We start from the raw sequence: 115343 nt of genomic DNA on the forward strand, positions 1-115343 counted from the left end.
GTCAGGCCGCGGCGCTTCACTTCCTCGCCCGACATCAGCACCAGCGCGGCGGCGCCGTCATTGATGCCGCTGGCGTTGCCCGCGGTGATGGTGCCGTCCTTGCTGAAGGCCGGACGCATGCCGGACATCTTGTCCAGCGCCGCGTCGTGGCGGATGTATTCATCTTCCGACACGACCACGTCGCCCTTGCGGCCCTTGATGGTGACGGGAACGATTTCATCGGCGAACTTGCCGGCCTTCTGGGCGGCCGACGCCTTGTGCTGCGACGCGACGGCGAACTCGTCCTGCTGCTCGCGGGTGATCTGCCACTGCTTGGCCACGTTTTCGGCCGTGGTGCCCATGTGATAGCCGTTGAAGGCGTCCCACAGGCCGTCCTTGATCATGGTGTCGATGAAGTTCAGGTCGCCCATCTTGACGCCCGCGCGCAGATAGGCGGCGTGCTGGGCCTGGCTCATGCTTTCCTGGCCGCCGGCGACGATGATGCTGCCGTCGCCGTTCTTGATCGCCTGGGTGGCGAGAGCCACCGTGCGCAGGCCCGAGCCGCACATCTGGTTGACGACCCACGCGGAGACTTCCTTGGGGATGCCGGCGTTCATCGACGCCTGGCGGGCCGGGTTCTGGCCCTGGCCGGCGGTGAGAATCTGGCCGAAGATCACTTCTTCCACATCGGCGCCGTCGACGCCGGCGCGCTTCAGCGCCTCGGCCATCGCGACCTGGCCCAGATAATGCGCGGGCACGCCGCTCAGTGAACCGTTGAACGAACCCACGGGGGTACGCGCGGCGCTGACAATATACACCTCGGTCATCATGATCTCCTGAGCTGCTGTGGCCGGGCGGCGCGGCTCGATTCGTCGTCCGGGAGGATGCCGCGGACCTTATAGTGCAGCGCAGTAGAATCAAGCGGTTTTCGGGATTCAGGGTCTTGCGCAATGCAGCATGAGCGCGCAAGATGCTGAAAAAAGTACGAGCGCATAATCGTTTGGCGGGGGAAGAGTCGTTGAAGGAGCGTAAGATAGCTAAATCGACGGAAACACCGGCCACAGGTGACGTGGGTGTCGAAAAGGCGCCGATCGTCATCAAGAAATACGCCAATCGCCGTCTCTATAATACGGCCACCAGCAGTTACGTCACCCTGGATTATCTGCGCGAAATGGTGAAGGAAGGCGACAATTTCGTCGTGTTCGACGCCAAGAGCGGCGACGATATTACCCGCTCGGTTCTGGCCCAGATCATCTTCGAACAGGAATCCAAGGGCGAGAACCTGCTGCCGATCAATTTCCTGCGCCAGTTGATCCGCTTCTACGACGACACCCTGCAGGCCGCGCTGCCGCGCTATCTCGACATGAGCATGGATCGCTTCACGCGGGACCAGGAGAAGATGCGCGAGTATCTGGTCAGCACCTTCACGCCGAAGCCGCCGCTCGCGCGGATCGAGGAGATGGCCCGCCAGAACATCGCGCTGTTCGAACGTATGTTCAACATGTTCTCCCCCTTTGCCGGAAAGGGTGAAATATCGGAGACGGATACGGCGGAAACGCCGGCCACGCCGGTACGCGAGGCCTCGGACGAATCGCTCGCGCAGGTGAAGGCGCAACTCGACGCGCTGCAAAAACAGCTGGAAGATCTGTCGAAAAAATAGCTGGGAATTGGCTTTTTGGCTGATTTTTGTGGCTCTTTTGCAACCCTGAGTAGGCCTAGGCCGCTCCCGAGGGCATAAAAAGCTTGCGCGCCGTCAGGCAAGCAACTACCTCCCACCAGTCCGCTTGGGCTGGTTCGAGACAAGTGCCGGGCGAGCGGATACGGCAAAAGCCGCCGTTTATGCGCTAACTACGCAGGGCAAAACATCGTAGTGAAGTCGATACACACCATCAGGCATGTCGCCGCTCTCCTTCTTCTGAGTGCAGGCATCATGTTTCTGCCATCGAGTGCGCGACTCCATGAAGCACCGGCTCAACCCTGGGCTCAGCAACGCATGGCCGCTCTCGAGCACGCCATCGGCGCGCCGCTTCCCGCCACACTCGATCAACTCGTCGAATTCGCGAGAGTTCCCGATCTTGACGACAAGCAGCACCTGTGCCTGGCGCAGGCCGTCTATTTCGAGGCGCGCGGCGAACCGATGGAAGGTCAGGCCGCCGTCGCGCGGGTCATCCTGAACCGGGTTGGCGACGATCGTTATCCCAGCACCATCTGCGGGGTCGTGTTTCAGCACCATCGCAGCGTGTCGGGCTGCCAGTTCCATTTCGCCTGCGATGGCCTCCCCGAGCGGCCCCGCGATCTGGCGGCTTGGGAAAGGGCGAACCGCATCGCCTATCTGGTGCGCGAGAACTGGCTGCCGGTGTCGATCGGCGACGCCAAGTATTTCCATGCCACCTCGGTCGGCAAGCCTGACTGGACCCAGAAGCTCGTGCGCATCGCCAGTGTCGGCAGCCACGTCTTCTATGGCGACCGCCGGCGGCACGACAGCTGAGCGCGGTGAGCGCCGGTGATTAATCACCGGCGCTGAATCCGGCTCTAGGCGTTCGGGGCGATTGCCGCTAGGCTTCGCCCCCGACACGCGCTGAACCGGATCATTTCCTTGAACATAGCCACACTGCCCGCGGGCCTCGCCCTTCGGATTCTGTCCGCGTTCGGGTTCGGCTTTTTCCTGTCCATGTTCACCCGCTCCAGCGGCAACCTGCTGAAGGGGCCGATCCAGGCCGATCTCGGGCTGTCCGAGGCGACCATGGGCCTCACCTTCGGCACGGCCTTCTTCATCGCCTTCGGTCTGGCGCAACTGCCCATCGGCGTGCTGCTCGACCGGTACGATCCGCGCAAGGTCAATGCGGGCATGCTTCTGGTGGCGGCCACGGGCACGCTGATCTTCGCCCTGTCTCATACCAGCGCGCACATGGCCATCGGCCGTATCCTCATGGGCATGGGTTTCGCGGCCTGCATGATGGCGGCGCTCAAGACCTATTCCCTGTGGTTTCCGGTCAACAAGCTGCCGACCATCAACGGCGTGCAGTTCGCGGTCGGCATCCTGGGCGCCATCTCGGCCACCAAACCCACGGAATGGCTGCTGCAGGTCACCGACTGGCGCGGCATCAATCTGATCATGGCCGGGCTGTCGGTGCTGGCGGCGATCCTGCTGCTGGTGCTCGCGCCGCGCCACGGCGCCAAATCCTCGTCGGAGACGCTGCTCGACCAGATCAAGGGCATCGGCAAGGTCTATGGCAGCGGCTATTTCTGGCGCACCACGCCCTGGGCCTTCATCTCCATCGGCATCTCGCAGGGCGTCGGCACGCTTTATGTCCTGTCCTGGCTGAAGGGCGTGGGCGGCGAGACCACGTCGAGCGCCACCAACGTGCTCTTTGCCATCGCCTTCGTGTCGATCTTCAATTACCTGCTGGTCGGCCATCTCATGGAATGGCTGGGCCGGCGCGGCTTCGGGCCGATGACCATTCCCTACACGGGCATCTTCGGCAGCATGCTCGTCCTGGGGCTGATCATCGCCTGGCCCGGCGCGACCCTGCTGTGGGTGTTCTGGGCGCTGTCGATCGGCTGGGCCAGCCTCACCGTGGCCAGCCTGGCGCGGGCGTTTCCGGTCTACCTGGCGGGCCGCGTCTATACCGGCTTCAACCAGATGAGCTTCCTGATGACCTCGATCATCCAGTGGCTCGTCGGCATGCTGCTCGACTTCTATCCGCGCGTCGGCGCCGACGCCGCGCCGGAAAGCTACCGGCTTGCCTTCGCCGCCGTGCTGGGGATACAGCTTCTCGGCGGTCTCTGGACCGTCGCCGCGCGTATGCTGCGCATCGGCGAGCAGACCATGATCGAACGGGAGAACGCCATGAGCGCGCAGGTGAAGGATGTCTGAGCAGGATCTGTTTTCGGGCACCCAGCCCGTCTCGCCCGGCCGCGCCTTCGACATCGCCCGGCTCCAGGCTTTCATGGAAAAGCATGTCGCCGGCTTCACCGGCACGGTCGACGTGCGCGAGTTCAAGGGCGGCCAGTCCAACCCGACCTACAGCCTCACCGCCGGCGGCAAGCGCTATGTCATGCGCCGCAAGCCGCCGGGGCAGCTGCTGAAATCGGCCCACGCCGTCGACCGGGAATACAAGGTGATGAGCGCGCTCGGCGCCACCGACGTGCCGGTGCCGAAAACGTACGCGCTGTGCACCGACGAAAGCGTCATCGGCACCTGGTTCTACATCATGGACCATGTGGACGGCCGCATCATCTGGGGCAACGAGATGCCCGATTCCGATCCGGAGGAACGGGCAGCGGTCTACGAATCCATGATCGAGGTGCTCGCCCGCCTGCACAAGGTCGATCATGTCGCCATCGGTCTGGGCGATTACGGCAAGCCCACCGACTACATCGCCCGCACGCTCAGCCGCTTCATCGGCCAGTACCGGCTGGAAGAGACGACCAAGATCCCCGAAATGGACTGGCTGGCCGACTGGCTCCCCGCCAACATCCCGCCCGAGGAGCCGGCCGGGATCGTCCATGGCGACTACAAGCTGGCCAATCTGGTGCTGCACCCGACCGAGCCGAAAGTGATCGCCATCCTGGACTGGGAGCTGTCGACCATCGGCGCGCCGCTCGCCGATCTGGCGGTGCATTGCCTTTACTACCGCCAGGGCGCCGACGTGCCGGGCGGGCTGGCGCATCTCGACCTCAAGGCCATGGGCATTCCCACCGAACAGGAACTGCTGGCGAGATACTGCCACCATGCCGGCCGCGACAGCATCCCGCACTGGGAGTACTACATGGCCGCCATGCTGTTCCGTCACGCCCAGATCTCGCTCGGCATCCTGGCCCGCGCCCAGAAGGGCACCGCCGCCAGCGACCAGGCCCTGATGATGGGCCGCCGCGCCTGGCCCCAGTCGAAGGCCGCGTATGATATCGCCAAGCGGTTGGCGGGGTAGGCGGCTGCGCCCGTTCGTCGGCCAGAACTGACCGCCCGGACAATATTCCGCGAACCTGCACCAGTGCCCTTTTACCGTTAACAGCCGGGAACCGACCGCTTATAGTGCGCGACGACCGCGCCTGTGCGCCGCCACCGTCCGATTGGGGAGAGAACCATGGATTTCACGATTCCGGCCGATATTCAGGCCAAGCTCGATGCGCTGGATGCCTTCATCGAGAAGGAAATCAAGCCGCTCGAGAACGAGAACGACAACATCCGCTTCTTCGATCACCGCCGCGAGCACTCGCGCACCAACTGGGACAATGACGGCCAGCCCGAGGAAGAGTGGGAAGAGCTGCTGCGCGAGATGCGCCGCCGCGCCGACGCGGCCGGCCATTTGCGCTATGCGCTGCCCAAGGAAGCCGGAGGCGAAGGCGGCTCGAATCTGGGCATGGCGATCATCCGTGAGCACCTGGCCAAGAAGGGCCTGGGCCTGCACAACGACCTGCAGAACGAAAGCTCCATCGTGGGCAACTTCCCGTTCGTGCACATGCTGATGGCGTTCGGCAACAAGGAACAGAAGGACATGTTCCTGGAGAACACCATCACCGGCAAGGCGCGCGTCGCCTTCGGCCTGACCGAGCCCGATCACGGCTCGGACGCCACCTGGATGGAAACCACCGCCGTGCGCAAGGGCGACGACTGGGTCATCAACGGCGAGAAGATGTGGAACACCGGCCTGCATCACGCCACCCACGACATGATCTATGCCCGCACCTCGGGCAAGCCGGGCGACGCCAAGGGCATCACCTGCTTCTTCGTGCCGACCAACACGCCGGGCTTCAAGGTCGAGAAGTTCATGTGGACCTTCAACATGCCGACGGATCACGCCCACGTGACCCTGCGCGACGTGAAGGTGCCGCACTCGTCCATCTTCGGCGAGGAAGGCATGGGCCTGCAGGTCGCCCAGACCTTCCTGCACGAGAACCGCATCCGCCAGGCCGCCTCGGGCGTCGGCGTCGGCCAGTACTGCATCAATGAATCGGTCGAATACGCCAACAACCGCATCGTCTTCGGCAAGCCGATCTCGGCCAACCAGGCGATCCAGTGGCCGCTCGCCGAGCTGCACACCGAATGCGAGATGGTCCGCTGGCTGGTGCGCAAGACCGCTTGCGAGCTGGACAAGCACAACCACATGGAAGTGTCCGACGCCGTGTCCATGTGCAACTACCGCGGCAACCGCCTGGCCTGCAACGCGGCCGACACGGCGATCCAGGTGCATGGCGGCATGGGCTATTCACGCCACAAGCCGTTCGAGCACATCTATCGCCATCACCGCCGCTACCGCATCACCGAAGGCTCGGAAGAGATCCAGATCCGCAAGGTCGCGGGCTATCTGTTCGGCTTCCAGGGCCCGAAGAAGGCCGCGCGCCTGAAGAAGGCCGCCGAGTAGGCCATCATGCTGCTGTCTCTCGGCCTGCGCCGCACCGCGCAACTTCGCGGACACCACGCGGCGATCATCGAGCCGGGCAGGCAGCTCAACTGGACCGAGGTCGAGAGCCGGGTTGCCCGGTTCGCCTCGGCCCTGCGCGGCCTCGGCGTCCGGACGGGCGACCGGGTCGCCGTCATGGCCGACAATGCCGGCTGGCATATCGAGGCCTATTTCGCCATCCCGTGGGCGGGCGCGGCCATCGCGCCCGTCAACACGCGCTGGGCCCTTCCCGAGATCATCGACAGCCTGAACGACTGCGCGCCGCGCGTGCTGATCGTCGATGACGCCCATCTGCCGCTGCTGGGCGGCGTGCTCGCGGGCGCGCCCTCCATCGAGACCGTGATCACCACCGGCGCGGGAGCGGCGTCAGGGGCGCACGATCTGGAAACCCTGATCGCCATGGCCCGGCCCATGCCGCCCGAGCCGGTGGACAAGGACCAGCTGGCCGGCATCTTCTACACCGGCGGCACCACGGGCCGCTCCAAGGGCGTGATGCTCAGCCAGAACAATCTCTACATGCACAGCCTGATGATGATCGCCGAGGACATGTTCCACGCCGATTCCGTGGGCCTGCATGTGGCGCCCATGTTCCATCTCGCCGATGTTGGCACGGTGATGGGCGTGACCATGGCGGGCGGCAGTCATGTCTGCCTGCCCCGGTTCGAGCCCGCGGCGACCCTGCGCGCCATTCAGGATCACGGCGTCACCGAGGTCTATCTGGTCTCGACCATGCTGCGCGCCGTGCTCGACGATCCGGGGTTCGACGAGTACGACCTGACCTCGCTGCGCGGCATGATCTACGGCGCCTCGCCCATCGCCGAGGCGCTGCTGACCCGCGCGCTGGAGAAGATTCCCACCGCCGGCTTCATGCAGCGCTATGGCATGACCGAGACCACCGGTTTCATGACCTTGCTCAAGCCGCCCTTCCAGGTGGTCGGCGGCGCCAAGCTGCGCTCGGCCGGTCAGCCGATCCACGGCGTCGACGTGCGCGTGGTCGACGCGCATGGCGACGAGGTGCCGCGCGGCACCATCGGCGAGGTGGCGGCGTCCGGCCCGACCATCATGCTCGGCTATTGGGGCCGGCCCGAGGAAACCGCGCAGGCGCTGCGCGGCGGGCGCATGTTCACCGGCGATCTGGGCCACATGGACGAGGACGGCTTTTTGTTCATCGCCGACCGGCTCAAGGACATGATCATCTCGGGCGGCGAGAATATCTATTCGGGCGAGGTCGAGAACGCGCTCTACCGTCATCCGGCGGTCGCCCAATGCGCCGTGATCGGAGTTCCCAGCGAGAAATGGGGCGAGGCCGTCCATGCGGTGATCGTCCCGCGCGACGGCCATGACGTCACCGCCGAGGCGCTGGGCGCCCATTGCCGGTCCCTGATCGCGGCCTACAAATGTCCCAAGAGCTACGAGTTCCGCACCGAGCCGCTGCCGCTCACGGGCGCGGGCAAGGTACGCAAATATTCGCTGCGCGAGCCTTACCGGAACGCCGCGCATTAGATCCTTTAGAACATGAACGAGGTTTCCAACGAAAGCTGGCGCGATTGCGTGGCAGTTCATGAATCTGGTCGGCCTGCATCCCTTCCCGACCACTCGGAGTCACCGTAAACCCAATGCGAATAGGGAATTAAGATTCATGACAAACGAATCCTGAAGCTAGTTAGGATCGACCGCTCTAACTGTGCATGGCGGCCCCGCTTTCGGCCCGCTGCGACCTATTGACGAGCAGGCTGTCTTGATCTCTGATAGGGGAAATGGGGGGCTCGTCATGCGTATTACATTTGTATTTGCGGTCGGTTTCATACTCTCGGGCGGGAATGACGCGTTAGCCCAGGACTGCCCCATGCCAAATGCGCTGCCATCCGAAGGGACATATTCGGGCATGACGCAGGAACAGGCTGAGCCGCTGATGAGTAGCGATCTGAAGCAGTTTCACGTGGCCATGATGAAGTGGCGTGATTGCAAAATCGCTTACTTTCAGCGCCGGATGAACTCTCAAGGCGGAAAATTCGAGACCGTAGAAGACGAGACCTTGAAGATGTTTGACTTCATTCGAAGCGCTCTTAGAGAACGCCAGCAATGGTATCGAACTCAATTGTCAAACCTACCATCTTCAGCGAAATTTAACTCGCCAAGCGATTCCTCTAAGACACAGCAGGATGCAGAAATGCAGCCAGGATTTCAACGGGGTGCCCCGAGTAAGAGCGCGACCGCTAACCACCCCAATGATCCACCAACGTCAACACACGCAGCTGAGCGGGAGGATCCTACAGATCAATACGGAGCTTCTTGCGGCAGGGTCGAGCCTGGCCGTAATGATGGGCAGTTCATTAAGTATTCTGCAGAAAATCGCTGCGACGGGAGTATTCGTATAGAAGGAAAAATTGGGCGTTATCCAGTCGGCGGACCCATCGGCCCTGGCCAAATGATCGAAATGACATGCATTGTTGTGTCAGGTTTGTGTGGAGACGGCAATCTATCCTATACATTTTATCGCATGTAGAGCGGGTTGATGACGATGACTTATCGGCCGGCTGAAGGCCAATACGAATCGCTCGACCCCTGGGCAAACGTGGGCGCAAGCCGAAGATTGGTTTCCCAAGTTGCATCTGCCACTCCTCGTCACCTGCCTTCCTGCACCATCATTCAGCTTCATCGGAGGGGCTGGACAGCCTCGCTACACTCGCAGAATCACCGAGGGGAAAGCCCAAGAGGATGCGAGCGGCGTTTGCCCTAGAACTTGAACGACGCCTCGATCGCGAGCTGACGGCCGCGGTTGTAGTTCAGGATCTGGTCGTCGCCGGCCGGCAGGCCCCGGACGTTGCCGGGGGGCGCCAGGAAGGGACGGCCGCCGCTCGTCTGGACATACAGCTCGTCCGTCAGGTTGGTGCCGATCACCGCCAGCTGCCAGGTGCCGTCCGGATCGCCGATGGAGACGGCAAGGTCGAAGGTCACATAGGACGACTGGACGATGTCGTCGAACGAGTCTTCGTTGGTGAAGTACTTGCCGCTGAACTGGATGTTGCCGGTGATCCCCAGTTCCCAGGCATTGCCGACGGGAATGCGCAGATCGGCACCGATATTGCCGGCCCATTTCGGGGCGCGGGCGACCGACCGGCCATTGAGATCGTCGTCGATGGCGGGGTCGTTGTTGGGATTGGAGTCGAAGAAGTCGGTATATTTGGCGTCCGTGTAGGCCAGCGCGCCGAACAACCGCAAACCATCGACCGGTGTCACCCAGGCGAGATCGAGATCCAGCCCCTTGGTGGTCACTTCACCGGCGTTGGACGTGGCGAACTGGATGGCGACCGCATCGAAGTTCTGCACCTGCAAGTCGTCGAAGACATAGTAATATCCGGCCAGGTTCAGGGTCACGGTCTGATCCGCCCATTGCGACTTCATGCCGATTTCACCGCCCTTGGCCGTTTCGGAACGATAGATCAGGGCGTTCGCCGTCGCTTCACGCACGGCCGGATCGTCGCTGGCGAAACCGAGCAGGTTGGACGACGGCAGCGCGCTGTTGTCGATGCCGCCCGATTTGAAGCCGGTCTTGAACGAGCCATAGAAGTTGATGTCGTCCGTCGCCTGATAGCTCAAGGTCACTTCCGGCGAGAAATTGTCGTCCTTGAACCGGATCGGGCCTGAATCGAATCCGCTGTCGATGAAGGCCGGGCCCGATGACAGGAACGTGTGCACATAGGGCACCAGGATGTTGTTGGTCTTCTTTTCCTTCGTCCAACGCAGGCCGCCGGAGAGCTCGAGGCGGTCGGTGATGTCGAAGGAGGCGCTGCCGAAGACCGAGAAGGCATCGCCATTGGTGATGTGCCGCTTGTACCAGTCGAATGTATTGCCGGTCACCGGATCCCTGCCGACCAGCGAGATGTTCACCGCCTGCTGGCCGGTGTTGAACTCGCTGTGCCGGGTTTCATAGAAGGCGCCCAGCATGAAGTTGAAGGGACCGTTGAAGTCGCTCGCCAGCCGCAACTCCTGGCTGAACTGCTCGAGCTGGTGATCGGTCAGGCCGGTACCGACGCCGAACGACACCCCGTTCAGCAGGCCGCCATAGCTGTATTCGTCCTGGTCCTGGGCCGACTGGTCCACATACCCCGTCACCGAGGTAAGGGTCAGTGAGTCACTGATCTCCCAGTCCATCTTCAGGATGGCGAACAGGGTCGTGGCGACGCCATAGGGCACGCCGTTGTTGCTGCCGGGCTCGGGGGCCTCGGCGGGCGACTGGATCGCCAGCGGCGGCGCGATGTCGGGCAGGAAATAGGTCTTGCCGGACGAGTCGCAGCCATAGCCGGGCGGCACGACGAACCCGCCGCTGAGCAGGTAGATTTCGTCCGGCCGGCCGTTGGCGCCGCAATCGTTCACGGCGAAGAAAATGCCGCCATCATTTTCGTGGCGGACATAGTTCAGTTTCAGGTTGGCCGAGAAATTGTCGCTCGGGTCGAGCTGGAACGTGGCGCGGGCATTGATGTTCTGTTCGCCGCGCTTGGGATCGGCCACCGGCGCGGTGTTGTAGAGCAGCTTCTCGATGTCGTTGAATCGCGCCGCCAGCCGGATGCCGAGCGTGTCCGTGATCGGGCCCGACGTGTAGGCCTCGAGCGTGTAGCCGCGCTCCTCGATCTCATAGGCGACCTTGCCGCCATATTCCCAGTCCGGCGTCGGGTTCTTCGACTTGATCGACAGCACGCCGCCCGAGGCGCTCTTGCCGAAATACAGCGATTGCGGGCCCTTGAGCACCTCGATCTGCTGCACGTCCATGAAGCCCGACTGCAGGATGCGCATAGTGCTGACCTGCACGCCGTCGAAATCCAGCGCGACGGCGGAATCGAAGGCGGCGGAAATGTTGGACGAACCGACGCCGCGCAGGCTCAGTTGCGCGCCCGAGCCCGAGCCGCCGATCTGCACGTTCAGCGTCGGGATGCGGGTGACCACGTCCTCGATCTTGTCGTACTGGAACCGGTCCAGATCCGCGCCGCCGACAGCGGTGACGGTCACCGGCACGGTCTGAAGGCTTTCCGCCTGTTTGCGCGCGGTGACGGTCACGGACTCCGTGCGGCGTTGCTCGGGCGGCGCGTCCTGCCCCAGCGCCGGGAACGCCGCGACGGCCCCGGCCAGCCCGCCAGCGACGAGCGCGATCAGTCGCGGAGCGCGGGCGGACATTGTCATCCTCTGTTTCATCCTTTCCTCCCCAAGAAAAATTATACCTATACGGTAATTTAGAGGCTTGTATCGGAAGTAACGGTAAAGTCAGATTCTTGGCGACTCGGGTTGTTTAGCGTTATTCTGATACAAGGTTCATAATTGATTATTTGTTGTCGTACCGCAATAACCGTTATTTATTACACTGCGGTATAGTCAGTGCCAGGAACCGCGCCATCTTTAAAAGCGCTGATGACTTTACGCGACGGCCCGCGGCGGAACTCCAGCCCCCGCGCAGCGCGGCGCACCGGCCAGTAACACGCGTTGCCAACCGCGCCCCGCCCCGCATACACTCACGCGGAACTGGGGAAACGGGATGCTGAAGCCGGAAGAATTCGTCCACGTCATCTATGACGTGAAGGATCATGTCGCGACGGTCACACTGAACCGTCCGGAGATCTACAACGCCCTCAACCACCGCGCCTATGACGAGCTGGAGAGATCATTCCTGCTCGCCCATGACGATCCGGACGTGCGCGTCGTCGTGCTGACCGGCGCCGACCCGGGCTTCTGCTCGGGCGACGACGTCCGCGCCATCATGGCCGGCGACGAGCGCGAGGGCAGCGTCCACCGTCTGACGCGGGTGAAGCCCATCCCGACCCCGGCCGCCACCGCCATCATGGATTGCGGCAAGCCGATCATCGCCGCCGTGAACGGCGCGGCCATGGGCTGGGGCATGGACCTCTCGCTGATGGCCGATATCCGTATCGCCTCGGACAAGGCCAAGTTCGCCGAGCTGTTCGTCAAGCGCGGGCTGATCACCGACCTGGGCGGGCTGACGCGCCTGCCGCTGGTGGTCGGCGTGCAGAAGGCGGCCGAGCTGCTGTTCACCGGCGACGTCATTGATGCCGCCGAGGCCGAGCGCATCGGCCTCGTGCTCAGGACCGTGCCGCATGCCGAGCTGATGCCGGCGGCCTATGCCATGGCCGGCAAGATCGCCGCCAATCCGCCGCTCGCCGTGCAGCACCTGAAGGAAGGGCTGCGCAAGACCACCTATGGCGAGCACCGCGAGATCGGCAGCTGGATCGCCCACATCCTGGGCGTCCTGTTCCAGACCGAAGACCACAAGGAAGGCGTCGCCAGCTTCCTCGAGAAGCGCCCCGCCTCGTTCAAAGGCCGCTGAGAGAACCGTCATGGACCAGAAGACCAATCTCGCCCCGTTCTTCCCGATCCCCCATGCGGATCCGAACGGCCGCATGACCCGGCGCCCCGACGGCTCGATCATCGTCGAGAGCCTGCTCGATCTGGGCGACTACGAACGCAACGTGGTCGCCTACCTGCACAAATGGGCGGCGCAAACCCCTGATCGCCTGTGGATGGCCCAGCGCGCCAGGGACCGGACCTGGGAATCCATCACCTATGGCGACGGCCTGAGGAAGGTGAATGCCCTGTCGCAGGCGCTGCTCGACCGCGGGCTCGACGCCGGCAAGCCGGTGATGATCCTGTCCGGCAACTCCATCAACCACGCGCTGCTGGTGATGGCGGCCATGCAGGTCGGCATTCCGGCCTCGCCGGTCGCGACCGCCTATTCCACCATGCCGGGCGCCCATTCCAAGCTGCATCACGTGTTCAACCTGATCCAGCCCCGGCTGATCTTCGTCGAGCAGGGCACGGCGTTCGAAGGCGCGCTGGCGTCGCTTGACCTGGACGGCGTCGAGATCGTCGGCCACGAGGATCCGCCGCGCGGCGTCAAGGCGACGCCCTTGACCGACCTGCTGGCGGTGACGCCCACCGACGCCGTGCGCGCCGCGTTCGCGCGCACCGGTCCCGACAGCATCGGCAAGTACCTGTTCACCTCCGGCTCCACCGGCATGCCCAAGGGCGTGGCGCAGACCCAGCGCATGATGTGCTCCAACCAGCGCGCCAACGAGGTGATCTTCCCGCGCGACCCGGCGATCCCGCCGGTGCTGGTCGATTGGCTGCCCTGGAATCACTGCTATGGCGGCAATTCCAATTTCAACGGCATCCTCAGCCAGGGCGGCTCGTTCTACATCGATGACGGCAAGCCGCTGCCGGAAATGCTCCACCGCACCATCGACAATCTGCGCGAGATCGCGCCGACCGAATATCTCTCGGTCGCCGCCGGTCACGCGCTCGTCGTACATGCGCTGGAGGAAGACGCCGAGGTGCGGCGCAATTTCTTCAGCCGGGTGCGCAAGCTGGGCTATGGCGGCGCCAGCCTGCCGCACGAGATCTGGCAGCGCTATCAGGACCTCGCCGTGCGCGAGATCGGCCAGCGCCTGCTGTTCCGCACCGGCTGGGGCTCCACCGAGACCGGCCCGGTATCATCGACCCTGCACTGGCCCATCGAGGGCACGGGCAATGTGGGCCTGCCCATGCCGGGCACCACCCTGAAGCTGGTGCCCAACGGCGACAAGCTCGAGGTGCGCGTGAAGGGCCCGAACGTGTTCACCGGCTATTACCGCCAGCCGGACAAGACCGCCGAGGCCTTCGACGAGGAAGGCTTCTACAAGATCGGCGACGCGCTGAAACTGGTCGACGAGACCGACATCAACAAGGGCCTGACCTTCAACGGCCGCGTCGTCGAGGATTTCAAGCTGACCTCGGGCACCTTCGTGTCGGTCGGCACCCTGCGCGTGCAGGTCAACGATGCCTGCGCGCCGGCCATCGCCGACAATCTGATCGCCGGCCACGACAAGGACTTCGTCGGCAGCCTGCTCTGGCCGAACGTGGCCGCCTGCCGCCGCATCGCCGGCGTGGACGAGACGGTGCCGGTCGCCGACCTGATCCGAGACCCCAAGGTCACCGCGCATATCGCCCATGGCCTGCGGGCGCACAACCAGGCCTATCCCGGGTCGTCCACGCGCATCCAGCGGGCGATCCTGATGGCCGAGCCGCCCTCCATGGAGAACCACGAGATCACCGAGAAGGGCTACGTCAACCAGCGCGCGGCGCTGGACCGGCGCGCCGATCTGGCCGCGCGCCTGTTCGAGGCGGCGCCCGGGCCGGACGTGATCGATCTGGCGTAAGGCTCAGGCCCGCAGGCGGCGTTCCGGGGTGACGAGCCCCGCCATCTCGGCGGGGCGCTCGATCAGCCGGCGCGCGCCCGCGCCGACCAGTTCCTCGCGGTCGCCATAGCCGTACAGCACGCCGACCGGCGTCAATCCCACATGCAGCGCGCCCAGCACGTCGTGCTTGCGGTCGCCGATCATCAGTCCCCTGGCCGGGTCCGCGCCGGTCCTGGCGATGGCGTGCGGCAGCAGATCGGTTTTGCGGATGTTGGTGCCGTCCAGCTCCGAGCCGAACACGCTGTCGAAGAAGCGCGCCAGATCGAAATGCTCCAGGATGCGCTCGGCATAGACCCAGGGCTTGCTGGTCGCCAGATGCAGCCGCAGGCCCATGGCGCGCAGCGCGGCCAGCGACTCCGGAATGCCGGGATAGACCGCGTTCTCGAACAGGCCGATGGTGCCGAACCGGTCGCGGTAATGCTGCAGCGCCGCCGCCGCCAGCGCGTCGCTGCCGGTCAGCTGCACCAGGCTTTCCTGCATGGGCGGACCGATGATCCAGTCCAGGCTGTGATCCTCGGCGACCGGCATGCCCAGCTTGTCGAGCGCATAGCGCACCGAGCCGGTGATGCCGGGCTTGGGATCGGTCAGTGTCCCGTCCAGATCGATGAACAGGGTATCGATCATCGCGGCCGGTACAGCGGCGCGCCCGACGCGTCGCGCTCGCCATGATAGGCCAGCAGGAACAGCGCTTGTTCCGCCAGCAGATTGGCCTGCCGGGTCGAATGGGCCATGCGCGCCGGCTTGCCGCTGGCGTCGATGGCCAGGAAGCGTTCCACGGTGATGCCCAGCTCCTCGCACAGGTCGGCGAAGTCGCGGATGGTGCACAAATGGATGTTGGGCGTGTTGTACCAGGGATATTCCAGCGCCCGGGATTCGGGCATGCGGCCGGTGACCAGCAATTGCAGCCGCACCTTCCAGAAGCCGAAATTGGGGAACGACACGATGGCGCGCTTGCCGATGCGCAGCATCTGTTCCAGCCCCGCGCGGGTGTCGCGCATGGCCTGCAGGGTCTGGCTCAGCACGGCATAGTCGAAGGCGCCGGTCGGATAGTCGCCCAGGTCGCGGTCCGCGTCGCCCTGCACCACCGACAGGCCGCGCGCCACGCAGGCGTTCACGCCCTCGCGGGTCAGTTCCATGCCGCGCGCGTCCACGCGCCGGTCGTGGACCAGATGGTAGAGCAGGTCGCCGTCGCCGCAGCCGATGTCCAGCACGCGGCTGCCCGGCTCGATCATCCGGCCGATTTCCAGCAGGTCGACGCGGATGTCCCGGGCGCGGATGTCGGCTTCGCGCGTCGCCATCACAGACCCCGCTTTTCCGCCGCCGCGCCGATGAAGCCGCGCAGCACGTCGTAGAATTCCGGCACGTCGAGCAGGAAGCTGTCGTGGCCCTTGTCGGTCTCGAATTCCAGGAAGCTCACCTGGGCCGCCGCCGCGTTCAGGGCGTGCACGATCGCCCGGCTTTCCGTGGTGGGATAGAGCCAGTCGCTGGTGAACGACACCACGCAGAAGCGGGTCTTCGTGCCCTTGAAGGCATTGGCCAGCATCCCGCCGTAATCCGCCGCCAGATCGAAGTAGTCCATGGCGCGGGTGATGTAGAGATACGAGTTGGCGTCGAAGCGCTCGACGAAGGTGCTGCCCTGATGGCGCAGATAGCTTTCGATCTGGAAGTCGGCGTCGAAGCCGAAGGTCAGCGCATCGCGGTCCTGCAGCTTGCGCCCGAACTTCTGGTGCAGCCCGGCCTCGGACAGATAGGTGATGTGCGCGGCCATGCGCGCCACCGACAGCCCCGCTTTCGGGCCGTGCGGCGCGTCATAGTAACGGCCGCCGCGCCAGTCCGGGTCGGCCATGATCGCCTGGCGCCCGACCTCGTCGAAGGCGATGTTCTGGGCCGACTGGCGCGCGGTCGTGGCGATCGGCACGGCCGAGAACACCCGGCCCGGAAAACGCGCGGCCCAGTCCAGCACCTGCATGCCGCCCATGGAGCCGCCGATGGCGCAGAACAGGTCGGGGATGCCCAGCTGATCCAGCAGCGCCGCCTGCAGCTTGACCATGTCGCCGATGGTGATGACCGGGAAGTCGATGCCCCAGGGCTCGCCGGTCGCCGGATTGATCTCCTTCGGCCCTGTCGTGCCCAGGCAGCCGCCCAGCACGTTGGTGCAGATGACGAAGAACCGGTCGGTGTCGATCACCATGCCGGGGCCGACCATGCTTTCCCACCAGCCATCCTTGCCGGTGATGGGATGGGGATTGGCCACGTGCTGGTCGCCGGTCAGGGCGTGGCAGACCAGCACGGCATTGGTCTTGTCGGCGTTCAGCGTGCCATAGGTCTGGTAGGCGACCGTCACCTCGGGCAGTTCCGCGCCGCTCACCAGGCGGAACGGCACGGCATCCAACCGCAGCACGTTGCCGCGCGGATCCTCGTCCATTCCGAACTGGCGGCGCGCCTCGACATAACGGGGGTGGGGCGCCGGGTGGTTAAGCGAATTCATGGGCGTCTTTTGCGGGCCTGGAACAGTGCCGGATGACATAGGGCTGCGCGGGGCATTAGCTAGGGTCGTGTGTCGCGGAGTGTCAATGTTTTCTTTGATTTTCGGGGGGTGCCCGACTAGTAATGGCGCTTCTCGATCAAGGGGCGCACGAGGCATGTCCCAGCCGACGCTGGAGCAGATACGCGAGAAAATCGATGCCGTGGACAACCAGATCCACGCGCTGCTGATGGAACGCGCCAGGCTGGGCGAGCTGGTGGTCGCCGCCAAGAACGGCGCCGCGCCGAACGCGCCGCGTCTGCGCCCGGGCCGCGAGGCCTCGATCCTGCGCCGGCTCAAGGGCCGGCATGAAGGCAACATTCCGTTCTCCGTGATCGGTCATATCTGGCGCGAGCTGATGACCGCGTTCCTCAATCGCCAGTCGCCCATCGAGGTCGCCGTCTGGGGCGGCACCGACCGCATCGCCGTCTGGGATGTGGCGCGCGGCCATTTCGGCGTGAACATTCCCTTCACCCCCATGATGGACGTCAAGGCGGTGATCGATCACGTGGCCGGCAAACCGGGCGCCATCGGCGTCCTGGCGTTCGAGCCCGATGGCGAGCCGTGGTGGCGATTGCTGGCATCCGAGACGACCGGGGCAGGCCTGCGGATCTTCGCGCGCCTGCCCTTTTTCATGGCGAATGGCGCGACCGCCTTCGCCATCGCCCCGGTCCGCGAGGACAGCGGCGGTCCCGAGACCACGCTGGTGGTGCTCGACGGCGTGGCGGGCGACGGACCCGCGCTGGCACGACATAACGGCACGGCGCTGGTTGCCCTTCCGGGCTTTCTCCGGGATGGCGACGCGGCGCTGGAAGACGCCCGCGCCGCCTATGGCGCGCAGACCGCCGTCATCATTGGCGGCTACGCCAACCCGCTCATCGAAGGCTGAAAATCATGACCGGACCGATTCCCCGCCCAGGGGTGCTCGATATCGAGCCGTACCAGGGCGGCAAGTCCAAGGACACCAGTTACGTCGGCAAGATGTCGTCCAACGAGGCCGCGCTCGGCCCCAGCCCCAAGGCGCTGGAGGCCTACCGCAAGGCCGAGGCGACGCTCCAGCGCTATCCGGACGGCGGCGCGCACAAGCTGCGCGAGGCCATCGCCCGTCACCACGATGTGGAATTCGACCGTGTCGTCTGCGGTTTCGGCTCGGACGATCTGCTCCAGCTTCTCGCCCGTGGCTATGCCGGGCCGGGCGACGAGGTGCTGTACAGCGAACATGGCTTCCTGATCTATCCGATCGCCGCCCGCGCCGTGGGCGCCGAACCGGTGGCGGCCAGGGATGATGGCTATACCGTCTCGGTCGACGCCATGCTGGCGGCGGTGACGGAACGCACGAAGATCGTCTTCATCGCCAACCCCAACAATCCGACCGGCACCTATATACCGGCCACCGAGCTTGAGCGGCTGCATGCCGGTCTGCCCGAGCATGTGGTGCTGGTGGTCGATGCCGCCTATGCCGAATTCGTCACCGACCCGGCCTATGATTCGGGCCAGCAGCTGGCCAGCTGGGCGCCCAACGTCATCATGACCCGCACCTTCTCCAAGGTGTACGGCCTCGCCGCCCTGCGCGTGGGCTGGGCCTATGGCGCGCCGGGCATCGTCGACGTGCTGAACCGCCTGCGCGGCCCGTTCAACGTGGCCGCTCCGGCCCAGGCCGCCGCCGTCGCCGCGCTGGACGACCGCGAGTTCCTGGAAAAGGCGCTGGCCCACAACAGCCGCTGGCGCGACTGGCTTTTCCAGCGTCTCGGCGGTCTCGGTCTCGACGTGGTGCCCAGTGCCGGCAATTTCCTGCTCATCGGCTTCGGCTCGACCGAACGGGCCCGCGCGGCCGATGCCTACCTGCAGGACAAGGGCTGGTACCTGCGCCGCATGGATTCCTACGGCTTTACCGACCATCTGCGCCTGACCGTGGGCACCGAGGCGGAAAATCGTGGGGTCACCGACGTGCTGGCCGCCTTCATGGGGCAGGCGCGTGTTTGAACGGCTGGCGCTAATCGGCGTCGGCCTCATCGGCTCGTCGATCGCGCACCGCGTCCGGCGCGAGGGGCTGGCGAAGGAAATCGTCGCCCACGCCCGCTCGCGGGAAACGCGCGACACCGTGCTGCGCCTCGGCATCGCCGACCGGGTCACCGACACGGCGGCGATGGCGGTGACCGGCGCCGATCTGGTGATCTTGTGCACGCCCGTGGGCGCCTTCGCCGCCGTCGCGGCGGAGATCGGCCCGCATCTGATGCAGGGCGCCATCGTCTCCGACGTCGGCTCGGTCAAGCAGGCGGTGATCGACGATGTCGGCCCGTACATCCCGCCGGGCGTGCATCTGATCCCCGGCCATCCGGTGGCGGGCACCGAGAATTCCGGCCCGGAATCGGGCTTCGCCGAACTGTTCGACGGCCGCTGGTGCATCATCACCCCGCCGGAAGGCGCCGACGCGGACGCCGCCGACCGGCTGGTGCGCTTCTGGCAGACCCTGGGCAGCAAGACCGAGGTGATGGACGCGCGCCATCACGATCTGGTGCTGGCCATCACCAGCCACGTGCCGCACCTCATCGCCTACAACATCGTCGGCACGGCGGCGGACCTGGAAACCGTGACCCAGTCCGAAGTGATCAAGTTCTCGGCCGGCGGTTTCCGCGACTTCACCCGCATCGCCGCGTCCGACCCCACCATGTGGCGCGACATCTTCCTCAATAACAAGGAAGCCGTGCTGGAGATGCTGGGCCGCTTCACCGAGGACCTGACCGCCCTGCAGCGCGCCATCCGCTGGGGCGACGGCGACACCCTGTTCAACCTCTTCACCCGCACGCGGGCGATCCGCCGGGAAGTGATCGACGCCGGCCAGGAGACACCGGCACCCGATTTCGGGCGGTCGCACGGGAAGGGGTAGTCACCCATAGCATCAATGATTAAGAATGTTTACGTGATCACCTTCGGAGATGATGATGTTGCCTTCTTTTCCAGAAATTGAAGATCACTGCGCCGGGGAAGCCCAACGAGCGATTGACCGAAAGATGATACAGATATCCCCGATACTAGGGGAGATTCGCCGTCATGTACAATTTGAAGGTGACGGATCAATAATATTTCGCGCTGATCAAAGCATAGGCCATTCGCCGCTTGAGACAGTGTCGTCAGAAGTAACCTCCTCACGCATGCCACTTCATAGATTTAGAAATGAAGAACTGCCGCGGATCATTGACGAGATTGCTCGACAAAAGGCAGAAGCGCTCACCAAGCAGCTATTCGACACTGTTGGTCGCGCAACAGCAGAAACGGGCAACGTCGTAGATGGAGGCGGAAAGCCGTTGGACGAAGACCTCCTCCTCCAGATACTTGAAAAGTTGGAGCACACTTTTCACCCTGACGGCACTTGGAACCCTCCCACTATGGTGGTGTCCCCCGAAATAGCAAAGCGGCTAGCCGAATCCGCCGGCCCTGATGGGCTGGGGTCTAAAAATTTTCAGATGTCCCTGCAGAAGATAGTATCGAGAAAGAGAGATGAGTTCCGTAATCGAGAAGCTAATAGAGTCTTGGCTGGATAGCCAAACTGAACGTAGATATCAACCAGCCTTTGTGCAGTTATTAATAGCGGAAGGTTGGCGGGTGCTTCATAATACAAGGCACTCACCAATTGAATTTGGAAAGGATATAATAGCAAGAGATCCCAAAGGCGACCTTTATTGTATTCAATTAAAAGGGGACCCCGGCGGGAGATTGCGAAAAAGTGCTGCGACATCAATTATTCCGCAGCTCATAGAGCTTATAGAGATCGCTCCTGCGCAGGATTTTCTAGTATCGTCGGATGAGCGGTATATATCCGTTCTAGTGACCAATGGTGAGATTGACGAGGAAGCTCGACTAATTTTAGGTAACCTCGCCAGCAGAACGGAACAGGAAAGGTGTCCCTCGGTACGATTCGAAATATGGAGTAGGGGTGACCTGTTGGCTAGATTTATAAGTGCGTCTAAAAGCATCTGGCCAACAACACCAGAGGGGATGCGCAGGATATTGGCTCTGTTTACGTCCAATGGAGAGGGCACGCCCAGCCCCAGAGATATTTCAGGCGCGCTTAGTTTGATTTCATCGAGGCCTCAAGAAATAAAAGAAAGTCAAACATCTATAGACTCTTTTCTAAACAAGACTATTTTGCTTGTGGAGATAATAAAAAATCCATGGCTTCAACGCAACAATCATTTTTCTCTATTCGTCATATCAGTGATTTCGAGCATGTATATTTTAGGTTCTTGTCGCAGTGAAAAAGACATACGGAGGGTGGAGCAATACGCCACATCTTGTCTTGTTCACATAAAAGACCTTATAGAAGAAGCTCGCGATAAAAATTATGATCCTGGTCTTTCTTGGGTTCAGAAGAATATTTTTAGTGACTATGAAATTATGTGGGAGAGAAGAAATATAATTGGATTATGCGCGGCAGTTCTTGTGCTTTCTTCATCAACTATTATGCGAAAAGACTCAGAATATATTAAATCTCTATTGATAGAATCTTTAAAGGACCCTCAAATTTGGGGTGCAGCGTGTATTCCAAGCATAATAATACGTTATTGGGCGTCTTGTAGATTAAAGGCTGATTTGGAGCCCGAGTCAATATTTATTCAAATAGTTAACACTATATTTTGTTTGAACGTTCATAAGAAAACATATTTTCCTGCGCTGCCCTCACCTTACTATGATTTTGTAGATTGCTGGGCATACCATCACGATATTAGATATTTTGGAGAAAATAAAATATGGGATGACGACTTTAGTAACAGGATGTGGTTCGGAAGAGCAGTGATGTTTATTTTGGCCAAGCGCAACTGGAAACAGACATGCAAAAGACTATGGTCGCGCTTTTCTCGCATATCTCATGAGGAGCCGGAATTTACTTCCAACAATTTTTTTGACCCGAGCTACCACAACGAAGGAAAAATTGAGACTTACATGTTCCACGAAGGAGGCTGGGATGCATTGGTCAACAGTGCCATTGATTCTGGCATTGAGCCTCAGTTAGATAGGCTTGGGAAACTATCTTGGCTAGTGGCGGCTTACATTGCGCTCGTGCCGTACAGGGGCTCAACTACATTAATAATGTGGTTAGACAGCGAATTAAATTCGACTTGGTACAATGATTTTCACCGTCCAAGCTCGTGATTCTGCCTAGGTCAATATGGATCAATTGTTATTAGATGGCTAACTCTGAGAGTCAGATATTCCATCTACCAGTAGTATCTTGTCGAAACCGACAATAGATTGAGTATCCTTATCGACCCCTGTGGAAGGTGGAGTTGCGTCATCACCATGTCCCGTCCCACCGGTAGCGCCGATCTGCCTTTGCACAATGGAAGGGGGCCGCTCCGGCTGGCGGCGCGGTGATGGGCGAGGGGGTGGTGCATCACTGCAGGCGCGGCTGACTTGCTCACGCGGGACCAGACCGAAGGTTTCTACCGCGACGGCTTTCTCCGCATCGATCATGGATTCCCTAGCGAGATAGCCGACGAGGCGCGCGCGATCCTGTGGCGCGACACGGGTTGCGCTCCCGATGATCCAGACACGTGGATCAGGCCCGTCATCCGCCTCGGCATGTATCATGACGCCCCGTTCCGCGAAGCGGCGGCCTCACCGCTGTTGCGGGAGACGTTCGACGCGCTGGCCGGTCCCGGACGCTGGCTGCAGCCGGGCGCCATCGGCACCTTTCCCGTTCGCTTTCCGTCGGACGAGGACCCCGGCGATACCGGCTGGCACATCGATGTCAGCTTCGGCACCGAGAACCCGGACTTCATGGAATGGCGCGCCAACGTCTTCTCCCGGGGACGGGCGCTGCTGATGCTGTTCCTGTTCTCCGATGTGGGACCGGACGATGCACCAACGCGGATCAGGGTCGGCTCGCACCTGCCAATGGCCCGCATGCTGGCACCGGCGGGCGAGGCCGGTCTGACCCTGCGCGAGATGGCGGCAGGCGGCTTTGGTGGTACCGAAGACTATCCCGAGGCGCTGGCGACCGGGGCGGCCGGCACGGTCTATCTGTGCCATCCTTTTCTTGTCCATTCCGCCCAGAGCCATCGGGGAACGCAGCCGCGCTTCATGGCACAGCCGCCGCTGTTGCCGGCAACGCCGCTTTCGCTCGACCGGGCGAACGGCGATCATTCTCCCGTCGAACAGGCCATCAGGCTGGCCCTGTCGGGCGCGGCCTAGCCGCCGGTCAGCTCGGCGATCAGGCGCGCGGCGTCGTCCTGGCCGAAGGGCTTGGGCAGGCGCGGCAGGTCCGGCGGGGTGTCCTGGGGCAGCTCGGCATATCCGGTGGCCAGCGCCACGGGCAAGGCAGGCCATTCGGCGCGGATTTCGTCGGCCAGCTGGGCGCCGGTCATGCGCGGCATGGCGTGATCGGTCAGCACCAGGTCGATGGCGAGGCCGCTGCGCAGCAGGGCCAGCGCCTCCTCGCCCGATCCGGCTTCCAGCACCCGGTGGCCCAGATCGGCCAGCATGGCGGCCGTGTTGGCCAGCACCAAGGGATCGTCGTCCACGGCGAGAATGGTCCGGGGCCCGGCGGAGACATTGGCGGATGGGGGCTCCGCGACGGGCGGGTGCCGGAACTCCGCCCCGGCCGCGCCGGCGGGCAGCCACAGTTCGGCGACGGTTCCCTCGCCGGGCTTGCTGGCCAGCAGCAGCTTGCCGCCCGACTGTTCGGCGAGACCCTGTACCATGGACAGCCCAAGGCCTGTGCCCTTGCCGACACCCTTCGTGGTGAAGAACGGGTCGACGGCGCGCGCCAGGGTGTCCGTGTCCATGCCCTCGCCGCTGTCGGCGACCGAGACGCAGACATAGTCACCGGGGGCCAGTCCCGCGGTGTCGTCCGACACCGTTTCGGCGCGGGCGGCGATGGTGATGGTGCCGCTGTCGTGCATGGCGTCGCGCGCGTTCACCGTCAGGTTCAGCAATGCCGCCTCGAGCTGGTTGGGATCGGTCAGCGCCGGCGGCAGATCGGGAGCAAAGCAGGTTTCGATGAGCAGCGCCGGGCCGAGCGAGCGGTGCAGCAACTCGTTCATCCCGGCGACCAGCTCGGCCAGGTCGACGGGGCGGGTGTCCAGATCCTGCCGCCGGGCGAACGCCAGCATGCGCTGGGTCAGCGAGGCGCCGCGCTGGGCGCCCTGAATGGCGTTGTCGACCAGCGGCGCCAGGTCGGAGGCGGGCGGCAGGCGCTTGCGGACCAGTTGCAGGCTGCCCAGGACCACCATCAGCAGATTGTTGAAATCATGGGCGATGCCGCCGGTCAGCTGGCCGATGGCCTCCAGCTTCTGCGCCTGGAACAGCTGCTCGCGCGCCATTCTGAGCGACTGTTCGGCCGCCCGCCGTTCGGTGATGTCGCGGGTGATCTTGGCGAAGCCGAGCAGCGTGCCGTCCTCCGACCGGATGGCGTCGATCACCACATGGGCCCAGAAGCGGCTGCCATCCTTGCGCATGCGGATCGCTTCCTTCTCGAAGCGGCCCTCGCGCGTGGCGGTCTCCAGCGCCCGCTCCGGCGCGCCGTCGGCGCGGTCCTCGGGCGTGTAGAACGCGGAAAAATGCCGTCCGACGATTTCGCTGGCGGCATAGCCCTTGATGCGCTCGGCGCCCTGGTTCCAGTTGCTGACCATGCCGCCCGGATCGAGCATGTAGATGGCGTAATCGGTCACGCCCTGTACCAGCAGGCGGAACTGTTCCTGGCTCTGGCGCAGGCTTTCCTCGGCCAGCTTGCGTTCGGTCAGGTCGCGGGTGATCTTGGCGTAGCCGATCACGTCGCCATTGGCGGCCCGGATCGGATCGATCACCACATGGGCCCAGAAGCGGCTGCCGTCCTGGCGCACGCGCCAGCCATGCCCCTCGAAACGCCCCTCGCGCGCGGCGGTCGCCAGCGCCCATTGCGGCTTCCCGGCGCGGCGGTCCGCATCGGTATAGAAGCGCGAGAAATGGTGGCCGATGATCTCGGCCTCGGTATAGCCCTTGAAGCGCTGCGCGCCGGCGTTCCAGCTGCTCACATGGCCGTCCGCGTCCAGCATGTAGATGGCATAGTCGGTGATCGCGTCGAGCAGGAGTCTATGGCGCCCCTCGTCGGCGGATGCGGCGGCCAGCCGTTCGGCTGCGGTCATGGGGACGTCTTTCATCGCTCGCGGGTTCCAGCCCCGTCTTGTCGGCATGTGAACACATTACACGTCTGCAAGTTCCGTCAACAAGCCGTGCGCGCGCGGGCTTTCCACCGCGCCGCCGCGTGCTACATCAGGGACGGTCCCTCACGAACAAGGATGCGCATGGCCCGCCGCGCCGGAAGCGCCGATCTGCCGCTGCATGGCGGCCACGTGCCGAAATGGCTGGCCGACCGCATGACCCGGCTGGGCGCGGTGGTCAGCGAGGCGATCGTGCACCATTACGGGCGCGACGAGTTGCTGCGCCGCCTGTCGCACCCTTTCTGGTTCCAGTCCTTCGGCGCGGTGATGGGCATGGACTGGCATTCCTCCGGCATCACCACCAGCGTCATCGGCGCGCTCAAGCGCGGCCTCACGCCGCTGTCGCACGAGCTGGGCATCCATGTCTGCGGCGGGCGGGGCCGGCATTCGCGGCAGACGCCGCACGAGCTGGCGGCCATCGGGCAGAGAGTTGGCTTCGACGGCGCGGCGCTCGCCACGGCCAGCCGCCTGGTCGCCAAGGTGGACAGCGCCGCCGTGCAGGACGGGTTCGACCTTTACCTGCACGGTTTCTTCGTCACCGATGAGGGCAAGTGGTGCGTCGTCCAGCAAGGCATGGACGGCGAACGCCGGCAGGCGCGGCGCTATCACTGGCTGTCGGAAGGCATTGAAAACTTCGTCGAGGAACCGCACGCCGCCATCGACGGCGCGGCGCGGGGCGAGATCGTCAACCTGACGGACCGGCGCGCCGATGGTTCGCGGCGCGGCCAGCTCGACCTGCTGCACGATCTGGGGCCGGACGGTATCGCCCGCGAGCTGGCGCTGCTGGAGCCGAGGGCCGCGCCGGCCCAGCTGGCGTTGCCGCACCTGGACATGCCGGGCCACCACGATGTCCGCGCCGAAGACGTGATCGCGCCGCGTCTGCACGCCACCCTGGCGGCGGCGGCGGAACGCGGCCCGGAGGATTTCGCCGGTCTGCTGCTGGTGCCGGGTGTTGGCGCGCGAACGGTAAGAGCGCTGGCCATGGTGGCCGAGGTGGTGCACGGCGCGCCGTTCCGCTTCAGCGATCCGGCGCGGTTCTCCCTCGCCCATGGCGGCAAGGACCGGCATCCCTATCCCGTGCCGCTCAAGGTCTACGACCAGACGATCCAGGTGCTCAAGACCGCGGTCGCCAATGCCAGGCTCGGCCGCGACGACGAGCTGGCGGCGCTGAAGCGTCTCGACGATCAGGCGCGCCGCATCGACGCCGTCGTCGGCGGCCAGACGCTGGAAGAAGTGATCGCAGAGGAGCGTCTGTTGTCGCATGGCCATGGCGGACGCAGCGTGTTCGGCTGGGAGCCGCCGCCCGCATCGTCCTGACGCGGGTGTAACTTTTCGCTCCGCCACGGCGTTACCCGCCTGTAATGACGTTGCAGGAGGAAAACAATGTCTCGAGGCGTAGTGATTGGTGTGGCCGCCGCGGCGGTCGTGGTCGTGGGTGTTCTGTTCGCCACCGGCTTCTGGTCGGCCGACGTGACCGACGAAGGGCGCCTGCCCGACGTGGATGTGAGCGCGACGCCGGGCGAGATGCCGGAAGTCGATCTCGACTCCAAGGAAGTGGTGATCGGCACCGAGAAGAAGGAAGTCGAGGTCCCGACCGTCGAGACCGAGACCAAGGAAATCGACGTGCCGGTGGTCGGCGTCACCGACTAATCGCGCGATCTCCAGGGCCGTGGAGGGGCGACCTTCCACGGCTTTTGTTCGTCCGGCGTCAGGCGCGGGCGTAGGCTAGGGCGGTCCGTTTCTGCCCGCCGTCGATGCGCGCCGTCACCGACTTGCGCGCCTCGACCAGCAGCACGCCCGCCAGCCTCGGCCACAGCCTTGCGCCGGGTCGCTCCATCCATCGCACCAGGCTGATGGCCGCCCGGTTCTGCGCGGGCAGGCTGAACAGCGCCCCGCCCCAGCTCAGCGGCTCCAGCATGGCGCCCGCCAGCAGCCGCCTCGCCTGCCCCACCGAATAGGGCCGGCCGTGCCCGAACGGCGTGCGTTCCATGAACGACCACGGACTGCCCCGGTGCGGCAAGATCACCAGGATGCGCCCCTCCGGCGCCAGGATCCGCCAGAACTCGCGCAGCAGCTTGCGGGTGTTCTCCGTATGCTCGAGCCCGTGAACGACGACCAGATGGTCCACCGACGCATCCGCCAGCGGCAGATGCTCGTCCTCCACCAGCGCGGCGCGGTTGGGCAGTCCGCGCGGCCAATGCGCGACGCCCTGTTGCGCGGGCATCAGCAGCACCGGCGGCCGGACATGGTCCAGTCCGCGCAGCAGCGGACCGGCGTAGCCGAAGCCGACGACCTGCCCATGCATGTCCGGCCATGTCTCGACCATGCGGGCGCGCAGCAGCATCTGGGCCAGGCGCCCCAGCGGACTGGCGTAGAACGCCTGAAGTTCGGTGATATCCAGAGACACCGGCCTGCCGCACCTTCTCAAAGCCCCTTGCCGGGACTATGTTAACGCCATGCTTGAAATACATCAGATACCCGTCCTTTCGGACAACTATGTGTACCTGGCGCACGATGTGGCGACGGGACAGACCGCGGTCGTCGATCCGGCGACCCATGAGGAAGTGCTCGAGGCGCTGGCCGAGAAGGGCTGGACGCTGACCCACATCCTCAACACCCATCACCACGCCGACCACACGGGCGGCAACATGGAACTGAAGAAGCAGACCGGCTGCGTCATCGTCGGCCCGCGCGCCGACCGGGATCGCATTCCCGGCATCGACGTGGAAGTGGGCGAGGGCGACATCTACGCGCTCGGCGAAAGCATCGCGCGGGTCTTCGACGTCCCCGGCCACACGCGCGGTCACAACGCCTACTGGTTCGATGACTCCGACGCGCTGTTCTGCGGCGACACCATGTTCGCGCTGGGCTGCGGCCGCCTGTTCGAGGGCACGCCCGCGCAGATGTGGGACTCGTTGTCCAAGCTGCGCGCGCTGCCGCCATCGACCAAGGTCTACTGCGCGCACGAATACACCAAGTCCAACGCCGCCTTCGCCGTCACGGTCGAGCCCGACAACGGCGCCTTGGTCGCCCGCAAGTCCATGATCGACGACATGCGCGCGCGGGGCGAGCGCACGGTGCCCTCGACCCTGGCCGAGGAGATCGCGACCAACCCGTTCCTGCGTCCCGACAGCGCCGATCTGCAGCGCACTCTGGGCATGGTGGGCGCGCCGCTGGTCGATGTCTTCGCCGAGACGCGCCGACGCAAGGATAATTTCTGAGCCAAAAAAAGGGCGCCGCGCGGCGCCCTTTTCGTATCCGGTGCCGCGCGGCTTACGCGACCAGCGCGTCGGCGGTGTTGAAGAACAGCGCCTGGCTGATGGTCGCCTGCACCGTGCGGTGATCGAACGGCTTGGTGATCAGGAAGGTCGGTTCGGGACGCTCGCCGGTCAGCAGGCGTTCCGGGAAGGCGGTGATGAAGATCACCGGCACGTCGACCTGGCTCAGGATGTCCTTCACCGCGTCGAGGCCTGAGCTGCCGTCCGCCAGCTGGATATCCGCCAGCACCAGGCCCGGCTTGTACTCGCGCGCCGCCTTCACCGCCTGCTGGCGGGTCATGGCGATGGCCGCGACCTCATGGCCCAGATCGCCGACCAGCGCGGCCAGATCCATGGAAATGGCGGGCTCGTCCTCGATGATCAGCACCTTGGTGCGGCTCTGCGACTGCACGTCGGCCAGCGCCGCCTCGATCAGCTCGCCGATTTCGCCCGGCGTCAGGTCGACGATCTCGGCGGCCTCGTTCTCGCCGAAGCCTTCCATAGCGGTCAACAACAGTACCTGCCGGCTCAGCGGCGTCAGCCCCCCGATCTGGCTCTGGAAGCGCTGTTCCGGCTTGGGCAGGCTTTCCACGTCGATAGGCGCGTCCACATGCGACGTCATCCAGATGGCATGAAAGACCTTGTAAAGGCCGACCTTGGCGCCGACCTCGCGCGGGAATTCCTCGGGCGCGGCGACGATGGTTTCAAGACACGCGCGCACATAGGCGTCGCCGTGGGCCTGGCTTCCCGTCAGCGCGCGGGCATAGCGCCGCAGATAGGAAAGATGGGGCGCGAGATCGGAAGCGAGCGACATGGGGAACTCTCCACGAGATTGGGTGTTTAAGATCGGCGGCAGGCAACGCCCTGCACGAAAATCCTACCGTCCTGGCACGATACGCGTTCAGCCATTGACCAGTTCTTACTATAAGACCGATAGTCAATGGATGCACAACCGGCCAGGCCATAACGACCGACAGGACAGGCAAGAGTGACACAGGGCAAGGACTCTCCCGGCAACAAGCGGGGCGCCGGCAGAACCGAAGGGCGCAAGCGTTTGGGCGACAATCTGCGGCAGATGTACGACGAGGTCGTGCAGGAGCCGATTCCAAAGGAAATGCTCGACCTGCTCGCCCGGCTCAAGGACGACGGCGACACCAAGCGCTGACGGCTCGTCCAGGGCGCGTTCATCCGCCGCTCCGTTCGTCGATCACCGGAAATTTCATCGTGCAGCAGACGCCCTCGGGCGGATAGTCGAAAGACGCGCGACCGCCCAGGGCCATGATGTTGTGGCTGACGAGGCGCGTGCCGAAACCGGTCTTGGCCGGCGCCTCGACGGCCGGGCCGCCGGACTCGCACCATTCCATCGTGACCTGCAGTTCGCCATCGTCGTCGGTCATCGCGTGCCAGCGCACGATCACCCGGCCCTTGCCGTCGGAAAGCGCGCCATGGCGGGCGGCGTTGCTGACCAGTTCATGCAGGGTCATGGCCATGGTCAGGGTGGCGCGCGGACCCAGTTCGACCTCTTCTCCCTGGATATCCAGGCGCCCGGCGCCATAGGCGTTCAGCGCGTCGGACAGCACCGTCTTCAGCGGCGTCTCCTGCCACTGGCTACGCACGAGGAGATCATGCGCCCGGCTCAGCGCGAGCAGCCGCGCGCCGAAGGATTCCCGGAACGACTCGATGGAATCCGTGTAGCGCATCGTCTGCATGGCGATGGCATAGACCGTCGCCAGCGCGTTCTTTACGCGGTGATTGAGCTCGCGGGCGAACAGGGTGTGCCGCTCCTCCGCTTCCTTGCGGTGCGTGATGTCCAACAACATGTTCACCGCGCCGACGAATTCGCCCGCCGCGTCGTAGAGCGGCGTGGGGTAGGGCAAGATCGGAATACGCGTGCCGTCCGGGCGCTCCATCAGGACCTCGGTATTCCGGATCGGCTGACGTTCGGCGATGGTGCGGGTCATGGCGCACTCGGTCAGCGGCATGGGGCTGCCATCGGGATAGAGCAGCGACCAGGGCGCCGCGCGCACGCTGGTGCCGATGGCGGGCGCGACGCCCCAAAGGTCGGCGGCGGCCTTGTTGTAGAAATTGATGTGCCCGTCGGCATCCGCCGTGTAGACGGCGGTCGGCAGTGCATCCAGCGTATCGCGCAGCCTGCCGCCGACGTCGTTCCAGGTGTCCGGGCAGCGCTGGAAGGTGATGACCGTGTCCGTGCCCGGCGATGGTTCGGCATTCACCAGAAGACGCATGTGCACGCCGGCCTCTCCGGCGACCACGATACTGGCTGACGTGACGGGACGGCCGGCGCGCAGCGCTTCTCCGATGACCGCGGCGGCGGGCTCATCCTGCCACATGGTCTCCCAGGTCTCTCCCGCGCGCGGCGCGCGGCCCCAGAGGGCGGCGGCCTTGGCATTGTAATGCAGCACGGAACCATGCCTGTCGCAGACGCACGCGGCCATGGGCAGCAGGCCGAGCCAGTGCCCGGCGCCCGATCGGTCGCTCAGTTCGCCTGATCCAACGGCACTCATCGCATGTCCTTTGCCGGAAACGCCGAGCGTCTCCCCGTGTCCCAGCATGGCAAAATCGGTTCTCTTGTCCGAGAAAATTCCCATGACTCCATCTGGCCGGAACACTGCTGGTTCCTTCGCCAAAACGCGCGCGGGGACTGCACCGCCGCGATGCGCGCAAAGTGCTCAACGGGAATCTGGAAAGGAAGTTCCTGAGCGCCGTGGCCAGCGATGGCTGTTTCACCGGGGCACGATGCTTCAGGCACGTGCCGATGACACGGCAAGACATTGAACGAAAAGAAACTATTGGTCATGTGGAACGCCCCCATCCCGTTCTGCGAACCCCATGGAACGAAAGAAGCGCTCAATGGTTCAACACGAAGCTCCCCAAAATGGGTTTCGCGTGTCAGCGACCGCCTTGGCGGGCAAGCGGTTGGCCGAGCAGGCGCTCCATCAATGCTTCCAGGTCGCTTTCACCGAACGGCTTGGGAAGGCGTGGATGTTCGGCGAACTCCTTCAGCCCATCCTTGCCGTATCCGGTAAAGAATGCGAATGGAATGCCGCGCGCGCCTAACGTCCGGGCCACCTCAAAGGTCTCTTGTCCATGAAGCTTGAGGTCCAGAATGACGCAGTCGAACGCGCCATGTCGCGCCGCTTCCATGGCGCCGGGCAATCTGCCCTCCACGGTGACGCTGTCCGCCCCCAGATCCAGAAGCATTTCTTCGAGAAGCATGGCAATCGCAGGGTCGTCTTCGACCAGGAGAATGCTGGAAGCCGGCATGTCTATCCCCCAACTGTTCCGTTGCTCGGATGATGTCTGCCCTCGAACCCGTACGTTCGGGGGATATGCCTCGCTCGCACCGTTGATCGGTGGCTTATACGAAATCTATCCAGGCCCGGCATCATCTTATCGGCGCGGGTTCCCCCGGCCAAGCCACTAAACTCACGAGCCTGTGATCTGTTCCACGTAAAATGTCGCGGAACGGAAGTTTTTTCAGACGTTCCTGCTCAGTCCGCCGCCGCGTCCCGGCCCGCGAGCACCTGCCGCAGCTTGCGGGCCAGCGTCTCGCGCGTATAGGGCTTGCTCAGCAGGTTCGTGCCGGTATCGAGCTGGCCGCCATGAACGATGGCGTTTTCCGTATAGCCGGACGTGAACAGCACGATCAGTTCGGGCAGACGCTCTTTCGCCTTGCGGGCGAGTTCGGGACTGCGAAGCGGGCCGGGCATTACCACGTCGGTAAACAACAGGTCGATGGGTACCCCGCTTTCGACGATGGCGAGTGCGCTCTGCGCGTCTCTCGCCGTCAAAATCCTGTAGCCCAGGTCGGACAGGATCTCGACCACCGTGTTGCGCACGCCTTCGTCGTCCTCGACGACGAGGACGGTCTCGCTGCCGCCGCGAACCGGCCCCGTGTCGACCGGCGCCGGCATATCCTCCTGCTGGGTCGAACGCGGCAGGTAGATGCGCACCGTCGTGCCTTGGCCGACTTCGCTGTAGATCTTGGCATGACCGCCCGACTGCTTGACGAAACCATAGACCATGCTGAGGCCCAGACCCGTCCCCTGGCCTTCGGGCTTCGTGGTGAAGAAGGGCTCGAACACCTGATCTAGGATTTCGGGCGGGATGCCGGAGCCGGTGTCGGTGACGGCGAGCATGACGTACTGGCCCGGCGGGATGTCCGAGTGGCGGGCGGCGTAGGCGTCATCCAGATAGGCGTTGCCGGCCTCGATAGTCAGCCGGCCGCGGCCGCCCATGGCGTCACGGGCGTTGATGGCCAGGTTGAGCAGGGCGTTCTCCACCTGGGCGGGATCGACGAACGTGTTCCACAGTCCGCCGCCGATGACGGTCTCCAGCTCGATCTCCTCGCCGATGGCGCGGCGCAGCAGGTCATCGAGGCTGCGCACGAACCTCCCAAGATTGACCACGCGCGGATCGAGCGGCTGGCGGCGGCCAAAGGCCAGTAGCTGCGACGCCAGTTTCGAGCCTCGGAACACGCCGCCAAGGGCGTTGCGCAGCCGCCGCTCGGCCCGCTCGTTGCCGACGACATCCTTGGACAGAAGCTGCAGATTGCCGGCGATCACCTGAAGCAGGTTGTTGAAATCATGGGCGACACCGCCGGTCAGCTTGCCCACGGCCTCCATCTTCTGGGCCTGCCGCAGCTGTTCCTCGGCCTGGCGCAGCGCTTGGGCGGCCTCTTTCTCGGCCGTGACGTCGCGGCCGATGGCGTGAACCTTCCCGCCTTCCGAAACCGCGTCCCAGGCGATCCAGCGGAAGCCGCCATCACGATGGCGGTAGCGGTTCTCGAAGCGATGGGTCTCCTGTTCCACCCGCTGCCGCCGCGCCTGTTCGGCGGTCATCTCGCGGTCTTCGGGGTGGATGAAATCCTGCGCTGGACGGCCGATCAGCTCATGTTCGCGCCACCCGAGCGCCGTTTCCCACGCCGGGTTCACGCTCAGGATATCGCGTTGTTCGTCCAGCACCAGCATGAGATCGCTGGTATTGCGCCAGATCCGGTCCCTGTCGGCGGTGGCTTCCTCGGCCCGCTCGCGCAGGCCCGCGTTCAGCTCGCGCAAGGTTTCCGCGTGCCGCCGCCGCAGGCGCGACAGCTTGAGCAGCGAATTGACCCGGGCGATGACCTCGCGCGCCGAAAACGGCTTCACCAGATAATCGTCGGCGCCGGCCTGCAGCCCCTCCACGCCCGCTTCCTCGCCGGCGCGCGCCGACAGCAGCACCACGGGCGTATCGCGCAGATCGGCGTCTTCGCGGATACGCCGGAGCAGCTCATAGCCGTCCATCCGCGGCATCATGATGTCGGTCAGGATCAGATCCGGTCGCGCCGTGCGCGCCGCGTCCAGTGCCTCCTGCCCGTCGGCGGCGACGATCAGCTGATGCGCCGGCGAAAGAAGGCGCGCCACGTAACGGCGCATGTCGGCATTGTCGTCCGCGAGCAGGATGAGGCTGCGGTCTTCATTCTGGGTCCCCGGCGAGGCGGGCACCGTTTCGGCGTCCTCATCATCGCCTGGATCGACCCAGCGCAGCGCCTCGTCGGCATAGATGCCGGTCAGCGCGCCGGGAAGCGCCTCGTCGGCCGTTTCCCTGACCTGCGCCTGGGGCAGGTGGCTGGTGCCCGACGGGATCATGATGCGAAAGCACGTGCCCTCGCCCTCGCGGCTGGAGACCTCGATGGCGCCGCCATGCAGCTTGACCAGTTCATGCACGGTCGCGAGGCCGATGCCGCTGCCTTCGTGGCTGCGTCCCCGTGCGCCGTCGACGCGGTGAAAACGCTCGAACAGCCGTGGCAGCTCGGCGTCGGGAATGCCGGTTCCGGTATCGGTGACGCTGAAATCGATTACCCCGTCATGGGCGCTCAGCGAAACATGGATCCCGCCCTCGAAGGTGAACTTGAAGGCATTCGACAGCAGGTTGAGCACGATGCGCTCCCACATGCCGCGATCAACATGGACCGGACCTGGAAGGGGCGCGCAATCGATCCGCAGCGAGAGTCCGGCCTTCTCGCAGGCCGAACGGAAGTTGCTGGCGAGATCGTGGGTGAACGCCGCCAGATCCGTCGGCTGGAACTGGGCGTTGGCACGGCCCGCCTCCATGCGCGAGAAATCCAGTAGCGTGTTCACAAGGGTCAACAGCCGCAATGCGTTCCGGTGGGCCATGTCGACCCGGCCTCGCGCGCCGTCGTCCAGCGGCGTTCCGTGAAGCAATTCCTCCAGCGGACCGAGCAACAACGTCAGGGGCGTGCGGAACTCGTGGCTGACATTGGAAAAGAAGGCGGTCTTGGCGCGGTCAAGCGCGGCCAGTGCCTCGGCCCGGCGTCGGGCCTCGTCCATGGCGCGCGCATTGGCGAGACTGGTCGCGATCTGGCCCACCAGCAGATCGACGAAGGCGAGATAGTCGCCGTCAACCTCGTGATACGGATTGACCCCGAAGACCATGACCCCGGCGGGCATCGCGTGGCCTGAACGGGGTATCGGGACCGCCACCGCCTGTGACGGCGGGCGGTCCCACGGTCCAGAGGGGACGGGCCCGGAGAAACGGGTCTCCAGACTGTCGATCAGTACGGAGGGACTACCCTCGATGATCGCCCGGAGCGGCCAGGATATGTAGGGCGCGGCAATGGGCTCGCCGCCCGTCGAGAACGCAAGTCTGGCCGACGTCTCGGTTTCGCCGTCGAACAGGTAGATATGGACGAAGGGAAGATCCCGTTGTGCCCGCAGCACATCCAGCGCGTCCAGCCGGTCGATCTCCAGAGGCGACACGCCGATGGCGGCCGCGAGATCGCGCAACAGCGCAAGGCGGCGCTCGCCGATGACTCGAACCGTATCTTCCGTGACCACGCACAGCATGCCCGCGATGACGCCGGTGTCATCCGTCAGGGGGCTGTAAGAGAACGTGTGGTACGTTTCTTCGGCGAACCCGCTGCGTTCGAGAAACAGAAGCAGGTGTTCGTCATAGGTGGCGACGCCCTGCTTCAGAACGGAATCCACCCGTGGGCCGATATCGGCCCAGATTTCCGCCCAGACCTGCGCCGCGGGCTTGCCCAACGCAGTGCCTTCCTTGACGCCCAGCGTGGGCGCGTAGGCGTCATTATGCAGAAAAATCAGATCCTCGCCCCAGCCCATCCACATGGCATAGCGGGAGGTCAGCATCATGCTGACAACGGTCTTCAGGCTCTGCGGCCACTGATCCGGTGTTCCGAGACAAGACGTGGCCCAATCATAGGCACGCATGCGCGCGGCCATATCGCCCCCGCGCGCGAATAGTTCCGAGCCTGCATTGATCGCGGGCACGGCTAACGTCCCATCGGCGCCAGCTGGGAAACGTGTCGTGTCATGTGTTGGTCCCACCCTCATTCATGCCGGCGGCATGTCGACTTATTCTGGGTCTCTTGGCTGCTCAACCGCGTCCCTGTGATGGAAGTTCCCGGCCTATTTATCCGGGATGCCGTTCATCAGCCGCTCCACTTCGGCGCGGGCGCGCGCCACGCGGCTTCGGATGGTGCCGATGGGACAGCCGCAGATCTCGGCCGCTTCCTGATAGGATAGCCCGCTGGCGCCCACCAGAACCAGCGCCTCGCGCCACGGCTCCGGCAGCTTCATCAGCGCTTTCTGCAAATCGTTGATCATCAGCCCCTGATCCTGCGACGCCGGCGCGGTTATCATGTCGTCGGTCAGTTCCTTGCCTGATTCCATCTGGGACGCAAGACGCCGGCGATCGGACAGGAAAGCGTTGCGGAGAATGACGAAGGTCCAGGCCCGGAAGCTTGTTCCCGCGCGGAACCGGGTCCGTGCCGACCAGGCTTTCATCAGCGTGTCCTGGACCAGATCGTCCGCCCGGTCGCGCGAGCCGCTCAGGCTGCGGCCGAAAGCGCGCAGCGACGGCACCACCTCCTGCAACTCGAGCGCGAACTGCTCGTCGGTCAGGGTTTCGAAGGTTTCGGGTTCTTGTTGTGTCAAATCCTTGGCATTCAAAATGCGCAGTTCTCCGCCGGTGCAGATCATGAAGAACGGACGAGAGCAGGAAAGGTTCGCGGACCATCCGCCCGGATCATGCGGTTTCCACTGATCGAATGACCTCGTGGATCTTGATCGCCAGTTGTTCGAGCGTAAACGGCTTCCCGATGAGATGCACCCCCGGATCGACGATGCCGTTGTGAACGACCGCGTTTCTCGTGTAGCCGGTGGTGAACAGAACCTTCAGTCCCGGCCGTCGCTGGCGCGCCATGTCGGCGAGTTGGCGGCCGTTGATCTCGGGCATGACGATATCGGTGAACAGCAGGACGATGCCCGGATTGCCGTCCAGCAGCGTCAGGCCGCGCGCCGCGCTATCGGCGTGGATGACGGTGTAGCCAAGGTCGCGCAGGGCATCCACGCTCATGCGGCGGACCCGCTCGTCATCCTCGACGACCAGAATAATCTGGTCCGGATGGCCTTGCGGCACCTCGTGTGGCAGAACCTTGTCGCCGCGTCCCGCGTCGCGGACGCCATAGTGACGGGGCAGGTAGATCTTCACGGTTGTCCCCGCGCCCGCCTCTGAATAAATCTTCACGTGGCCGCCGGACTGATAGACGAAGCCGTGGACCTGGGAGAGGCCGAGGCCGGTTCCCTTGCCGGCTTCCTTGGTGGTGAAGAACGGATCGAAGGCGCGCGCGATGACCTCTTCGGGCATGCCCGTGCCGGTATCGGTGATGGCCAGCATCACGTACTGGCCGGCGGGCACGCCCACATGGCCCGCCGCGTACAGGTCGTCCAGATGGGCATTGGCGGTCTCGATGGTCAGCTTGCCGCCCTGCGGCATGGCGTCGCGGGCGTTCACCGCCAGATTGAGGATCGCGCTCTCCAGCTGGCCGGGATCGGCATGCAGGGTCCACAGTCCGCCGGCCAGCACCGTTTCGATCCGGATCGCCTCGCCCAGGGTGCGCGACAGCATTTCCGAAAGACTGGACACGAGGCGGTTGATCTCCAGCGGCTCGGGCGACAGCGCCTGTTTCCGGGCGAAGGCCAGCAGCCGATGGGTGAGCGTCGTCGCCCGCTCCGCGCCTTCCAGCGCTTGCACCGCGTAGCGTTCCACGTCGGTTTCGCCGCGCGCCAGACGCCGTCTGAGCAGGTTGAGGTTGCCGATCACGACCGCGAGCATGTTGTTGAAATCATGGGCGAGGCCGCCTGTGAGCTGGCCCATGGCCTCCAGTTTCTGCGAATGGCGAAGTTGCTCTTCCACGCTGGCACGCGTCCTGATCTCGTCGGTGAGGCGGCTGTTGGCCGTGGCGAGCGCGTTGCGCGCCTGCACCAGGCCGCGATTGCGCCGATAGGCGTCATAGATGGAATAGGCCGCCAGGAGGCAGACGGCGACGACGGCGGTCAGGACCGCCAGTTGCATCCGCAAAACCGCCTGGCGGTGACGTTCCTTGAGCGCGTCCAGCGCCGCCGCTTCGGCGTCCTTGAGCCGGGCGATGATGACCCGAACCTCGTCCATCAGCCGTTTGCCCTCGCCGGCGCGGATCAGCGAGGTGGACTCGGCGATGTTGCCGGACCGGTGCAGGGCGATCACGGTGTTCATGGCGGCCATCCGCCGGTCGGTGACATCGGCCAGTTGATCGAGAGAGCCGCGATAGCCCGGCCGGTCCTCCGCCAGCGCGTACAGCGCCCGGAAATGGTCGTCGATCAGGGGCGCGGCCCGTTTGTAGGGGACAAGATAGGATTCGTCGTCGGTCAACAGATAGCCGCGCTGGCCGGTCTCGGCATCCTGCAGCGAGGACAGCAGTCGCCACAAGCCGTTCTCCAGTTCGAGCGAGACGCGCACCCGCTCGGTCATGCGCTCCTGTGTGGCGACCAGCGCTCCGGTGGTCACGACGATGGCGACGAGCAACATGAAGCCCGCGATCAGCGGCAGGATGCTTCTCATGGCGCGAGGCGGCCCGCCGGATGCCGGCGCGGACCCGGAAAATGCCGCCCCGGGCCTGTGCAGCAGATCGGCAACGCTTGAGCCCCTTTCCCGTCGAAGCGCGGACCTTTGCCCCGCCAGTGATCACGCCTGCGTGAGCTTAGACCAATTCCGCCAATGGGCCTACAGGCTCAAGCACACGCGGTATCAGATCGACGCGCCGCCATCGAGCACGACGAGGCTGCCCGTCATGAAGGGGTTGAGCATGCAGGCGATGATTTGCCGCGCCACGTCGTCCGCCGTGCCGACCCGGCCGAGCGGCAGTCCCTTGCCGATCTGCTCGAGCCGCGCGGTCCGCTGTTCGGGCGGCATGCCGTCCCACAGCGGCGTGTCGGCCGGCCCGGGGATCACGGTGTTGACGCGGACCGGCGCCATCTCGAGAGCCAGTCCGCGCGACAGGGCGTTGACGGCCGCGCCAATGGCCGAGAGGACGGCGATCCCCTTGGGCGGGCGCAGCGTCGCCGAGCCGGTGACGAGGGTCAGCGATCCGCCCGGATTGAAGCGGGCGCCGCGCGCGATGTGCACGGCGCTCCAGAACCGGGCGTCGGCCTGTTCCTTCATGTGCTCGAGGCTGAGCGGGCCGGGCGGGGGGAGCTGGCCGGCGGTGAGCACGATGTGATCGAACGGCTCCTGTCCGGCGAAGAAGTTGTCGATGGCGCCGCCGTCACGCACGTCGAGCACCGCCGTGGCGCACTGGCCGCCGATGCGCCCGGCGGCGGCGCGTAGCTTGTCGGCCGAGCGGGATGCGAGAGTCACCCGCGCGTCCGCCGCCGCGGCATGCCGGCCCACGGCCTCGCCGAAGCCGGAGCTGCCTCCGATCACGAGGACTTTCGCGTTCTCCAGCGTCAGCGTGGCCATCGGCGATCCGTCCTATGCCGACTTGGTGAAGTTGAGGTTCAGCTTGAGCAGACCCATCATGATGCCGGGCTGATGCTCGAACGTGTTGCCTTCGCCATATTCCAGGCTGTCGATCCGGTCGAGCAGCCGATCCCAGGCGATCTGCTGTTCCAGCCGCGAGATGCCGGCGCCGGGGCAGATGCGCGGACCCTGCGAGAAGGTCAGGTGACGGCCCACGCCCTTGCGGTCCAGCATGACGTCGTGCGGGCATTCGAACTCGTCCGGGTCCAGATTGCCGGCCGCCCAGCGCATGTGGAGAATGGAGCCCTTGGGCACTTTCACGCCCTGGAATTCCTCGTCCTGGATGGTGTAGCGGGTCGACAGGCCCTGCGTCGGCGCGCGCAGCCGCATGCCTTCCTCGGTAAAGGGCCGCAGCTTGGAGCGATCGTTCTTGATGGTCTTGAACAGATCGGGATCCTCGCACAGCAGCTGCGCCTGTTCGGCGATGGCGTACTGGGTGGTCTCCAGGCCGCCGATCAGCATGGCATAGACGATGCCGTTGATCTCGATGTCCGTCAGCTTGCGGTCGAGGGCCTTGTAGTGGACCTGGGTCAGGAACGAGATCATGTCGTCCTGCGGGTTCTTGCGCTTCTCGACGACCCAGTCGGCGACATATTCCTTGAAGCCGTCCAGAATCCTGAACTGTTCGGCGGTCTCCTCGGGGGTGAGGAGGTTGCGGTGGCCGCGCCCGTAGACGAAGGCAGCGACCTGCGCGGTGCCCCAGGTCTCCAGCTTCTTCAGGTCGGACAGGGGGAAGCCGAGCACGCTCGCCATCACCATCTGCGGCAGGGGGCGGGCGAACTCGTTGACGAAGTCCACCGTGCCGTTGTCGATCCAGTTGTCGATCAACTCATCCGCGAAACGGGTGATCATGGCGGTGTTCCGCGTGGCGCCGGGGCCGACCCACGGATCGGTCAGCTCCTGACGGTGCGAGCGCCACAGCTCCACGTTCGGGCGCAGGCTGAGAATCGAGACCTGCATGGCATTGAGCTGCGGGATGGTGCCGTCCGGATTGGGCTTGGGCTTGTCGGACAGGAAGGCCGGAAACCGAACCGGGTCCTTCACCACCAGCGAGATGTCCTCGTACTTGCTGAGGATGAAGCCGTCATGGTTTGGCGTGGTGCCTTCGCCGGGAATCCGGTGAACCGGCGCTTCCCTGTGCAGGATCGGATAGGCCTCGTACCAGTGCTCCTGCGCGCCGGGCGAGAACAGGTCCACGTCCCGCAGGGACATGGGGCACTTCATTTCGGTTTCCGCGGTGCGCGGCGTTGTCCTTGGCATCATGGTCTCCCGTTTTCGTCGCGGTCGTGCGGGGTTCAGTCCGCACAGTCATGACTGCAGGTGAACAGGATTGCGCGAAATTTGCAACCGGGATGACGGCCTTCCGCGCTAAGTGTCCTGCCACGGATCGAGCGACAGCAGGTCGGTAACGCCGCCAATGGCCGCCACATTGCTCGACGTCACCCGCTCGACGGCGAAGCGCGTCAAATAATGGGGGCCGCCGGCTTTCGGTCCGGTGCCCGAGCGGCCCTCGCCGCCAAACGGCTGGCTGCCGACCACGGCGCCGATCTGGTCGCGGTTGATGTAGATGTTGCCCACCTTCATGCGCCGCTCGACGCTCTCGATCACCGGCGGCAGGCGGGTGTGCAGCGACAGGGTCAGGCCGAAGCCGGTGGCGTTGATCTCGTCGCACAGGGCGTCCAGTTCGCTGGCCTCGTACGGCATCAGGTGCAGGACCGGGCCGAATATCTCCCGCTGCAGCGTTTCGCGTTCGGAAAACACGATCAGATGCGGCGCGAGGAAGCTTCCCTGTGGTGGAACCGTGGCCAAAGTGTGAACTTCCAGTGCCCGTTGGCGCATTTCCTCCACGTAGGCGGCAAGAGACCGGCGCGCGGACTCATCGATCACGGGGCCGATATCGGTCGCCAAATCCATCGGGTCGCCCAGCCGCAACTCGGCCATGGCGCCCTTCAGCAGGTCGAGAAAAGGCGCGAAGATATCGCGCTGGACATAGGCGACGCGGGCCGCCGAACAGCGCTGTCCGGCGCTGTCGAAGGCCGAACGCACCAGGTCGACAACGGCGCGTTCCAGGAATGCGCTCGAGTCGATGATCATGGCGTTGACGCCGCCGGTCTCGGCGATCAGCGGAATGATCGGCCCGTCGCGCCCGGCAACGGCCCGATGGATGGAGGCGGCGGTCTCCGATGATCCGGTGAAGGCGATCCCGGCGACTCGCGTATCCGCCGCCAGCGCGCCGCCGACAAGGCTGCCGCTGCCCGGCACGAAGTGGAGGATATCCGCGGGAATCCCGGCGTCCAGCAGCAGCCGGACGGCGGTGAACGCGACCAGCGGGGTCTGGCCGGCAGGTTTGGCGAGCACGGCGTTTCCAGCCGCGAGCGCCGCCGCGACCTGTCCGGTGAAGATGGCGAGGGGGAAGTTCCAGGGGCTGATGCAGGCGAACACGCCGCGTCCGTGCAGACGCAGCCGGTTCTGCTCGCCCACCGGACCGGGCAGGTCCAGCGGCGCGCCGAACAGCCGGCGGGCTTCGGCGGCGTAGTAGCGCAGGAAATCCACGGCCTCGCGCACCTCGGCGAGCGCATTGGGCACCGTCTTGCCGCCCTCGCGCACGCACAGCGCCATCAGCAGGGCCCGGTCACGCTCGAACAGATCGGCGGCACGCTCGAGAATGGCCGCCCGCCGCTCACCGCCCATCAGGTCCCAGCGCGGCGCGGCGTCCACGGCGAGCGCCAGCGCGCGGTCCACATCGTCCAGGCTGGCATCGGCGGTCCGGCCGACGATCCGCGACGGATCGGACGGGTCCATCACGTCACGCCGCGGTGGACCGGCCTTGCCGCCGACCAGGGGGCCTGCCTCGGGCGCCTCGGCCAGCGCCTCGGCCATTTCCTCGCGGATGTCGTCGGAGAACGGCGGCTCGGAAACGAGCAGGCCCCGCGCGTTGCGGCGATCCGCCCCGTAGAGACGCGGTGGCGGCGGTATGGCCGGATGGGGTTTGCTGCGAAGGGCGGCCATGGCCTCGACCGGATCGGCGACGACGGCATCGATGGGGACACCGTCATCGGCAAGCCGATTGACGAAGGAGGTGTTCGCGCCGTTCTCCAGCAGACGCCGTACGAAATAGGGCAGCAGGGTTTCGTGACTGCCGACCGGTGCGTAGATTCGCGAGGCGATGCCCAGGGTGTCCAGCACCTCCTCGTGCAGCGCATCGCCCATGCCGAACAGGCGCTGGAACTCGAAATCGCGCCGGCCGCCGGCCATGGCGTGGATCGCGGCGACGGTATGGGCGTTGTGCGTCGCGAACTGGGCCACGAAAAACTCGGGCGCGGCCAGCATCTGGCGGGCGCAGGCCAGATAGGAGACGTCGGTGGCCCCCTTGCGGGTGAAGACGGGATAATCGTCGTGGCCGGCCTGCTGAGCGAGCTTGATCTCGCTGTCCCAATAGGCGCCCTTGACCAGCCGGACGGGCCAGCGCCGGCCCTGCGCCCGGCCACGCGCCGCCAGCCAATCCAGCACCGCCGGGGCGCGTTTGCCATAGGCCTGGACGGCGAGGCCGAGGCCGTCCCAGCCGCGCACGCCCGGATGCGCGCTGGCGGCGGCGAGCAGCCGAAGCGACAGGTCGAGGCGGTTCGATTCCTCGGCATCCAGCGTCAGGATGATCCGCGCCTCGCGGGCCGCGCCCGCCAGCGCGATCAGGCGGGGCAGCACCTCGGCCATGACCCGCTCCCGCTGCGCGGGGTCGTATCGAGGCGACAGGGCCGACAGCTTGACGGAAATGCCCGGGCTGGTGAGTGGATCGAAGCCGGGCGCGCCGCGGCCAACAGCGGCGATGGCGTCGAGATACCGGGTCATGAAGGCCTCGGCCTGCGCGGCGGTCAGCGCCGCCTCGCCCAGCATGTCGAACGAGAACCGGTAGCCGCGTTCCTCCCAGTCCGAAGCCGCGCGCAGCGCGTCCTCGATGGTTTCACCGATCACGAACTTGCGGGCCAGCAGCAGCATCGCCTGACGGATGGCGGCGCGCACCACGGGCTCGCCGCTGCGTCCGGCCAGGCGGGAGAGAAGGCTCAGCGGATCGCGGCCGTCATCCCGCGCCAGCCGCAGCACCCTGGCGCCGAGCATCAGGCCGAAGGTGGAGGCGTTGACCAGCAGCGAGTCCGAGCCGAGATGGGTCCGCCAGGCGGCCGAGCCGATGCGGCTTTCGATCAGGGCATCGGCGGTCGCGGCATCGGGGATGCGCAGCAGCGCCTCGGCCACGCAGAGCAGCGCCACGCCTTCTTCCGTGGCCAGATCGTATTCCTGCATGAAGCGGTCGATACCGCCGGGCCGCCGCCTGCCGCCGCGCGCGGCCTCGACGAGGCGCCGCGCGGTCCGGTCCGTCAGGGCGGCTTCCGCGCCGCTCAGTCGGGCGCGGGGAAGCAGCGCCTCGACGCACGCGCTTTCATCCTCGAGATAGATCGCGGCGATGGCCTCCAGCCCGGGGTCGTCCGTGTTCGCCATGTGCTCGGGATGCTGCATGCTCTTGACATAGCGCGGCTCAGGCCATGCTCAACTCGCGCCAGCGGCGCTGGAGATGGGCGTGTTCGTCCATCACCGTGTTCCAGCAGGTGATCCGCCCGATCCGGTCCCAGAGCGGGCCGCCGAAGCGGCTGTCGCCGGGCTGGGCGGATACGTTGCCATAGGGGTCGGTGATCGGCTCGGCCGCCGGTTTGCCCTCGTACCAGAAGTTCCATTCGCTGGCGGTCAGGAACCAGGGCACGCTGCCGGGCACCGGACTGTAATAACCTTCCCGGGCGATGAACGCGCCGGCCCAGCCCGCATTGTACCAGTTGAGGTACTGGTAGGCCGCCTCCAGCGTCGGCCCGGTCACATGCCGCATGATGGAGAGGCCGGCCGCCCAGCCCCTGTAGCCCTCGGCAAGGCCCGGATAGCCGCATCTGACGCCCCGCGAGCGGGCCCGGGCGATGGCGGGCGCCCACATGGACTGGATCACCACCTCGCCGGACTCCATCAGGTCGACCGAATCCTCGAAGCGCTGCCAGAGATTGGCGAAATGGCCCGACCGCCGCAGGCCGATCAGCTGGTCGACCGTCCGGTCGATCTCGCCGCGCGTCATGTTGCCCTTGTCCGCGTAGATCATCAGGCCGGCCGCTTCCAGCGCCATGGCCGCGTCCAGAATGCCGATGGTGGGAATGTCGACCAGACCGGCGCGGCCCGCGAACTCACTGCTCAGCAGATCGGCCCAGCTCGTCACCGGCCGCTCGACAAGATCGGTGCGTACCCCCAGCGTATCGGCGTTCAGCATGTGGGGCACCATGGCGATCAGGTCGCGGGGTCCGTCGGCGAAGCGGGTGCTGTCGGCGGCGTCCAGATACTGGACGGTATAGGGGTTGGTGCCGACACGGGATGTCGCCGTGCCGTCGGGCAGGGTGCCCTGCGTGAAGATCGGCAGTGTCCAGTCCCACCACAGGTAGCGGTCCAGTGGTATTCCCTGCAACACGCCGTGGGGCAGCACCAGACGATACGCCCAGTGATCGAGGTCGAAGATATCCATGGTCTCCGGACGGTTGATCGCCCGGTCGATCAGGGTGTCCTCGTCCTCCACATGCATCTCGATGCGAAACCCCAGATCCTTTTCCGCCTGAAGCGCGATCTGGCCAATGGCCGAATAGCTCGGCCCGTAATGGCGAAGGGTGACGTCCCGGAATTTCTGGTCCCAGAAGATGGGGCCGGTATGTGCGTTCTTGTCCATTGGCGTCGCCCCCTGGCACGACGGAAACGCGGGGCCGCGACGGCACCCGGCTACCCCATGCCGCAAGCGTCTCCAATCCCGCCGGGCAGATCAACTGGTTTGTGCGAGCGGCCCGGAGTGCCGGTGCCTATCCCTGGATGAAGGCCAGCAGATCTTCGTTGAAACGGTCCTGATGGGTCTGGGCCAGCCCGTGCGGCGCGCCCTCGTAAATCTTGAGGACGGCGCCGGGGACGATCTTGGCGGACATCAGCGCCGAGGCGCCGATGGGCACGATCTGGTCGTCGTCGCCATGCACGATCAGGGTGGGAATATCGAACTTGCGGAGGTCCTCGGTGTAGTCCACTTCCGAGAACTCGCGGATACAGTCCAGTTGCCCCTTCAGGCCGCCCATCATGCCCTGCAGCCAGAAGGAATCGCGGATGCCTTCCGACAGCACCGCGCCCTCGCGGTTGTAGCCGTAGAACGGCGTGACAAGGTCTTTGTAGAATTGGGCGCGGTTGTCGTAGGTGCCTTTGCGGATGCCGTCGAACACCTCCAGGGGCAGCCCGCCCGGATTGGCGTCGGTCTTCAGCATCAGGGGCGGTACGGCGCCCAGCAGCACCGCCTTGGCGACCCGGCTGGTGCCGTGGCGGCCGATATAGTGGGCGACTTCGCCGCCGCCGGTCGAATGACCGACCATGATGGCGTCCTTCAGGTCGAGCGCCTCGAACAGATCGGCCAGATCGTCTGCGTACTGGTCCATGTGGTTGCCATCCCAGGTCTGGTCGGAACGGCCGTGGCTGCGGCGGTCATGGGCGATGACCCGGTAGCCGGCCTTGCCGAGGAAGACCATCTGGGCATCCCAGGCATCGGCGCTCAGCGGCCAGCCGTGAGAGAACACGACGGGCTGTCCCGTGCCCCAGTCCTTGTAGAAAATCGACGTGCCGTCCTTGGTCGTGATGGTGCTCATGGCGATCCTCGCGCATCGGTGCAGACGATGGAAATGAGTGTGGCCGAGTCGCCTGGCGCGCGCCATCCCCCGGATGACGTAGACCCGCCGCCGAGGCGTTTCAGCGGGCCCGCTGAAAATCCCGGTTTACGCCGTGGGCGAAGCAGCCGAGACTGCGGGCCTGTCAAAGGGGAGAGTTCATGCGCTGGTACCATGGCTGGAACGTGCTCGCGGCGGCAATCGTCTTTCAGGCGCTGATGATCGGGATCGTGTTCTATGGCTTCACCGTCTGGGCCACGCCGTGGATCGACGAATTCCAGGTGGGCCACGGCCTGCTCATGACGGCCAATGCCGGCGCGACGCTGGCCACGGGCGCGCTGATGCTGATCGCGGGCCGGGCGATGGACCGCTATCCCATGCGGCTTCTCATCATCGGCGGCACGCTGCTGCTGGCGACGGGCATGGTGCTGATCGCGCAGGCGACCGCCATGTGGCAGATCATCGGCCTCTACACGACGCTGATCGCGGCGGGTTATGCGTTCTCGACCACGCTGGCCGGTCAGGTTCTCGCCGCCAAATGGTTTCCGGACCGTGTCGGTTTCGCCGTGGGTCTTGTCTCCCTGGGATCGTCGCTGGGCGGTATCGTCATGCCGCCCCTGCTCGCGACCCTGCTGGTCCGCTACGGCTGGCGCGACGCCAACATGATGCTTGCCGCCGTGGTTGTCGCGGTCGTGGTGCCGCTGGTCTGGTTCGTCGTCCGGTTCCCGCGGCCCGGCGAGGCGCGGGCGGCGCCGCAGGACGCGGGAGCACCCGCGCCGGCCGCGGACGAGTCACCGTGGGAATTTGGCGCCGTCTTGCGCGAGCCGACTTTCTGGATCATCGGGTTCGCCTTCTTCGGCACCAGCATCGCGTCCTACGCCTTCCTCACCAGCATCGGGCCGTATTCCCATGAACTGGGCATCGACCCCCAGGCCATGTCGCTGCTGATTCCGGTGCTCGCGGTGGCGGGCATCGCGGGCCGTCTGGTCCTGGGCGCGATGGCCGACCGGGTCGACCCGCGCTATCCCTACTGGCTTGCCACCGCGATCATCTGGGGCACGCTCCTTCTGACGCTGGGGCATCCCAGCTATGCGATGATGATCGTGATCAGCGGGCTCATCGGGCTTGGTGCCGGCGGTCTGCTGCCGGTCTGCTGCACCATCGTCAACCAAAAGTTCGGCGCGCGCTCGTTCAGCCGGGTGATGGGCATGGCGACACCGTTCTTCTCGCTCGCCGCCGCCAGCGGGCCGGTGCTGTCGGGGCAGATCCGCGATATCGCCGGGAATTATTCGGCGGCCTTCGCCGTTTATCTGGCCGTCCTGCCGCTGGCTGCCGCGACCATGTTCTTTCTGCACCGCCGCCCCATGCGCCGGCCCGCGCCGCTGGTTTCGATGGCGGCGGAATGACGGGAGGAATTGATCGGGCTACGATACCCCGGTAAGGTATGAACATGGCGCATGCATCGCATCAGGACACCATTCCCCGGCTCAAGCGGGTCGAGGGACAGGTGCGCGGGATCATCCGGATGATCGAGGAGGAGCGCTATTGCATGGATATCCTGATCCAGGTGCAAGCGGTCAAGGCGGCGCTCGCCAAGGTCGAGGCCGAGGTGCTCAGGCAGCATGCCGGCCATTGCGTCGAGGACGCCATCCGGAGCGGCGATGCCGCCGAACAGCGGCGCCTGTTCACCGAACTCGCCGAGCTTATGGGCAAGTTCCGCGGCTAGAGAATCTCCAGCACCGCTTCCGGCGGCCGGCCGAGGCGCGCCTTGCCGCCCGCGATCACGATGGGCCGCTCGATCAGGATTGGATGCGCGACCATGGCCGCGACCAATTCGCCGCGGCTGAGGGCCGGATTGTCGAGCGCGAGGTCCTTGTAGGGCGCTTCCTGCTTGCGCATGACCTCGCGCGGCTCCAGACCCAGCTTGGTGAGGATACCGTCCATGGCCTCGGCGGAGGGCGGCGTCTTCAGATACTCGATGACGTCGGGCGTGATGCCCCGTTCCTGGATCAGCGCGAGGGTCTGACGGGATTTGGAGCATCGGGGATTGTGCAGGATGGTCACGGTCACGGCTTGCCTCTCGTCCAAAGTTCACCGCATCAATACACGAACATGCCGCCGAGAGCACGAGCAGGCATTGAGACTTATTATCGCCGGGTAATTGACACTCATTCGCATCGCGATATATACAGGGTCATCTCGGAGAGCGAATCGAATGTACGTCTGCATCTGTAACGCCTTACGCGAAACCCAGGTCCGCCAGATGGCTGTCGAAAAGCCGAAGGCGACCGCGGAAGAGATTTACGCCGCCCTTGGCGTCGATCCGGACTGCGGCACCTGCCTGTATTACGCGCAAGACGTGATCGATGCCGAACGCGCCAAGCTCGCCGCTCCGGTGGAGTTGGTGTCGCTCTAACAACCCGTCCATCAGCCTGGGGGTTTGACCTGGCTGGGGAGCGGGCCTATCCTGTTGTCTTGACGTCAAGGATTCAAGGAGCGCACCCATGCAGGGCGACAAGAAGGTCATTCAGTTTCTCAATCTGGCCCTGAAAAACGAGTTGACCGCCATCAACCAGTACTTTCTTCATGCGCGCATGCTGACCAATTGGGGTCTGAAGAAGCTCGGCGATTACGAGTACGAAGAATCCATCGACGAGATGAAGCACGCGGACAGGCTGATCAACCGCATCCTGTTCCTCGAAGGCCTGCCCAACCTGCAGGATCTGGGCCGCCTCCGGATCGGCGAGACCGTTCCCGAACTGCTGAAGGCCGATCTGGACACCGAACTGGAAGCCGTGCCGCTGCTGAAGGACGCCATCGCCCATTGCGAGACGGTGCGCGACTACATCTCCCGCGAACTGTTCGAGGATATCCTGGAGTCCGAGGAAGAGCACATCGACTTCCTGGAAACCCAGCTGGACCTGATCGAAAAGGTGGGCCTGCAGAACTACCAGCAGTCGCAGATGGGCAGCCCCGGCGACGAGTGATCTCTCCGCGCGGACGGTCGGTTATCGGCTTTCGGTACCGACCGCCTGCGCGATGTTGGTAAAGCCATCCCGGCGCAGCAGTGCGGTCAGGTCACGCTTGATCCGCCGCACCAGCCCGGGACCTTCGAACACCAGCGCCGTGTATAGCTGGATGACCGCCGCGCCGGCGCGAATGCGGTCGTAGGCGTCCTGACCCGACGCGATGCCCCCCACGCCCACCAGCGGAATCCTTCCGCCCGTCAGCGCCCGCATGCGGCGAAGATTGTCGAGCGCCATGGTGCGGAGCGGCGCGCCGGACAGGCCGCCCGATTCCTCGCGCAGTGGGCTCCGCAGCGCGCCGGGGCGGCCGATGGTGGTGTTGCCCACGATCAGGCCGTCGATGTCGTAGTGGACCGCCAGCTCGGCGATGTCCTCGCATTCGGCCGGGCTCAGGTCCGGGGCCAGCTTCACCAGCAGCGGCGGGCGGCGGACCTTGCTCATCTGCTCGCGCACCGCTAGCAGCCTGTCCAGCAGCGGCTTCAGCGCGTCGCGCGTCTGCAGCGACCGCAGGCCGGGCGTATTCGGCGACGAGATGTTGATGGTGTAGTAGTCGCCCAGTCCGGAAAACCGTTTCAGACCGTTGCAGTAATCCTCGATCCAGTCCTCTGACGTCTTGTTGGCGCCGATGTTGATGCCGATCTTGCCCATGCGCGAGGCGGCGCGACGCTCCGACAGTCGGCGGGTGACGATGTCGGCGCCGTCATTGGCGAAGCCGATGCGATTGATGACGGCCTCGTCCTCCATGAGACGGAAGATGCGCGGCACCGGATTGCCCTGCTGCGGCTTCGGCGTCACCGTGCCCACCTCGACGAAGCCGAAGCCCAGCTTCAGCATGGCATCGGGAACTTCGGCGTTCTTGTCGAAGCCCGCGGCCAGGCCGACCGGATTGGGCAGCCGGATGCCCATGAACACCGTCTCCAGCTCGGGCGCGTCGTCGCCGCCGCCCAGCAGCGCCGCGAGCGGCGACTTCAGCAGTTTCAGGGTCAGCCGGTGCGCCTTCTCGGCGTCCAGCTTCATCATCATCGGACGGATCAGCGCGTAGGCATCAAGCATCGACTACGCCTCCCGGAAAGCGGTGGCCCTCCCCATCGTACCACGGCAACGGATCGATGCGGATCACGGCCTCCAGGGGAAGGGGCCCGTAGAGATGGGGAAACAGCGCGCCGCCGCGCGAGGCTTCCCATTTGAGCGCGCCCACGGGCAGCCGCCCGGCGTCGACCGTCACCAGCACAAGGTCGGTCTGGCCGGCGAAGTGCTTCGCGGCGGTCTCGGCCACCTGCGGCGCCGTCGAAAAATGGATGAAGCCATCCCGTGCGTCGACGGACGACCCCTCGTAGCGACCGCGCTCGGCGGCGGCCGTCCACTCGGCGTGGGTGCATATCTTGTAGATCGGATGGGCCATTTCGCCGGGACCGTAGCGCAACCCGCCCTGGCTGAACAGCGTCCATTCAGCAGGGTCGGGCGCTAATTTGTCGAGGGTGAGGGCGCCGCGCCAGCGCGCTTACTGGCTCGCCACCGCCGCCGGCTTCTCGAACAGGGTCGGCGAGTCGAAATACGCGCCATTGGGCAGCTTGTGATGTCCCCATTGCCGCGGCGCATGGCCGCCGCCGGGAATCAGCACGCCTTCCGGGCCGAACAGGCTGTGGGTTTCGCCGGCGCTGCGGTAGAGGCGCAGCAAACGGTCATACTGGGTCAGGACGTAGAGATTGCGCGTCTGGCCGCTCCAGGCGCCGACATGGCTGATCGTCCGGGTGCTGGCATCCACCGTAACGGCCACGCGGTCGCCGTCTGGAACCTCGGGGATCGCGACCGCGCCCGGCGCGGTGAGTCCGGCGCCGGCCAGCAGCAGATAGCCGCTGCCATCGGTGCGGATGCTGTCATAGGCCAGCGGACGTCCATCCGGCCCGATGGTCACGCGCCAGATCAGCCCGTCCACGGGCTGCGCCTTGAACCAGACCACGTAACTGATCTGCAGCAGGGCCTGGCCCTTGAACTTGGTATTGGTCACCAGCGTGTAGGCCGCGGCCACCTCCGAACTGGTCGCCGGTTTGCCCTCGCGCCATTCCGGCAGCACCAGCGCGTCGTCGGCCCGGCCGTTCACCACCCAGACGGGCGCGAAGGCGGCGATGAGCCGTTCGGTGACGTCTTCCTTGGGCTGGGGAATGCGCAGCGCGTCCGTGCGGGCGGTCTCGACCACCAGCTTGACCGCGTGCGGCGACATGGTGAGGCCCGCGGCGGGCGCGAACACCGAGGCGTCGGGGCTCGTCTCGCGCGGGGCGGTGAGCGCCGCCAGCTGCTCCTTCGACCAGGATGTCGGACGCGCGGGAGCGGGATCCTCACCGGTCACCTTGGCGCGCGGGGGCAGCGCCTGATGGGCTTCCTTCTTCTGATGGTCGAAGGCGCGCATGGTCTCGGCGCAGGCTTCCACGGTCTGCATGGGATCGCGGCCGAGGCGCGCGAACAGGACACCGCGCTGATACGCCGGCAGATTGCCGATCTCGATCGCCCGGGCCTGCTTGTCGGCCTCGACCAGACGGCCGATCCATTCGGTCTTCTGGGCCGGCTGGAACTTGGTGAAGTCGTAGCTGGCGAGGAAGCGGTCGATGCGGAAATAGGGGAAGCCCTCGATCCGGGCATAGCCGCTATCCGCGACGCCGGCCTGCTGCACCACCGAGTCGATCGCCTCGTACTCGACGAGGCAGCGTTCCACGGCGGGATCGCCGGTGCGCCAGCCAATGGGTGAGAACCCCGCCAGACCGGCGGCGGCGACGATGACCAAACCGACTTTCAGCACTCCGGACTCCTTGTACCCGCCCTGTTTGGCGGGCTTCTTAAACGTCATGGCTCTGCCGCCGGGAATCCAGCGAAAAAACAGGGCCGTTGTGACAACGGCCAGGCCGCGCCGGGGTTTCGCCCGGCACCGGCAATAGGTTGTTATGATTTGCAAAGCACCGTCAAGATGCGCGGCAATGGGCTATTCAGCCCGCCAGCCTGCCATCCAGGGCCTTCGCCAGCAGCGCGCGGCTGTTGTCGAGGCCGTACAGGGCGAAGAACGAGCCCATGCGCGGTCCCTGGCTCTGGCCCAACAGCGTCTCGTACAGTGCCTTGAACCAATCGCGCAGCGGCTCGAAGCCGTGCGCCTTGCCGATGGCGTAGACCTCGTTCTGGATGTCCTCGGCGGTCGCGCCGGCGGCCAGGCCGTCGAGCGCCGCGGCCAGGTCGGACAGCGCCGCGCGCTCGCGATCGTCGGGCTGGCGGAACTGCTTCGCCGGCTTCACGAAATCGTCGTAATAGGCCACGGCGTAGCGCACCAGCCGGTCGAGCAGCGGATGGGTTCGCGGCGAGGCGCCGGGCGCGTAGCGGCTGATGAAGCCCCACAGGGTCGCCGGGTCCTCGGAATTGCTGGCGCTGACCAGGTTGAGCAGCAGGCCGAAGGTGACGGGCACCTCCTCGCGCGGCGGGTTGCCGGCATGGATGTGCCAGACCGGATTGTTCAGCTTTTCCTCGGGCGCGGTCTGCCGGTGATAGGCGTCGAGGAAGCTGATGTACTCGTCCACCGCCTTCGGGATCACGTCGAAATACAGCCGCTTGGCCTTGCGGGGCGACTGGAACATGTACAGCGACAGGCTCTCGGCCGGTGCGTAGCGCAGCCATTCCTCGATGCTCAGCCCGTTGCCGCGCGACTTGGAGATTTTCTCGCCGTTCTCGTCGAGGAACAGTTCGTAGTTGAAGCCTTCCGGCGGCGTGCCGCCCAGCACCGTGCAGATCCGGCTGGACAGGCGCACCGAGTCGATCAGGTCCTTGCCGGCCATTTCGTAATGCACGCCGAGCGCCACCCAGCGCATGGCCCAGTCCGCCTTCCACTGTAGCTTGCAGTGGCCGCCGGTCACCGGCACCGTGATGCGCGCGCCGTCCTGCTCGTAGGTGACCGTGCCCGCGTCCACGTCGCGGTCGATGATCGGCACCTGCAACACCTGCCCCGTGGTCGGGCAGACCGGCAGGAACGGGCTGTAGGTGGCGCGCCGGTCCGGGCCGAGCGTGGGCAGGATCACGTTGATGACGTCGTCATAGTGGCGCAGCACGCTGAGGAGCGTCTCGTCGAACCGGCCGCTCTTGTAGCAGTCGGTCGCGCTCATGAATTCGTACTCGAAGCCGAATTCGTCCAGGAAGGCGCGCAGCCGGGCGTTGTTGTGGGCGCCGAAGCTGGAATGGGTGCCGAACGGGTCGGGTACCTGGGTCAGCGGCTTGCCCAGATGGGGCGCCATCTCTTCCCGGTTCGGGATGTTGTCGGGCACCTTGCGCAGCCCGTCCATGTCGTCCGAGAACGCGATCAGCCGGGTCGGAATGTCCGACAGGGTCGCGAAGGCGTGCCGGACCATTGTGGTGCGCGCGACCTCGCCGAAGGTGCCGATATGGGGCAGGCCGGACGGACCATAACCGGTCTCGAAGATGACGGCGTCGGGCTTCGTGCCGGTCTTCTCGAAACGGTCGACCAGCTTGCGGGCTTCCTCGAAGGGCCAGGCCTTGCTGTTCAGGGCGATATCGCGAAGATCGGACATGGGGGTTCTCAGGGTTGGAAAGCGCGGAACCTAAGGCGAAGGGCCGGGAGCGTCAATGTTTCAGGGCGCATGGCGCGGCGCCCGAAGCATCCTTATATTGGCGGCGATGTCGTCCCTAGAGCCCACGCCGCCGCTCCCGGACGCCCCGGCGCTCGCCGTGGGCTTTCGTGGCGGCGTTCTGGTGACGGCGGATGGCGAGGTGACGCCGCTGGGGCTCGGCGAGGCCGCCGTTCAGGCCGCGCGCGGCGGGGTGCTGGTGTGCCACGAGCCGGCGGTCAGCGCCCGGCTGGGCGCCGAGCCGCTCACCCGCGTGCTCGACGTGCTGGATCTCTATGCCTTCACCCGCCCCGCCAGTTTCTGCATTCCCACGCCCGGCGGCCTGGCAGCCGCGCTCGGGCTGCCGGCGCCCGGTCCCGCGCTCGAGGATCAGGCCGTGGCGCTGCACCGGGCGGCGGCGCGATTGCTGGCGCAACTGGCCGACCCGCGCTATCCCGACCGGCCCGAGGCGCAGCGTGTCGCCCAGACCATGGCCAGGGCAGGCTGGGTCTGGGGCCGGTATGTGACCGCCGCGCTTGGCGCGCCGCTGTCCGGCGGCGACGCGGGGACGGGGCTGGATGTCTGGCGCCGTCTGCCGCAATGGGAGGACGAAGCCCCGCGCCCGCCGCCCGACGATTATCCCGTGGGCGGCGCCGAAGTGCAGGAGCGGCTCACCGCCCTGCGTGGCCGGGGGGCCGAAGACCGCGAGAGCCAGCGGGATTACGCCGGCGTGATCGCCGCCGCCTTCGCGCCGCGCGAGATCGCCTCGGCGCCCAACGCGGTACTGGCCGAGGCGGGGACGGGCATCGGCAAGACGCTGGGTTACATCGCGCCGTCCAGTGTCTGGGCCCAGCGGAACAAGGGCGCGGTCTGGCTCTCCACCTACACCAAGAACCTGCAACGCCAGCTCGATCAGGAACTGGACCGGCTGTTTCCCGACCGGCGCGAGAAGGCGCGCAAGGTGGTCGTGCGCAAGGGGCGCGAGAACTATCTGTGCCTGCTCAATCTGGAAGAGGCGGTCGGACGGGCGCAGATGACGCCGGACAATCTGGTCCGGCTTGCGCTGATCGTGCGCTGGGCGCGCTATACGCGCGACGGCGACATGGTCGGCGGCGACCTGCCGGCCTGGCTGCTGCAGCGCATCGGACCGGGCCGTGCCTCGGGCCTCACCGACCGGCGCGGCGAATGCGTCTATTCGGCCTGCGCCCACTGGCGCACCTGTTTCATCGAACATTCCAGCCGCAAGGCGCGCGGCGCCGACCTGGTCATCGCCAACCACGCGCTGGTGATGATCCGCGCCGCGCTCTACGGGTCCGAGGAGGACCGGCCGACCCGCTATGTGTTCGACGAAGGGCACCATTTGTTCGACGCGGCGGACAGCGCGTTCTCGGCGCATCTATCGGGCCTCGAGGCGGTCGAGCTGCGGCGCTGGGTGCGCGGGCCGGAAGCGGGCGGGCGCAAGGGCCGCGCGCGCGGCATCGAGGCGCGGATCGGCGATCTGCTGGCCGATCATCCGGAATCGGAAAAACTCATGCGCGAGGCGATCCGTGCCGCCGCCGCTCTTCCGGCCGAAGGCTGGCTGGGGAGGATCGCCAGCGGCAGCGCGCAGGGCGCGGCGGAGACGTTCCTCGCCAGCGTGCGCACCCATGTCTACGCTCGCGCCCAGCGGCCCGACGATCCCTACACGCTGGAGGCGGCGACCCATACGCTCACCGACGCGCTGCGCGCCGACGCGGCGGCGCTGGAGCAGGCGCTGGCCGAGTTGGCCGTGCCCATGCAGCAGCTCGCCAAGGTCCTCGGCGCGCGCCTCGGTGACGAGGCCGAGGAGCTGGAGTCTTCGGAACGGACGCGCCTGGAGGCCGCGCGCAACGGCATCGCCCGGCGCATTGAGGGCATGGTGCAGCCCTGGCGCGCCATGCTGCGCGACCTGGAAAAGGGCACGGCGGAAGGGTTCGTCGACTGGTTCTCGGTCGAGCGCGGCGGGCAGCGGGAATATGATGTGGGCCTGCACCGCCACTGGATCGATCCGACCAAGCCGTTCTCCGACGTGGTGCTGGCGCCGGCTCACGGGGTGGTCGTTACCTCGGCGACGCTGCGTGACGAGGTGGCCGAGGACGACGATGGCTGGCGCAACGCCGAGGTGCGCACTGGCTTCAACCATCTGGTGCTGCCGGCGCGCCGCTCCAGCCATGCCTCGCCCTTCGACTATGCCGCGCAATCCCGGGTGCTGGTGGTGCGCGACGTGAAGCGGACCGATGCCCAGCAGGTGGCGGGCGCGTACCGGGCGCTGTTCGAGGCGTCGGGCGGCGGCGCGCTGGGCCTGTTCACCGCGATCAACCGGCTGCGCGACGTGTATGGCCGAATCGCCGCGCCGCTGGCCCAGCGCGGCATCGGGCTTCACGCCCAGCACGTGGACGCGTTCGATCCGGGGACCCTGATCGATATCTTCCGCGCCGAGGCCAATTCCTGCCTGTTGGGCACGGACGCGGTGCGCGACGGGGTCGACGTCCCCGGTGAGGCGCTGCGGCTGATCGTCTTCGACCGGGTCCCCTGGCCGCGCCCCTCGATCCTGCACCGGGCACGCCGCGACGCCTTTGGCGGCAACCGCTATGACGACATGCTGACCCGGCTGAAGCTGAAACAGGCTTTCGGCAGGCTCATCCGCCGGGCGGGCGACCGGGGCCTGTTCGTCATGCTCGACAGCGCCATGCCGTCGCGGCTGCTGACCGCCTTCCCGGAGGGCGTCGCCGTCGACCGCGTCGGTCTGGCGGACGCGGTCGAGATCGCGCGCGGCTTCTTCGCCGCCGAAACGGTAGCGGGATAGTCATTGAAGGCCTTCCCCGCCGATCCTATGTTGACGCCGTCCACAACACTCGCAGGGATGATTTCGTGAGCGATCCGGTTCTGACGCCGCATTCGGCGATGGTGTATCTGATGGTCATGGTCGCGGCGGCGGATGCCCGCATGAGCGACGCCGAGATCGCCGCCATGTCTCATTCCGTGGCGGATCTGCCGGTGTTCCGGGGCTATGACCGCGCCAAGCTGCTGACCGCCGTTCAGGCGTGCGCCGACATTCTGGAGGACCGCGAGGGTCTCGATACCGTCCTTGCGCTCGTCTGCGACGCACTGCCGGAGACGCTGCGCGACACCGGTTACGCCATCGCCTGCACGGTGGCGATCAGTGACGGTAAGGTGGGGCAGAAGGAACTCCGGCTGCTGGAGATGATCCGGGAAGCCCTGGGCATCGACCGCCTCGCCGCCGCCGGCATCGAACGCGGTGTCGCGGCCCTGCACCGGAGCGTGCCGGCCTGAGGTTTAAAAGCCGGGCGCCTCTCCCACATTCACACCAACGACACGCTCGACGACTATGGTTCGGCACGCCCCGAACCGGAGAGACATCCCGATGAAGCGTTTGCTGCTGTTGCGCCATGGCAAGTCCGACTGGAACAATCCGGATCAGCCCGACATCGAACGGCCCCTCAATTCGCGGGGACAGCGCGCGGCGGCGCTGATGGGCGCCTATATGCGCCAGCGCGCCATGACGCCCGATCTGATCCTGTCCTCCTCCGCCGTGCGGACGCGGGAGACGGCGCAGCGCGTGCTTGCGGCGCTGGAGGCCGAGGTGCCGCTGGAGTTCGTGCCGGCGCTGTATCTTGCCGAGCCCAAGACCATCATCGATACCGTGTGCGCCGCGCCCGACACGGTCGGCACCCTGCTGCTGGTCGGCCACAATCCCGGCATGCAGCTGGCGGCGCTCAAGCTGTCGGGCCGGAACAGTTCGGGCCGGCGCGGCGATATCGAGGACAAGTTCCCCACCGCGGCGCTGGCGGTGATCGAGTTCGACGCGGCGACCTGGAGCGGGGCCAGGGACGGCGATCTGGTCGCGTTTGAAGTTCCCAAGGCGCTGGTCTGACCATGAGCCGCGTCCGCGGGCCGCGTTGATTTTGCCGCCGGTCCATGGCCTGATGGCCGGCCTTGGGGAACGGGCGGTGGAGCACGATGGCGGCGGCGGACGAGGGCATGGTGGCTGACCCGGTACAGGAGCCGGCGCGCGGGCCCTTGCCCGAGAAGGAGCTGCGCCTTGCCATCGTGTGCAGCGGCGGCATTTCTCTCGCCGTCTACATGCACGGCATCGTCAAGGAAATCCTCAAGCTGGCGCGCGCCTCCAAGCTGTACCATGCGGCGCCCGACATCGCCCTCAAGCACAAGCGCACCTTCGAGGACCTGCCGCCGGTGCGTGATCGCGCCATCGATACCGAGGCGGTCTATTTCGAGTTGCTGCGCGAAATCGGCCAACGGCTCGACCTGCGGGTGATCGTCGATGTGATCGCCGGGGCCAGCGCGGGCGGTATCAACAGCGTGCTGCTGGCGCGCGCGCTGGCGCATGACCTGCCGTTCAACGCCCTGCGCGAGATGTGGCTCACCGGCGCCGACGTGGATGCCCTGATGTCGGAAGGCGCGCGGACGGGCTGGGGCGACCGAATGTTCTGGCCGCTGGTGCGCTGGGTGGCTGGCGACAGGCTCAGCGACATCGAGATGGACGCCGAGGTCTCGGCCAAGCTTCGATCCATGATGCAGATCGTGCGCCTGCGTCCGCCTTTCGACGGGGAACGACTGATCGAGTCGCTGATCGCGGCGATGGAGGCCATGGGCGGTCCGCGCCATCCGACGGATTCGCTGATCCCCGCCGGTCTGCGGCTCGACATGTATGTCACACTGACCGATTTCTTCGGCTATGCCCGGTCCATTCCGCTGTACGATCCACCCCGCATCGAGGAGCGCGAGCACCGGCACCGCCTTCATTTCCACTACCGGCGCTGGACCGACGGGCAGGTCGAGACGGATTTCGACATGGCCAGCATTCCGGCCCTGGCCTTCGCGGCCCGCGCCACCGCCAGCTTCCCCGCCGCGTTTCCCCCGGCCCAACTGGGCGAGGTCGACAGGGTCATGGCGCGGCGCGGCGGGAAGTGGACGGCGAAGGACCGTTTCCTGCGCGGCAATTTCCGCCCCTATCTGATGGCGGGAATGGATCCGGAGAAAACCTCGTTCATTGATGGCAGCGTGCTGAACAACAAGCCTTTCGGCCCCGCCATCGAGGCGATCGGCCGGCAGCCGGCCTACCGCCGTGTCGACCGGCGGCTTGTGTACATCAATCCCAATCCCGCCGATACGCCGCCACCGCCCACCGGAAAGCCGCCGGGCGTGCTGCGCACGCTCAAGGCCGCGCTGTCGGATATTCCCCGGAACGAACCCCTGGCCGACGACCTGGCCTGGGTGGAGGAACTGAACATCCGCACGCGCCGGACGCGCGAGGTCGTGGAGGCGGCGCGTCCCGACATCGCGGCGGCCGTCGACAAGCTGACCCGCGGCAAGCTCGAGGCGCGCCACCTCACCGCCCAACAGGTCGCCGATTGGCGGGGCCTTGCCAACGCCCAGGCCGCCGAACAGTCGGGTTTTGCCTACAAGGGGTATCTGCGCCTCAAGCTGCACGCCGCCGTCGCCCAGACCGCCAAGCTGGCGGCCGATCTGTGCGCGCTCGAGCACGCGACGCCGGCGGCGCTCTTCATTGAAGACGCGCTGCGCGCGTGGGCCATCCAGCGCCATGTGCTGCCCGGCACGGAATGGGCGCCGGAAACCGGCGACCTACGGCACGACGCGCCCGACTGGGTGCGGCTGCTGCGCAATTTCGATCTGGATTTTCGCAACCGGCGCATCCGTTTCGTCATCCAGGCCCTCAACGGCCTGTACGGCAAGGTCGGCCACACCGCCGACCTCAACGCCCATCGCCTGGATTATCTCAAGGGGCAGTTTTACGACGTGCTGGACGCGCTGCGGAGCCGCGACGGCACGGCGGCCATCAGCCTCGACGCGGCCAACCGGGTGCGGGATGTCTTCGGGCGCGCCGTCGCCGGTGATTTCGATCCGGCGGCGGGCGCCGCGTTCGGCCTCGCCAACCTGGAGTCCATTGACACCATCGTGTCGGGTATCGCGCGGGACATCGACCTCGAGGCCATGAACCGGCGCGCCGACGATATTTTCGCCGGGATCGAGCATGTCGGCGCGGCGGGCCTCATCCGGCGCGAGTTGCTGGTCAGCTATCTGGGTTTCTCGTTCTGGGACATGATGACGTTCGCGGCGGGCGTGTGGGAAAGCGAGGGCAGCTACAACGAGATCCGCGTGTCGCGCCTCAGCCCGCAGGACTGCAACGCGATCCGTCCCGGCGGACCGGAAGAGGTGCTCAAGGGCGTCAAGCTGGGCAATTTCGGGGCGTTTTTCAAGCGTGCTCACCGCGAGAACGACTACCTCTGGGGCCGTCTGCACGGCGTGGACCGGCTGATCGACATCGTCGCCGACGCGGCGCGGGTCGAAGGGGTCGATCACACGCTGAACGTGGCGGCGCTGAAGAAGAAGGCGTTCCGCATCATCCTGCAGGCGGAGGCGCCCTTCCTGCGCGAGAGCGAAGCGCTGATCGAGGAACTGGAGCGCGAGATCGAGGAGCTCGCCGGTTAGGCGACGTGCACGATCTTGTAGATCCGCCTGGTGAACAGCCATTGGCCATCCCGCTTGCGCAATTCGTCATCATACCGGCCGCGCACGCGGATTTCCTTGCCGCTGTCGGGATCCTTGTAGATTTCCGACGTGTAGACCCGTGCCGTCGCATTGCCGCCCTCGACCTCGATCGCGCCGGGCGTGGCGATATAGATCATGGGCTCGGCGTAATCGGTCATCGACGCATATTGGGTCATGGAGGCGACCCAGCCGTTGACGATCGCCTCGCGTCCGATGAACTCCTCGTGCCCCGGCACCTCCGGCAGGCTCCAATAGGCATCCTCGGCCCAGACGGCGCCCCAGGCGTCGGCGTCGCGGATCATGACCGCGTCGGCATAGGCTTCGATCAGTTCGCGAATGAGGATGCGATCCTCGAGAGGTCCGGTGAAGGGCATGGCGATCTTCCAGGCAAAGTGTCACAGGCGGACAGGGTACCATAGGCCGCACCCCCTAGAGGATGCCTTCGCGGCCGACGCGCGTGATTGACGTATGGTGCCCAGGCACCGCAGTGCATAGCATCTTTTCATGGTTCCATAGCGGGGGACGGCGTCATGCTCGTATTCATGGATTTCGAGGCGTCCGGTCTGACGGACGACAGCTATCCGATCGAGGTTGCCTGGGTCTTCGAGGATGGGCGCACCGGCAGTTATCTCATCCGTCCGGCGCCGAACTGGACGTCCTGGACCGACAGCGCCGAGGATACCCATCGGATTACCCGCGAAACCCTTGCCGAGAAGGGCGAGCCCGCCGCCGTCGTCGCGCATGCCCTGGTCGACACCCTCTCGGGTCACGACCTCTTCGCCAGCGCGCCGACCTGGGACGGCAAGTGGCTCGGGGACCTGCTCGAGGCGGGCGGCTTTCCGAGGCAACTCCTGAGACTGCGCGATACCGAGGAGGCTCAGGCCGAAATCATCGCCGACATGCTGGGAATCGACCTCGCGACCGCCGAACGGCCGCCGGGCGAGGAGCTGCCATCGATGGTGGAGGACATCATGGTGATGGCCGCGATGCGCGAGCGCCGTATCCATCACCACCGCGCGCTCGACGACGCCGAGGAAGAACGCCGCCGGTGGTTCACCGTGCGCGACATGGCCGAAAAGCAGAAGAGCGGGATGGCGGGATAATCCGGACTCCGCGCGGCACGGCCCGCTCGATCACCGGTACTGCTTGTTTGACCCGTGGGTCTTCATGCACTCTGATTGTCGGATATTTGATCATCAATCAGAAAGAGCCAGTGCATTGAAAACCTATCGGGACAAGGTCGTCGTCATCACCGGCGGCGCTACGGGAATCGGGTTCTCCTTCGCCAAGCGCTTCGGCGCCGATGGCGCGAAGCTGGTGATCGCGAGCCGCCGCAAGGACAAGGTCGATGAGGCTGTCCAGGCGCTCAGGGACATGGGCTACCAGGCGGTGGGCACGGCGTGCGACGTGTCGGAGCTCTCCCAGGTCGAGGCGCTCGCCGATTTCGCCTGGGAAAGCTGGGGCCGCGCGGACGTCATCATGAACAATGCGGGCATTGCCCAGAGGCCGACGCCGATCATCGCCACCGCGCCGGAAGACGTCGAGCGCGTCATGCGGACCAATTATTTCGGGGTCTGGTACTGCTGTCACGTCTTCGGCAAGCGGTTCATCGAACAGGGCACGCCGGCGGCGATCTACAATGTGGGCTCGGAGAATAGCTTGGCGAATTTCGTCTTCATAGCCGGGACCTACGAGGCGTCGAAGCACGCGCTCCATGCCATGACCGACGCCATGCGCGAGGAAGTGCCGGATTTCATCGAGGTCTCGTTCGTGGTGCCGGGGTTCGTCTCCTCGGAGATGACCGATCCCTTCGGCAAGGGCCTTACCATGGATACCGACCGCTATACCGGCATCGCGTTCCCGCAATTGCAGGCGGGCGAGTTCTATGTCGTGTCACATGCCTACAACATGAAGCGGATCGACGACCGCTATCAGGAGATCAGCGCGGCCTACGCCAAATACGCGCCGCGCTACGAGGGCGACGATGAATTCGACGCCCGGTCACTGATGGCGAAGATCCGGGCCCGGATGCAGGGATAGGTTCGCGGTCTCGCGGTTCAGATATCATCGCACCGCGCCGGGTCGTAGCGCCACGCCCCTCATTCCCGCGTTCCCCACAATGCCGGTCCGAACGCCGCCGGTGTTTGACCGTGCAGCGGACGCGTTCTCCAAGGCGCAGGTGGAATAAGGATCGTTTCGGGTCCGAACGAGACGATTGCCAAAGTCCGACAACGGGCTCAGGATGGTAAGGGCGCCGCCACTCACGGCGCCTTGTCGGGCCGACACAATCTGTTTCACCGCTGCCGGGCAGGATCGGTGCCGCCGAGCCGCTCCCTGCAGGGTTCTTCATGGGGGGCGTCGAGATGAGCAGCGTAGGGGCTTTGTACAAGCCGAAAGCCGTAAGCCGAGCCGTGAACCTGTTCTCACTGGCCGTGGTGGTCGGGGTCGCGATGGTGGCGGCCGATTTCTTCCATTTCAGGTCTGGACTGCTGGAGACGGCGCCACTGGCCGTATTCGCCGTCATCTACGCCCTCGCCACGGCGTTGACCATGATGGTGTCGAGCCGGATGGGTTTCGCCCGCCTAGTGTTTCTCGGGCTCTACCTGATCGTGCTCGTACCGGCGATCTACGAGATTCTGGCCATGCTGGAAAAGAACGTGGTGATTGCCCTGCTTCTTGGGGCGCAACTGGTGCTCGCGGCGATCGGCTTCCTGTACCTGTTCCGGCGCCACGCCACGCTATGGTTTGGCGACGCCGGCAACGGCTGACCCCACCGAGTTCTCCGGCGCCGGGTCAGACGGTAAAGCTCTCGCCGCAGCCGCAGCGGCCCTTTTCGTTGGGATTCATGAACAGGAAGCCCGAGAAGAACTTGTCTTCCTGGTAGTCCATCTGCGAGCCCAGGATGTACATGACCGCCTTGGGGTCCACATAGACCCTGCCGCCTTCGGTCTCGACCACGTCGTCGCCGGGCTTGGCCTCGTCGGCGAAGTCCACCTTGTAGCTCAGGCCGGAACAGCCGGCTTCCTTGATCCACACGCGCAGGCCCGCCGCCTCCGGGCGCTTGGCCATCAGCGTCTTGACGCGGTCCACCGCGCGGTCGGTCAGGGTAATGATGCCTGCTGCCATGATCGTGTCTCCTACAACATGCCCAGTTCGAGCTTGGCCGCCTCGGACAGCTTGGTCATGTCCCAGGCCGGTTCCCAGACCAGTTCCACGTTCACCTCGTTGACGCCGTCCACCTCGCGCACCTTGGCTTCCACCTCGGCGGGCATGGATTCGGCGACCGGGCACATGGGCGTGGTCAGGGTCATGGTGACCTTGACATCCTTGTCGGCCGAAACGTCCAGACCATAGATAAGTCCGAGTTCGTAGATGTTAACCGGTATTTCGGGATCATAGATCGACTTCAGCTTGTCGACGATCTGATCGCGCAGGCCGGTATCGGGCGCCGTCTCGCCAGGACCGTCCAGAAATTCGTCCAGAAATGTCTCGCTCATTCCGTCACCACCGTTGTATCGGCCTGTTCCAGGGCCGCGTTCATCGTATGCCAGCCCAGCGTGGCGCATTTTACCCGCAATGGGTAGTCGCGCACGCCGGAGAAAACCGCCAGCTTGTCCAGCGCCTCGAGCTGTTCCAGCGTCACATCGGCCTCGCCGGTGATCATGGCGTGAAACTTTTCGAACAGGGCGTGGGCGTCCGCTTCGCTCCGGCCCTTCATGGCCTCGGTCATCAGCGAGGCGCTGGCGACCGAGATGGCGCAGCCGGCGCCCTCGAACTTCACGTCCTCGACGATGCCGTCCCGAACCTTCACATGAACGTCGAGCTTGTCGCCGCACAGCGGATTATGACCATGGGCCTCGCGGTTGGCGCCGTCGAGCGGGCCGAAATTCCGCGGCTTGCGGCCATGGTCCAGGATCACTTCCTGATAGAGTTCGCGCAGGTCCGACATCAGGCGAAAATCTCCTGCACCTTGGCGATGCCGCGAATGAGCGCGTCCACATCGTCGAAGTCATTGTAGATGCCGAACGACGCGCGGGTGGTCGCCGGCACGCCGAAACGGTCCATGACCGGCTGGGCGCAGTGGTGACCGGCGCGGACGGCGATACCCTCGAAATCGAGGATGGTGCCGACATCGTGCGGATGGACGCCGTCGATGGCGAAGGAGATCACCGCCGCCTTCTCGCGCGCCGTGCCATAGATGGTGATGGCGTTCAGTGCCTGGAGCCGTTCCGTGGCGTATTCCAGCAAAGCGTGTTCGTGGGCCAGCAGCGCCTGCCGGTCGAAGCTCTCGATGTAGTCGATGGCCGCGCCGAGGGCGATGGTGCCGGCGATGTTGGGCGTGCCGGCCTCGAAGCGGGCCGGAATATCCGCATAGGTCGTCCTGGCGAAGGTCACCGTGGCGATCATGTCGCCGCCGCCCTGATACGGCGGCATGGATTCCAGGATCGCCGCCTTGGCATACAGCGCGCCGACGCCGGTGGGGCCGTAAAGCTTGTGGGCGGAGAAGACGTAGAAGTCGGCGTCCAGCGCCTGCACGTCGACCGGCATGTGCGGTACCGCCTGGCAGCCATCCACAAGCACCTTGACGCCGTGTTCGTGGGCGACCCGGATGATCTCGGCCATGGGCGTGATCGTCCCGAGCGCGTTCGACACATGGGTCATGGCGACCAGCTTGGTGCGGCTGGTGAACGCCTTTTCATAGGCTTCCCAGACCAGCTCGCCGGAATCCGTGATCGGGATCACCACCAGTTCGAGACCGGTCTGCTCGCGCAGCATCTGCCACGGCACGATGTTGGCGTGGTGCTCCATCTCGGACAGGATGATCTGGTCACCTTCCTTGATGTTCTGGCGGCCCCAGGTCTGCGCCACCAGGTTGACCGCCTCGGTGGCGTTGCGCACGAAGACGATCTCGCGGTCGCTGGCGGCGTTGATGAACTTGCGCACCTTGGTCCGCGCCTTGTCATAGGCGGCGGTGGCGCGCTGGCTCAGATCGTAGACACCGCGGTGGATATTGGCGTACTCGGCCTCGTAGACATGCCGCTCGGCGTCGATGACCTGGCGCGGCTTCTGGGCGCTGGCGGCCGTGTCGAGGAACACCAGCCGCTTGCCGTTGCTCGGCAGCGACAGGATCGGAAAGTCGGCGCGGATGCGCGCGACATCGATCTGGGCCTTGGGCAGCGAGAGACTCTCTGGTGCCGTGCTCATGACAGGTGCCTTCCATGCAGCCAGCCGCCGACGCCGGTGGAGACCATGTCGCGGATCTCCGTCGAGCCGATCCGCTCCAGCACTTCGACGACGAAGCCCTCGACCAGCAGGGCGCGGGCGGTTCTTTCGTCGAGGCCGCGCGCCTGCATGTAGAACAGCATGTCCTTGTCCAGCTCGCCGACCGTGGCGCCATGGGCGCATTTCACGTCGTCGGCGAAGATTTCCAGCTCGGGCTTGCTGCTCGCCTCGGCGGTGCGGGCCAGCAGGATGTTGTGATTGGCCTGACGCGCATCGGTCTTCTGCGCGTCCGGGCGGACGATGACCTTTCCCTGGTAAACGGCGTGCGCCTGATCGTCCAGCACCGCCTTGAACATCTGGTCGCTGGTGGAGTTGGGAACGGCGTGATCGAGAATGGTGACGTTGTCGTGCAGCTGCTTGCCGCGGCCCAGCGAGACGCCCGCCAGCCGGCAATCGGCGCCTTCCCCGAGGACGTTCACCCGGGTTTCGTTGCGGGCGATCAGGCCGCCCAGCATGATGGTAGCGCTGTCGAAGCGGGCATTGGCCGCCAACTGCACATGGTTCGATGCGATGTGATAGGCGGCGGCGCCTTCGCTCTGCTCGCGGACATGATCGATCTGGGCGCCGGGCTCGAGGAAGAACTGGTTCACCACATTGGTCCAGTAGGTGTCCTTCCCGCCGAAATAGCCCTCGGCGAGGGTGGCACGCGAGCCCGCACCGGCAACGATCACGTTGCGGACTTGCGCCATGCCGGTCTGCTTGGAGAAGAACAGCAGGTGGATCGGCGCTTCGACGGTCACGCCCTCGGCGATGCGGATGACGGCGCCATCGTGCATCAAGGCGGTGTTCAGCGACACCAGCGCGTCGTCCGGCGTTGCGCCGGCGGCCTGGGCCAGCCGCTCGGACAGCTCATCGCCCCGCGCCAGTACCTTGGCCAGACTCTCGATGGTGACGCCAGGCGGCGCCTGCTCGACGTTCGACAGGGCCGTGTCGATCCGGCCGTTGACGAATACCAGTGTCAGCGCGTCGGGAATGAGATGGGCGGCGATATCGGCCGGCGTCAGGTCGGTGAGGCCGGCGGGCTCGAAGCCAGCGGTGCTGATGCCGCTCAGGCGCGTATGCCGCCATGCTTCCCGCTTCATGCCGGGGAAGCCGTGGGCGGCGTAATCGGCGAACGCCCGCTCGCGCAGCGCCGCCGCGCCAGGCAGGGCCGGCTTCAGGCGCGCGAACTGATCGGCGTAAGGGACGGGCTGGACGGTCATGGCTTACGCGGCCTCCGCGTCGGGCACGTAGTTGACATAGCCGTCGCGTTCCAGCTCCAGCGCCAGTTCCTTGCCGCCCGAGGCGACGATACGGCCCTTGGCGAGGATGTGCACGAAGTCCGGCTCCACATAGGACAGCAGGCGCTGGTAATGGGTGACCAGCACGGTGGCCTTGTCCGGCCCGCGCAGGGCGTTGATGCCCTTGGAGACGATTTTCAGCGCGTCGATGTCGAGGCCGGAATCGGTCTCGTCGAGCAGCATGAGATGCGGATCGAGCATGGCCATCTGGGCGATCTCGTTGCGCTTCTTCTCGCCGCCGGAGAACCCCACATTGACCGCGCGCTTAAGCAGGCTGTCGTCCATTTCCAGCAGCGCGGCCTTCTGGCGCAGCAGCTTCAGGAAATCGATGCCGTCCAGCTCGGGCAGGCCGCGATGACGGCGCACCGCATTGGCGGCGGTGCGCAGGAAGGTCATACCGTTCACACCCGGCAGCTCGACCGGATACTGGAAGCCCAGGAACACGCCGTCGCGGGCGCGCTCGTCCGCCGACATGGCGAGCAGGTCCTGGCCGCGATAGGTGACCGAGCCTTCGGTCACGTCATAGCCGGCGCGGCCGGCGAGGACGTAGGACAGGGTCGACTTGCCCGAGCCGTTCGGACCCATGATGGCGTGGACTTCGCCCGCGTTCACCGTCAGGTCGATGCCTTTGAGGATGTCGTTGCCGGCGACAGTGGCGTGCAGATTCTTGATTTCGAGCATGGTCATTTCCGTTTTCTCCAGCGCCTCAGCCGACGCTGCCTTCAAGGCTGATGCCCAGCAGCTTCTGGGCCTCGACCGCGAATTCCATGGGCAGGTTCTGCATCACTTCCTTGCAGAACCCGTTGACGATCATCGACACCGCCTCTTCCTGCGTCAGCCCGCGCTGCATGCAGTAGAACAGCTGGTCCTCGCTAATCTTCGAGGTGGTCGCCTCGTGTTCGATCTGGGCGCTCGGATTCTTCACCTCGATATACGGCACCGTGTGCGCGCCGCACTTGTCGCCCATCAGCAGCGAATCGCACTGGGTGTAGTTGCGCGCGTTCTCGGCGCCGGGCATCACCCGCACCAGGCCGCGATAGGTGTTCTGTCCGCGGCCGGCCGAAATGCCCTTGGAGATGATCCGGCTGCGGGTGTTCTTGCCGATGTGGATCATCTTGGTGCCGGTGTCGGCCTGCTGCATGTTGTTGGTGATGGCGACCGAATAGAACTCGCCCACCGAATTATCGCCCTGCAGGATGCAGCTCGGGTACTTCCAGGTGATGGCCGAGCCGGTCTCGACCTGGGTCCAGGAGATCTTCGAGTTCACGCCCCGGCAGGCGCCGCGCTTGGTGACGAAATTATAGATGCCGCCCTTGCCGTTCTTGTCGCCCGGGTACCAGTTCTGGACCGTCGAGTACTTGATCTCGGCATTGTCGAGGGCGACCAGTTCCACCACGGCGGCGTGCAACTGGTTCTCGTCGCGCATGGGCGCGGTGCAGCCCTCGAGATAGGACACGTACGAGCCTTCGTCGGCGATGATCAGCGTCCGCTCGAACTGGCCGGTATCCTTGGTGTTGATGCGGAAATAGGTGGACAGCTCCATGGGGCAGCGCACGCCCTTGGGCACGTACACGAAGGTCCCGTCCGAGAACACCGCCGAATTCAGCGTGGCGTAGAAATTGTCGGACACCGGCACGACCGAGCCCAGATACTTGCGGATCAGCTCGGGATGGGTCTTCACCGCCTCGGAGAACGAGCCGAAGATGATGCCCATCTCCTCCAGCTTCTTCTTGTAGGTGGTGGCGACGGAGACCGAGTCGAACACGGCGTCGACGGCGATGTTGGCCGAGCCCATGACGCCCGCGAGCACTTCCTGCTCCTTCAGCGGAATGCCCAGCTTGGCATAGGTGTCGAGCAGTTCGGGATCGACCTCGTCGAGGCTCTTGGGGCCGTCCTTCTTCTTGGGCGCGGCGTAGTAGTGGATGTCCTGGAAGTCGATGGCCGGATAATGGACCTTCGCCCATTCCGGTTCCTCTTCCTTGCCCCACTTGCGGAACGCCTCGAGCCGCCACTCGAGCAGCCATTCCGGCTCGCCCTTCTTGGCGGAAATCATGCGGATCACGTCTTCATTCAGGCCCTTCGGCGCGACATCCATCTCGATGTCGGTCACGAAGCCGTGCTTGTACTCGCCGCTGATATCCTTGACGACCTGTCGGGTTTCGGTGGTGGCTGCCATATCCTCAGGCTTCCTGTTACTGAACGTCGGTGATTTCGGGCTGCGCGGCGCGCGGCGCGAACATGGCCAGCTGATCGGCGCAAAGCTCCGAGAGGGTGATCTCGCTGAGCGCGCCGCGCACGGCCGTATTGATCTTCTGCCAGCTGGTGCGGACCCCGCACAGCGACTCGATGCCGCACTCGCTGGGGCCTTCGGTCAGGCATTCGGTCAGCGCAATCGGTCCATCCACGGCGCCGACGATGTCGGCAACGGAGATGGCGAGGGGCGCGCGGGCCAAGGTGTAACCGCCCGACTGGCCGCGATGGGAGGTGAGAAGGCCGCCGCGCGACATGACGCCGAGCAGCTTGCTCACGGTCGGCATGGGGATGTGAGTCTCGGCCGCGAGGCTGCCCGCGTTGTGGATGCGGTCGGGATGACGCGACCACTCATGGCCCAGATGGGTCATCAGCAGTACCGCGTAGTCGGCCAGCCGCGTCAGGCGGATCATCGCACCGGGTCCTCATTCGCCACAGAGATACTGGACTGTTTCGGTCCAGTATGCCTCAGATGGGGCACGAGGCCCCGAGAGTCAACGGCGTTTGACTAAATCGGAGCGATCTTGTCAAGAATTGGCTCGATGGGTGAGCCAGTTGAGAGTCAGTCGCGCTGCGGTCCCATGTCCACATCGCGGTAATCGGCCTGCGGGCGCTGGAACTTGCTGTCGTCGACCACGCCGATCCGGGCGCTTTCCAGTTCGACGTTGCCCTGCATCATCTCGTTGTTCATGCGCATGTAGCGCATCACCTGCTGGTCGTCGACGCACAGGGTGGTACCGGCGGGCTCGGCCATGCGCCAGACCGTGCAGGGCGTGCCGTCGAACGTGTCGGTGCCGCTCTTCTGGCCGCCGAGCGAGGTGGTGATCTTCTCGAACAGCTCCTGACTGTTCTTTGCCTCGGGCGCCATCCCGGCTTGCGGGTTGGGCGACCGGCTCGCCTCGCTTGTGCCGTTGTCGTAGGTGTAGACCCATTGCGGGTCGGTGAAGGTCAGCACGTCGATGGACTGCTCGCCCTCGTTGCCCGGCACGCTCGCCTGATAGTGCTGCACCGTCTGGCGGCCGTAATCCTTGATGTAGATGGTCTGGGTGCCGGTCTGCGCGCCGCTGACCGCATAGCTCAGCGTCGCCTTCTCGAAGGGATAGAGCTTCACCGGCTCGGCGGCGCGCGCGTTGCCGGCGTGAAGGGCGGCGGCGGTTGCCAATATGGCCATGACCATTTTCATCGATTCGCTCTCCCCGGACGCGGTGTGACTGTGTCACTTTGATATGGGCGTACACCGGCCTCGCCGCTACCTTTGCCGCGAACCAGGATCCGATCATGCCTCATTTCCGCACGCTGAATAACCAGACACCCATCGTCATCGGCCATCGCGGCGCGAGCGGGTACTTCCCCGAGCACACGGCGCGTGCCTATCGGGCGGCGATCGAGATGGGGGCGCATGCCATCGAGCCGGATCTGGTGGTGACCGCCGATGGCCATCTTGTCGTGCGCCACGACCGGTATCTGGGCAAGTCGACCGACATCGCCGATTTTCCCGAGTTCAAATCCCGCCGGGTGGTGAAGCCGGGCTTGGCCGAGGCGGACTGGTACATCGAAGACTTCACCCTGGCCGAGATCAGGACGCTCAAGGCCCGACAGCCGTTTCCGGGCCGCTCACGCGCTTACGACCGCCGGTACCCTATCCTCACCTTCGACGAGCTGCTGGAGATCATGCGCGAGGGCGAGGCGAAGCGCGGCGAGAGCATCGGCTTTCATCCGGAGGTCAAGCACCCGGACTACTTCCTGTCCATCGGCCTCGACATCATCCCGCCGCTGCTGAAATCGCTTGGAGACTATGGGTACGAGGCGTCCCATGGCGATGGGCGCTCGCTGTTCATCCAGTCGTTCGACCTGGACTTTCACCGCCGCATCAAGCCGTTGACGGACATCAGCCTGACGCAGCTTCTCGAGGATCATGGCGGCGTGCCCCACGTAGCGCTCGAGACCGCGGCGGAATTCGCGGCAGCCATCGGGCCGCAGAAGTCGCTTCTCATGAACGCGGCGCGGCAATCGACGGGCATGATCGAGCGCGCCCATGCCCTCAACCTGCTCGTCCATCCGTGGACGTTCCGCGACGATGCCGTGGGGCCGGGGTTCGGCGACGTGCGAGAGGAACTGAACGCCTATCTGATGCTGGGCGTCGACGGCGTGTTCGCGGACTTCCCGGACACCGCGCTCGATGTGGTCGGGCGCCATATCTCCATGGCCTGAACCCGGCGTCGACCGACGCCTTTCTTAATATCGCCGTCGCCATCCGCAACAAATCCGTCACGGTGCCTTAGCCGAAACGTCGCCGTTGGCGGTGTACCACGCCGGCATGCGCTTGTTCGCGGCACTCCTGTTCCTGCTTGGCGCGGCCGGCATCGCCGCCGCCGCGATCGCTCCGTCGGCGCCGGCCTTCCTCGTCATCGCCCATCGCGGCGCCAGCGGCGTGTTGCCGGAGCACACGCTGGAAGCCTATCGCCGCGCCATCGATCAGGGCGCGGATTTCGTCGAGCCGGATCTGGTGCCGACCCGTGACGGGCATCTGGTCGCCCGCCACGAGCGGCAGCTCGGGCGCACGACCGACGTGTCGCTACGGCCAGAATTCGCCGCACGCCGGGTGGTCAAGCCGGGCGCGGCGGCGCCCGACTGGTACGTGGAGGATTTCACGTTGGCCGAAATCAAGACGTTGCGGGCCCGCCAGCCGGAGCCGGGCCGACCGGATCGTTACGATGACCGGTTCGGCATCGCCACGTTCGAGGACATTCTGGTTCTGGTGCGTGAGCGCTCGGTGGCGCTCGACCGTCCGGTCGGGGTCTGGGCCGAACTCAAGCATCCTGCTCTGTTCGCCGGCATGGGGCTCGATGTCACCGCGCCGCTGCTGCGCGGTTTCGCCCGCCATGGCTTCGGCACGCGCCAGCGCCCGGCCGTGATCCAGTCCTTCGATGCTGACGTCCTGCGGCAGCTGAACGACCGAACCTCGATCCCGCTGATCGTCCTGTTGTCCGAACCCGCATCGTCGCTGGACGATGTCGCGGGCTTCGCCGCCGGTATCGGCGCGGCGAAACACCTGTTGATCGATCCCGTCAGCGGCCGCGCCACGCCATTTCTCCGCCGGGCGCAGGCGCTGGGGCTGAAAGTGGTACCCTGGACATTTCGCGATGACGCGCCGGGTCAGGGCTTCGCCTCGGCGGAAGCGGAGATGCAGGCCTATCTCAAGCTCGGTGTCGATGGCGTGATCACCGATTTTCCCGACACCGCGATCGCGCTGCGCCCTCTCCACTGAAAGCACATGCACCCATGCCTTTTCCGCTGCATCCGGTCGCCCGGGCGTGCTAGCGTTTCGCCCCGAATGATCCGGTTGAACCGGACGGCCATAACAATGGATGTTGCCCGGCTATCGCGCCGGCGCGGGATGATCGAGAGGAACGGGACATGGATTTCAACGATACGCCGGAAGAAGCCGCATTCCGCGCCAAGGCGCGCGCCTGGCTGGAAAGCAACGTGCCCGCCGACTGGCGCGAGCGCGCCGCGAAGGGCAGCATCCAGGATGTCTGCAAGGAATGGCAGCGCATCAAGTACGATGCGGGCTGGGCCTGTCTGAACTGGCCGAAGGAGTATGGCGGGCAGGGCTTCACGCCCATGCAGTCGGTGATCTGGTCGCAGGAAGAAAACAAGATCGCGCCGCCGTCCGCCGCCATGCTGGTCGTCGGTCTGGGCATGACCGGTCCCATGCTGATGGTGCACGGCACCGAGGAACAGAAGAAGCAGCACCTGCCGCCGATGGCGCGCGCCGACGTGATCTGGTGCCAGCTGTTCTCGGAACCGGCCGGCGGCTCGGATCTGGCGGCGCTGCGCACCCGCGCGGTGAAGGATGGCGATGAATGGGTCGTCAACGGCCAGAAGATCTGGTCGTCGGGCGCGCACCAGTCCGACTGGGCGATCCTGGTCACCCGGACGGATCCGACCGTGCCCAAGCACAAGGGCCTGACCTTCTTCATCGTCGACATGAAGACGCCCGGCATCGAGCCGCGGCCGATCAAGCAGATCTCCGGCGCCGCGCATTTCAACGAGGTCTATCTCACCGATGTGCGCATTCCCGATTCGAACCGGATCAGCGGCGTGGGCAATGGCTGGAACGTGGCCATGACCATCCTGATGAACGAGCGTCTGGCGGTCGGCTCGACGGGCGGCGCGGGTGGCATCGGCGCCAGCTGGGAGTCCCTGTTCGAGATGGCCCGCACGCTGGAGGGCGAGGACGGCCCGGTGATCCAGGACGCGGCGGTGCGCGAGCGTCTGGCCGACTGGTACGTGCGCGAGGCGGGCATTCGCAACGTCAACGCGCGCACCATCTCGGCCCTGTCGCGCGGCGACACGCCCGGTCCGGAAGCCTCCATTTCCAAGATGGTGATCGGCCCCCAGAAGCAGAACATGGCGTCCTTCGCCATGGACCTGCAGGACATGGCCGGCGGCATCATGGACCCGAAGATCGCCCCGCTTCACGCGGCGTTCCAGCAGTCGTTGCTCGGCTCGCCCGCGGGCCGCATCGCCGGCGGCACCGACGAGATCATGCGCAACATCATCGCCGAGCGCGTCCTCGGCATGCCGGGCGATATCCGCGTCGACAAGGATCTGCCGTTCAACGAGATTCCGACCGGCGGCAAGGCTGCCTGAGCGGGATCTTCCCCGATCAGCGAGTCGGCCCGTCATAAACGGCGCTTGACTCGAACCAGCCTTCGCGGCTGTGTGTCGCCAAGTCAACGGGCCCTTCGGGGCCCGTTTCCACGCGCGGAGTTTGCCGACAGGCACGGATGCAGCTATATGCGGCAGGCGACGCGAATGAATGGGATTGAAGACGTGAGCACAACGGCGACGGCGAACAGCGGCGAGACAGGTCTTTCGCCCGTTCAGTTGACCCACCTCCAGCGGCTGGAGGCGGAGTCGATCCATATTTTCCGCGAGGTGGTGGCCGAGGCGGAAAATCCGGTCATGCTCTATTCTGTGGGCAAGGATTCGGCGGTGATGCTGCATCTGGCGCGCAAGGCGTTCTATCCGTCGCCGCCGCCGTTTCCCATGCTGCACGTCGACACGACGTGGAAGTTCAAGGCCATGTACGAGATGCGCGACCGCATGGCCGTGGAGAGCGGGATGAACCTGCTGGTGCATCAGAATCCCGAGGCCAAGGAACGGGGCATCAACCCGTTCGACCATGGAGCGCTGCACACCGACATGTGGAAGACCGAGGGCCTGAAGCAGGCGCTCGACAAGTACGGTTTCGACGCGGCCTTCGGCGGCGCGCGCCGCGACGAGGAAAAGAGCCGGGCCAAGGAGCGCGTGTTCTCGTTCCGCTCGGCCAATCACCGCTGGGACCCGAAGAACCAGCGGCCCGAGTTGTGGAAGCTGTACAACGCGCGCAAGGCCAAGGGCGAGAGCATCCGCGTCTTCCCGATCTCCAACTGGACCGAGCTGGACATCTGGCAGTACATCCATCTGGAAGGCATTCCCATCGTGCCGCTGTACTTCTCGGCCATGCGGCCGACGGTCGAGCGCGACGGACTGATCCTGATGGTCGATGACGAACGCTTCCCGCTGCGTCCAGGCGAGGAGCCGGTGATGCGGCCGATCCGCTTCCGCACCCTGGGCTGCTATCCGCTGACCGGCGCCGTGGTCAGCGAGGCCGCGACCCTGCCGGAAGTGATCCAGGAAATGCTGCTGACCACCACGTCCGAGCGCCAGGGGCGCGCCATCGATCATGACCAGGCGGCCAGCATGGAGAAGAAGAAGCAGGAGGGCTATTTCTGATGGCCACGACCATGCCCGACACGGACAACGCCAGCAGCTACAAGGCGCACGACCTCATCGCCGAGGACATCGACGCCTACCTCGTGCAGCACCAGCACAAGAGCCTGCTGCGCTTCATCACCTGCGGCAGCGTCGACGACGGCAAATCCACGCTGATCGGCCGCCTGCTGTACGATTCCAAGATGATCTTCGAGGATCAGCTCGCCGCGCTGGAAGCCGACAGCAAGCGTGTCGGCACGCAGGGGCAGGAAATCGATTTCGCGCTGCTGGTCGACGGCCTCGCCGCCGAGCGCGAGCAGGGCATCACCATCGACGTGGCCTACCGCTTCTTCGCCACCGACCGGCGCAAGTTCATCGTCGCCGACACACCCGGCCACGAGCAGTACACGCGCAACATGGTCACCGGCGCCTCGACCGCCGATCTGGCCGTGATCCTGATCGATGCGCGCAAGGGCGTGCTCACCCAGACGCGCCGGCATTCCTATCTGGTGAAGCTGATCGGCATCCGCCACGTGGTGCTGGCCATCAACAAGATGGATCTGGTGAACTACGATCAGGCGGCGTTCGACCGCATCGTCGCCGATTATCGCGCCTTCGCCGACAGCATCGGCATCGACACCTTCCTGGCGATCCCGATCTCGGGCCTGCGCGGCGACAACATCACGGTCAAGAGCGACGCGACGCCCTGGTATGCCGGCCCGCCGCTGCTCGAGCATATCGAAACGGTCGAAATCGGCTCCGACTCGGCGAGCACCGGGCCGTTCCGGCTGCCGGTGCAGTGGGTCAACCGCCCCAACCTGGATTTCCGCGGCTTCTCCGGCATGATCGCCGGCGGCACGGTGGCGCCGGGTGATGCCGTGCGCGTCCTGCCGTCGGGCCGCACGTCGACCGTCGCCCGTATCGTCACGCTGGACGGCGACCTGCCGCAGGCGGTGACCGGCCAGTCGGTGACCATCACGCTCGCCGACGAAATCGACTGCTCGCGCGGCGATGTCCTCGCGGCGGCGAGCGCGCCGCCGGAAGTGGCCGACCAGTTCGAGACCACGATCATCTGGATGGCGGATGACGAGATGCTGCCCGGCCGGCCTTACTGGCTCAAGCTGGGCACGCAGACCGTGACCGCGACGGTCCAGCCGCCGAAGTACCAGGTGAACGTCAACACCATGGAGCATCTGGCGGCCAAGACGCTGGGCCTCAACGCCATCGGCGTCGCCAATTTGTCGACCGACCGGCCGCTGGTGTTCGAGCCGTATGAGCGCTCGAAGGATCTGGGCGGCTTCATCCTGATCGACAAGATCAGCAACGCGACGGTCGCGGCGGGACTGATCCATTTCTCGCTGCGCCGCGCCGCCAACGTTCACTGGCAGGCCATCGACATCGACCGCGCCGCCCATGCCGGCCAGAAGGGTCAGCAGCCGCGCGTGCTCTGGTTCACCGGCCTGTCGGGCTCGGGCAAGTCGACCATCGCCAATCTCGTCGAGAAGCGTCTGTTCGCGTTGGGCAAGCACTCGTTCCTGCTCGACGGCGACAATGTGCGCCACGGCCTGAACAAGGATCTGGGCTTTACCGATGCCGACCGGGTCGAGAACGTGCGCCGGGTGGGCGAGGTGGCGAAGCTGATGACCGATGCGGGCCTGATCGTGCTCGCCGCCTTCATCAGTCCGTTCCGGGCCGAGCGCGACATGGTTCGCGCCATGCTGCCGGAGGGCGAGTTCATCGAAATCTTCGTCGACACGCCGCTCGCCGAAGCCGAGAAGCGGGATGTGAAGGGGCTCTACAAGAAGGCCCGTGCCGGCGAGCTGAAGAACTTCACCGGCATCGACAGCCCGTACGAGCCGCCGCTCAATCCGGAAGTCACCGTCAACACCCTGGAGATGACGCCGGATCAGGCCGCCGAGCACATCGTGGCGCGCATTCTCTGGGGCCGCTCGGAAATGCCGGACGAGGCAGATCCCGACTGGTTCAAGGGCCGGGGCATCTAGCCTGGCGCGGCCGTGTGGGCTATCCCCATAAGGCGCGGTCCGCCGGGTGCATGACGCCGCGTTCGTAGCGGATGCCGTGCTCCCGGTCGCGGGCCAGCAGCAGCGGGCCGTCGAGGTCGATCCATGACGCGTCCTGGGCGACCAGCGCGGCGGGGGCCATGGCCAGCGACGTGCCCAGCATGCAGCCGACCATCAGCTTCAGGCCGCGCTCGCGTGCCGCGTCGGCGGTCGCCAGCGCCTCGGTCAGGCCGCCGGCCTTGTCGAGCTTGATGTTGACGGCCTGATACTTGCCGACCAGATCGTCCAGGCTGGCGCGGTCGTGCAGGCTCTCGTCCGCGCACAGCGGCACCGGGCTGTCGAATCCCCGTAATGCCTCATCCTGGCCGGCCGGCAGCGGCTGCTCGATCAGGTCGACGCGCAATACGGCGAAGCGGGGCGCGAGGAAGGCCAGGCTCTCGATGGTCAGCGCCTCGTTGGCGTCGACGATCAGCCGAGCGCCCTGAGCGGCCGCGCTGACCGCGCGGATGCGGGTCAGGTCGTGCTCGTCGCCGGCCAGCTTGATCTTCAGCAGCGGCCGGTCGGCGACCGCCTCCGCGGCCTCCAGCACCTTCTCGGGCGTGTCGATGCTCAGCGTATAGGCGGTGACGAGCGGGCGCGGCTCGCGCCGGCCGGCCAGTTGCCATGCCGGCGTGCCCGTTGTCCTGGCTTCCAGATCCCACAGGGCGCAATCGAGCGCGTTGCGCGCCGCGCCATGGGGCAGCAGCGTCTGTGCCTCGTGGCGGCCGATCCCCGCCAGCACCGCGCCGCGCACGCTCTCGAGCTGGGCGGAGACGCTGGCCGCGCTTTCGCCATAGCGGACGTTCGGGCCGCACTCGCCGCGCCCAATGAAACCATCCCGCTCGATCTCGACGACGACCACGTCGGTTGCCGTGGCCGAGCGGCGCGAGATACGGAAGATGCCGGCGACCGGCCATTGTTCGCTGCGGACAGAGTAATTCATTCGGGGGACTGGCATGGCTGGAGGAGACGGGACATTATACGGCAACCATAAACGGGAGAACCTGGGATGTCACAAGAAGCCACCGCCGCGACCGTCGCGGATGCCGAAGTCCTGCTCGACGTGCGCGATCATATCGCCACCATCACGCTGAACGCGCCGCAGCGCATGAACACCATTTCCGGCCCCATGCTCGACCTGCTGGCCAAGACGCTGGTCGAGGTGGACGCGAATCCGGATGTGCGCGTCGTCATCCTTACCGGCGCGGGCCGGGCGTTCTGCGCGGGTCTCGACCTGGGCGGCGCCAAGCAGGGCTCCACCGGCATGTCGGGCGCCTCAAGCTCGACCACCATTGGCCTGCGCGACACGCCGCCGACGGTGCTGCACAACATGGACACGCCGGTGATCTGCGCCCTGAATGGCGGCGCCGCCGGCTATGGCATGGATCTGGCCATGGGCTGCGACATCCGCATCATGGGCGAAGGCGGCAAGCTGGCCGCGGCGTTCACCAAGCGCGGCCTGCTGCCCGAATCCGGCGGGACCTGGATCCTGCCGCGTCTGCTGGGCTGGGCCAAGGCGGCCGAACTTGTGTTCACCGGCCGGACGCTTGGCGGCGCCGATTGTCTTGAACTGGGTCTCGTCAACAAGGTGGTCGCCGACGCCGAGGTGCAGGACGCCGCCCGTGCGATGGCCGAGGAAATCGCCGCCAACGCACCGCTGGCCGTCCGGGCGGCCAAGCGCATGATGCGCATGGGCCTGAAGGAGCCCTTCGACGAGCACGTCCACCACGTCTTCCTGCAGCTGTTGCCGCTGCTGAAGACCGAGGATTTCGGCGAAGGCATCCGCGCCTTCATGGAAAAGCGGACGCCGAACTTCACGGGGAAGTAACGCCTCACACACACCATGGTGTCACCCCCGCCTTGAGCGGGGGCCTATGTCGATGCCGGCTCAGACGTCGGGAGACTTGTACTGACGTCAGAGACAACGTCAGGCAAGTGTCCGACGCGAAGACGGGTCCCCGCTCAAGGCGGGGATGACACTCTTTTGTAGGATTGAAATCAGGCCGTGTAGGCCAGCTTCAGTCCCGGCCTCGGCCAGTCGATGGCGATGAGCTGGCCCAGACCGGACAGAGTGACGTAGGCGGTCTTCATGTCCGGTCCGCCGAAGGCGACGTTGGTGGCGAGGAAGTCGGTGTTGATCGGCGTGTGCTCGATGGTCTGGCCATCGGGCGTGATGCGGGTCAGGCCGCCCTTCACCGGGGTGGCGATGACGATGGAGCCGTCTTCCTCGATGGCCAGCGAGTCCCAGTAGGTATTGCCGCCTGGGCTGGCGACGGTGCGGCCCTGGAACAGGCCGGGCACCTTGGCGATCTCGCCTTCGCCGACGATGTCGAATGCCAAAAGGTGCGCACTCATGGATTCAGCGGCGTAGACCGTCTTGCCGTCGGGCGACAGGCCGCAGCCATTGGGCGTCAGCAGGCCGAAGACGGCCTCCTTGACCAGCGAGCCGTCCGCCCGGCCGTAGTAGAGGCCGCCGCGATCCTGCTCGCGCGCCCGCCCCTGTCCCAGATCCGTGAACCAGAAGCCGCCATTGCGGTCGAACATCAGATCGTTGGGGCCGGTCAGCTTGTGGCCGTTCACCGTATCGTAGAGGCGCGTCACCTTGCCGGTCTTCAGATCGACCCGGTCGATGGAGCCGCCCTTGTAGTCGCTGGCCTGATGGCCGGGCAGCACCATGCCGCTGGGCAGGGTATGGAACTCGAAGCCGCCATTATTGGTGACGTAGCAGGCGCCGTCCGGTCCGATGGCCGCGCCGTTTGGGCCGCCCGGCACGTCGGCCACCACCTCGACCGTGCCGTCCGGCCAGCATTTGGCCAGGGCCTGGCCCTGGATCTCGGTGACCAGCACGCTGCCGTCGTTCATCACGATGGGGCCTTCGGGGAAGCGCAGGCCTTCCGCGATGACGCGGTAGTTCACGGCGGGAACCACCGTCGTCGGCGGGGTGTAGACCGGCGTGGCCTTGACGGCATCGTACAGGCTTGCCGGGGCGGGCGTCCGCTTCTCCCGGCTCATTCGGCGGCCTGCGGCAGTTCGTCGGCGCAAGCCGGATCGTCGGCGCTGACCTGAACCAGTTCGAGATAGGAGTCGTGGAAATAGACGAAGGAGACATCGCCGCCATCCGGGAAGGCGACGCGTGAGGCCGCCAGTGTCCGTGTCTTGTCGGGCGCGCCCAGGCGGTAGTGGGAATAGCCGGCTTCGAGGAAGATGTCGTCGGTCCAGCGCGGCTCCACGCGCTGGCCCTGCCTGGGCGTCAGCAGACCGATGGTGATGCCGGGCAGCATCCGGCGCAGGCAGAGCCCGTCGGCCTGGCCATGGAAGTCGACGCGTCCGATCTCCCGCATGCCGAACTGGTCGGCGAAACCGGCGGCGGTGCGCTCGAGTTCGGCGGGGTCGGTCCAGACATAGATAGTGTGATTTTCGGCCCGCGTCGGCTGTGTCGGACCAAGTTCGATCATCTGCCCGTTGGGCCCGCGCAGCAGGATCCAGTCGCTGGCGCCGTCGAGGAAGGCGGCCTCGCCCTTGGCACCGGACAGCACGGTGACCAGGTTTTCGTCGCGCCAGGATTCGAACAGGCCGCGCGGCTCGCGGTCGGTCATGCGAAAGACGGTGTCGCCGACGCGCGGCGCGTCCGTCGCCGGCCGTTCGACGGCGCGGTACGAGGTGAAGGCGTCGAATTCGATGTAGTCCACATCGGCCTGATTGCCGCGGTGCCAGATGTACTGCCGACCGATGCCTTCATACATGTTCTGGATCAGCGGCTTGAAGCCCATGATCTCGAGCAGCCGCAAGGTGGCGGCCAGATCTCCGGTCTTCGGCACGTCCTTCTGGACGGCGCCGGCCGGCGGCGCGACCTCGATGATGGTCGTCCCGTAATGGGCGATGGATGGCGATCCCATGGTTAAGTCTTCCCCGTTTCTGTCCCCGCTGAATATCCTAGCAGAGGATTTACCGATGCCATAGCATCACCAGCATCGGTGACTGTACGGGGAGGCGCGGTCAGATGAGCATCATCCAGACCCATCACGGCATCCATTGCTCGGACATCCACGCGACCAAGCGGGTGCTGCGGACGCTGGGGTTCACGAGCCATCAGCCCAACGCGCCCGAGCCGCTGGTGATCCGCAACGTGAAGGAGGACTGGGTCGGCCAAGTCACCGCGCCGGTGCTGGGCGACGAGTATCATACCCATTACGTGGAAAATCCCGACATTCCGCATCAGATCGACCTGATCCAGATCATGCCGGAGGCGATGACGCCGCGGCTGTGGAACGAACCGGTGCAGGGCGATCTGGTCATCGCCATTCCGGTCGAGGATCCGTGGGCCTCCTACCGGGCCATGCAGGCCGCCGATCCGGACTGGCGCTATTCGGAGCCGTTCGAGGTGCCGGAGGAAAACGGTATCCGCTTCGTCTGGCGCGATGGCCAGCACACCATCCTCACCCGCAACACGGCGCCCTTCGCCATCGTCCACTACAGCAGCCGTGACTGGCCGACCGTGCGCGCCTTCTTCGAGGAGGTGCTGGACGTGCCGGTGAGCGCCCTGCCGGCCCGGCCCGACGGCGTCGAGCGCTTCCGTCTCGACAGCGGTATCGGCGGCCGGATCGACGTGGAGGTACGGCCCACGACGCCGCGGCTGGATTTCCGGGCGTGGGGCAAGCACTACCCGGCGGCCAATCATTTCCGGTTGCTGGAGCGAGACGTGCCGGTGATCGAGGCGCGGATCCGGGAGACCGGACGCGGCGGCTTTGTCATTCCGCCGGTCAACGGTTTCGTCTTCATCCATGGCCCCGTCTCCGAGACCATCGAGCTGTTTCATCTGGGCATGGCCGATGGCCAGGCACGGGAGGCGGCGGCGTAGCGCCGCTCCCGCCGGTCGCGGCCGTTCAGAGCCCGCCGGTCACCGAGATGATCTCGCCGGTCACCCAGGCGGCGGCGGGCGAGGCCAGATAAACCGCGGCGCCGCAGATGTCCTCCTCCTTGCCCATGCGCTTCATGGGGATGTTGATCATCTCCACCAGTCCCGGAAGCTGTTCTTCGGTCAGCTTCAGCGCTTCCATGAACACTTCGGTCGGGATCGGGCCCGGCGCGACGGCGTTGACGCGAATCTTCGGCGCCAGTTCGCTGGCCATGGTCTTGGTCAGATTGTTGACGCCGGCCTTGGCCGCGGCATAGGGGCCGTTGTTCGGCGATGCCTTGGCGGCGGCGATGGACGAGATGTTGACGATCGACGAGCCTTCGCCCATGCGCTTTGCGGCGGCGACCGACCCGGCCCAGACCGCCTTGAGGTTCAGGCCCAGCTGATAGTCCCACTGATATTCGGGCAGGTCGATGAAGTGGCGCATGGTGCGGTCGTCGGCGCCGCCCGCATTGTTCACCCAGATGGTCAGCTTGCCCATCTGGCGGACGGTTTCCTCGGCCAGGTTGTCGATGGCCGCCATGTCCATCATGTCGGTGGTGACGGCGGCGGCCCTGCGGCCCAGCGCGCGAATTTCCTCGGCGACGCCCTCGATCTCGTGGGTGCGGCGCGCGGCCACCACCACGTCGGCGCCGGCTTCGGCCATGGCGAGCGCGATGGCGCGGCCGATGCCGCGGCCCGCGCCGGTGACGACCGCCACCTGACCGTCCAGGCGGAATTGATCCATGATGCTCATCTGTCTCTCCCGTTTCTCGATGATGATTAAAGGCCGCCGGCGACGGTCAGTACCTGACCGGTCACCCAAGCGGCGGCGGGCGAGGCGAGGAAGATGGCGGCGGCGCCGATGTCCTCTTCCCGGCCCAGGCGCTGCATGGGAATCTTCAGCTGCGCGGCATAGGCCGGGATGGTCTCGTCGGTCAGGCCGACGGCTTCCAGGTAGACCTCGGTCGGGATGTGTCCGGGCGCGATGGCGTTGACGCGGATGTCCGGCGCCAGTTCCTTCGACAGGGTGGAGGTGAGGCTGTTCACCGCCGCTTTCGCGGCGCAGTACGGACCGCTGGTCGCCACGCCGGTGAAGGAATAGAGCGACGAGATGTTGATGATGGTGCTGCCCGGCTTCATCCGCTTGGAGGCGGCGACCCCGCCGGACCAGACCGCCTTCAAGTTCAGGTCGATCTGGCTGTCCCACGCCACTTCCGGCGTGTCCTGCAGGGTGCGCAGGGTGCGGTCCTCGAGGCCGCCGGCATTGTTGACCCAGATGGTCAGCTTGCCGAGCTGGCGGACGGTCTCGTCGGCGAGCCGTTCGACTTGCGCGATATCCATCACGTCGGTGGTGATCGCGGCGGCCTTGCGGCCCCGGGCACGGATTTCGTCGGCCACGGCCTCGATCTCGTGGGTGCGGCGCGCGGCGACGGCGACATCGGCGCCCGCATCGGCGAAGGCCAGGGCGATGGCCCGGCCGATGCCGCGTCCGCCGCCGGTGACGACCGCGACGTGCCCGTCCAGCCGGAACTGGTCCAGTATGGTCATGATGATTCCCCTGTTTCCGCCTTGGCGGCGTTGGTCCTCAGGAATCCATGGCCCATCGGGCGGACCATGTCCAGCCGGTTGGATGCGCGCCTGACTTTTACTTCTTCGGGGTGAACTCGATGTGCAGTTCCTTGAGCGCGCGCAGGCAGAAGGTCGGGCCGTGCTTGAAGTCGTTCTTGCCCTCGGCGAACTGGATGTGATCGAACCGGTCGGTCATGGCCTTGAAGCCCCAGTACAGCTCGCGGCGGGCCAGCGGCGCGCCCAGGCAATGATGGACGCCCGAGCCGAATGCCAGGTGACTGCCGGCGTTCTTGCGGTCGAGGTTTAGTTGTTCCGGGCAGTCGAAATGCTCTTCGTCACGGTTGGCCGACGCGTAGCGGGTATTGATCATCGCGCCCTTGGGGATCGTGACGCCATGCATCTCGATATCCTTGGCGGCGATGCGGAACAGGCTCTGTACCGGTGATTCGAGGCGCAGGACTTCCTCGACGAAGGTGCGGATGTCCTTGTCGTTGCCCTGCTTCAGGCGCGCCCACACGTCCGGGTTCTGGATCGCCAGCATCATGCCGGCCGACAGTGCGTTGGTGGAGGTCTCCGAGCCGCCGACGAAGGTATCGGCCATCATCTCGGCATGGAGCTCGTTGTCGTTCAGGGTCCGGCCCCATTCGGGGATCACGGTGTTCACCAGATCGGACAGCAGCGTGTCGTCGGGCTGCTTGCGCAGGCGCTCGAAGATCGGCTGGAAGTAATGCTGCGCCTCGATTTCCATCTCGACCGACCAGCGTTCTTCTTCCTCGGTCAGCATCATGCCCAGACGTTGCACCCAGGCGTCGGTCCAGGCCTTGATGCGCCAGATGTCTTCTTCCTTCGCGCCCATCTGCTTGCCGATGATGATCAGGGGCAGCGGCACGGCGTACTGCTTCACCCAGTCGCAATGGCCATCGGCGATGAAGCCGTCGATCAGCTTGTAGGCGGTCTGCTCCACCAGCGGATCGACTTCCTTGATCTTGCCGGCGCGGAACGCCGCGTCGAACATGGCGCGCATCTGCTTGTGATTGGGGTCGTCGCGGCCGGCCAGGGTCGGCGCCGGGGTCCAGCCCTTCTCCTCGTAGAGCTTGCGGATGCGTTCGGTGCGCTCTGGGTTCAGGGTCGTCTTGGGGCGCACGTTGCTGAAGCTTTCCGTGTCGAGCAACACCTTGCGCAGGTCCTCGTAGCGGGTGACGAAATAGAACCCGGTCACCGGATCCTTCCACACCGGCGCTTGCTCGCGCAGCAGCTTGTAGGCGTCGTACGGGCATTCCTGAAGTTCGGGCGTGAAGAAGTTCAGGTCATCGGGCTTCTGGATGGTCGTGCTCATCTGGGCTCCCCAAAGTCATCTGCGCTTGTTTGTACAACCCTTCGGCGGCGGTGGTAAAGGGTGCTGAAGGATGAAGCGAAAATTCAGCCTTTATGATAGGTGCAAAGGCATTAATAAGCATTGTATATTACTTTGCACCGTTATATTTCGTGAGTGATGAAAAAGGACGAACTGGATCGCACCTTCGGTTTCCTGGTGCACGATATCGGGCGGCTGATGCGGCGCGAGTTCGAGCGGCGCGTGCGCGACATGGGATTCACGCGCGCCCAGTGGCGCGTGCTGGCGCATCTGCGGCGGATCGACGGCATCAATCAGAGCCAGCTCGCCGATCGCATGGATGTGGAGCCGATCACGCTGGTACGGCTGCTCGACAAGCTCGAGGCGGCCGGCTACGTCCAGCGCCGCCAGGACCCGCAGGACCGGCGGGCCTATTTGCTCTACCTCACTGAAAAGGCCGGACCGCTGATCGAGCGGCTAGAGGTGATCTCCGAGGAGCTGCGCCAGGAAATGCTCGGTGATCTGACGCCGGATGAGCGCGACACGCTGATCGACATGCTGATGCGCATCAAATCGAACATGACCAACAAGACCACGGAGACTTTGTGGGAGGTGGCCGCGCATGAATAAGGTGACCAGCATCGACGGCACGGTGGCGGCCGAAGTTCCGAATCGCCGCCAATCCCGTTCCCTGCGGCGCGAACTGGTACGGGTCGGCTCCCTCGTGGTACTGGCCCTGCTGGTGCTGGCCGGGATGATCTTTTATCTGCTGTCGGGTCGTTATGTGACGACCGACAATGCCTTCGTCCAGGCGAACAAGGCGTATCTGAGCGCCCAGGTCGAAGGCCGCGCCGTCGAGGTGCTGGTGCGCGCCAACCAGAGTGTGAAGGCGGGCGACGTCCTTTTCCGGATCGACGACGCGCCTTACCGGATCGCCCTAGAGCGGGCCGAGGCGGATGTGGCGGCGACGCGCTACGGCATCGACGCGCTGCAGGCGTCCTATCGCGAGAAATCGGCGGCGCTGGCCACCGCGTCGGAGAACATCGCCTTCGCCGAGAAGGAATTCCAGCGCCAGCAGGAATTGCTGGGACGCGGCGTGATTTCGCGCGTGAGATACGATCAGGCCGAACACGAACTGACCGTCGCCCGGCAGAAGCGGAACGAGGCGCAGCAGGAACTGGCGGCGATCGCCGCGCGTCTGGGCGGCAAGTCCAGCCAGGATTCCGCCCGCAGCCCGGAAGTGCTTCGCGCCATCGCGGCCTATGACCAGGCCAAGCTGGATCTGTCGCACACGGTGGTGACCGCGCCCGAGGACAGCATCGTGGCGGCGGTCAACCTGCAGTTGGGCGAACAGGTGCAGCCGGGCAAGCCGGTCATCAGCCTGGTGTCGAAGCGCTCGCTGTGGATCACCGCCAATTTCAAGGAAACCGAGCTGACCAACGTGACGCCGGGCCAGAAGGCGACGATCACGGTGGATATCTATCCGGACCGGGAGTGGCACGCGACCGTGGGCAGTATCAGTCCGGCGACCGGCGCGGAATTCTCGCTGATCCCGCCGCAGAACGCATCCGGCAACTGGGTCAAGGTGGTCCAGCGCCTGCCGATCAGGCTGTATCTCGACGACTACACGGGCGATCCGCCGCTGCCGGCGGGTCTCAGCGCGTATGTCAAGATCGACACCGGCCATCGCAGCGGCTTGCAGCGGCTGTTCGACAGCGTGTTCGGTTAGGCGGGAGAGCCGGCATGAGCACGGCGGCCGGCGGCTTCAAGGCGGTTCCCTACCGGGGAATCGTGTCGGTGTCGGCCATGATGGCGACGACCATGCAGGCCATCGACAGCACCATCGCAAACGTGGCGCTGCCGCACATGCAGGCGAGCCTGGCGGCCACGCCGGACCAGATCGCCTGGGTGCTGACCTCCTACATCGTCGCGTCGGCGGTGATGATCCCGGTCACGGGGTTCCTCGCCCTGCGCTTCGGGCGCAAGAGCATCTTCCTGATTTCCATCGCCGGCTTCACCATCGCGTCGGCCCTGTGCGGCATCGCCACATCCCTCAACGAGATGCTGGTATTCCGTGCCTTGCAGGGCGTGCTGGGCGCGGCGCTGATCCCGCTGTCCCAATCGATCATGCTGGACTCGTATCCCGACCATGAGCGCGGCAAGGCCATGGCGGTCTGGGGCGTCGGGGTGATGATCGGGCCGATCATCGGACCGACGCTGGGCGGCTGGCTGACCGAATATTACGATTGGCGCTGGATCTTCTACATCAACGTTCCCTTCGGCATCTTCGCGTTCCTGGGACTGGCGCTGTTCTCGACCGATACACCCATCGACAAGAACCGCAAGTTCGCGGCCTATGGTTACGCCATGCTGGCGCTTGCCGTGACCGCGTTCCAGATGATGCTGGACCGGGGCGAGCGCGCCGACTGGTTCGATTCCATGGAGATCGTGATCTGGGCCGCGCTCGCCGCCATCGGCCTGCTGCTGTTCATCCATCACATGGTGTTTTCGCGAAACCCATTCGTGCACCGCGACATCCTGAGCGACCGCAACTTTCTCGCCGGCTCGATATTCTATTTCTGCGTCGCCATGGTGCTGTACACGTCCATGGCGCTGGTGCCGATCATGCTGCAGAACCTGATGGGCTATCCGGTGCTGGCGACCGGCTTTCTCATCGCGCCGCGCGGTCTTGGCATGATGATCGGCATGACCCTGGTGGGCCGGCTGTCGCAGCGCGGCGGCGACCCGCGTCTGTATATCTTCATCGGCCTCGTGCTGACGGTGTTCTCGCAGTGGGAGATGTCCCGGTTCAATCTCTATACGGCCGAGTTCGAGTTCATCTGGATCGGCATCGTCCAGGGTATCGGGCTGGGTATGACGTTCGTGTCGCTGAACCTGATCTCCTACGCCACGCTGGAGGTGCGCCTGCGTACCGAGGCGGCCTCGTTCGCCAACACCATGCGCAGCTTCGGCTCCAGCGCGGGCATCGCGCTGGTGTTCGCGTTCCAGGCGAGGGCTTCGCAGGTCAATCACGCCACGCTGGCGGAACAGATCACGCCGTTCAACAACAGTTTCAACATGCTGAAGCCGGATATCTGGGACCTGACCAGCGCGGCGGGCCGTGCCGCGCTCGACGCGGAACTGACGAAACAGGCTGCCATGATGGCCTTCACCACCGATTTCCAGCTGGTGATGCTGGCCACCATCGCGATCTTCCCGCTCCTGCTGCTGGTCAAGCTGCCGAAGCGTCTGATGCCCCCGCCGCCGGAGGCGGCGCACGAGTAGTCACCTCGGCGCCGTAGCGACCGGGGAGCTCTATTTTTTCTTTTTCCCCTTCTTTTCGGGCACATGGACCGTGCCCTTGCCGATGATCCAGGGCAGATCGAGGAAGGTCTTCACCCCGGATGGCGCGTCGCAGACGTAGGGCACGGCGTTGACGGCGTGCATGGCGGTTCCTTGCAGGCCGTCGCCGATCCAGCGGGCGTCGAAATTGACATGCATGCGCGGCTCGCCCTCAATGGTGATCGAATGGTCGCCGGTCGCCCAGCCGGGCGCGACGCTTTCATGCATGCGCCAGACCGTCTCATGGACGATGATCTTTTCGCCGCCGGCGATGCCGGCCCATTCCCAGTGCTGGCCGGCGACGGTCCCCTTTTTGACGAGACCCGCGGCGGTTTCCAGATCGGCGGGCGCCAGTTCCCGAACCGTGGATTCCGCGATGTCGTCCAGTTTCACGCCCAAGGCGTCGGCGATCATCTGGATGTTCTCGCGAAACAGGCCGGATAGCCAGAACGAGTAGCGTTCGGCGTCCTTCTTGAACTGGGCCGGCGTCTTGCCGAAGCCCATCATGTCGAACATGATCTCCGGCGACGGATAATGCTGGAAGTTGGAGATCTCGCGGACGTGGATCTTGTCCACGCGCTTCGACAGCGCCGTCATGGTCAGGGGCAGCAGATCGCCCAGCCACCCCGGATTGAGGCCGGTGGAATGGAAGGTGGAGCCGCCGCGCCGGCAGGCTTCCTCGAGCCGCTTGGTCAGCTTGGGGCCGTAGACCTTGGGGTACATGTAGCCGACCGTGGTGATCACGCTCTTACCAGAGGCCAGCAGGGCGCAGAAGGTGTCGATGTCGGCCATGGGATCAGCGCCATAGACCAGCGAGGGCAGCGCCGTGTGCAGCACCACGTCCGCGTCCATGGCGATGATCTTGTCGAGATCGTTGGTCGCCTTGACGCCCAGCTTGCCGATGCCGGCGATCTCGCCTGCGTCCATGCCGGCCTTCTGGTCGGAAAAAACGTACATGCCGACCAGCTTCATGTTGTCGCGCTCGGCGACGGCACGCACCGCGTGCTTGCCCACATTGCCACTCGACCACTGGATTACCTTGTAGGCCATCGCTTCATCCCCTCTGTCGTGCTCAACGGTCCGGCGAGCAGCCTAACGGTGACCGTCCGAGATGACTAGGGGACGGCGTGAGCCGGCTACCACAGGGGGCGCGATTCAGCGCTTGGCGCGTTCGAGCCGGGGCAGGCCGAACCATTGCATGGCCATGTCGATCAGATCGTCCTCGAACTCGGGGTCGTCGACGGAGAGTTCCGGCCAGGAGGGCGTCTCGTCACCCATGACGAGCAGCACCACCGTTCCCCTGATGACGCTATGGACGCGGACGATGGTCTTCATGATGTCGACGGGAGGATCGGGCCATCTGTCCGCCAGGAAGATGGCGGCCTGTTCAGCGGTGAAGCGGTTGGCGGCGGCGGCCATTTCGCAGGCGGTGGCGTCCACCAGCGCACTGCGCTCGAACAATCTCAGAATTGCCCGGTCGGTGCGACGCGAGCTGAACATCAGGCGGATATAGAACTCGATGATTTCTTGCGGCGTGCGCAGCGCCTCGCTGTTCTCCCGGAAGATGCGGACCACATCGGCCGCCCGCGCCCCGAAATAGGATGCCAGCACGGCATAGAGCAGGGACTGCTTGTCGGGAAAGCGGTTGTAGATGGCGCCCGCCGAGATGCCGGCTTCGGCGGCGATGTCGTTCATGCTGGCGTTTTCATAGCCCTTGGCCGTGAACAGGGCGAGCGCCGCGGCCATGATCCGTTCCAGCTTGTCGCGGCTGCGGGCCTGCTGCGGCTCGAGGATCCAGGACGTCGGCCCGGCCCAGCCCAGTTTCCGGTCGATCTCGCGCGGTCCGGCGATGCCGGATGTGTTGGTGTCGTCATTCATGGACAGTGGCGAACTCGTTTCGCACGTCGCGTTTGCCGCGCCTGGATTGAAAAATCTGGCTGCTGCCTGTCACTAACTGCAGGCGCCGCTTTGTCTGTGTAGTCATTTTGCCATCGTCGCGGAAGGGTATTCTCAAGGATATGCGCTCGGCCCTCATGTCGGTGGCATGCTGCGATTTCGTCTTGCCGAAGTAAACATGAATCAGTATTCATGTTCATGTAAGGGGAGCTGTGGTCATCGTCCGGCGTGCTTTGGCCGAACCGGATTCGCGGACCGCGTCAGGGGAGGAAAACCATGAATCCGTTCAAACGCCACGAGTCCGTCCGGGAGACGGGATCCAAGGTCTCTGCGCATCTGATGCTGGGAACGGCGATGATCGCTCTTGCCGGCCTGGTCCCGGCGGGCGCGCCGGCTCACGCGCAAGACGCCCCCGCCCCCGCGGCCGTGCCGCGGGAAGGCGGAATGCGCGTCGAAACCGTGCTGGTGTCCGCCAGAAAGCGCGAAGAGCGCCTGATCGACGTCCCGGTCGCGGCCACCGCGCTGCCACAGGCGACACTCGAGCGCTACAACATCGCCTCGGTCGAGCAGCTCGCCACTGCGCTCCCCGGCATCAACATTTACAAGTCGAGCGGTGGCGGCTCGGGCGGCAATTTCGAGATTCGCGGTGTCGGCCGCATCGCCTCCGATTACGGCGCGGAACAGCCGGTGGCGCTGGTGATCGACGGCTTTTCCTTCACCCGCGGCCATGCCATCAGCATGGCGTTCTTCGACGTCGAGAGTGTCGAGGTGCTGAAAGGCCCGCAGACTCTGTTCTTCGGCAAGAACAGTCCCGCCGGCGTGATCTCGCTCAAGACGGTCAGCCCGGGCGACACGTTCGAGGGCTTCGCCCGTGCCAGCTATGAATTCCGGACCGAAAATCCGGTGGTGGAGTTCGGCGTGTCGGTCCCGGTCGTGGAAGACAAGCTGGCGATCCGCGTCGCAGGGCGCGGCGAGTTCATGCAGGGCGGCTATCTGAACTATTCGACCTCGGCCGACGTGCCGCGCGATATCAGCCCGTTCGAGACCCAGGCGCTCTACCCGTCCGAAGGACCGCATGCCAAGACCTTTCCGCAGCAGAAGCAGGTCGTCGGCCGCTTCACCGGCGTGCTGACGCCGTCGGACAATTTCGACGCCACGCTGAAACTGACCTATTCCCGCATTCGCACCAATGACGCGGGCTCCATCGTCCTGTTCGGCTGCGCCGATGGCCCGGGCTCGAACCCCTATCTCAGCAACGCGTTCTTCGATGATCCGTCGACGCCCGGCGTGAACGAGGCGCTGATCAAGGACACGGGGCAGACCTGTCCCGACAAGCAGGGCAAGGTGAAGCTGGAGCGCCCGACGGCGGTGCCGCCGCGCGCCATCGCCGAAGCCAATCCGACGCTGGGTGGCCGGCCGAACGAGTACTTCAACCGGACCCGCAACATCCTGGCGACCTTGGAGATGAACTGGACCCTGGGCGACATCACGCTGACCTCGGTCTCGGGCTTCTGGGATTACAATCAGGACGAATATACCAATTACGATTACACCAGCTATGCGGTGGTGTCCTCGCTCCAGGGCGAGGAAGGCCAGAGCTGGACGACGGAGTTGCGCGCCCAGTCGAGCTTCGACGGCCCGCTCAACTTCATGGCCGGCGCGTTCTACGAGGACATGAAGCGCAGCCTCGATGCGCCGGTGCAGATCTTCCCGCTCGGCCCGGCGCCGTCGGGACCGTGGCCCGCCATCTATGATGGCAGCTTCCTGACTTATCACCATCACTGGGACAACAATATCGAGAGCTATTCGGTGTTCGGCGAGGCGCGCTGGGACATCACCGACAGCCTCGAGCTGTCGGGCGGCGTGCGGTATACCAAGGAAGACCGGCAGACCTTCGGCGAGCAGTATTTCAACCGTCTCGACACCTTCCTGCCGCCGGCGTTCAATCCGTTCGCGCCGTCGGGCAGCACGGCCAATCTGCGCCGCAAGTTCGACGACGTGTCGCCGTCCGCGACCCTGAGCTGGCACCCGGTCGAGGACATGATGATCTTCGCCGCCTACAAGACCGGCTTCCAGGCGGCGGGCACGTCCAACCCGGGCACCTTCACCAATTTCTTCACCTGTGGGAACGGGTGCCCGTTCACGCCGGAGCAGATCAACGACGCGCTGACCTTCGACGGCACCGACGTGGAAGGCTTCGAGCTGGGCGTGAAGGGCCAGTTCCTCGACGGCCGTCTGCGGGCGGAACTGGTCGGTTGGCGCTACAAATATACCGGCCTGCAGGTGGCGATCTTCAACTCGAGCACCACCACCTTCACCATCCAGAACGCGGCCGGGGCCACGAATATGGGCCTGGAAGGGTCGTTCAACTTCATCGCCACCGATGAGCTCGAGTTGCGCGGCTCGTTCCAGTACGTGCAGCAGAAGTACAAGGACTACACCAACGCCCAGTGCTATGTGGGCCAGACCGATCCGTCCGCCTCCAACTACCGGCCCGAGCTGGCGGCGCTGTGCCTGTTCGATCCGGCGCTGGGCACCAGCGCGCAGAACATGAACGGCGAACGCTTCGGCGGCGGGCCGCTTCAGTTCAAGCTGGGCTTCACCTGGGAAAAGCCGCTCGCCAATGGCGACTGGCTGGTCTCGTTCAGCGGTGATGTCCTCTACAAGCAGAAGGGCCGCGAATTCCTGCGCCAGCCCAACACGGCCGTGCCGTCCTATGTGGTCATGGACGTGTCGGCGCGCCTGTCGCAGGGGAATGGACCGTGGGAGTTCGCGCTGATCTGCTCGAACTGCACCAACGAGAAATATGTCGTGTCCATCCTCGACAAGCCGCTGGGCAAGACCGGCGATCTCACCGGCGAGATCGCCCTGCCGCGCCTTTTGACCCTTCAGGCCACCTATCGGTGGTAACCGGCCAGAGGGCGGGATCAGGAAGATGACGGTCGAGGACGGGCACAACCGGGCGGCGGCCCGCATGCTGGCCCATGCCGAGAACGGGACGACGGATTCGGCGCCGGATATCCGACGGGTTCCGGTCGCCGATTATCTCGACACGGAGCGCTGGCAGCGGGAGATGGAGGTGATCTTCCGCCGCGCCCCGCTGATGCTGGCGCTCAGCATCGAGCTGGCCGGTCCGGGCGCGTACAAGACCATCGAGGCGGCCGGCAAGCCCGTGCTGATGGTGCGCGGGTCCGATGGGCAGGTGCGGGCCTTCCTGAATGTCTGTTCCCACCGTCAGGCGATGGTGGCCGAGGGCTGCGGCAAGGCGAGCCGGTTCACCTGCCCGTACCATGGCTGGACCTACAATGCGGAAGGCCGGCTGGTCGGTCTGTCGGACCGGCAGAAATTCGGCGAGGTGGATACGGCCGGGCTCAATCTGGTCGCGCTGCCCTGCGCCGAGCGGGCCGGCATGGTCTTCGTGTCGCTGACGCCGGGGGCCGAATTCGATATCGAGGCCTATCTCGCGGGCTTCCTGCCCGACCTGGAATGGCTGGGGCTGGAGAACTGGTACCTGCACGGTATCACCCGGATCGACGGCGCGTCCTGGAAGGTGGTCACCGACGGCTTCCTCGAGAACTATCATTTCGCCACCGCCCATGCGGACACCATCTTCGCGCGCAACCTGTCGAACACGGCGTCGTTCGACTTCTTCGGGCCGCACATCCGGCTCGGTCTCGCCGGCAAGTGGGTGAAGGATCTGCGTGGCCGTCCCGAGGGCGACTACTACAAGTACGACACCGACGAATTCGGCTTCGTCCGGTTCGTGTTTCCGAACCTGGCCATCGCGGTCGGCCGCAACCAGGGCGGCAGCATGACCCAGATCATGCCCGGCCCCACGCCCGATCGGACCATCGCCTATCAGCACCTGATCTTCCCCAAGGCACCCGAGACCGAGGAAGAACGCGCCCGCTGCGACGCCATGGAGGACTTCCTGCGCGAGGTGGTGACCAGGGAGGATTTCGACCTGGGATTCCGCATCCAGCGCGGGCTGGAATCCGGCGCCTACGAGCACATGGTGTTCGGCCGCAACGAATGGGGCAACCAACACTATCACGCCAGCATTGAGGCCTTTCTCCGCGAGCCTTCCGGGTAGATGATCGTGTCCAGGGGCAGGTGGGGAGCCTGTCCGCTGGAGCCGCAAGACCTTCACGCCACATAACCGAATGGGGAGACGAACCGTGCGCGCAGCGCCCTTTTTTCCTGGCCAGACCATGTCCACGACCTTCTGCATGTCGGTGGATGATACGTCGCTCTATTTCGATGTCGGCAAGCTGACGCCCAAGCAGCAGAAGGAAGACGAAGAAAGCCGCGACCTCATGGGCTTCTTGCAGGTCGTGCTGATCGGCCTGGGCAAGCCCGCCGACCACGTGGCCATGTACGACGCCTTCGGCAAGGCGCCCTGGCCGGAGCGGCTGGCGCGCTATACCGACTTCTTCAACCGGATGGGCCTGACCCCCGTTCCGCCCGAGCACCGGCACCTGCACCCGAAGGAGGAGTTCTATGCGTCCGTCGCGCGTAATCTTCCGCCGACGGACAGCATCACGCTGTACATGACCAGCGGCACCAACAGCGTGCTGCACAATGATCCGGAAGCCCTCCGGATCAGCCGCAACGTCAACTCCAAGTTCCATTTCGCCGAACACGCGCCGAAGTTTGGCATTCCGGTGCCCGAGACGCTGGTGACCACCAAGGCCGGTCTCGATTCGGCCGAGGCGCAGGCCTTCGTCGCCAAGCACGGGCCCAAGGTGATGCTGAAGATCTCGGGCCTCGCCGGGGCGCGCAACGTCACCGTCGTCGACAGCCTCCAGGCGGCCAAGGACTATGTGGCGGAGTTCGATGGCGGCATCGCCGTGTTGCTGCAGCAGCGCCTCGACTTCAGCGACTGGACCGAGATGACGGCCGATTACCGCATCACGGACAAGGACATCACCATCGCCAATGTGCGCCAGATCATGTTCGCCGACGGTGTCTGGGTCGGCAATCTGATCGGCCCGGACGTGATCCTGACCGAGGCGCACCGCAAGGAACTGATGAAGGTGGCCGAGTACGCCCGCGCCCAGGGCTTCGTGCGGCCGGAAGGCATCAATTGCGGCGTCGACTACTTCATCAAGGGCGACGACGTCATGGTGACCGAGATCAACGCCCGCTGGACCGGCGGCCTGTTCCCCACCGAGATGCTGCGGCGGGTCGGCGCCACCCACGAGAGCGCCATCGCCTTCGTCGACATGGTGCGCGCCGACAAGTTCGACCGCTACCTGGGGTTCATCGACGAGCATCTCTACAAGGAGACCAAGGGTCCGTTCGCCGTGGTGCCGCTGGGCTGCAGCCCGATCCCGCAGATGGTGGCCGGCGCCGAGAGCTATCTGAGCTGGCAGGTCATCACCGGCGACTTCGAGGCGTTCAAGCAGGCCCGCCGCGACCAGCTTGGCGAGGGCGCCCTCATGCGCGCGGACTCGATCCGGCTGGGTTTGGGGTAAGCGAGTCCCGATCGAAGAGCGACAGACCCGTCACCAGATGATGTCAACCGTGGCGTGGGCGAAGGCACGATCCGAGGTCACGACCTTGCAGGAACGTGCGATCGCCTGCGCGACGATCAGGCTATCCCAGGGGTCCTTGTGATCCCAGTCCAGCGCGCCGCCCAATCGCATGTCCCCGGCTTCCAGCGGCAGCCACGGGATTTCAGCGGCGGCGACGTGGTGCTCCAACTCGAGTGCGATGGCGAGGGGGAGTTTTCCCAGACGCGCCTTGTTGATCAGTTCATAGAGCGAGACAACGCTGGCGCGTCTCTCGTTGTTCGGGTCACTGATGACCAGAGTGGCGGCTGATGACAGCCTTTTATCATCCGTCAGCCACTACAGAAGGGCATTGGTGTCGAGCAGCAGGATCACGGATCGGTGTCATTGCCGACGCATAACCCGATCCCATTGGTGCCTTGGCCTTCCATGATCGCCTGGTCCTCGGGATCGAGCGGCTCGAAGGCTTCAGGGGGCAACTTCCAGTGCCTGGCGATGCCGGGAGTCCGAGGCTGTGATTGCGGCAACGGCACCAGCTTGGCCAGTGGCTTGCCGGAGCGTGCGATCACGATCTCTTCGCCGGCGGCGGCCCGCGCCACCAGATCGGAGAGATGAGCCTTCGCGTCGGCGATGTTGACCGGCTTGTTCATCAATGAAATATGGGCTGCGGTCACCTGTTGGTCAACGCAGTTGGTCATCCTGATCGCGGGCCGCCGGACACCTTTTGGCCGGGGGCACGGTCCGCCGCCGCTTTACCCCACCCGCCGATCCATTCCTGCCCAATAGGGCTCGCGCAGCTCGCGCTTGAGCAGCTTGCCGATGGTGCTGCGTGGCAGGTCGTCGCGCAGTTCGACGCCGCTCAGGCGCTGCAGCTTGCCCAGCTTTTCGTTCGCCCAGAGACGGATTTCCTCGCCGGTTGCCGTCGCGCCCGGCTTCAGGACCACGAGGCCCAGCGGCGTTTCGCCCCATTCGTCGCTGGGGATGGAGATCACGGCCGCGTCGTCCACGGCCGGATGCTTCAGCAGCTCCGCCTCCAGGTCGGCGGCATAGATGTTGAAGCCACCGGAGATGATCATGTCCTTGGCGCGATCCAGCAGGGTGATGAAGCCGTCCTCGTCCATGCGGCCCATGTCGCCGCTGCGCTGCCAGACGCGCCCGCTAGGATCGGTCCAACGGCTCTCGGCGGTCTTGTCGGGCTTGTTGTAGTAGCCGGTCATCATGAAGCTGGACCAGCCGATCAACTCGCCGATCTGGCCGCGCGGCACCTCGTTCATATTCTCGTCGACCACGCGGATCTCGGTGCCTTCGCGGGCATAGCCGACCGTGTGCACCTTGTCGGGATTCTCGTGTGCATTGAAGAAGCAGCCGACGCCGCCCTCGGTCATGCCATAGACCTCGGTGAAGCCGCCCGGCCAGGCGGTGATCAGCCAGGTCTTGAACTCGGGGCGCAGCGGCGCCGAGGTGCAGAACTTCCACTGGAAGCTGGACAGGTCGTACTTGCCGAAATCCGGGTGATCGTGCAGGCGGTGATACTGCACGGGCACCTGCATGGTGTGGGTCGCGCGCTCCTTCTCGGCCAGCTTCAGGTAGCTTTCCGTGTCCGAGCGGGGCAGCAGGATGGTGGTGCCGCCCCAGGCCAGCGCCGGCAGCAGCGCGAACAGTGTGGTATTCGAGTAGAGCGGCGTCGAGACGATGAGCCGCGTGTCCGGGCTGTATTTGAACGCGTCGCGCGTCGCCCAGTAGGAAATGCGCGTGCGGTGATCGTGCAGGATGCCCTTGGGCACGCCGGTGGTGCCGGACGAATAGATGATGTTGAAGTCGTCCAGCTTGTCGATGGCGACGCCGGGGTTGGTCTCGGGATACTGGGCGATCCAGTCCTGGAATCCCGTCCAGCGGTCGTCGGCGAAGTCATAGGCGATGCGGCCGCCGGTCACCAGGGTGTGCAGGCGCGCGTCGATCTGGCCGACGAGCTCCATGGTTTTCTTCGAGACGAACAGCACCTTGGAGCCGCTGTCGGCGATCATCGCCTCGAGGCTTTCGGCGCTGGCCATGCCCGACAACGGCACGGCGCAGGCGCCGGCGCGGATGATGCCCCAGAAGGTGAAGAAATATTCTGCCGAGGTGTCGGCCAGCATGGCGACCTTGTCGTTGCGCCCGACGCCCAGCGCGATCAGCCCGTTGGCGATCCTGTTGATGATCTTGTCGCCTTCGCCCCAGCTGTAGCGGCGGTCATTGAACACCAGCATTTCGGCGTTCGGCCGGGTGCGGGCGTGATAGTCCATGAGATCGGAGAGATTGGCTTCCCGTTCGAACTGCGTGAGCATCGTCTATCCCCTGAGATTTTCTTGTGGCGCAGCGTGCCAGCGGCACCGCGCATGTCAATATGCGGCGTCCAATATGGCTTTCACCGAGGCTTCGTCGGGCAGCGGGCGCGGGTTGGTGCGGACCCACATGCTGGCGACGCTGCGGCGGGCGATGCCGTCGAAATCGTCGCGGGTCACGCCTACGTCCCGCAGGGTCTGCGGCAGGCCGAGGCTGGCGATGAAGGCGTGGACCAGGTCGGCGGCGTCCTCGTCCGGGCGGCCGAAGGCGGCGGAGACGTAGCGCTGGGCCTGTTCGGTCACCGGCTTGTTGTAGCGGAGCACGTGCGGCATCAGGATGCAGGACGTATAGCCGTGCGGCACCTCCTTCATCCCGCCCAGCACGCCGCCGATACCGTGCGAGGCGCCGTAGGGCGCGCGATCGATGCCGTGTCCGGCGATCCAGGTGGCCTGCTGGCAGGCAAGGCGCGCGTCCAGATCGTCCGGGTCGGCCTTGGTGCGCGGCAGATTGGCGGCGTACATCTCGATGGCCTGGCGGCAGCAGCCGGTGATGAACGGATTGGCCTTGATCGAACAGATGCCCTCGATGGCATGGTCGAGACCGCGGATGCCGGTCGAAAGCCACAGCCATTCGGGCGTGTGCCGGGTCATGGCCGGGTCGAGGATGATGACCTGACCCGCTGAGTTGGTGCCGACGAAGCCGTCCTTGAACTGCTTGCGCAGGTCGGTGACGCCCGCGATGGTGCTGAACTCGGCGCCTGACAGGGTGGTCGGGACGATGATCTGGCGCACGGTGGAAGGCCGCGATGTCGGCGTGACGTAGCTGCCGTCGGCGTTCACCCGCGTGTGCCAGGCGTCCATGCCCTCGACGGTACGCACGTCCTCGGCGATGCAGATCTGCACCGTCTTGACCATGTCGATGGCGGTGCCGCCGCCGATGGTGACGATCAGGTCGGCACCCGCCGCCCGCACCGCGTCGGCGCATTCCAGCACGGTCTCTCGCGGCGTGTGGGCGATGCAGTCGTCATAGAGGCCGACGACGAGGTCGCCGAGCGCCGATCGCAGGTCGGCGATGGCCGGTGTTCTCCGGTTCAGCGACTTCGCGGTGACGATGAACAGCCGGGTTTTCCCCAACCGCTCCGCTTCCGCGCGGATCGCTTCGGCCGCAGGGCGGCCGAAGACGATACGTTCCTGCGGAATGTAGTCGTAGCTGCCCGAAGGCATGGGTGGCTCAGGAGCCGCCGGTGACATAGAGGCACTGGCCGGTGACCCAGCCCGAGGCGGGCGAGGACATGTACAGCACGGCCGCGCCGATATCTTCCGGCGTGCCCCAGCGCTCCAGCGGCAGCTTCATGTATTCCTTCAGCTCGGCCTCGCGCTCGGGCGTGTGCATCTTCATGGAATCGATGAAGTTCTCGGTCGGAATCGGACCCGGCGCCACGGCGTTGACGCGGATCTTCGGCGCCAGCTCGCGCGAGAAGGTGGCGGTCAGGCTGTTCACCGCCGACTTGGAGGCGCCATAGGGGCCGTTCTTCAGGTTCGGGCCCATGTCCTTGGCCGCGCGCGACGAGATGTTCACGATCGCGCCGCCGTTCTCGCCCATGGCCTTGGCCGCGACGACGCAGCCCGCCCAGACGGCTTTGATGTTCAGGTCGATCTGCGCCATGAACTGCTCTTCCGAGGTGCGCGTCAGCCAGCGCGGCGTGCCGTCGGGCAGACCACCGGCATTGTTCACCCAGATGTCGAGTCCGCCCAGTTCGTCCTGGGCGCGCTTGGCCAGGTTTTCCAGGAACTCCATCTTGGTCACGTCCGTCGGCACCGCGATGGCGCGGCGGCCGCGTTCCTGAACTTCCTTGACCACCCGGTCCAGCTCGTCCTTGCTGCGCGAGGCGACGGCGATATCCGCGCCGGCCTCGGCGAGCGCCAGGGCGATGCCCCGGCCGATGCCCTTGCCTGCGCCGGTGATGACGGCGACCTTGCCGTCCAGCTTGAATAGATCGAGAGCACCCATCCCGTTAGTTCCTTTCGTCTTCCCTTGAGAGTGTTTTGTGTCAGGCCGTGGCGGCCGGCAGGCGGATCACCATCTTGCCGCGGTTCTCGCCCCGGTAGAGGCGCTGGAACACGTCGGGGAAATCCCCGACATCGCCGTCGACGATGTTGTCGCGCAGCACCAGCTTGCCTTCGTTCATCCATTGCGCGATCTGTTTCTGCGCCTCGGCGAACTTGTCGAGATAATCATAGACCACGAAGCCCTGCATGCGCGCGCGCATGGTGCCCAGCCAGATGTAGTTGCTGGGGCCTTCGATCTTTTCCTGGGTGTATTGCGAGGTCGAGCCGCACATCAGCACGGTACCGCGCATGCCGATCCACCGCAGGCTTTCATTGAGGATCGGCCCGCCCACATTGTCGAAAATGGCGTCGATCCGGTCCGGCGCGGCCGCGACCAGCTGGTCGTACAGGTCACCCTTCTTGTAGTTGATGGCTACGTCGAAGCCGAGTTCCTCGGTCAGCCAGCGCGCCTTGTCGTCGCTGCCGGTGATGCCGATGACGCGCGCGCCGAGAATCCGGCCGATCTGGCCGGCGACCGAGCCGACGGCGCCGGCCGCGCCATTGACGACCAGCGTCTTGCCCGGGCCGAGCCGGCATTCCTCGGTCACGGCGAAATAGGCGGTGAGGCCCGACACGCCCATGCCGCCCAGCCATGAGGGCAGGGGCGCGATGGCGGTATCCACCAGAGACAGGCCCGCGCCGTCCGACACGGAATAGTTCTGCACGCCCAGGCCGCCGGTAACGTAGTCGCCTTCCTTGAAGGCCGGATTGCGGGACTCGACGATCCGGCCGGCGACCGTGCCGCGCACGAGGTCGCCCGGCTGGACGCGGAACAGGAAGTCCTTGCTGTCGCGCATGATCAGGCGCAGCGCCGCATCGACGGACAGATACTGGGCCTCGACCAGCACCTCGCCGTCCTTCGGCTCGGGCACCGGCGCCTCGCGGACCTCGAAATCCTGCGGCCCGGCTTCTCCTTCCGGGAAGCGGGTCATGAAAAGCTGGCGGTTGCGGGCGGCGTTCGGGCGATCGGACACGTCAGGCCTGCTTCTTGTCGAAAGTGATGTGCAGATGCTTCAGCGCGCGGACCATGAAGTTGCCCTGATGCTGGAAGTCGTTCTTGCCCTCGGCGAACTGGAAGTTCTCCAGCCGCTCGAACAGGATGCGGAAGGCGATGTTCATTTCCTGACGAGTCAGCGGCGCACCGACGCAGTGATGCTCGGCGGTGCTGAACGCCAGATGCGCGCCGGCGTTCTTGCGGCAGACATCAAGCCGGTCGGGGTCGGCGAACACCTTGGCGTCGCGGTTCGCCGAACCAAAGCGCATGTTGATCATGGACCCGCGCGGGATCTGGACGCCGCCCAGTTCCGTGTCCTTGACGGCGACGCGGAAGATGCCCTGGGTCGGGCTTTCGACGCGCAGCACTTCCTCGACGAAATTCTTGATCAGCTTGGGATCTTCCTGCACCAGCCTGTACTGGTCCGGGTTCTGGATCAGCAGCATCATGCCCGACGACATGGCGTTGGTCGTGGTCTCGTTGCCGCCGACCAGCAGTTGCTCGGTCATGGACATCATCTCACGCACGGTCAGGTCGCGCTCGCCGTTGAACTTGCCATGGACCAGATCGCTGATGATCCGGTCATCCCGGTTGACGCGCTTTTCCTCGAACTTCCCGGCCAGATAGTGCTGCAGCTCGACGATGTTGCGGGCGCACTCCACCTGACGCTCGGCGTCCATGGTGTGCGCGTGCGGCAGCACCCATTCCTCGGACCAGAATTTCAGCCGGGGCAGGTCTTCGGGCGGCAGGCCGAGCCGGTCGGCGATAACGTGCATGGGCAAGGGATAGGCGAAATCCATGATGAAATCGCATTCGCCCTTGTCGATGAACTTGTCGATCAGCTCATTGACCAGCTTGGTGATGAAGGGCTCGCAGGCGTCGATGCGGCTCTTGGTGAAGGAGACGTCGACCAGGCTGCGATACATGTCGTGCAGCGGCGGGTCCTTGGACAGGATGGCGTCACGCGGCCAGCCTTCCGTCTCGAAGATTTCCGGGATCGCCGGATTGCTCCACAGCGTCTCCTGCGACCAGTCGGTGAGCTGGTCGGAGAAGGTCTCCCAATCCTTGGCGACCTTGCGGCACAGATCGTAGGTGGTCACCACGTACCAGCCGGTCTCGGGCATCTTGTAGACCGGCGCTTCCTCGCGCAGGCGCTTGTAGTCGTGGTACGGACACTCGACGCTCTGCGGGTCGAGCAAACGGATATCCAGCGCTTCCTTGTTCATGGTCAGGCCTTCTCGAACGAGATATGCAGGTCTTTCAGCGCGCGCAGCGTGAACCCGGGGATATGCTCCGGGTGCTCATGGCCGGGCTTGAAGCGGATGTTCTTCAGGCGGCCGAACAGGCTGCGGAACGCGCGGTTCAACTCGATCCGGGCCAGCGGCGCGCCGAGACAGTGATGGATGCCCTGGCTGAACGCCATGTGGCGTCCGGCATTGGGGCGGTTGATGTCGATCTTGTCCGCGTTGGGGAACATCCGTTCGTCGCGGTTGGCCGCGGCGAAACGCAGATTGACGATCTTGCCCTTGGGAATGGTGAAGCCGTGGAACTCCACGTCGCGGGTCGTCGCGCGGAACATGCCCTGTGTCGGCGATTCCAGACGCAGCACCTCCTCGACGTAATTCTTGATGGCCGCCGGGTTCTCCGCCAGGCCGCGTTGCACGTCCGGGTTCTGGACATAGAGCATCATGCCAGACGACAGGGCGTTCGCCGTCGTTTCGTGCCCGCCGACCGCGGCGGTCTCGGAGAACGAGAGCACTTCCCGGGTCGTCAGTTTCCGCTCGGTACCATCGAGACCTTTGTATGTGGCGTGCACCAGCATGCTCAGCAGACCGTGGTCCGGATTGGCGCGCTTCTTTTCCGCCTGGTCGACGAGATAGTGCTGGAACTCGCAGATGATCTCGGTCGCTTCCAGCTTTTCCTTGCGGCCTAGACCCATGGCGAACGGCTTTACCCAGGCTTCGGCATAGTGCTTGAGCTTGGGCAGATCTTCCATGGGAAGGCCCAGCATGTTGGTGATGACGGCGGCGGGCAGGGGAAAGCCGAAATCCGTGACGAATTCGCATTCGCCCCGGTCCACGAAATTATCGATGAGAGCGTCGATGGTCTGCTGGATGAAGGGCTCGAACTCGCGCAGCTTGGCCGGGAAGAAGAACGGGTCGATCAACTCGCGATAGGTGGTGTGGTTGGGCGGATCGAGCATGAAGGTCGGTTGCCGCTCGAAACCCTTCTCGCGGTAGATGGCGTTCATTTCCTCGTCGGTCGTGGGCGGCGGCGCATGCGCGGCCAGATCCTCGGAGAACTCCTCGGGGTTGCGCACGATTTCGGCGATGTGGTCGTAGCGCGTGATCACATACATGCCATTGGTCGGCAGGTGATAGACGCCGATGTCCCGCAGCTGTCGATAGGCATCGTATGGGTTCTCCTGGACTTTGGGGTCCATGAGGTCGATGTCCGCCGGCGCGATGGCTGGGGTTTCCGCCTGGGTGCTCAACGCAGCTTGCTCCACCATTTCTGCATGACCACGCCGTGGTCCTTGGAATAGCGCTTGGCGAGTTCACTGGCGTCGTCGGGCAAATCCTGGTGCTCGGTCGGCGGCAACTCGTTGGCGCCCTGGACTGGATCGATCCATTCCAGCTTGTTGCTCTCCAGCAAGGAACCGAAGTCCGGCGCCTCATGATGGTCGCTGGTCTGATGAACCATGAATGACCGGTAGTCCTTGAACGACAGCAGGCAGTAGTAGTGGCCGGGCTTTTGCGAGCGGAAGTACTCGTAGCGCAGCACGTCCTTTTCCAGCCTGTGCGTCTGTTCCCAGATCTGCCGGGCGACCGTTTCGAACTCGGCTTCCTTGCCGTCGAAGATCTTCAGATGGGCGATGAAGGTTGCCATGAGCGTCTCTCCCCTAATTCCGCAGCGCCGACCACCAGTCGGCCATGCGGATCGCATAGCTCTTGGCGTATTTCTGGACCAGTTCGCTGGCGCCGGGCGGGGCGTCCTGCGGCTCGTTCTGGGCGAGGGCGTTCGCGCCCTTCACGGCGTCGACCCACTCGATCTCGATGTTCTGGACCAGATCGCCAAACTCGGCGCCAAAATCCTCGTGGGCATCGCTGGACTGGTGCACCAGAAAGGCCTGGAAATCCTTGAACGACAAAAATCCGTAATACGAACCTTCCTTTTCGCCACGGAAGAACTCGTAACGTGTCGTCCCCGGCTCTGTCGCGTGGGTCGTGCGCCACAGCGAGCTCTGCAATTCCTCGAACCGGGCTTCCCTGCCCGGTTTGATCTGGATGTGGGCGAGGATTGTCGCCATGTCGTCTTCCCCGTTTCAAGAGCATCGCAAGGTTGCGTCGTGCCGTACAACCTTCATGCGTGATTGTTTTGCGGCAGTTTGAGACCGGGCGGACGGGCGAGTCAAGGATTAACGCCGAGGTCAGGTCGCGGCTGGAATGATGAGGCCGGGATAGGGCGCAAAAACGCACTGATACCGGTGTCTGACCCTGAGGTCGTTGCAGCTGCAAGCACCGGTTTTCAAAGGAAAACCCGTCTGGCACCGTTGTCTTAAAAAAACAGTCATATTTGTGTAAATTGACCCTATCCTCATGATTAATCAGTACTTTTTGCAATACATGCATGCGTGAATGTGTAGTGACCCTAGATTCCCCTGCCCCTAGGGTGCGCCGCTTCAAAGGTCCGTCGTGCAAGTCGGGCCATGCTCATGAACGGGCAAGCAACTGAAGGGGAGTAGCCAATGAAAAAGGACAAGCTGCGCACGCTGATGATCGGGGGGGCGACTGTCGCCCTGTCCGGTCTGGCGTTCGCATGGACGCCGGTCATCGCGCAGGATGCGCCGGCCGCCGCCGCGCCGAGCCAGTCGTCAGTGGGCGTGCTGGAATCGGTCACGGTCTCGGGCACGAAGCGTGAGTCCAACCAGCAGGAAACGCCGATCGCGATCTCGACGGTGACCTCGGCCCAGCTCGAGAACACGTTCATCTCGGACGTGCGCGCCGTGGCCCAGATGGCGCCGAACGTGATCCTCAGCAACGTCACCGGCTTCAACGCGCTGGCACCGGCCATCCGCGGCGCCGGTACCAACGGCATTCTGGTCACGCAGGACGCGGCCATCGGGCTCGTCATCGACGAGTTCGCGCTCTCCAGCGTGCAGTCCCAGTTCGTGGAACTGTTCGACATCGAGCAGGTGGAAGTCTATCGCGGTCCGCAGGGCACGCTGTTCGGCAAGAGCACGACCGGCGGCGCCATGGCGATCACCACCAAGAAGCCGGAGATGAACGAGTATTTCGGCCAGGCCGAGCTGACCTTCGGCGGCTACGGCCGTGAAGGCGGCAACATCGGCAAGGGCAAGCTCGCCATCAACGTGCCGGTGGTTGACGACAAGCTGGCGATCCGCATCACCGGCGTCTACGACTATTCGGACGGCTACTACCGGAACGACAAGGACACCTCGACCTTCCCGAATCTGGTGCCGTTCTATGCCGCGCTGGGCTTGCCGACGGTCAACCCGCCCATGCCGGCCGGCCTCGACACCTCGACCCGTGGCTCGGGCGAGCACCTCGGCGGTCGTGATGTCCTCGCCATGAAGGCGAAGGCGCTGTTCACGCCGACCGACAATTACGAGGCGCTGTTTACCTTCGAGCTGGTGCGCGACCGCTCCGACAGCCCGCCCGGCGTGAACGAGACCGTCGCCGTCGACCGCTTCGGCACCCAGTTCCTGCTGCCCCGCCTGGGCTTCATCGGCATCGCCGATGCCGGCGTCGGTGACAATCCGTTCAGCACCGGCATTTCCAACCAGAACACCCGCGCCCAGAACGTGGCGAAGGGGCATTCGGTGAATGTCGAGGGCTTCTACCTGAACCAGTCGATGGAATTCGACAGCTTCACCGTGAAGTCGATCACCGGCTACCGGATGATGGAAGAGACGCTGCCCAGCACCTATCCGGGTGAAGCGTTCAACAACCTGTTCGACAGCTCGCGCAATCTCGAGCGCAAGATGTTCCAGCAGGAACTGCGCATGGTCACCAATTTCGACGGCCCGTTCAATTTCGTCGCGGGCGGCCAGTACTTCATGGACAACATGCAGTTCCGCGCCTTCTCGTCGCAGGGCTTCCAGTCGCTGTACAACTTCCATCGCACCGGTCCGACGCTCGGCACCACGCCCAGCCCGGTCCAGTATTATGACGCGATGGGCAATCTGAACCTGAACCTGGATTACATCAACGATCCGACGGTGACCGGTTCCGAACAGTACCGTGACACCTATGCGGTGTATTTCGACTTCAATTACGACATCACGGACCGCCTGACGTTCAATGGCGGCGTGCGCTACACCTACGACAAGAAGAAGTTCGTGCGCTTCCATGACGGCAATGGCCCGTGCACGAGCGCGACGCAGCTCGAGTATCAGCGCTATCCGAACGACGACCCGAACACGCCTGGCGTCTATGAAGGCCCGTGTTTCGACAGCCGCTCGAACGCCATCAGCCGCGCCGGTCTGACCGCCAACGACGTCAATCCGCGCGAGAACCCGCTGCCCCTGTCGGCGTTCGGCCTGAACGTCAATACTCAGGACAGCTGGAAGCGCCTCACGTGGCGCGCCGTCGTCGACTACAAGGTCACCGACGAGATCATGACCTATGCCGGCTATTCGACCGGCTTCCTGGCCGGCGGCTTCACCGAGACCTGCTCGGGCGTCGCCACCTGCGTGCCGTTCAATCCGGAAAAGAACTGGAACATCGAAGCCGGCCTGAAGGCGGATCTGTTCGACCGCACGTTGCGGTTCAATCTCGCGGCCTTCTACACCCGCTATAACAACCTGCAGCGCAACCAGGTCGTGCCGTACATCAATTCGGTCGGCAACCTGGCCCAGGAAACCATCACCGTGAACGCCGGTGAGTCGGAATCCTACGGTCTCGAACTGGAAACCGTCTGGGTGCCGGTCGACAATGTGCGCGTCGATTTCACCATGGGTTACCTGAAGTCCAAGTACCTGGATTTCCAGACCGACTACATTCCGTCGGACGCGGTCCTGATCTCGCGCGGCCTGTGCACCGCGTCGCCCTGCTCGGCGAACGGCGTCCCGGGCGCGAACATCAACGGCAATCTGGACGATGGTACCCTGCTGACCGTGCCGTTCTCGCCCAAGTGGAACATTGGCATGGGCATCACCTATGACATGGATCTGGGCAACACCGGCACGCTGACCTGGAACGCCAACTTCCACTATCAGTCGAAGGCCGAATGGCAGGTGTTCAACAGCGAGAACACCCAGCTGCAGGAACGCTTCCTGCTCAACGCCAGCCTGACCTATCGCGATCTGGACGAACGTTACCGCGTGACCGTCTATGGCAAGAACCTGCTGAACGAAGTCTACCGCACCAACGCCAACTCGGTGGCCGGTCTGTGGAACTTCACCCAGTATGGCGCCCCGATCGAGTGGGGCATCGAAGCCGGCTTCTACTTCTAGTCATCCGTCGCGGAGGGGCGGGCAGCCTGCTCGCCCCTCTTCCGACAGGGGTGACGATAAAAGACATGCAAGCTTGGTGTTGCCGACAAGCCACACTGTTTGGATATCGGTGTCATAACAGTCATGCGTGAACGATTGAGCGTGACGTGACTGATTTTAACTGCTTATTCTCCCCTCCGTCTGAATAGCGTCCCGATCAACGGGCGCGAGCCAATACGGACCCGAAGGGGAGTTCAACGATGAGTGTGTCATTGCGACGCGCGCTATGCGCGTCGGTCGCCCTTACTATTGCCGGAGCCTGGGCGCCGGCTTACGCGCAGGACGCGGCCCCGGCCGCCGCCGCGCCGACGCAGCGCGCGGGACTTGAGACGGTCACCGTCTCGGGCACCAAGCGCGAAGAAGCGTCGCAGGACGTGCCGATCGCCATCTCGGCGATTTCCGAACAGCAGCTTGCCAACACCTTCCGCAGCGACGTGCTCGCCGTGTCCGACATGGCCGCGGGCGTGACGCTGGGCCAGATGGCCGGCTTCCGCGCCGTCGCGGGTGGTATCCGCGGCACCGGCCAGAACGGCATTCTGGTGACGCAGGACAGCTCGGTCGCCATCCTGGTCGACGAATTCGGCCTCAACAACGTGCAGGCGCAGTTCGTCGAACTGTTCGACGTCGAGCGGGTCGAGGTCTATCGCGGTCCGCAGGGCACCCTGTTCGGCAAGAACGCCACCGGCGGCGCGATCTCGATCGTGACCAAGCGTCCGGAAATGAACGAGTTCACCGGCGACGTCGAATTCCAGCTGGGCATGTTCGACAGCAACAACGGCAAGATCGCCAAGGGCAAGTTCGCGATCAACATTCCGGTTGTCGAAGACAAGCTGGCCCTGCGTATGACCGCCATCTACGACTATGATGACGGCTATATCACCAACAGCAAGTCGGCCGGCAGCTTCCCGAACCTGATCCCGCTGTACGGCGCATACGGTCTGCCGACCGTCAATCCGCCGCTTCCCCCGGAACTGGGCACCAACGCCACCGGCACCGGCGAGCGCGTGAACGGCACCGATGTGTTCGCGGGCAAGTTCAAGGCCCTGTTCACGCCGAACGACGTCTACGAAGCCTATTTCATCTGGGAAGTGCTGCGCGACCGGTCTGACTCGACCGCCAGCGTCAACGATTCCCCCGCGCTCGGCGCGATCGATCCCGACGCGGGCGTGCAGAACATGCTGCTGCCGCTGCTCGGCTTCCCGGGCATTGACACCACCGGTGACAGCCCGTGGGTGACCGGCGTGTCCAACCAGTGCGCCGGCAATAATCCGCGCGGCCTGTGCATCACCTCGGGCCACCGGGTCAACGTCGACGGCTACCATCTGCACCAGTCGCTGAATCTGGAAGACGTCAGCTTCAAGCTGATCACGGCCTACCGGAAGCAGAAGGAAATCCTGCCGAGCTCGTATCCGGGCGAAGCCTTCGTCAGCCTGTTCGACGCCACGCGTAACCTGGAGCGCGAGCAGATCCAGATCGAGTTGCGCGCCGCCACCAATTTCGACGGCCCGATCAACTTCATCGCCGGCGGCACCTATCAGGAAGACAACGTCGACATGCGGTCGTTCTCGACCGTCGGCCTGTCCTCGCTGCTGCCGCGCACGGATGCCCAGCTTGGCCGTCCCACCGTCGGTAATCCCTATCTGGACGATCGCGGCTTTGTGAACCTGGATCTGGACTACATCAACGATCCGGCCACGGGCGGCGCCAGCCAGGACCGCACGACCTATGCCTTCTACTTCGACGGCAACTGGGACATCACCGATCGCCTGCGCTTCACCGCCGGCGTCCGCTGGACCCTGGACAAGAAGTCGTTCTTCCGCCGGGCCAACCCGGGCGGCGAGTGCAACCAGTACACCAAGGCCAAGGATCAGCGTTTCGTCGATGTCGACAACAACGTCAACACCCCGGCCGTCTGCTTCGACACCCGCTCCAACGCCATCTCGCGTGGCGGTCTGACGGCTTCGGATATCGATCCGCGCCAGATCCCGCTGCCGGATGAGCAGTTCGATCTGGTCGTCAACACCAATGACAGCTGGGACAAGATCACCTATCGCGGCGTCCTGGACTACAAGGTCACCGACGAAGCCCTGATCTATGCCAGCTATGCCACCGGCTTCATCTCCGGCGGTTACACCGAAACCTGCTCGAGCGTCCGCACCTGCGTGCCGTTCCAGCCGGAAAACAACTGGAACGCCGAACTCGGCCTGAAGGCGCGCTGGTTCGACAACACCCTGCAGACCAACATCGCGGCGTTCTACACCGTCTATTCCGACCTGATCCGTTCCCAGGTGGTGCCGTTCACCGACTTCGCCGGCAACACCACCCAGGAAACCATCAACGTCAACGCCGGCAAGTCCCGCGTAATCGGTCTCGAAGCCGAAATCAACTGGATGCCGACCGACAATCTGCGCGTCGACCTGTCGGCCGCCTATCTGAACCACAAGTACAAAGAGTTCCTTCTTGACCGTAACGGCGACGGCGACACGCTCGACGCCAACGAAAATCTGGTCGACTACAAGGTGCCGTTCTCGCCGAAGTGGAAGATCGGTGGCTCGATCACCTATGACGTCATCCTGGGCGATGCCGGTGTCCTGAGCCTGAACACCAGCGCCAACTACCAGTCTGAAGCCGAAATGGCCGTGTTCAACTCGCTGAACACCCAGATGGAATCCCGCTTCCTGTGGGATGCCGCAGCGACCTGGCGCGACGCCAACGAGCGTTACCGTGTGACGGCCTTCGTGAAGAACATCCTAAACGAAGAGCACCGTATCGGTTCCAACTCGGTGGCCGGCCTGTGGAACATGACCATCTACGGTCGTCCGCGGACCTACGGCGTCGAAGTGGGCTTCCACTTCTAACGCACGACTTAAACCCTCACCGGTTATAGCGGGCGCTTCGGCGCCCGCTTTTTTTTGCTGTGGCGGGATCGACACAAAACCCTGAAAAAAGACCGTCAGGCGTGAATTTATCGTGACAATCTAAAAACCGCCCGTAAGGTTTTATGAAACGGATCCGCGAATGGGGTCGCGATCCGATCATATGGGGAGGATTCACGCGATGATTGCGACCAAGGGATTGATCCGTCTATCGACGGCGGCCTTGCTGGCCGGCGTGTTCACGGGGGCCGTCAGCGCCCAGGACGCCGCGCCGCCACCACCGCCGCCGCCCGAGGCGGGACGGGCGCAGCTGGAGACGGTCTATACCTCGGCCACGCGCCAATCGACCGACGTGCAGACCACGTCCATCGCGGTGACGTCCATCTCGCCGGCTGAAATCGAAACCCGGTTCGTGCAGGACATCCGGGGGATCGCCGATCTCTCGCCCAACGTGACCATCCAGCAGGTGACCGGCTTCAACGCGGCGGCGATCGGCATCCGGGGCACGGGCACCAACGACATCATCACCTCCATCGATTCCGCGGTGGGCGTCGTCGTCGATGATTTCGCCCTGGTGCACACGCAGGGCCAGCTGCTCGATCCATTCGACGTGGAATCCATCGAAATCCTGCGCGGACCGCAAGGCACCCTGTTCGGCAAGAACACCACGGGCGGCGTTGTCGTGGTGCGCACCACCCGGCCCAAGCTCAATGAGTTTGGCGGCAAGCTGCAGCTCCGGGGCGGCAATCTGGGCATGCTGGAAGGTCGCGGCGCCGTCAATATCCCGCTGGTTCAGGACAAGCTCGCGGCCCGCGTCGTCGCCATGTACCAGACCGACAGCGGTCAGTACACCAACGACAAGGTCAGCCAGGTCTACGGCGTCAATGGCGGTCCGACGCCGTTCGGGCGTCCGGTCAATGGCGACGGCCGCCGTGTGGATGGCAAGAACGTCTTCTTCGGCCGCGGCAAGCTGCTGTTCACGCCGAGCGACAATTACGAAATCCTGGCGTCGTTCGAAATCCTGCGGGACCGGTCCGATACGGTACCGGGCATCAACGAGACGCCGTCCAACGGTCAGCTCGACAAGTTCGGCATTCCCCGTGGCTTTCTGTTCAACGCCATCGGCTTTCCCGGCATCCAGCAGACCTGTGCCGAGCTGACCCAGAAGTGCATCCTCAGCACCGGCGTCAGCTTTCGCGATGACGGCCTGCGCATGGAGCGCGGTCACCGCATGGACGTGATGGGCGGCTACCTCCAGCAGAAACTGGACATGGACACGCTGACGGCCGAGCTGTTCCTCGGTTACCGGAAGCAAAAGGAACGGCTGCCCAGCACCTATGCGGGCGAGGCGTTCCCGTCGCTGTTCGACGCGACGCGGCATCTCGAACGCGAGCAGATGCAGGCCGAGTTGCGGCTGACGTCCAGCTTCGACAGTCCTTTCAATTTCATCGCCGGCGCCGCCTACTACATCAACAATCTCGACTGGCGCTCGATCAGCTATGTGGGTTTCACCTCGGTGCCGTTCCTGAATCCGGCCTGCGATATCGAGAATCCGGCGGGCGATCCTGACTGCGTGGCGCTCGATCCCAGTTTCGCGTCCATCGACCGCGCGAACTTCACGCCGCTGCATCAGGACGCCGACGCGCTCGGCATCTATGCGGAGTTCTACTACGACATCACCGAGCGGCTTAAGCTGACCGCCGGCGTGCGCTATTCCTACGAGAAGAAGAAGTTCCTCACCTATAACGGCGCGGCCCTGACGCCGGACGAAGCCGACCTGTTCCGCCGCGACAATGGCGGCACGGCCCTCGAGGAGATCCTGACCCAAGGCGCCACGCCCGACAATCCCGGCCGCTTCAACTTCGTCTATGGCGACCAGAAATCGTGGGACAATTTCACCTTCAAGGGCGTCCTCGGCTACACCGCCGATGACAGCAACTTCTTCTACGCCAGCTTCAATCAGGGCTTCAAATCGGGCAGCTTCGTCGAAACCTGTACCTCGCTCGGCACCTGCCAGCCGTTCGAGGAAGAGACCGCCAACTCGTTCGAGGTCGGCTACAAGGGCGACATGTTCGACAACACGCTGCGCCTGAACCTTGCCTTGTTCTATACCAAGATCAAGAACGTGGTCCGGTCGCAGGTTGTCCAGATCATCAATGAATTCGGTCTTCCCGACCAGGAAACCCAGTTCCGCAACATCGCCGGCCAGCGCAACTGGGGCGTCGAGGCGGAAATGAACTGGCTCGCGACCGACAATCTGCGCTTCAGCGCCACCGCCGCGTATCTGAACGCGGAATACACCGAGTTCCTCACCGACGTGAACGGCAGCGATCCGATCAGCACGACCATGCCGGAGTGCATGAATGTCGACGGCCTGAACGACGACGCCAAATGTCTCGGCATCAAGCCGAACTTCGCCCCGAAATGGCAGCTTGGCGCGACGGTCAATTACGACATGCCGCTGGGCAACAACGGCGCGCTGAACTGGAACGCCAGCGTTCACTGGAGCCCGGAATACGAGTTCACGGTCTTCAACTCGGACTACACGCAGGCCCAGGAGCGCACCCTGGTCAACGCCAGCGTCACCTATGTCGAGCCGGAGGAACGGTGGCGGCTGTCGCTGTTCGTCAAGAACCTGCTCAATGAAACCTACCGGACCGGCGGCAACTCGGTGGCGGGGCTCTGGAACTTCACCAATTACGGCCAGACACGCCGCTGGGGAGCGGAGTTGAATATCAACTTCTAGGCGGGGGACAATCCGCGACGGCAGGCGGGCGCTTCGGCGCCCGCTTTTCATTCCGGCTCGGACGACGGCGCGTGCGACATAAAAGCAACAATGAATGTAAAAAGCAGATGTGACTGCTTTCTGTAATGACTGGTCCAGTTTTACCTCGTATCTTCCGCCTTTGGAAACGGTACCGCCGGGTAACGGGCGGGCCGTGGGAAGTGAACCCTGGGGAGGTCTCATGAAACAATCGTTCAGACAAACCGTCAGTGCGTATGCACTCGCCGCCGCCATGGGCGTGACGCTCGTGGCCGCCGGCCAGGCGCATGCGCAGTCAGCGCCGGCCGCCGCGCCGCCGGGCGCCGCCGCGCCGCGCACCGGTCTCGAAAGCGTGACCGTGTCCGGCACCAAGCGCGACGAAGCGTCGCAGGACGTGCCGATCGCCATCTCGGCGATCTCGGACCAGCAGCTCGCCAACACGTTCCGCAACGACGTGCTCGCCGTGTCCGACATGTCGCCGGGCGTCGCGCTCGGCCAGCTCGCCGGCTTCCGCGCCATCGCCGGTGGTATTCGCGGTACGGGCCAGAACTCGATCCTGGTGACCCAGGACAGTTCGGTGCCGATCATCGTCGATGAATTCGGCCTCAATCACGTGCAGTCGCAATTCGTCGAACTGTTCGACGTGGACCGCATCGAGGTGTACCGCGGCCCGCAGGGTACCCTGTTCGGCAAGAACTCCACTGGCGGCGCGATCTATATCGTGACCAAGCGTCCGGAGATGAACGAGTTCAGCGGCAAGGTCGAGTTGCAGCTGGGCATGTTCGACAGCAACAATGGCAAGATCGCCAAGGGCAAGCTGGCCCTCAACATTCCCGTCGTCGAAGACAAGCTGGCGATCCGCATGGTCGGCATCTACGACTACGATGACGGCTATATCAAGAACAGCCACGTCGCCAGCGGCTTCCCGAACTTCGTGCCGCTCTATGGCGCCTATGGCCTGCCGGTGGTCAATCCGCCGCTGCCGCCCGAGCTCAACACCAACGCGGCCGGTTCCGGCGAGAACCTGAACGGCACCGACGTGTTCGCCGGCAAGTTCAAGGTCCTGTTCACGCCGACCGACAACTACGAAGCCTACTTCATCCTCGAGGCCCTGCGCGACCGCTCCGACTCGGTGCCGAGCGTCAATGACTCACCCGTTCTCGGCGCCATCGACCCGGATGCCGGCCCGCAGAACATGCTGATGCCGCTGCTCGGGTTCAATGGCCGTGACGCGACGGGCGAAAGCCCCTGGGTCACCGCCGTCACCAACCAGTGCGCGGGTAACAACCCGTCGGGCCTGTGCATTCCCTCGGGCCACCGCGTCAGCGCCATGGGGTACAATCTGCAACAGAACCTGGATCTGGACGTCGTCAGCTTCAAGCTGATCACGGCCTACCGGAAGCAGAAGGAAATCCTGCCCAGCACTTATCCGGGCGAGGCGTTCAACAGCCTGTTCGATGCCACCCGCAATCTTGTGCGCGAGCAGATCCAGATCGAGTTGCGCGCCGCCACCAATTTCGACGGCCCGATCAACTTCATCGCCGGTGGCACCTATCAGGAAGACAACGTGAAGATGTTGTCCTACTCCACCGTCGGCTTGTCCTCTTTGCTGCCGCGCACGGATGCCCAGCTTGGCCGCCCGACGGTCGGCAATCCCTATCTGGATGACCGTGGCTTCATCAATCTGGATCTGGACTACATCAACGATCCTGCCACGGGCGGAGCCGACCAAGACCGGTCCACCTATGCCTTCTACTTCGACGGCAACTGGGACATCACCGATCGCCTGCGCTTCACGGCCGGCCTGCGCTGGACTCTGGACAAGAAGTCGTTCTTCCGCCGCGCGAATGCGGGTGGTGTCTGCAATCAGTACACCAAGCCCAAGGACCAGCGGCTTGTCGACACCGACAACAACGTCAACACGCCTCCCGTCTGCTTCGACACCCGCTCGAACGCCGTATCGCGCGCTGGCCTGACCGCCGCCGACCTCGACCCGCGCAACCTGCCGCTGCCGAACTCGGCCTACGCCCTGGTGGTGGACACGAGCGATGAGTGGGACAAGATCACCTGGCGCGCCGTTGTCGACTACAAGGTCACCGACGAAGCCATGGTCTATGCCAGCTACTCGACGGGCTTCATCTCGGGCGGCTTCACCGAGACCTGTTCCAGCCCGACGACCTGCGTCGCGTTCCAGCCGG

At 64.9% G+C, this 115343-nt stretch carries 98 protein-coding genes (2 of these 98 only partly in view); 47 read left to right on the top strand and 51 right to left on the bottom strand.

What is annotated here, in order from left to right:
- On the bottom strand, window positions 1-809 hold the 5' portion of the coding sequence (locus WJU17_RS13760) for an acetyl-CoA C-acetyltransferase (protein ID WP_346327972.1). 370 nt of this gene lie to the left of the window's left edge; 809 of the gene's 1179 nt are visible here — the first part of the coding sequence; it begins with the start codon at window positions 807-809; its stop codon lies off the left edge, out of view.
- 188 nt (window positions 810-997) lie between these two features.
- On the opposite strand from WJU17_RS13760, the gene phaR reads away from it, so the two are divergent.
- The 7 genes from phaR (at window position 998) to WJU17_RS13795 (ending at window position 8889) form a co-directional block, all read left to right on the top strand.
- On the top strand, window positions 998-1639 hold the full coding sequence (gene phaR / locus WJU17_RS13765) for a polyhydroxyalkanoate synthesis repressor PhaR (RefSeq protein WP_346327973.1): 642 nt from the start codon (window positions 998-1000) through the stop codon (window positions 1637-1639).
- Between the two features lie 333 nt (window positions 1640-1972).
- The gene (locus WJU17_RS13770) at window positions 1973-2467 is read left to right on the top strand and encodes a cell wall hydrolase (RefSeq protein ID WP_346327974.1); all 495 of its coding nucleotides are present in this window, start codon (window positions 1973-1975) and stop codon (window positions 2465-2467) included.
- Window positions 2468-2575: 108 nt separating this feature from the next.
- Window positions 2576-3856, top strand: a complete 1281-nt coding sequence (locus WJU17_RS13775; protein ID WP_346327975.1) for an MFS transporter — start codon at window positions 2576-2578, stop codon at window positions 3854-3856.
- Window positions 3849-4910: a phosphotransferase family protein gene (locus tag WJU17_RS13780; RefSeq protein WP_346327976.1), complete on the top strand. Its 1062-nt coding sequence runs from the start codon at window positions 3849-3851 to the stop codon at window positions 4908-4910. The genes WJU17_RS13775 and WJU17_RS13780 overlap by 8 nt, the downstream gene beginning before the upstream one ends.
- 156 nt (window positions 4911-5066) lie before the next feature.
- The gene (locus WJU17_RS13785) at window positions 5067-6344 is read left to right on the top strand and encodes an acyl-CoA dehydrogenase family protein (protein WP_346327977.1); all 1278 of its coding nucleotides are present in this window, start codon (window positions 5067-5069) and stop codon (window positions 6342-6344) included.
- A gap of 6 nt (window positions 6345-6350) precedes the next feature.
- Complete coding sequence (locus WJU17_RS13790) at window positions 6351-7886, top strand: long-chain-fatty-acid--CoA ligase (protein WP_346327978.1); 1536 nt, start codon at window positions 6351-6353, stop codon at window positions 7884-7886.
- 268 nt (window positions 7887-8154) lie between these two features.
- Entirely contained in the window at window positions 8155-8889 is a 735-nt protein-coding gene (locus WJU17_RS13795; protein WP_346327979.1) for a hypothetical protein, read from the top strand.
- A 230-nt stretch (window positions 8890-9119) separates the two neighbouring features.
- Here WJU17_RS13795 and WJU17_RS13800 read toward each other — a convergent pair whose 3' ends face one another.
- Window positions 9120-11555: a TonB-dependent receptor gene (locus WJU17_RS13800; protein ID WP_346327980.1), complete on the bottom strand. Its 2436-nt coding sequence runs from the start codon at window positions 11553-11555 to the stop codon at window positions 9120-9122.
- Window positions 11556-11910: 355 nt separating this feature from the next.
- On the opposite strand from WJU17_RS13800, the gene WJU17_RS13805 reads away from it, so the two are divergent.
- Both WJU17_RS13805 and WJU17_RS13810 read left to right on the top strand, forming a co-directional pair.
- The gene (locus tag WJU17_RS13805) at window positions 11911-12717 is read left to right on the top strand and encodes an enoyl-CoA hydratase-related protein (RefSeq protein ID WP_346327981.1); all 807 of its coding nucleotides are present in this window, start codon (window positions 11911-11913) and stop codon (window positions 12715-12717) included.
- A 10-nt stretch (window positions 12718-12727) separates the two neighbouring features.
- On the top strand, window positions 12728-14584 hold the full coding sequence (locus WJU17_RS13810; RefSeq protein WP_346327982.1) for an AMP-binding protein: 1857 nt from the start codon (window positions 12728-12730) through the stop codon (window positions 14582-14584).
- 3 nt (window positions 14585-14587) lie between these two features.
- Here the strand turns inward: WJU17_RS13810 and WJU17_RS13815 are convergent, their stop codons facing one another.
- Genes WJU17_RS13815 through WJU17_RS13825 form a run of 3 tightly spaced genes read right to left on the bottom strand, consistent with a single transcriptional unit; the run spans window position 14588 to window position 17048 of the window.
- Window positions 14588-15247: an HAD hydrolase-like protein gene (locus WJU17_RS13815; RefSeq protein ID WP_346327983.1), complete on the bottom strand. Its 660-nt coding sequence runs from the start codon at window positions 15245-15247 to the stop codon at window positions 14588-14590.
- Window positions 15244-15921 carry a methionine biosynthesis protein MetW gene (gene metW / locus WJU17_RS13820; RefSeq protein WP_346327984.1) on the bottom strand — a complete coding sequence of 226 codons (678 nt, stop codon included), beginning with the start codon at window positions 15919-15921 and terminating at the stop codon, window positions 15244-15246. Before metW ends, WJU17_RS13815 begins: the two co-directional genes overlap by 4 nt.
- On the bottom strand, window positions 15921-17048 hold the full coding sequence (locus tag WJU17_RS13825; protein WP_346328955.1) for a homoserine O-acetyltransferase: 1128 nt from the start codon (window positions 17046-17048) through the stop codon (window positions 15921-15923). The genes metW and WJU17_RS13825 overlap by 1 nt, the downstream gene beginning before the upstream one ends.
- 217 nt (window positions 17049-17265) lie before the next feature.
- Between WJU17_RS13825 and WJU17_RS13830 the strand changes: the two genes are divergently transcribed.
- The 6 genes from WJU17_RS13830 to WJU17_RS13855 all read left to right on the top strand — a co-directional run bounded on the left by WJU17_RS13830 (window position 17266) and on the right by WJU17_RS13855 (window position 23339).
- Window positions 17266-18036, top strand: a complete 771-nt coding sequence (locus WJU17_RS13830; RefSeq protein ID WP_346327985.1) for a chorismate mutase — start codon at window positions 17266-17268, stop codon at window positions 18034-18036.
- A gap of 5 nt (window positions 18037-18041) precedes the next feature.
- On the top strand, window positions 18042-19130 hold the full coding sequence (gene hisC / locus WJU17_RS13835; protein ID WP_346327986.1) for a histidinol-phosphate transaminase: 1089 nt from the start codon (window positions 18042-18044) through the stop codon (window positions 19128-19130).
- Window positions 19123-20034, top strand: a complete 912-nt coding sequence (locus WJU17_RS13840) for a prephenate/arogenate dehydrogenase family protein (protein WP_346327987.1) — start codon at window positions 19123-19125, stop codon at window positions 20032-20034. The genes hisC and WJU17_RS13840 overlap by 8 nt, the downstream gene beginning before the upstream one ends.
- 49 nt (window positions 20035-20083) lie before the next feature.
- The gene (locus WJU17_RS13845) at window positions 20084-20689 is read left to right on the top strand and encodes a hypothetical protein (RefSeq protein ID WP_346327988.1); all 606 of its coding nucleotides are present in this window, start codon (window positions 20084-20086) and stop codon (window positions 20687-20689) included.
- Complete coding sequence (locus WJU17_RS13850; protein ID WP_346327989.1) at window positions 20646-22298, top strand: hypothetical protein; 1653 nt, start codon at window positions 20646-20648, stop codon at window positions 22296-22298. The genes WJU17_RS13845 and WJU17_RS13850 overlap by 44 nt, the downstream gene beginning before the upstream one ends.
- Window positions 22299-22559: 261 nt before the next feature.
- Window positions 22560-23339: a phytanoyl-CoA dioxygenase family protein gene (locus tag WJU17_RS13855; RefSeq protein ID WP_346327990.1), complete on the top strand. Its 780-nt coding sequence runs from the start codon at window positions 22560-22562 to the stop codon at window positions 23337-23339.
- On the opposite strand, the gene WJU17_RS13860 is transcribed toward WJU17_RS13855, so the two are convergent.
- On the bottom strand, window positions 23336-25270 hold the full coding sequence (locus WJU17_RS13860; RefSeq protein ID WP_346327991.1) for a PAS domain S-box protein: 1935 nt from the start codon (window positions 25268-25270) through the stop codon (window positions 23336-23338). The genes WJU17_RS13855 and WJU17_RS13860 overlap by 4 nt on opposite strands.
- A 159-nt stretch (window positions 25271-25429) precedes the next feature.
- Between WJU17_RS13860 and WJU17_RS13865 the strand changes: the two genes are divergently transcribed.
- Together WJU17_RS13865 and WJU17_RS13870 are read left to right on the top strand one after the other, a co-directional pair.
- On the top strand, window positions 25430-26662 hold the full coding sequence (locus WJU17_RS13865; RefSeq protein ID WP_346327992.1) for a DUF763 domain-containing protein: 1233 nt from the start codon (window positions 25430-25432) through the stop codon (window positions 26660-26662).
- 66 nt (window positions 26663-26728) lie between these two features.
- Window positions 26729-26995, top strand: coding sequence for a hypothetical protein (locus tag WJU17_RS13870; protein WP_346327993.1), 267 nt, complete (start codon window positions 26729-26731; stop codon window positions 26993-26995).
- A 58-nt stretch (window positions 26996-27053) separates the two neighbouring features.
- Here WJU17_RS13870 and WJU17_RS13875 read toward each other — a convergent pair whose 3' ends face one another.
- Entirely contained in the window at window positions 27054-27752 is a 699-nt protein-coding gene (locus tag WJU17_RS13875; RefSeq protein WP_346327994.1) for a class I SAM-dependent methyltransferase, read from the bottom strand.
- Between the two features lie 49 nt (window positions 27753-27801).
- Here WJU17_RS13875 and gloB point away from each other — a divergent pair, with 49 nt between their 5' ends.
- On the top strand, window positions 27802-28566 hold the full coding sequence (gloB, locus tag WJU17_RS13880; protein ID WP_346327995.1) for a hydroxyacylglutathione hydrolase: 765 nt from the start codon (window positions 27802-27804) through the stop codon (window positions 28564-28566).
- A gap of 52 nt (window positions 28567-28618) precedes the next feature.
- On the opposite strand, the gene WJU17_RS13885 is transcribed toward gloB, so the two are convergent.
- Window positions 28619-29416: a response regulator gene (locus tag WJU17_RS13885; RefSeq protein WP_346327996.1), complete on the bottom strand. Its 798-nt coding sequence runs from the start codon at window positions 29414-29416 to the stop codon at window positions 28619-28621.
- 174 nt (window positions 29417-29590) lie between these two features.
- Here WJU17_RS13885 and WJU17_RS13890 point away from each other — a divergent pair, with 174 nt between their 5' ends.
- Window positions 29591-29767 carry a NepR family anti-sigma factor gene (locus WJU17_RS13890; protein WP_346327997.1) on the top strand — a complete coding sequence of 59 codons (177 nt, stop codon included), beginning with the start codon at window positions 29591-29593 and terminating at the stop codon, window positions 29765-29767.
- Between the two features lie 19 nt (window positions 29768-29786).
- On the opposite strand, the gene WJU17_RS13895 is transcribed toward WJU17_RS13890, so the two are convergent.
- The 10 genes from WJU17_RS13895 to WJU17_RS13940 form a co-directional block, all read right to left on the bottom strand.
- The gene (locus WJU17_RS13895) at window positions 29787-31127 is read right to left on the bottom strand and encodes an HWE histidine kinase domain-containing protein (RefSeq protein ID WP_346327998.1); all 1341 of its coding nucleotides are present in this window, start codon (window positions 31125-31127) and stop codon (window positions 29787-29789) included.
- A 385-nt stretch (window positions 31128-31512) separates the two neighbouring features.
- Window positions 31513-31887, bottom strand: a complete 375-nt coding sequence (locus WJU17_RS13900) for a response regulator (RefSeq protein ID WP_346327999.1) — start codon at window positions 31885-31887, stop codon at window positions 31513-31515.
- 227 nt (window positions 31888-32114) lie between these two features.
- Window positions 32115-35861, bottom strand: a complete 3747-nt coding sequence (locus WJU17_RS13905) for an ATP-binding protein (protein ID WP_346328000.1) — start codon at window positions 35859-35861, stop codon at window positions 32115-32117.
- 186 nt (window positions 35862-36047) lie between these two features.
- A complete protein-coding gene (locus WJU17_RS13910) occupies window positions 36048-36575 on the bottom strand; it encodes a sigma-70 family RNA polymerase sigma factor (protein WP_346328001.1) in 528 nt (175 codons plus the stop codon).
- 91 nt (window positions 36576-36666) lie between these two features.
- Window positions 36667-38520, bottom strand: coding sequence for a CHASE3 domain-containing protein (locus WJU17_RS13915; protein WP_346328002.1), 1854 nt, complete (start codon window positions 38518-38520; stop codon window positions 36667-36669).
- A gap of 186 nt (window positions 38521-38706) precedes the next feature.
- Window positions 38707-39417 (bottom strand): SDR family oxidoreductase, encoded by a 711-nt coding sequence (locus WJU17_RS13920; RefSeq protein WP_346328003.1) that lies wholly within the window; start codon window positions 39415-39417, stop codon window positions 38707-38709.
- 12 nt (window positions 39418-39429) lie between these two features.
- Window positions 39430-40740 (bottom strand): cytochrome P450, encoded by a 1311-nt coding sequence (locus WJU17_RS13925; protein WP_346328004.1) that lies wholly within the window; start codon window positions 40738-40740, stop codon window positions 39430-39432.
- Window positions 40741-40845: 105 nt separating this feature from the next.
- The gene (putA, locus tag WJU17_RS13930) at window positions 40846-43986 is read right to left on the bottom strand and encodes a bifunctional proline dehydrogenase/L-glutamate gamma-semialdehyde dehydrogenase PutA (RefSeq protein WP_346328005.1); all 3141 of its coding nucleotides are present in this window, start codon (window positions 43984-43986) and stop codon (window positions 40846-40848) included.
- 19 nt (window positions 43987-44005) lie between these two features.
- Window positions 44006-45220, bottom strand: a complete 1215-nt coding sequence (locus WJU17_RS13935) for an extracellular solute-binding protein (protein ID WP_346328006.1) — start codon at window positions 45218-45220, stop codon at window positions 44006-44008.
- A 127-nt stretch (window positions 45221-45347) separates the two neighbouring features.
- A complete protein-coding gene (locus WJU17_RS13940) occupies window positions 45348-46169 on the bottom strand; it encodes an alpha/beta hydrolase (protein WP_346328007.1) in 822 nt (273 codons plus the stop codon).
- 179 nt (window positions 46170-46348) lie between these two features.
- On the opposite strand from WJU17_RS13940, the gene WJU17_RS13945 reads away from it, so the two are divergent.
- The gene (locus WJU17_RS13945) at window positions 46349-47593 is read left to right on the top strand and encodes an MFS transporter (RefSeq protein WP_346328008.1); all 1245 of its coding nucleotides are present in this window, start codon (window positions 46349-46351) and stop codon (window positions 47591-47593) included.
- A 44-nt stretch (window positions 47594-47637) separates the two neighbouring features.
- Window positions 47638-47913: a metal-sensitive transcriptional regulator gene (locus WJU17_RS13950; protein WP_346328009.1), complete on the top strand. Its 276-nt coding sequence runs from the start codon at window positions 47638-47640 to the stop codon at window positions 47911-47913.
- Here the strand turns inward: WJU17_RS13950 and arsC are convergent.
- Window positions 47910-48257: an arsenate reductase (glutaredoxin) gene (gene arsC, locus WJU17_RS13955; protein WP_346328010.1), complete on the bottom strand. Its 348-nt coding sequence runs from the start codon at window positions 48255-48257 to the stop codon at window positions 47910-47912. The genes WJU17_RS13950 and arsC overlap by 4 nt on opposite strands.
- A 145-nt stretch (window positions 48258-48402) precedes the next feature.
- Between arsC and WJU17_RS13960 the strand changes: the two genes are divergently transcribed.
- Together WJU17_RS13960 and bfr are read left to right on the top strand one after the other, a co-directional pair.
- Entirely contained in the window at window positions 48403-48603 is a 201-nt protein-coding gene (locus tag WJU17_RS13960) for a (2Fe-2S)-binding protein (protein ID WP_346328011.1), read from the top strand.
- 88 nt (window positions 48604-48691) lie between these two features.
- Window positions 48692-49174 (top strand): bacterioferritin, encoded by a 483-nt coding sequence (gene bfr, locus WJU17_RS13965; RefSeq protein ID WP_346328012.1) that lies wholly within the window; start codon window positions 48692-48694, stop codon window positions 49172-49174.
- A 21-nt stretch (window positions 49175-49195) separates the two neighbouring features.
- Here the strand turns inward: bfr and WJU17_RS13970 are convergent, their stop codons facing one another.
- From WJU17_RS13970 to WJU17_RS13985, 4 genes are all read right to left on the bottom strand, one after another.
- The gene (locus WJU17_RS13970) at window positions 49196-50266 is read right to left on the bottom strand and encodes a quinone-dependent dihydroorotate dehydrogenase (RefSeq protein ID WP_346328013.1); all 1071 of its coding nucleotides are present in this window, start codon (window positions 50264-50266) and stop codon (window positions 49196-49198) included.
- A complete protein-coding gene (locus WJU17_RS13975) occupies window positions 50259-50615 on the bottom strand; it encodes a DUF952 domain-containing protein (protein WP_346328956.1) in 357 nt (118 codons plus the stop codon). The genes WJU17_RS13970 and WJU17_RS13975 overlap by 8 nt, the downstream gene beginning before the upstream one ends.
- A 99-nt stretch (window positions 50616-50714) precedes the next feature.
- A complete protein-coding gene (locus WJU17_RS13980; RefSeq protein WP_346328014.1) occupies window positions 50715-52007 on the bottom strand; it encodes a hypothetical protein in 1293 nt (430 codons plus the stop codon).
- Window positions 52008-52191: 184 nt separating this feature from the next.
- Window positions 52192-53772, bottom strand: coding sequence for a lysine--tRNA ligase (locus tag WJU17_RS13985; RefSeq protein ID WP_346328015.1), 1581 nt, complete (start codon window positions 53770-53772; stop codon window positions 52192-52194).
- Window positions 53773-53827: 55 nt separating this feature from the next.
- Between WJU17_RS13985 and WJU17_RS13990 the strand changes: the two genes are divergently transcribed.
- From WJU17_RS13990 to WJU17_RS14005, 4 genes are all read left to right on the top strand, one after another.
- Complete coding sequence (locus tag WJU17_RS13990; protein ID WP_346328016.1) at window positions 53828-56632, top strand: ATP-dependent DNA helicase; 2805 nt, start codon at window positions 53828-53830, stop codon at window positions 56630-56632.
- Between the two features lie 65 nt (window positions 56633-56697).
- Entirely contained in the window at window positions 56698-57120 is a 423-nt protein-coding gene (locus WJU17_RS13995; protein ID WP_346328017.1) for a tellurite resistance TerB family protein, read from the top strand.
- A 91-nt stretch (window positions 57121-57211) separates the two neighbouring features.
- Window positions 57212-57721 carry a histidine phosphatase family protein gene (locus WJU17_RS14000; RefSeq protein ID WP_346328018.1) on the top strand — a complete coding sequence of 170 codons (510 nt, stop codon included), beginning with the start codon at window positions 57212-57214 and terminating at the stop codon, window positions 57719-57721.
- A gap of 86 nt (window positions 57722-57807) precedes the next feature.
- Window positions 57808-60318 (top strand): patatin-like protein, encoded by a 2511-nt coding sequence (locus WJU17_RS14005; protein WP_346328019.1) that lies wholly within the window; start codon window positions 57808-57810, stop codon window positions 60316-60318.
- Here WJU17_RS14005 and WJU17_RS14010 read toward each other — a convergent pair.
- Complete coding sequence (locus tag WJU17_RS14010; RefSeq protein WP_346328020.1) at window positions 60315-60752, bottom strand: nuclear transport factor 2 family protein; 438 nt, start codon at window positions 60750-60752, stop codon at window positions 60315-60317. The two genes, WJU17_RS14005 and WJU17_RS14010, sit on opposite strands and share 4 nt — an antisense overlap.
- Window positions 60753-60908: 156 nt before the next feature.
- On the opposite strand from WJU17_RS14010, the gene WJU17_RS14015 reads away from it, so the two are divergent.
- The 3 genes from WJU17_RS14015 (at window position 60909) to WJU17_RS14025 (ending at window position 63146) form a co-directional block, all read left to right on the top strand.
- Window positions 60909-61481, top strand: a complete 573-nt coding sequence (locus WJU17_RS14015) for a transcriptional regulator (protein ID WP_346328021.1) — start codon at window positions 60909-60911, stop codon at window positions 61479-61481.
- Between the two features lie 115 nt (window positions 61482-61596).
- Window positions 61597-62418 carry an SDR family NAD(P)-dependent oxidoreductase gene (locus WJU17_RS14020; protein WP_346328022.1) on the top strand — a complete coding sequence of 274 codons (822 nt, stop codon included), beginning with the start codon at window positions 61597-61599 and terminating at the stop codon, window positions 62416-62418.
- 323 nt (window positions 62419-62741) lie between these two features.
- Window positions 62742-63146: a hypothetical protein gene (locus WJU17_RS14025; protein ID WP_346328023.1), complete on the top strand. Its 405-nt coding sequence runs from the start codon at window positions 62742-62744 to the stop codon at window positions 63144-63146.
- A 25-nt stretch (window positions 63147-63171) separates the two neighbouring features.
- Here WJU17_RS14025 and WJU17_RS14030 read toward each other — a convergent pair whose 3' ends face one another.
- The 9 genes from WJU17_RS14030 to WJU17_RS14070 form a co-directional block, all read right to left on the bottom strand.
- A complete protein-coding gene (locus WJU17_RS14030; protein WP_346328024.1) occupies window positions 63172-63504 on the bottom strand; it encodes an iron-sulfur cluster assembly accessory protein in 333 nt (110 codons plus the stop codon).
- A gap of 11 nt (window positions 63505-63515) precedes the next feature.
- Window positions 63516-63875 carry an SUF system Fe-S cluster assembly protein gene (locus WJU17_RS14035; RefSeq protein WP_346328025.1) on the bottom strand — a complete coding sequence of 120 codons (360 nt, stop codon included), beginning with the start codon at window positions 63873-63875 and terminating at the stop codon, window positions 63516-63518.
- Window positions 63872-64327, bottom strand: a complete 456-nt coding sequence (sufU, locus tag WJU17_RS14040) for a Fe-S cluster assembly sulfur transfer protein SufU (RefSeq protein WP_346328026.1) — start codon at window positions 64325-64327, stop codon at window positions 63872-63874. The genes WJU17_RS14035 and sufU overlap by 4 nt, the downstream gene beginning before the upstream one ends.
- Window positions 64327-65583 carry a cysteine desulfurase gene (locus WJU17_RS14045; RefSeq protein ID WP_346328027.1) on the bottom strand — a complete coding sequence of 419 codons (1257 nt, stop codon included), beginning with the start codon at window positions 65581-65583 and terminating at the stop codon, window positions 64327-64329. The genes sufU and WJU17_RS14045 overlap by 1 nt, the downstream gene beginning before the upstream one ends.
- Complete coding sequence (sufD, locus tag WJU17_RS14050) at window positions 65580-66863, bottom strand: Fe-S cluster assembly protein SufD (protein WP_346328028.1); 1284 nt, start codon at window positions 66861-66863, stop codon at window positions 65580-65582. The genes WJU17_RS14045 and sufD overlap by 4 nt, the downstream gene beginning before the upstream one ends.
- Window positions 66864-66866: 3 nt before the next feature.
- Window positions 66867-67622, bottom strand: a complete 756-nt coding sequence (gene sufC / locus WJU17_RS14055) for a Fe-S cluster assembly ATPase SufC (RefSeq protein ID WP_346328957.1) — start codon at window positions 67620-67622, stop codon at window positions 66867-66869.
- A 25-nt stretch (window positions 67623-67647) separates the two neighbouring features.
- Window positions 67648-69117 carry a Fe-S cluster assembly protein SufB gene (sufB, locus tag WJU17_RS14060; RefSeq protein ID WP_346328029.1) on the bottom strand — a complete coding sequence of 490 codons (1470 nt, stop codon included), beginning with the start codon at window positions 69115-69117 and terminating at the stop codon, window positions 67648-67650.
- 16 nt (window positions 69118-69133) lie between these two features.
- Entirely contained in the window at window positions 69134-69604 is a 471-nt protein-coding gene (locus WJU17_RS14065) for an SUF system Fe-S cluster assembly regulator (RefSeq protein WP_346328030.1), read from the bottom strand.
- Window positions 69605-69753: 149 nt separating this feature from the next.
- A complete protein-coding gene (locus WJU17_RS14070; RefSeq protein ID WP_346328031.1) occupies window positions 69754-70362 on the bottom strand; it encodes a hypothetical protein in 609 nt (202 codons plus the stop codon).
- Between the two features lie 107 nt (window positions 70363-70469).
- On the opposite strand from WJU17_RS14070, the gene WJU17_RS14075 reads away from it, so the two are divergent.
- From WJU17_RS14075 to cysN, 5 genes are all read left to right on the top strand, one after another.
- The gene (locus WJU17_RS14075; protein WP_346328032.1) at window positions 70470-71402 is read left to right on the top strand and encodes a glycerophosphodiester phosphodiesterase family protein; all 933 of its coding nucleotides are present in this window, start codon (window positions 70470-70472) and stop codon (window positions 71400-71402) included.
- A gap of 91 nt (window positions 71403-71493) precedes the next feature.
- Window positions 71494-72459, top strand: a complete 966-nt coding sequence (locus WJU17_RS14080) for a glycerophosphodiester phosphodiesterase family protein (protein ID WP_346328958.1) — start codon at window positions 71494-71496, stop codon at window positions 72457-72459.
- Window positions 72460-72608: 149 nt separating this feature from the next.
- The gene (locus tag WJU17_RS14085) at window positions 72609-73847 is read left to right on the top strand and encodes an acyl-CoA dehydrogenase family protein (RefSeq protein WP_346328033.1); all 1239 of its coding nucleotides are present in this window, start codon (window positions 72609-72611) and stop codon (window positions 73845-73847) included.
- Between the two features lie 183 nt (window positions 73848-74030).
- On the top strand, window positions 74031-74975 hold the full coding sequence (gene cysD / locus WJU17_RS14090) for a sulfate adenylyltransferase subunit CysD (protein ID WP_346328034.1): 945 nt from the start codon (window positions 74031-74033) through the stop codon (window positions 74973-74975).
- The gene (gene cysN, locus WJU17_RS14095; protein ID WP_346328035.1) at window positions 74975-76957 is read left to right on the top strand and encodes a sulfate adenylyltransferase subunit CysN; all 1983 of its coding nucleotides are present in this window, start codon (window positions 74975-74977) and stop codon (window positions 76955-76957) included. The genes cysD and cysN overlap by 1 nt, the downstream gene beginning before the upstream one ends.
- A 19-nt stretch (window positions 76958-76976) precedes the next feature.
- Here the strand turns inward: cysN and dgcA are convergent, their stop codons facing one another.
- Complete coding sequence (gene dgcA, locus WJU17_RS14100) at window positions 76977-77957, bottom strand: N-acetyl-D-Glu racemase DgcA (protein ID WP_346328036.1); 981 nt, start codon at window positions 77955-77957, stop codon at window positions 76977-76979.
- A gap of 66 nt (window positions 77958-78023) precedes the next feature.
- Between dgcA and WJU17_RS14105 the strand changes: the two genes are divergently transcribed.
- The gene (locus WJU17_RS14105) at window positions 78024-78842 is read left to right on the top strand and encodes an enoyl-CoA hydratase/isomerase family protein (protein WP_346328037.1); all 819 of its coding nucleotides are present in this window, start codon (window positions 78024-78026) and stop codon (window positions 78840-78842) included.
- 170 nt (window positions 78843-79012) lie between these two features.
- On the opposite strand, the gene WJU17_RS14110 is transcribed toward WJU17_RS14105, so the two are convergent.
- Entirely contained in the window at window positions 79013-80026 is a 1014-nt protein-coding gene (locus tag WJU17_RS14110; protein ID WP_346328038.1) for an SMP-30/gluconolactonase/LRE family protein, read from the bottom strand.
- On the bottom strand, window positions 80023-80910 hold the full coding sequence (locus WJU17_RS14115) for a hypothetical protein (protein ID WP_346328039.1): 888 nt from the start codon (window positions 80908-80910) through the stop codon (window positions 80023-80025). The genes WJU17_RS14110 and WJU17_RS14115 overlap by 4 nt, the downstream gene beginning before the upstream one ends.
- Window positions 80911-81014: 104 nt before the next feature.
- On the opposite strand from WJU17_RS14115, the gene WJU17_RS14120 reads away from it, so the two are divergent.
- Window positions 81015-81872, top strand: a complete 858-nt coding sequence (locus WJU17_RS14120; RefSeq protein ID WP_346328040.1) for a hypothetical protein — start codon at window positions 81015-81017, stop codon at window positions 81870-81872.
- Between the two features lie 25 nt (window positions 81873-81897).
- Here the strand turns inward: WJU17_RS14120 and WJU17_RS14125 are convergent, their stop codons facing one another.
- The 3 genes from WJU17_RS14125 to WJU17_RS14135 form a co-directional block, all read right to left on the bottom strand.
- Window positions 81898-82665: an SDR family oxidoreductase gene (locus tag WJU17_RS14125; protein ID WP_346328041.1), complete on the bottom strand. Its 768-nt coding sequence runs from the start codon at window positions 82663-82665 to the stop codon at window positions 81898-81900.
- Window positions 82666-82691: 26 nt separating this feature from the next.
- A complete protein-coding gene (locus tag WJU17_RS14130) occupies window positions 82692-83459 on the bottom strand; it encodes an SDR family oxidoreductase (protein WP_346328042.1) in 768 nt (255 codons plus the stop codon).
- A gap of 97 nt (window positions 83460-83556) precedes the next feature.
- Window positions 83557-84816, bottom strand: coding sequence for a cytochrome P450 (locus tag WJU17_RS14135; RefSeq protein ID WP_346328043.1), 1260 nt, complete (start codon window positions 84814-84816; stop codon window positions 83557-83559).
- A 156-nt stretch (window positions 84817-84972) separates the two neighbouring features.
- Here WJU17_RS14135 and WJU17_RS14140 point away from each other — a divergent pair, with 156 nt between their 5' ends.
- The 3 genes from WJU17_RS14140 to WJU17_RS14150 are packed head-to-tail and all read left to right on the top strand — an operon-like array spanning window position 84973 to window position 88098.
- Entirely contained in the window at window positions 84973-85443 is a 471-nt protein-coding gene (locus tag WJU17_RS14140; protein ID WP_346328044.1) for a MarR family transcriptional regulator, read from the top strand.
- The gene (locus WJU17_RS14145) at window positions 85436-86542 is read left to right on the top strand and encodes an HlyD family secretion protein (protein ID WP_346328045.1); all 1107 of its coding nucleotides are present in this window, start codon (window positions 85436-85438) and stop codon (window positions 86540-86542) included. Before WJU17_RS14140 ends, WJU17_RS14145 begins: the two co-directional genes overlap by 8 nt.
- Before the next feature lie 14 nt (window positions 86543-86556).
- Complete coding sequence (locus WJU17_RS14150; RefSeq protein ID WP_346328046.1) at window positions 86557-88098, top strand: DHA2 family efflux MFS transporter permease subunit; 1542 nt, start codon at window positions 86557-86559, stop codon at window positions 88096-88098.
- 30 nt (window positions 88099-88128) lie between these two features.
- Here the strand turns inward: WJU17_RS14150 and WJU17_RS14155 are convergent, their stop codons facing one another.
- Window positions 88129-89205, bottom strand: coding sequence for a dihydrodipicolinate reductase (locus WJU17_RS14155; RefSeq protein ID WP_346328047.1), 1077 nt, complete (start codon window positions 89203-89205; stop codon window positions 88129-88131).
- A 105-nt stretch (window positions 89206-89310) separates the two neighbouring features.
- On the bottom strand, window positions 89311-90033 hold the full coding sequence (locus WJU17_RS14160) for a TetR/AcrR family transcriptional regulator (RefSeq protein ID WP_346328048.1): 723 nt from the start codon (window positions 90031-90033) through the stop codon (window positions 89311-89313).
- 294 nt (window positions 90034-90327) lie between these two features.
- Between WJU17_RS14160 and WJU17_RS14165 the strand changes: the two genes are divergently transcribed.
- The 3 genes from WJU17_RS14165 (at window position 90328) to WJU17_RS14175 (ending at window position 95528) form a co-directional block, all read left to right on the top strand.
- The gene (locus WJU17_RS14165; protein ID WP_346328049.1) at window positions 90328-92961 is read left to right on the top strand and encodes a TonB-dependent receptor; all 2634 of its coding nucleotides are present in this window, start codon (window positions 90328-90330) and stop codon (window positions 92959-92961) included.
- 25 nt (window positions 92962-92986) lie between these two features.
- Window positions 92987-94144, top strand: a complete 1158-nt coding sequence (locus tag WJU17_RS14170) for an aromatic ring-hydroxylating dioxygenase subunit alpha (protein WP_346328050.1) — start codon at window positions 92987-92989, stop codon at window positions 94142-94144.
- 85 nt (window positions 94145-94229) lie between these two features.
- Window positions 94230-95528 (top strand): hypothetical protein, encoded by a 1299-nt coding sequence (locus tag WJU17_RS14175; protein ID WP_346328051.1) that lies wholly within the window; start codon window positions 94230-94232, stop codon window positions 95526-95528.
- 30 nt (window positions 95529-95558) lie between these two features.
- On the opposite strand, the gene WJU17_RS14180 is transcribed toward WJU17_RS14175, so the two are convergent.
- From WJU17_RS14180 to WJU17_RS14225, 10 genes are read right to left on the bottom strand one after another with little or no spacing between them, the layout of a single operon-like run.
- Entirely contained in the window at window positions 95559-95900 is a 342-nt protein-coding gene (locus WJU17_RS14180) for a type II toxin-antitoxin system VapC family toxin (RefSeq protein WP_346328959.1), read from the bottom strand.
- Window positions 95901-95935: 35 nt separating this feature from the next.
- Window positions 95936-96262 (bottom strand): type II toxin-antitoxin system Phd/YefM family antitoxin, encoded by a 327-nt coding sequence (locus WJU17_RS14185; RefSeq protein WP_346328052.1) that lies wholly within the window; start codon window positions 96260-96262, stop codon window positions 95936-95938.
- 54 nt (window positions 96263-96316) lie between these two features.
- The gene (locus WJU17_RS14190) at window positions 96317-97888 is read right to left on the bottom strand and encodes an AMP-binding protein (RefSeq protein WP_346328053.1); all 1572 of its coding nucleotides are present in this window, start codon (window positions 97886-97888) and stop codon (window positions 96317-96319) included.
- A 54-nt stretch (window positions 97889-97942) separates the two neighbouring features.
- Window positions 97943-99109, bottom strand: a complete 1167-nt coding sequence (locus tag WJU17_RS14195) for an iron-containing alcohol dehydrogenase (protein ID WP_346328054.1) — start codon at window positions 99107-99109, stop codon at window positions 97943-97945.
- 7 nt (window positions 99110-99116) lie between these two features.
- Complete coding sequence (locus tag WJU17_RS14200) at window positions 99117-99896, bottom strand: SDR family oxidoreductase (protein ID WP_346328055.1); 780 nt, start codon at window positions 99894-99896, stop codon at window positions 99117-99119.
- A gap of 40 nt (window positions 99897-99936) precedes the next feature.
- Entirely contained in the window at window positions 99937-100968 is a 1032-nt protein-coding gene (locus WJU17_RS14205) for an NADP-dependent oxidoreductase (RefSeq protein WP_346328056.1), read from the bottom strand.
- Between the two features lies 1 nt (window position 100969).
- Window positions 100970-102214, bottom strand: a complete 1245-nt coding sequence (locus tag WJU17_RS14210; protein WP_346328057.1) for a cytochrome P450 — start codon at window positions 102212-102214, stop codon at window positions 100970-100972.
- 2 nt (window positions 102215-102216) lie between these two features.
- A complete protein-coding gene (locus WJU17_RS14215) occupies window positions 102217-103482 on the bottom strand; it encodes a cytochrome P450 (RefSeq protein ID WP_346328058.1) in 1266 nt (421 codons plus the stop codon).
- A complete protein-coding gene (locus tag WJU17_RS14220) occupies window positions 103479-103877 on the bottom strand; it encodes an antibiotic biosynthesis monooxygenase (protein ID WP_346328059.1) in 399 nt (132 codons plus the stop codon). The genes WJU17_RS14215 and WJU17_RS14220 overlap by 4 nt, the downstream gene beginning before the upstream one ends.
- Before the next feature lie 13 nt (window positions 103878-103890).
- Window positions 103891-104298, bottom strand: coding sequence for an antibiotic biosynthesis monooxygenase (locus tag WJU17_RS14225; protein ID WP_346328060.1), 408 nt, complete (start codon window positions 104296-104298; stop codon window positions 103891-103893).
- Between the two features lie 438 nt (window positions 104299-104736).
- On the opposite strand from WJU17_RS14225, the gene WJU17_RS14230 reads away from it, so the two are divergent.
- The 4 genes from WJU17_RS14230 to WJU17_RS14245 form a co-directional block, all read left to right on the top strand.
- Window positions 104737-107466: a TonB-dependent receptor gene (locus WJU17_RS14230; RefSeq protein WP_346328061.1), complete on the top strand. Its 2730-nt coding sequence runs from the start codon at window positions 104737-104739 to the stop codon at window positions 107464-107466.
- Between the two features lie 239 nt (window positions 107467-107705).
- Window positions 107706-110363, top strand: a complete 2658-nt coding sequence (locus tag WJU17_RS14235; protein ID WP_346328062.1) for a TonB-dependent receptor — start codon at window positions 107706-107708, stop codon at window positions 110361-110363.
- 199 nt (window positions 110364-110562) lie between these two features.
- A complete protein-coding gene (locus WJU17_RS14240; RefSeq protein WP_346328063.1) occupies window positions 110563-113127 on the top strand; it encodes a TonB-dependent receptor in 2565 nt (854 codons plus the stop codon).
- Window positions 113128-113347: 220 nt separating this feature from the next.
- On the top strand, window positions 113348-115343 hold the 5' portion of the coding sequence (locus WJU17_RS14245; protein WP_346328064.1) for a TonB-dependent receptor. Its footprint extends 680 nt past the window's final position; only the first 1996 of its 2676 coding nucleotides appear in the window; its start codon is at window positions 113348-113350; the stop codon falls past the right edge of the window.

This window comes from Iodidimonas sp. SYSU 1G8 (genome assembly GCF_039655775.1).
Taxonomy (GTDB): Bacteria; Pseudomonadota; Alphaproteobacteria; order SMXS01; family SMXS01; genus RI-34.

Coding starts and splice junctions, on each gene's coding strand:
- WJU17_RS13770 (WP_346327974.1), top strand. CDS start 1,973: ATGGCCGCTCTCGAGCACGCCATCGGCGCGCCGCTTCCCGCCACACTC.
- WJU17_RS14025 (WP_346328023.1), top strand. CDS start 62,742: ATGAGCAGCGTAGGGGCTTTGTACAAGCCGAAAGCCGTAAGCCGAGCC.
- WJU17_RS14150 (WP_346328046.1), top strand. CDS start 86,557: ATGAGCACGGCGGCCGGCGGCTTCAAGGCGGTTCCCTACCGGGGAATC.
- WJU17_RS13925 (WP_346328004.1), bottom strand. CDS start 40,740: ATGATGCCAAGGACAACGCCGCGCACCGCGGAAACCGAAATGAAGTGC.
- WJU17_RS14230 (WP_346328061.1), top strand. CDS start 104,737: ATGAAAAAGGACAAGCTGCGCACGCTGATGATCGGGGGGGCGACTGTC.
- WJU17_RS14005 (WP_346328019.1), top strand. CDS start 57,808: ATGGCGGCGGCGGACGAGGGCATGGTGGCTGACCCGGTACAGGAGCCG.
- WJU17_RS13975 (WP_346328956.1), bottom strand. CDS start 50,615: ATGGCCCATCCGATCTACAAGATATGCACCCACGCCGAGTGGACGGCC.
- WJU17_RS14120 (WP_346328040.1), top strand. CDS start 81,015: ATGAGCATCATCCAGACCCATCACGGCATCCATTGCTCGGACATCCAC.
- WJU17_RS14135 (WP_346328043.1), bottom strand. CDS start 84,816: ATGAGCACGACCATCCAGAAGCCCGATGACCTGAACTTCTTCACGCCC.
- WJU17_RS14070 (WP_346328031.1), bottom strand. CDS start 70,362: ATGGCCATATTGGCAACCGCCGCCGCCCTTCACGCCGGCAACGCGCGC.
- WJU17_RS14125 (WP_346328041.1), bottom strand. CDS start 82,665: ATGAGCATCATGGATCAATTCCGCCTGGACGGTCAGGTGGCGGTCGTC.
- WJU17_RS13985 (WP_346328015.1), bottom strand. CDS start 53,772: ATGTCCGATCTTCGCGATATCGCCCTGAACAGCAAGGCCTGGCCCTTC.
- WJU17_RS13940 (WP_346328007.1), bottom strand. CDS start 46,169: ATGAGCACCATCACGACCAAGGACGGCACGTCGATTTTCTACAAGGAC.
- sufB (WP_346328029.1), bottom strand. CDS start 69,117: ATGGCAGCCACCACCGAAACCCGACAGGTCGTCAAGGATATCAGCGGC.
- WJU17_RS13945 (WP_346328008.1), top strand. CDS start 46,349: ATGCGCTGGTACCATGGCTGGAACGTGCTCGCGGCGGCAATCGTCTTT.
- WJU17_RS14160 (WP_346328048.1), bottom strand. CDS start 90,033: ATGAATGACGACACCAACACATCCGGCATCGCCGGACCGCGCGAGATC.
- WJU17_RS13950 (WP_346328009.1), top strand. CDS start 47,638: ATGGCGCATGCATCGCATCAGGACACCATTCCCCGGCTCAAGCGGGTC.
- WJU17_RS14115 (WP_346328039.1), bottom strand. CDS start 80,910: ATGGGATCGCCATCCATCGCCCATTACGGGACGACCATCATCGAGGTC.
- WJU17_RS13850 (WP_346327989.1), top strand. CDS start 20,646: ATGAGTTCCGTAATCGAGAAGCTAATAGAGTCTTGGCTGGATAGCCAA.
- WJU17_RS14155 (WP_346328047.1), bottom strand. CDS start 89,205: ATGGCCTACAAGGTAATCCAGTGGTCGAGTGGCAATGTGGGCAAGCAC.
- WJU17_RS13990 (WP_346328016.1), top strand. CDS start 53,828: ATGTTTCAGGGCGCATGGCGCGGCGCCCGAAGCATCCTTATATTGGCG.
- WJU17_RS14045 (WP_346328027.1), bottom strand. CDS start 65,583: ATGAGCACGGCACCAGAGAGTCTCTCGCTGCCCAAGGCCCAGATCGAT.
- WJU17_RS14185 (WP_346328052.1), bottom strand. CDS start 96,262: ATGACCAACTGCGTTGACCAACAGGTGACCGCAGCCCATATTTCATTG.
- WJU17_RS14200 (WP_346328055.1), bottom strand. CDS start 99,896: ATGGGTGCTCTCGATCTATTCAAGCTGGACGGCAAGGTCGCCGTCATC.
- WJU17_RS14195 (WP_346328054.1), bottom strand. CDS start 99,109: ATGCCTTCGGGCAGCTACGACTACATTCCGCAGGAACGTATCGTCTTC.
- WJU17_RS13860 (WP_346327991.1), bottom strand. CDS start 25,270: ATGACCGCAGCCGAACGGCTGGCCGCCGCATCCGCCGACGAGGGGCGC.
- WJU17_RS14210 (WP_346328057.1), bottom strand. CDS start 102,214: ATGAACAAGGAAGCGCTGGATATCCGTTTGCTCGACCCGCAGAGCGTC.
- WJU17_RS13935 (WP_346328006.1), bottom strand. CDS start 45,220: ATGGACAAGAACGCACATACCGGCCCCATCTTCTGGGACCAGAAATTC.
- WJU17_RS14010 (WP_346328020.1), bottom strand. CDS start 60,752: ATGCCCTTCACCGGACCTCTCGAGGATCGCATCCTCATTCGCGAACTG.
- hisC (WP_346327986.1), top strand. CDS start 18,042: ATGACCGGACCGATTCCCCGCCCAGGGGTGCTCGATATCGAGCCGTAC.
- bfr (WP_346328012.1), top strand. CDS start 48,692: ATGCAGGGCGACAAGAAGGTCATTCAGTTTCTCAATCTGGCCCTGAAA.
- sufU (WP_346328026.1), bottom strand. CDS start 64,327: ATGTCGGACCTGCGCGAACTCTATCAGGAAGTGATCCTGGACCATGGC.
- WJU17_RS14035 (WP_346328025.1), bottom strand. CDS start 63,875: ATGAGCGAGACATTTCTGGACGAATTTCTGGACGGTCCTGGCGAGACG.
- WJU17_RS14075 (WP_346328032.1), top strand. CDS start 70,470: ATGCCTCATTTCCGCACGCTGAATAACCAGACACCCATCGTCATCGGC.
- WJU17_RS14130 (WP_346328042.1), bottom strand. CDS start 83,459: ATGACCATACTGGACCAGTTCCGGCTGGACGGGCACGTCGCGGTCGTC.
- cysN (WP_346328035.1), top strand. CDS start 74,975: ATGGCCACGACCATGCCCGACACGGACAACGCCAGCAGCTACAAGGCG.
- WJU17_RS14105 (WP_346328037.1), top strand. CDS start 78,024: ATGTCACAAGAAGCCACCGCCGCGACCGTCGCGGATGCCGAAGTCCTG.
- WJU17_RS13900 (WP_346327999.1), bottom strand. CDS start 31,887: ATGCCGGCTTCCAGCATTCTCCTGGTCGAAGACGACCCTGCGATTGCC.
- WJU17_RS13785 (WP_346327977.1), top strand. CDS start 5,067: ATGGATTTCACGATTCCGGCCGATATTCAGGCCAAGCTCGATGCGCTG.
- WJU17_RS14145 (WP_346328045.1), top strand. CDS start 85,436: ATGAATAAGGTGACCAGCATCGACGGCACGGTGGCGGCCGAAGTTCCG.
- WJU17_RS14085 (WP_346328033.1), top strand. CDS start 72,609: ATGGATTTCAACGATACGCCGGAAGAAGCCGCATTCCGCGCCAAGGCG.
- WJU17_RS14065 (WP_346328030.1), bottom strand. CDS start 69,604: ATGATCCGCCTGACGCGGCTGGCCGACTACGCGGTACTGCTGATGACC.
- WJU17_RS14190 (WP_346328053.1), bottom strand. CDS start 97,888: ATGCTCACGCAGTTCGAACGGGAAGCCAATCTCTCCGATCTCATGGAC.
- WJU17_RS14140 (WP_346328044.1), top strand. CDS start 84,973: ATGAAAAAGGACGAACTGGATCGCACCTTCGGTTTCCTGGTGCACGAT.
- WJU17_RS13780 (WP_346327976.1), top strand. CDS start 3,849: ATGTCTGAGCAGGATCTGTTTTCGGGCACCCAGCCCGTCTCGCCCGGC.
- WJU17_RS14030 (WP_346328024.1), bottom strand. CDS start 63,504: ATGGCAGCAGGCATCATTACCCTGACCGACCGCGCGGTGGACCGCGTC.
- WJU17_RS14225 (WP_346328060.1), bottom strand. CDS start 104,298: ATGGCGACAATCCTCGCCCACATCCAGATCAAACCGGGCAGGGAAGCC.
- WJU17_RS14240 (WP_346328063.1), top strand. CDS start 110,563: ATGATTGCGACCAAGGGATTGATCCGTCTATCGACGGCGGCCTTGCTG.
- WJU17_RS14220 (WP_346328059.1), bottom strand. CDS start 103,877: ATGGCAACCTTCATCGCCCATCTGAAGATCTTCGACGGCAAGGAAGCC.
- WJU17_RS13885 (WP_346327996.1), bottom strand. CDS start 29,416: ATGTCGCTCGCTTCCGATCTCGCGCCCCATCTTTCCTATCTGCGGCGC.
- WJU17_RS14000 (WP_346328018.1), top strand. CDS start 57,212: ATGAAGCGTTTGCTGCTGTTGCGCCATGGCAAGTCCGACTGGAACAAT.
- WJU17_RS14235 (WP_346328062.1), top strand. CDS start 107,706: ATGAGTGTGTCATTGCGACGCGCGCTATGCGCGTCGGTCGCCCTTACT.
- sufD (WP_346328028.1), bottom strand. CDS start 66,863: ATGACCGTCCAGCCCGTCCCTTACGCCGATCAGTTCGCGCGCCTGAAG.
- WJU17_RS13915 (WP_346328002.1), bottom strand. CDS start 38,520: ATGAGAAGCATCCTGCCGCTGATCGCGGGCTTCATGTTGCTCGTCGCC.
- WJU17_RS14015 (WP_346328021.1), top strand. CDS start 60,909: ATGCTCGTATTCATGGATTTCGAGGCGTCCGGTCTGACGGACGACAGC.
- WJU17_RS13895 (WP_346327998.1), bottom strand. CDS start 31,127: ATGAGTGCCGTTGGATCAGGCGAACTGAGCGACCGATCGGGCGCCGGG.
- dgcA (WP_346328036.1), bottom strand. CDS start 77,957: ATGAATTACTCTGTCCGCAGCGAACAATGGCCGGTCGCCGGCATCTTC.
- WJU17_RS13815 (WP_346327983.1), bottom strand. CDS start 15,247: ATGATCGATACCCTGTTCATCGATCTGGACGGGACACTGACCGATCCC.
- WJU17_RS13795 (WP_346327979.1), top strand. CDS start 8,155: ATGCGTATTACATTTGTATTTGCGGTCGGTTTCATACTCTCGGGCGGG.
- WJU17_RS14165 (WP_346328049.1), top strand. CDS start 90,328: ATGAATCCGTTCAAACGCCACGAGTCCGTCCGGGAGACGGGATCCAAG.
- sufC (WP_346328957.1), bottom strand. CDS start 67,622: ATGCTCGAAATCAAGAATCTGCACGCCACTGTCGCCGGCAACGACATC.
- WJU17_RS13830 (WP_346327985.1), top strand. CDS start 17,266: ATGTCCCAGCCGACGCTGGAGCAGATACGCGAGAAAATCGATGCCGTG.
- putA (WP_346328005.1), bottom strand. CDS start 43,986: ATGCAGCATCCCGAGCACATGGCGAACACGGACGACCCCGGGCTGGAG.
- WJU17_RS13905 (WP_346328000.1), bottom strand. CDS start 35,861: ATGGCCGCGCGCATGCGTGCCTATGATTGGGCCACGTCTTGTCTCGGA.
- WJU17_RS14170 (WP_346328050.1), top strand. CDS start 92,987: ATGACGGTCGAGGACGGGCACAACCGGGCGGCGGCCCGCATGCTGGCC.
- WJU17_RS13865 (WP_346327992.1), top strand. CDS start 25,430: ATGGCCCGCCGCGCCGGAAGCGCCGATCTGCCGCTGCATGGCGGCCAC.
- WJU17_RS13970 (WP_346328013.1), bottom strand. CDS start 50,266: ATGCTTGATGCCTACGCGCTGATCCGTCCGATGATGATGAAGCTGGAC.
- WJU17_RS13870 (WP_346327993.1), top strand. CDS start 26,729: ATGTCTCGAGGCGTAGTGATTGGTGTGGCCGCCGCGGCGGTCGTGGTC.
- WJU17_RS13825 (WP_346328955.1), bottom strand. CDS start 17,048: ATGGACGAGGATCCGCGCGGCAACGTGCTGCGGTTGGATGCCGTGCCG.
- metW (WP_346327984.1), bottom strand. CDS start 15,921: ATGGCGACGCGCGAAGCCGACATCCGCGCCCGGGACATCCGCGTCGAC.
- WJU17_RS14110 (WP_346328038.1), bottom strand. CDS start 80,026: ATGAGCCGGGAGAAGCGGACGCCCGCCCCGGCAAGCCTGTACGATGCC.
- WJU17_RS13800 (WP_346327980.1), bottom strand. CDS start 11,555: ATGTCCGCCCGCGCTCCGCGACTGATCGCGCTCGTCGCTGGCGGGCTG.
- WJU17_RS13960 (WP_346328011.1), top strand. CDS start 48,403: ATGTACGTCTGCATCTGTAACGCCTTACGCGAAACCCAGGTCCGCCAG.
- WJU17_RS13805 (WP_346327981.1), top strand. CDS start 11,911: ATGCTGAAGCCGGAAGAATTCGTCCACGTCATCTATGACGTGAAGGAT.
- gloB (WP_346327995.1), top strand. CDS start 27,802: ATGCTTGAAATACATCAGATACCCGTCCTTTCGGACAACTATGTGTAC.
- WJU17_RS13810 (WP_346327982.1), top strand. CDS start 12,728: ATGGACCAGAAGACCAATCTCGCCCCGTTCTTCCCGATCCCCCATGCG.
- WJU17_RS13845 (WP_346327988.1), top strand. CDS start 20,084: ATGATGATGTTGCCTTCTTTTCCAGAAATTGAAGATCACTGCGCCGGG.
- WJU17_RS13790 (WP_346327978.1), top strand. CDS start 6,351: ATGCTGCTGTCTCTCGGCCTGCGCCGCACCGCGCAACTTCGCGGACAC.
- WJU17_RS13920 (WP_346328003.1), bottom strand. CDS start 39,417: ATGGCCACGCTGACGCTGGAGAACGCGAAAGTCCTCGTGATCGGAGGC.